Below are 113,648 nucleotides of genomic sequence, written 5' to 3'. Positions count from 1 at the left end.
GCTGCTGGAAGTGACCGATGCCTGCATCGACGTCTGGGGCGCCGATCGCGTCGGCGTGCATCTGTCCACCCGTGGCGACATGCACACCATGGGCGACAACGACCCCACCGCCACCTTTGGCCATGTCGCCCGCGAGCTGGGGCAGCGCCAGGTCGCCTTCATCTGCATCCGCGAAGCGGCCGGCAGCGACAGCCTTGGCCCGGACCTCAAGGCGGCCTTCGGTGGCGTCTACATCGCCAACGAGAAATTCGACAAGGCCAAGGCCAATGCCTGGCTGGACGAAGGCAAGGCCGATGCCGTGGCCTTTGGCGTGCCCTTCATCGCCAACCCGGACCTGCCGCAACGCCTGGAACAAGACGCCGCGCTGAACGAGCCGCACCCGGACACCTTCTACAGCAAGGGCCCGGTCGGCTACATCGACTATCCGCGGCTGTAGGTTTTTCCGTGGATAAAAAAGCCCGCCGGTTGGCGGGCTTTTTTTGTGCCGATATCGCGGCCATGGCGGTCCGCCGATGCGGCCGCTCCTACAGGTGTTCGGTGCCCCTGTAGGAGCGGTCGCTACGGCGCACCGGCATGGCCGCGATTGGATTACACCATTTGTCTCAAACGCCCCCAGGCCAGAACGCCCGGATTGCCGCCACGCCCTGGGCGCCGGCCTGCCAGGCGCTGGTGAGGTCGTCCTCGCCCAGCCCGCCCAGCAGATAGGCCGGCAGATTGCAGTCGGCCAGCAGCTGCTGGGCCTTGACCCAGCCCAGGGTCGGGGCGCCGGGGTGGCTGGCGGTGGGCATCACCGGCGACAGGGTGACGAAGTCCACGCCCATCTGCTGGGCCAGGGCCAGTTCCTCGGCGTCATGGCAGGAAGCCGCCAGCAGACGGTGCTCTGGAAAAGGCCGGCCATTGGGCGCATAGCGGCGCAACTGCTCGGCGGTCAGGTGCCAGCCAGCCGCGGGAAAATCCCCCAGCCACTCCAGCGGCCCCTTGAGCATCAACTGGGCGCGGCCGGTGCAGAGGCCCTGGACGTCGCCGGCCAGGTCGCGGTACTGGGGATCGAAGTTGTCCGGCGTGCGCAGCTGGACCAGGCGGATGCCGCTGTCCAGCGCCCGGTGCAGGCCATTGAGCAATTCCGCGGTGGTCAGCTCGCCGGGGGTGATGAGGTAGCGCTCGGGCAGCCGCGCCGCCTGGACGATGAGCCGGTTGGCCGCCGGGAAGTCGTAGTCGGCCAGTTCGCGAGGCGCGACCCAGGCCAAGGGCTGGCCTTCGGCGCCATGGGCGTCACCGGTGAAGGCGTCCACCTGCCAGACATCCAGCAGTACCGCCTGGTCGGGATAGTCGTGGCGCACCTGTAGCAGCGGCCGCGCCCTTGTGACCTGGATGCCCAGCTCCTCGGCCAGTTCGCGGGCCAGGGCCGCGGCCGGGGCCTCACCGGCCTCGACCTTGCCTCCGGGGAATTCCCAGAGACCGCCCTGGTGCTTGTGCGCCGGGCGCTGGGCGATGAGGATCCGGCCCTGGGGGTCGCGGATCACCGCGGCGACGACATGCAGACGAGTCATGCGCTCTGCTCCTCGGTTTCGGCCTCCGCCAGCCAGCGCTGGAAGGCCGGCCAGGCGTAGATGGTTTCGACATAGGCGGCCGCCTCGGCCGACAGTTCCACCCCGTAACTGCGGAAGCGACTGGCGACCGGGGCATAGAAGGCATCGGCGATGGTCGGCGTACCGAACAGATAGGGACCCTGCTGGCCGTAGCGTTCGCGGCATTCGCGCCACAGGCGCTGGATGCGCTGGATGTCTTCCACCGCCTCGGCGGTGGTCGACTTCAACCGCTGGCGGCGACGCAGATCCATGGGCAGCTCGCGGCGCAAGGCCAGGAAGCCGCTGTGCATCTCGGCGCACAGCGCCCGGGCATGGGCGCGGGCCAGCGTCTCGGCGGGCCACAGCCCGGCGTCGGGATAGGCCTCGGCGAGGTATTCGACGATGGCCAGGGAATCCCAGATGGTGCCCTCGGCCAGCTTGAGCACCGGCACCTTGCCGGTGGGCGACTGGGCCTTGAGCAAGGCGCGGCTGTTGGGCGCATAGAGCGGGATCGACACCTCTTCAAAGGCGGCGCCGCTGAGCTCCATGGCCAGCCAGGCCCGCAACGACCAGGAGGAGAAATTCTTGTTGCCGATCACGAGTTGCAGCTGGGACATGCGGGGATTCCTCGAAACGATGCGGCCCGCGAGGACCGCCGCAGGCGCCCGCCGGAGCGGACGCCAAGGCGTCGGGTAGCCGTCAGGTACGGTACTCGGCGTTGATCTTCACATAGTCGTGGGAGAGGTCGGTGGTCCAGATGGTCTCGCTGTGGCTGCCGCGACCCAGCTCGATGCGGATCTCGATCTCGGCCTGGGCCATGACCCGCGCGCCCTGCTCTTCCGTATAGGTGGCCGCGCGACCGCCCTGCTGGCAGATCTGCACGCCACCCAGGAAGACGTCGATCAGGCTGACGTCCAGCTGGGGCACGCCGGCCCGGCCGACGGCGGCGAGGATGCGCCCCCAGTTGGGATCGGAGGCGAACAGCGCGGTCTTGATCAGCGGCGAATGGGCCACGGCGTAGCCGACGTCCAGGCATTCCTGGGCATTGCCACCGCCATTGACCTGCACGGTGACGAACTTGGTGGCACCCTCGCCGTCACGCACGATGGCCTGGGCCAGTTCGGCGAATACCGCGAACACCGCCTCGTGCAGCTGCTCGAAGGCCGCGCCGTTGGGCTGGGTGATCTCCGCCATGGCCGCCTGACCGGTGGCCACCAGCATGCAGCAGTCGTTGGTGGAGGTGTCGCCGTCGATGGTGATGCGGTTGAAGGAGCGGTTGGCGGCGTCGGCCAGCAGATCCTGCAGCAGGCCCCGGGCGACCTTGGCGTCGGTGGCCACGTAGCCGAGCATGGTCGCCATGTTCGGCTTGATCATGCCGGCGCCCTTGCTGATGCCGGTCACGGTGACGGTGGTGCCGTCCACCTGGAACTGGCGGCTGGCGCCCTTGGGCAGGGTATCGGTGGTCATGATGCCCGTGGCGGCGGCGGCCCAGTTGTCCTCGGCCAGATCGGCCAGGGCGGCCGGCAGCGCGGCTTCGATCTTTTCCACCGGCAGCGGTTCGCCGATCACGCCGGTGGAGAACGGCAGTACCGCCTCCTCGCCGACGCTGGCCAGGGTCGCCAGGGTCTTGGTGGTGCGCTCGGCCGCGGCCAGGCCGGGCTGTCCGGTACCGGCGTTGGCATTGCCGGTGTTGGTCAACAGGTAACGCACGGGGCCGGCGAAGCGCTGACGGGCAATGATCACCGGGGCCGCGCAGAAGGCGTTCAGGGTAAAGACCCCGGCCACGCTGGAGCCTTCGGCACAGCGCATCACCACCACATCCTTGCGCCCGGGGCGCTTGATGCCGGCAGAGGCGATACCGAGTTCGAAACCGGGAACCGGGTGCAGCGTGGAGAGCGGACCGAGACCGACAGCCATGGGAAAACTCCAGTGAAAGAAAAGGAAACGCCGCGAGCGGAAAACCGGTCGCGGCGTGGAAAGCAGCCTTCCAGCGCTCGCCTCGCCCAGCCGGGGCAAGGGGCGCAAACAGCCTAGCGGGTGGAGTTTACAACCTGTCGGCGGCTATGCCGACAGGTTGCCGTCGCCTCGACTGCCTGGGCAGGCCCTCAATCGAGCTTGCCGTGGCACTGCTTGTACTTCTTGCCGGAACCACAGGGGCACGGCTCGTTGCGACCGATCTTCTGGTCATTGCGCTGGGGCTGCAAGGGCACCACGGTGTCTTCGCCCTGCTCGTCCTCGAGCACCTCGGGGTCGACCAGCGAAGGCGCCTCGGCATGCTGGAACTGCATGCGCTCGGCCATGGCCTCGGCCTCGCGGCGCATGCGCTCCTCTTCCTCGGCCGGATCCTCGCGACGCACCTGGACATGGGACAGGACGCGGATGGTGTCGCGCTTGATGCTGTCCAGCAGCTCCTGGAACAGGGTGAAGGACTCGCGCTTGTATTCCTGCTTGGGGTTCTTCTGGGCATAACCGCGCAGATGGATACCGTGGCGCAGGTGGTCCATGGTGGTGAGGTGGTCCTTCCAGAGGTCGTCGACCACCCGCAGCAGCATCTGCTTCTCGAAGTTGCGCAGGGCCTCGCGACCGGCGAGGTCTTCCTTTTCCATGTAGGCGGCTTCGAGCTGCTCGAGGATCTTCACCCGCAGGGTGTCCTCGTACAGCTTGTCGTCTTCGTCCAGCCACTGGCCGATGGGCAGTTGCAGGCCGAAGACGCTGTACAGCTCGGCCTCCAGGCCGGGGATGTCCCACTGCTCGGGCAGCGATTGCGGGGGGATGTGTTCGTTGATCACCTGGGTCAGGGTTTCCTCGCGGAAGCCCTTGATGGTGTCGCCGACGTCTTCGTTGGCCAGCAGGGTATCGCGCATGTGATAGATCACCTTGCGCTGCTCGTTGGCCACGTCATCGTATTCCAGCAACTGCTTGCGGATGTCGAAGTTGCGGCCTTCGACCTTGCGCTGCGCCTTTTCGATGGCGTTGGTGACCATGCGGTGCTCGATGGCCTCGCCGCCCTGCATGCCCAGGGCCTTCATGAAGTTCTTCACCCGGTCGGAGGCGAAGATGCGCATCAGGCTGTCTTCCAGCGACAGGTAGAAGCGGCTGGAACCCGGGTCGCCCTGGCGACCGGCACGGCCGCGCAGCTGGTTGTCGATCCGGCGGGATTCGTGGCGTTCGGAGGCGATCACGTGCAGGCCGCCGGCGTCGATGACCTGCTTGTGGCGCGCCTGCCAGGCGGCCTTGATCGCGGCAATCTGCTCCTCGGAAGGATTCTCCAGGGCCGCGACTTCCACTTCCCAGTTGCCGCCGAGCAGGATGTCGGTACCGCGACCGGCCATGTTGGTGGCGATGGTCACGGCGCCCGGACGCCCGGCCTGGGCGATGATCTCGGCTTCGCGTTCGTGGTACTTGGCGTTGAGCACCTTGTGCTCGATGCCGGCCTGGGTCAGCAGCTGGTCGACGTACTCGGAGCTCTCGATGGAGGCGGTACCCACCAGCACCGGGCGGCCTTCGGCCTGGCACTGCTTCACGTCCTCGATGATGGCCTGGTACTTCTCGGCCTGGGTCAGGTAGACCAGGTCGTTGAAGTCCTTACGGGCGATCTCGCGGTGGGTCGGGATGACCAGCACGTCGAGGTTGTAGATCTGGCGGAATTCGAAGGCCTCGGTGTCGGCGGTGCCGGTCATGCCACCGAGCTTGTTGTAGAGGCGGAAGTAGTTCTGGAAGGTGGTCGAGGCCAGGGTCTGGCTCTCGGGCTGGATCGGCAGTCCTTCCTTGGCCTCGATGGCCTGGTGCAGGCCTTCGGAAAGGCGGCGACCCGGCATGGTCCGGCCGGTGTGCTCGTCGATCAGCAGCACCTGGTCCTGCTGGACGATGTACTCGACGTTGCGATGGAACAGGGTGTGGGCGCGCAGACCGGCGAACACGTGGGTCAGCAGGCCCAGGTTGTGCGCCGAGTAGAGGCTCTCGCCCTCGGCCAGCAGCCCGGCCTCGGTGAGCATCTCCTCGATGTACTGGTGACCCAGCTCGGTGATCTCCACCTGGCGGGTCTTTTCATCGATGGTGTAGTGGCCGACCTGGGTCGGATTGCCTTCCTCTTCCTCGATGTGCTGCTGCAGACGCGGGATCAGCTGGTTGATCTTCTGATAGAGCTCGGAGCTGTCTTCGGCCTGACCGGAGATGATCAGCGGGGTCCGGGCTTCGTCGATGAGGATGGAGTCCACCTCGTCGACCACCGCGAAGTTCAGCTCGCGCTGGTACTTCTCGGCCATGCTGAAGGCCATGTTGTCGCGCAGGTAGTCGAAGCCGAATTCGTTGTTGGTGCCGTAGGTGATGTCCGAGGCGTAGGCGGCGCGTTTCTCTTCCGGCGGCTGGAACGGCAGGATGATGCCCACCGACAGGCCGAGGAATTCGTACAGTGGCCGCATCCAGTTGGCGTCGCGGCGGGCCAGGTAGTCGTTCACCGTGACCACGTGGACGCCCTTGCCGGACAGCGCATTGAGGTAGACCGGCAGGGTACCCACCAGGGTCTTGCCCTCACCGGTGCGCATCTCGGCGATCTTGCCTTCGTGCAGCGCCGCGCCACCGATCAGCTGGACGTCGAAGTGGCGCATGCCCATGACGCGCTTGCCGGCCTCGCGGACCACGGCGAAGGCTTCCGGCATCAGGGCATCGAGGGACTCGCCCTTGGCCACGCGCTGCTTGAATTCCTCGGTCTTGGCGCGCAGTTGCTCGTCGCTCAAGGAGGCAATCTGGGATTCCAACGCATTGGTGGCCACCACGACCTTGCCTAGGCGTTTGACATCTCGTTCGTTCTTGCTTCCAAAGAATTTCTTCAACAAAGGCGCAAACATATCGACTGGAATTCTTCCGCTGGAATGAGGGGAGCGAAACGGGCGGCAAGGCCTCTGCAGAGCCTGGCCAGACGCCTGGGCGCGGGGGTTGAGACCCGCGGTGTCCCGCGATGGTAATCGGGCATTCTACTCGGAAATGCCGATGAGGAAAGAACGACGGGCCCCCAGCCGCCAGGACGCCAGAGCGATCTGTTACCATCGGCGTCTTCTCTTCGCCCATCGCGAGTCCTGCGCATGGCCTTTCGCCCTCTCTCCGCCGTCGCTCCCGCTGCCCTGCTGCGCCAGGCCAAACCGCTCAAGTCGCTGTTTCGCGAAGCCGAGCGACTGGGGCGCCTGCAACAGTTGCTGGAAGAACAGCTGCAACCGGCTGCCCGCCCCCACTGCCGGGTGGCCAGCTGGCGCGAGGGCACCCTGCTGCTGGTAGTCAACGACGCCCACTGGGCGACGCGACTGCGTTACCAGCAGCGCCGCCTGCTCAGACTGCTGCAGCAGGCGCCGGAATTCGCCGGCCTGATGCGCCTGCAATTCAAGATGCAGCCGAGTCCCGGCGTCGCCACCCGGGTCCGGCCGGTGCGCCAGGTCAGTCAGGTGGGCGCCGACAGCCTGCGCGACGTGGCCGCCGGCATCCGCGATCCCAAGCTCAAGGCGGCTTTGGAACGCCTGGCCAGTCGCGCCGCGCCCAAGGCGCCTGCCGCGGACGGCGACGCCTAGGGCCAGCCCACCAACAGCCGCCCGGCGATGCCGGCCAGACTGCCCATGACGACCAGGGCGATGCGCCGCGCCCAGCGGCGCGCGCGCGTCTCCCGGTGCGGCAACAGGTGATCGATCAGCAAGGCGCCCAGCAGGATCAGGCCACCGGTGGCCAGGGCTTGCCATAGCAGGAGCATGCAGAGCGTCCTCGGTGAGGGATATTTCGTTCGGTGGCGCTACGCCTCGTCCGGCGTCATTGACCGGGTTGCCGCCACCCCATTGGCGCCGACACCGCGCTCAGGCATGGCCGGACGCCCGGATCGCTGAAGCCCGTATCGAAGGCGCTCTGGGATTCTGCGCCCCGCGGCGCTATCCGTCCTGATTTTGTTGCTAACGATCCAGCCCGCCTCAGGTGCGTGCCACCGCCCGCTCGAAGGCGGCGCGGATGCGCTCTTCCGGCAGGTCCATGCCGATCAGCACCACGCGGCTTTCGCGTTCCTCGTCGGCCAGCCAGTCACGCTCCCAGTCGGCGGCATAGATCTGCTGCACGCCCTGGAACAGCAGGCGGCGCTCCTCGCCGGCGATATTGAGCAGCCCCTTGTAGCGCAGCAGGTCGCAGCCAAGGGTGTCGAGCAGCATCTCCATGACCTTGCCGATCTTGTCCTGATCGTAGGGGCGCGACTCGCGGATGGCGATGGACTGGATGCGCTCGGTGAGGCTGACGGCTTCCGACACCGGGCGCAGCGGGCGAAACAGCGTGGGCGGCGCCAGGTCTTCGTCGTGCAGGTTGAAACCGCGGATGTCCAGCAATTCGGCCAGCTCGATGCGGCCATGATCGACATGGCGGATGGGCGCACGGCGATTGATGCGCTGCAGGCGATTCTCCAGCGCCTCGACGGCGGCCGGCTCGGCCAGGTCGAGCTTGGTCAGCAGCAGGCGGTCGGCGAAACCGATCTGCGCCTGCAGCAGCGGATCGCTCAGTTGCTCGCTGGCGTGGACGGCGTCCACCAGGGTCAGCACCCCATCGAGCAGATAGCGCTCGCGCAGCAGGTCGTCGGTAAAGAAGGTCTGGGCCACCGGACCGGGATCGGCGAGACCGGTGCATTCCACTACCAGGCGCTCGAAATCCAGTTCGCCGCTGTCCAGCCGCTCCAGCAGCACGGTCAGGGCATAGGCCAGGTCCTTGCTGCCGGTGCAGCAGACGCAGCCGTTGGCGACCTTCATCAGTTGTACGGCGCCAGCGTCTTCCAGCAATTCGCCGTCGACGTCGAGGGCGCTGAATTCGTTTTCGATCACGGCGATCCTGAGGCCGTGCTCGGCCTGCAGGATGTGCTTGAGCAAGGTGGTCTTGCCGGCGCCGAGAAAGCCGGTCAGGACGGTGACGGGGATGGGTTCGTGCATGGCAACTCCAGACAGAAAGAGGCCGGGCTCGAGGCCCGGCCTGGAGGAGACCCTGGGTCAGCAGCAGCGTATGGCGCCGGACTTGCCGCCACCGTAACGCGCTTCCTGGCGCTCGCGGAAGAAGGCTTCGTAGCTCATCACCGGCTGGTCCGGGTGCTTGCCGCGCATGTGCTCGACATAGGTGTCGTAGTCGGGCATGCCCACCAGCATCTTGGCGGCCTGCCCCAGGTACTTACCCATGCGACCCAGGTCATTGAACATAGGGATTCTCCTTTAAACGCCCGCGGCCGGCTGGAACGGGGTCTCGCGATCGCTGCGCTCGGGCTTGGCCAGGGCGGCGCGACCGACCTTGATGGAAAAGAACAGGATGCTCATCACCACCACCAGGAACAGCACCGAGAGGGTGGCGTTGGTGTAGGCGTTGAAGACGATGTGCTGCATCTGCTCCATGCTCTTGGCCGGGGCGATCACCTGGCCCTGGGCCATGGCGGTGCTGTACTTCTTGGCCAGGGCCAGGAAGCCGACCGCCGGATTCGAATCGAACAGCTTGATCAGGCTGGCGGTGGTGGTGCAGATCAGCAGCCACACCGCCGGCACCAGGGTCACCCAGACATAGCGCTGGCGCTTCATCTTGATCAGCACCACCGAGCCCAGCATCAGGGCGATACCGGCGAGCATCTGGTTGGAGATGCCGAACAATGGCCAGAGGGTGTTGATGCCGCCCAGCGGATCGACCACGCCCTGGTACAGCAGCCAGCCCCAGAGGGCGACGCAACCGGCGGTGCCGATGACGTTGGCAGTCCAGGAGTCGGTGCGCTTCAGCGCCGGTACGAAGCTGCCCAGCAGGTCCTGCAGCATGAAGCGTCCGGCGCGGGTGCCGGCGTCCACCGCAGTCAGGATGAACAGCGCCTCGAACAGGATGGCGAAGTGGTACCAGAAGGCCATGGTGTTCTCGCCCGGCAGCACGTTGTGCATGATCTGGGCGATGCCCACCGCCAGGGTCGGCGCACCACCGGCACGGGCCAGGATGGTGTGCTCGCCGATCTCGGTGGCGGTGGCCTGCAGCATCTCGGGCGTCACCACGAAGCCCCAGGTGCTGATCTTGGCGGCCACCGACACCACGTCGGCGCCGACCACGGCGGCCGGGCTGTTCATGGCGAAGTAGACGCCCGGCTCGATCACCGAGGCGGCGACCATGGCCATGATGGCGACAAAGGACTCCATCAGCATGGCGCCGTAGCCGATGTAGCGGGCATGGGTTTCCTTGGCGATCAGCTTGGGGGTGGTGCCCGAGCTGATCAGGGCATGGAAGCCGGACACCGCGCCGCAGGCGATGGTGATGAACAGGAAGGGGAACAGGGTGCCCTTCCACACCGGACCGGTGCCGTCGACGAACTGGGTCAGGGCCGGCATTTTCAGCATCGGCATGGTCACCAGGATGCCGATGGCCAGGGCGATGATGGTGCCGATCTTGAGGAAGGTGGACAGGTAGTCACGCGGGGCCAGCACCAGCCAGACCGGCAGCACGGCGGCAACGAAGCCGTAGCCGATCAGCATCCAGGTGATCTGCACGCCGGTGAAGGTGAAGGCCGGACCCCAGACCGGATCGGCGGCGACCAGGCCACCCACCCAGATGGAGGCCAGCAGCAGTACCACGCCGATCAGCGAGATCTCGCCGATGCGCCCGGGGCGGATGTATCTCATGTAGACGCCCATGAACATGGCGATCGGCAGGGTGGCGATCACGGTGAACATGCCCCACGGGCTCTCGGCCAGGGCCTTGACCACGATCAGCGCCAGCACCGCGAGGATGATGATCATGATCAGGAAGCAGCCGAACAGGGCGATGGTGCCGGGGATGCGCCCCATCTCCTCGCGCACCATGTCGCCCAGAGAGCGGCCGTTGCGGCGGGTGGAGAGGAACAGGATCATGAAGTCCTGCACCGCGCCGGCAAAGACCACCCCGGCGATCAGCCAGAGGGTGCCGGGCAGATAGCCCATCTGGGCGGCGAGCACCGGGCCTACCAGCGGACCAGCGCCGGCGATGGCAGCGAAGTGGTGGCCGAAGAGGATGTGCTTGTTGGTGGGGACGTAGTCCAGGCCGTCGTTGTTGAGCACGGCGGGCGTGGCTCTTTTGGCGTCCAGGCCCATCACCTTGGTGGCGATGAACAGGCTGTAGTAGCGGTAGGCAACGAGGTAGATCGCCACGGCGGCGACCACGATCCAGAGGGCGTTGATCGCTTCGCCTCGACTCAGCGCCACGGTACCCAGCGCGAAGGCGCCCAGTACGGCAACGGCGAACCAGGCAAGATGGCTGGCCATTCGGGTCATGCTTGTTCTCCTGCCGCGCACCAGTGGCCGCGGCGATACTTGTTATTGTGAGAGCCCACAGCGGAGCCATATTACTATCGGCGGCTCGACGCGACAGCGAAATTCGCAGAACTACCCAAGGCCCGCTACGTAGTTCTACGTAGCCGCCAGCCCGGACAGGTGCCGATGCAGCTCAAATACAAGATGGTCGCCCTCGGACTGCTGCCGCTGCTGCTGGCGGTGGCCGCGGTCTGCCTGGTGGTCCTGGAACAGAGCCAGCGCCTGGGCGAGCAGCAGGCACGGCTGCTCGAACACAGCATCCTCGGCAGCAAGAAGACCGAGTTGCGCAACTATGTGGAGATGGGCGTCAGTGCCATCCAGCCGCTGTACGGCAGCGGTCGCGACGACGAGGAGACCAAGGCCAGGGTACTGGCGCTGCTGGCCAGCCTGAATTTCGGCAGCGACGGCTACTTCTTCGTCTACGACCAGCATGGCCGCAATCTCATGCACCCGCGCCAGCCCGAGCTGGTCGGCCAGGATCTCTGGCAACTCACCGACGGCAACGGCCTGCTGGTGATCCAGGCGCTGCTGCGCAGTGCCAGCCAGGGCGACGGCTTCCAGCGCTATGGCTGGCAGAAGCCCTCCAGCGGCCAGATGGCGGAAAAGCTCGCCTACGTGACCCAGCTGCAGCGCTGGGGCTGGGTGCTGGGCACCGGCCTCTATCTGGACGACGTGGACGCCGCCCTCGCCCAGGTGCGCCACGACGTGGCCGCTGGCATCCGCACCACCCTGCTGGCCAGCGCCGGGGTGGCCCTGGTGGCGGTGCTGCTGGTGTTCGCCGGCGGCCTGACGCTCAACGTCAGCGAGCACCGCCTGGCCGATCGCAAGCTCAAGCAGCTGACCCAGAGACTCATCACCTCCCAGGAAGAGGAAAGATCGCGGCTGTCGCGGGAATTGCACGACGGCATCAGCCAGCTGCTGGTGTCCATCAAGTTCCAGTTCGAACTGGCCAGCCGCGAACTGGGGACCGGCAAGCCCAGCGCCGGCGAGACCCTGCGCGAAGGCACCCAGCGCCTGGCCGCCGCCATCGGCGAGATCCGCCGCATCTCCCACGACCTGCACCCTTCGCTGCTGGATACCCTCGGCCTGCCCGCGGCGCTCGGGCAGCTGGTGGAGGAATTCCGCCAGCGCAGCGGCCTGGACGTGGACTATCGGCAGACCCTGGACGACAGCACCGCCGGCGGCGACATGGACGTCGCCCTGTTCCGCATCGTCCAGGAGGCCCTGACCAACATCGAGCGCCACGCGGCGGCGCGCAAGGTCGTCATCGACCTGCAGCGCCGCGGGCGCTGGATCTGCCTGACCGTGCACGACGACGGTCGGGGCTTCGATACCGGCCAGGTGGAACATCTCAGCGGCGGCATCGGCCTGCGCAACATCCGCGAGCGGGTGGAGCTATTCGGCGGTCGCTGCGCCATCCAGTCCGGCCCCGGCGGCACGACCCTGGACGTGGTTCTGCTACGCTCGGACCTCCCGGCCGACGAGGAAAGCCCGACATGACGCCCATCCGCATCCTCCTGGTCGACGACCATGCCCTGGTCCGCGCCGGGGTGCGGGCGCTGCTGGGCACCATCGAGCGCTTCGTCGTGGTCGGCGAGGCCGGCAGTGGTGCGGAAGCCCTCGACCTGCTGGCGCGGCTCGATCCGGACATCCTGCTGGTGGACATCGGCCTCAAGGACATCAACGGCCTGGAGCTGACCGCCCTGATCGCCGAACGCGCCCCGCGCGCCCGGGTGCTGATCCTGAGCATGTACGACAATCGCGAATACGTGAGCACCTCGTTGCGGGTCGGCGCGGCCGGCTATGTGCTCAAGGATGCGCCGTCCGAGGAGATCATCGCCGCGGTGGAAGCCCTGGCGGTCGGCGGGCGCTTCTACAGCAGCGCCATCGCGGCCCGCCTGGGCGAAGGGGGCACCAGTGACGGCGACCTCACCCCGCGGGAGCGCCAGGTGCTGCTGCTCATGGCCCAGGGCCTCAACAACAAGACCATGGCCCAGCAGCTTGGGCTCAGCGTGCGCACGGTGGAAACCCACCGCCTGAGCATCCGCCGCAAGCTGGACATCCAGAAGCCGGCCGATCTGGTCCGCCATGCGCGCGAGTACGGCTGGCGCCCGGAGGGCACCTCCAACGTCTGACGAATTGGGCCGCTGCTCGCCCCCTGGCGACCAATGAGCCCTCTCGTCCTGGCCCCACCGGCCGCCGCCGGCTACCCTTCCAGGCGCAGTCGATACGGGACGGCCACGGTCGTCTACAGTGATCAGGAAACCTCAGGAAGCCCTTCCATGAACGACACCAACGAGCGTCGCCGCTTTACCCGCTTCACCTTCGATGCCCCTGCCCAGTTGCACCAGGGTGAGCGCCAGTGGGCAGCGCCCGTGGACGACATCTCGCTCAAGGGCGTGCTGCTGGCGCGGCCTGCCGACTGGTCGGCCCAGCCGAGCGCGGCCTATCAGCTGCGCATCCTGCTGAACGACGAGGCCCAGGTGAGCATGGACGTGGAGCTGGTACGGGAAACCCCGGAGCAGTTGGCCTTCGCCTGCCGCCAGATCGATCTGGATTCCATCAGCCACCTGCGCCGCCTGGTGGAGCTGAACCTGGGCGACGAAACCCTGCTGGAACGCGAACTGGCGGCGCTGGGTTCGCCCTAGGTCTTGGGGTCGACGGTACTGGCTAGCGCTCTATCGTCTGTGCCGATTGCGGCTTATCGCGGTCGCGGGGTGCTCCTACAGGTGTAGGCAGACAGCTGATCGCGATCCTGAAGCCGATGGAGATGAACACCTGCACGGATAGCCCCCTCTCCCCTCGGGAGAGGGTTGGGGTGAGGGTGTCCCTCGCCGCGAAGGCCCAGTGGAAAAGGCTGCGCCGTTTTCCACGCTACTGCTCTGCTTGATCTCTATCGCGGCCATGCCGGTGCGCCTTAGCGATCGCTCCTACAGGTACACGGAAAGCGCTGCAGGAGCGGCCCGTGGCCGCGATAGAACAGCCAGGTCACCTCTGCCTACCCCCTGAGCGAGGGCGCCTGTCCGAAGCGAAGGGCGAAGTCTTCCGTAGGACCGGGCCTAGAACTCCAGGTGCAGACCCACCACCAGGCGAGCGTCGTGGGTGTCTTCGCCCTCTTCCCGCGCCATGGCGGCGGTGTTGCCGTGGGTGGCGTTCCAGGACACCCCGACATAGGGCGCGACCTCCGGGGTCACCTGGTATCTCAGGCGCAGCCCGGCTTCGCTTTCGGCGAAACCGGCGCCCTGGCCGCGGGACTCGTCGTTGCGGCCGTAGAAATTGAGTTCGGTGTGGGGCTGGAGGATCAGCCGCTGGGTCAGGGCCCAGTCGTATTCGGCTTCCAGGCGCAGGGCGGTCTGGCTGTTTTCGCCAAAGAAGGCGGTGATCTCGATGTCGAGATCCTCGGGATCGTGTTCCTGGATGCCCAGGGCTGCCCAGGTCTGCGGCGAGCCGGGTTTGAAATCCTGGCGGATGCCGGCCACGCTGCCCCAGCCCTTGGCCAGGGCGTGACCCCAGAGCGCCTGCACCTCGGCCTGCTCGGTGTGGCCGTTGGTACGCTCGCCCTGGCTGCGAAAATCCAGGCGATTGGCGCCGCCGCCCAGGGCCCAGCCTTCCAGATCCCAGTTGAAGACGCTGCCTTCGTCGGCGTGCTGCCACTCCAGCTGATCCACCTCCAGACTGGCCGGCGCGGAGCTGCTGGGATCGGCGGCCTGGACCAGGGCACTGGTAGCGAAGCCGGCAAGGAATACGGAAAGCGGGAGCAGACGAGACATGGCGGGTATCCAGGGTCATGGAAGCGCCTGATAGACCACCCTGCCCCGCCGAGAGTTTTAAAAAATATTACAAAAGCCGCCCAGGGCTATTCGAACAGGGCATCCAGCGCCTGCTCCAGACGCGTCACCGCGACCACCTGCAAGCCGGGTGGCGGGTCCTTGGGCGCATTACCCTTGGGCACGATGGCCCGCTTGAAGCCGTGCTTGGCCGCCTCCTTGAGCCGTTCCTGGCCACTGGGCACCGGGCGGATCTCACCAGACAGGCCGATCTCGCCGAACACCAGCAGGTCGTGCGGCAGGGCGCGGTCCCTCAGGCTGGAGATCACCGCCGACATCAGCGCCAGGTCCACCGCCGTCTCCAGCACCTTGACCCCGCCGACCACGTTGATGAAGACGTCCTGATCGTAGGTGGGAATGCTGCCATGGCGGTGCAGCACCGCCAGCAGCATGGCCAGGCGATTCTGGTCCAGGCCCACGGTGACCCGCCGCGGATTGGCCAGGTGACTGGTGTCCACCAGGGCCTGCACCTCCACCAGCATCGGCCGCGAGCCCTCCCAGGTCGCCATGACCACGCTGCCGGCCACCGCCTCCTGGGCCCGGTTGAGAAAGATCGCCGAAGGGTTGGAGACCTCCTTGAGGCCCTTGTCGGTCATGCCGAACACGCCCAGTTCGTTGACCGCGCCAAAGCGGTTCTTGACCGCTCTCAGCATGCGCAGGCGGCCGTCGGATTCGCCCTCGAAATAGAGCACGGTGTCGACCATGTGCTCCAGCACCCGCGGTCCGGCCAGGGCGCCTTCCTTGGTGACGTGGCCCACCAGGAAGATGGCGGTGCCGGTCTGCTTGGCGAACCGCACCAGCAGCGCTGCGCTCTCGCGTACCTGGGCCACGCCGCCGGGCGCGGACTGCAGCTGCTCGGTGAAGATGGTCTGGATGGAGTCGATCACCATGACCCGCGGCTTTTCCTGGCGGGCGGTGGCGACGATGGACTCGATGCAAGTCTCGGTCATGACCTTGAGCTTGTCTTCCGGCAGGCCCAGGCGGCGGGCACGCATGGCCACCTGCTGCTGGGATTCCTCGCCGGTGACATAGAGCGCCGGCATGCGCGCGGCCAGGTGGCAGAGGGTCTGCAGCAGGATGGTGGACTTGCCGATGCCGGGATCGCCGCCGATCAGCACCACGGAGCCATCCACCAGGCCGCCACCCAGCACCCGGTCGAGTTCGGTGGAATCGGTGGTGAAGCGCGGGGTTTCCTCGACGCTGACCTCGGCCAGGGTCTTGATGGTCGCCTGGGCTCCGGCCCAGCCGGCGCGTCCGGAAGGGACAGCGGAGGTCTCGACGACGGTTTCCACCAGGGTGTTCCAGGCGCCGCACTCACCGCACTGGCCCGCCCACTTGGGAAAGGTGGCGCCGCATTCGGTGCAGCCGTAGAGACGCTTGGCCTTGGCCATGGCGGAATTCTCCAGTCGAGAAGGGAAGACCTCCAGCATAACACGACTGGATGCATAGACAGTAAAAAGGCGCACTCCCGCGGGGGAGCGCGCCTTTTCTCGAACGGCAGGCTTGGGCCTTAGTTGCCCTCGCCACCCGGCTGACGCAGCATGGTCAGGGCCTGGTTGGCCTGCGCGATGCACTTCTTCTCGTCACCGGCTTTCTGGGCAGCCATGGCGTTCTTGCGGAATTCGGCGATCTGCTGGGCCTGGGAACTGCCCGGGCCGATCATGTTGGTCTTCATCTTGCTGGCATCGTCCAGCTTCTGCAGCTGGACCGCGCACAGATCCTTGGCGAATACGGGGGCGGCGGCAAACATCATCAGGGCGATCAGGGCGGTACGCTTCATGGGGACATCCTCGTTGAGAGGGCCAGGTAGGCCGGATAAACCTCGCTCACCCCGCGAAAGTAGCCTGGGGTAACCCATTGACCGCCGGGCACCGCTGGTCGTTCATCGCGCTGTCATCAGGCTCTGCAGGGGGTTCGCCGATCAGCCGCTAGTGCTTGAGCGTCGACACCATTTCCGCCTCGCCACGCAACCAGACGGGCAACGCCTGTTGCCAGCGCTGCTGTTCGAGCAGTTGCAGGTCGGCCAGCAACCGGCTGTATTCGGCGAATTCGAGCTGCACGCGACGGCGCTGGGCTTCCACGGCCGCCTCGGTGATCCACAGGTGCCACTGCTGGTACATCGCCACTTCGTCGGTCATCGGCTCCTCTCCTGGGAGGCCATGATGGCAACGCCAGCGGCTCTTGCCAATCGCGCCAGGCAGGGCTCGACGCTGCCGGTCGAGCCCGGTACGGCTAGGACGGGTATTTCAGCTGCTGAGCGATCTTGTCCTTGAGCAGGACGCGCTCGCGGCGCAGGCGACCCAGTTCCTCGTCGCCACTGGATTCTTCCACTTCCTCCAGATCGAGGATCTGCTGGTCGAGCTTGGCGTAGTCTTCCAGCAGCTTGGCGAAGGCCGCATCGGTCTGCGGACGGCTGTCCAGCTGCTCGGCGTACTCGGGAAAGTCTTTGTGCAGGTCGTGTTTGGCAACCATCAGGGGCTCCTTGGGGACGAGAGGTGGAGGTCGCGAGGGTTGCTGCCCTCGGCGTACAAGGGTGGACCCGGCCCCTTCGACAAAGTGCGACAGCCGCGACCAGTTGCCGATCGCGCGGCGATTTGCCGCTTCCGGGGAACCTGGAGACCGTTAGCAGGGTTCCAAACCCGAGCGAAGCGAGCACAATCGTCTATCGTCTCTTCGAAACCATCCAAAGGAGTGCAGCATGAGCATCATTGCCGAGTTCAAGAAATTCGCCATGAGAGGCAACGTGGTCGACCTGGCGGTCGGCATCATCCTGGGCGCGGCTTTCGGCAAGATCGTGTCGTCCTTCGTGGCCGACATCATCACGCCGCCGCTGGGTCTGTTGCTGGGGGGTGTGGATTTCTCGCAACTGGCGATCACCCTGAGGGCCGCCGTGGGTGACCAGCCAGCCGTGGTCATGTCCTACGGCAAGTTCCTGCAGACCATCTTCGACTTCGTGATCATCGCCTTCGCCATCTTCATGGCGATCAAGGTTCTCAACCGCCTGCGCCTGCACCAGGATGCCGCCCCGGCCGGTCCGACCAAGGACCAGGTGCTGCTGACCGAGATCCGCGACCTGCTGAAGGAGCAGAACAGCAAGGCGACCGAGGTTCCCGTGGTGAAGCAGGAACCGCCGGTCAACCCGCTGTAAGCCTTTCAAAGGCGGCTGCGCGTCGGCCAACCTGCGTTGAAAATGGCTTCGGAATGCTCATTTACCACTTGTAAACTCCGCTTCCTCAGCCATTTTCGCCTTGTTTGACTCTAGCTCGCAGCCTTTGAACAGGCTTACAGAACGCCCGCCTCGCTAGGAGGCGGGCCGCTCCAGGCGGATCCAGCCGATCCGCCGATCCTTGACCGATTCCACGGTCAGCTGCCAGCCCTGGTATTCCAGGCGATCACCGGCCACCGGCAGGCGTCCCAGCAGGTCCACCACCAGGCCGCCGAGGGTCTGGTAGTCCTCGTTTTCGGCGATCTGGAAACCGGTGCGCTGGGCCAGGGGATGCAGGTTCAGGCCGCCGCTGGCGCGATAGCCGTTCTCCACCTTTTCCAGTTCCGGCAGGCTCTCCTCGCTGGCATCCGGCAATTCGCCGGCGATGGCCTCGAGGATGTCGGTCAGGGTCAACAGGCCTTCGAAACCACCGAATTCATTGACCACGAAGGCCACGTGGGTCGAGGCGGCGCGCAGCTGTTCCAGAGCGCCCAGTACCGTGGCCTGGGCCGGCAGGTGGATGGGGGTGCGCACCCGGGCACGCAGATCCGGCGACTGGCCTTGCAGGATGTCGGCGAACAGCTCCTTCTTGTGCACATAGCCCAGGGGTTCGTCGATGTTGCCGTTGACCACCAGCGGCAGGCGCGAGTGGGCCGAGGCCAGCAATTGCTCGCGCAGCCGTTCCGGGGCGGCGTCGGCATCGAGGATGTCGACGTCGGCGCGGGCGGTCATCACCGTGCGCACCGGGCGCTCGCCCAGTTGCAGCACGCCGCTGATCATCAGGCGCTCGCGGCGATCGAAGACCGGGCCTTCGCCCTTCTCGCCTTCCATCAGCTCGGCGATGTCCTCGTCCACCTCGTCTTCGCGCAGGCGACCGCCCAGCAGCCGCAGCACGGCCTGGGAGGTCCGCTCGCGCATGCCGAGCCGCTCGTGCAACTGGCGCTTGCGCTTCCAGCGCACCACCTGGTTGGCCAGCTCGATGAGGATCGAGAAGCCGATGGCGGCATAGAGGTAGCCCTTGGGAATGTGGAAGCCCAGGCCTTCGGCGGTCAGGCTCAGACCGATCATCATCAGGAAGCCCAGGCACAGCATGATCACCGTGGGGTGGGCGTTGACGAAGGCGGTCAACGGCTTGCTCGCCACCAGCATCAGACCGATGGAGATGATCACGGCGATCATCATCACGCTCAGGTGCTCGACCATGCCCACGGCGGTGATGACGGCGTCCAGCGAGAACACGGCGTCAAGCACCACGATCTGCGCGACCACCGGCCAGAAGGCCGCGTAGGCGCGATTGCCACCGGTCTTGTGGGTGTGGCCCTCGATGCGTTCGTGCAACTCGGTGGTGGCCTTGAACAGCAGGAAGATACCGCCGAACAGCATGATGAGGTCACGGCCGGAGAAGGCCTTGCCGAAGACCTCGAACAGCGGCTCGGTGAGGGTCACCATCCAGGAGATGCTGGCCAAGAGGCCCAGACGCATGATCAGCGCCAGCGACAGGCCGATCACCCGTGCCTTGTCACGCTGCGCGGGCGGCAGCTTGTCGGCGAGGATGGCGATGAACACCAGGTTGTCGATGCCCAGGACGATTTCCAGGACGATCAGGGTGAGGAGTCCCAACCAGGCGGTGGGATCGGCGATCCATTCCATTAGCGGGATGCCTCCGCGATAGAGGGCCGAACGGCCGCGGAGGAAGAAAGACGGTAGGGGGTGTCAGCCGCACCTGGCCTGGGGGCCGGGGGCGGCTCGGATCTGTCACTGCTCATCGGGACTCGGAAAGTAGCCTTGGAAATTCCGATCCTAGAGCAAGGTGGGGCCAAAGCTAAAGGCCCAACCTTTTCCAATTGTGAAGAAAACGTAAAGACGCCGGTGGTGGCCCCTGTTACCAGTAGTTTTCCACCGCCACCTGCCCGGGTCGGCGACTCAGGGCCAGCTGTAGATCGCGGGTCTTGAGCAGCTGGCGGGTGTCGTCGACCATCTCCGGATTGCCGCAGATGAGGATGCGCGAGTGCTCGGGCGAGAGTTCGACGCCGGCGGCGCGTTCCAGCTCGCCGTTCTCGATCAGGGTGGTGATGCGGCCACGCAGGGCGCCGGGGTGATCCTCGCGGGTAACCACGGGAACATAGACCAGGCGGTCGGTGAGACCTTCGAGGTGCTCCACCTCGCCGTAACCGCGGATGACCTCCTGATAGGCCAGATCGCGGGCTTCGCGCACGCTGTAGACCAGCACGATGCGCTCGAAGCGCTCCCAGGTATCGGGCTCCTGCAGCATCGACAGGAAGGGCGCGAGGCCCGTGCCGGTGGCCAGCAGCCAGAGATCGCGACCGCCGCCGAAGCGCTCCAGGGTGAGATAGCCATAGGGCTGCTTTTCCATCAGCAGTTCGTCGCCCTCGCGTAGGCGGCTCAGTTCGCTGGTGAAGGCGCCACCCGGCACCACGATGGAAAAGAATTCGAGGAAGTCGTCGTGGGGCGCCGAGACCATGGAGTAGGCCCGCCAGACGATGTCGCCATCGGCCTTGCGCACGCCCAGCCGGGCGAACTGGCCGGCGCGAAAGCGATAGCGCGGATCGCGGGTGGTCCTCAGGCTGAAGAGGTTGTCGCTCCAGGGCCAGACGGCGGTGATCGTCTCGCGGGTGAACTTGTCTTCGGTGGCGGTCATACTGGCCTCTTTTTCCCGATTGCTTGGCGCCATTGTCCCGCAGTGAGCCGCCGATAAACACCGACAGAAACCATGCCTTCTCTCGTCTCGCCCTTCGCCACCCTCGAACTCGACCGTCAGCCCCCGCGCCGCGACGATCCCCTGCAGGCCTTCGACGCCGCCGACGAATACCTGCTGCAGCAGGTCGCCGAGGAGGGCCTGGCCCCGTCCGCCCGGGTGCTGGTGCTCAACGACGGCTTCGGCGCCCTGGCCGCCAGTCTCGCCGCTCATGCCCAGGTGACCTCCAGTGGCGACTCGCACCTGGCGGCCCTGGCGCTGGCGGCCAACCTGGCGCGCAACGGCCTCGCCGCCGAGGCGGTAACCTTCGTCCCGGCCAGCGAGGCGATCAGCGGTCCCTTCGATCTGGTGCTGGTGCGGGTGCCCAAGACCCTGGCGTTGCTGGAAGAGCAGCTGATCCGCCTGCACGGCCAGCTGGCGCCGGGTGCCCGGGTGATCGCCGCCGGCATGCTCAAGCACCTGCCCCGCGCCGCCGGCGACCTGCTGGAGCGGCATATCGGCCCGGTGCAGGCTTCGCTGGCGGTAAAGAAGGCGCGGCTGCTCTTCGCCACCCCCGAGGCGCGACCGGCGGTGGCCTCGCCCTACCCGAGTCGCTATCGCCTGGATGCGCCGCCACTGACCCTGGTCAACCATGCCAACGTCTTCTGCCGCGAGGGCCTGGACATCGGCACCCGTGCCTTCCTGCCACACCTGCCCCAGGGCCTGGGCCAGACCCGGGTGGCCGATCTCGGTTGCGGCAACGGCGTGCTGGCGCTGGCCTGCGCCCTGGCCAATCCGGAGGCGCAATTCACCCTGGTGGACGAGTCCTACATGGCGGTGCAGTCGGCGCGAGAGAACTGGAGCGCGGCCTTCGGCGAGCGACCGGTGGCGATCCGCGCGGCCGATGGCCTGGCCGACCAGCCGCCGCGGTCGCTGGAGCTGATCCTGTGCAATCCGCCCTTTCACCAGCAGCAGGTGGTGGGCGACTTCCTCGCCTGGCGCATGTTCCAGCAGGCGCGGGCGGCGCTGACCGAGCAGGGCGAACTCTGGCTGGTGGGCAATCGCCACCTGGGTTATCACGTCAAGCTCAAGCGGCTGTTCAGGCGTGTCAAACAGATCGCGGCCACGCCGAAATTCGTGGTGCTCAGGGCGGTCCAACCCCTCTGACATCCACCCAGGAGCGAGAGCTGCCCGCGTGCCTTCCCTGCCCCTCGATCTCCACTACATCGCCCTGGTCCTCGAACTGATCGGCATCAGCGCGGCGATCCACGCCATCATCACGGTGCGTACCGCCCAGGGCGCCATGGCCTGGGCCATGGCGCTGGTGTTCATGCCCTTCCTCAGCCTGATTCCCTACCTGGTCTTTGGCCGGCGGCGCTTCGACAGCTACGTGAAGGCGCGGCGCCAGGCCGACGAGGAGATGGCGCGCCAGGCCGCCGAACTGGACTGGCGACCCTGGATCGCCGAGGCCATGGCCGCCCAGCAGTGCAGCGCGGCCAATCGCAAGCTCAAGGCCATGACCGCCCTCACCGGCACGCCCTGCGTTGCCAACAACCAGGTGCGGCTGCTGATCAACGGCGAGGAGACCTTCGCCGCCATCCTCGCGGCCATCCGCGGGGCGCAGAAGGTGGTGCTGGTGCAGTTCTTCATCATCCACGACGACGCCCTCGGCCTGGCCCTGCAGAACACCCTGCTGGACCGCGCCCGCGCCGGAGTCCAGGTCTTTCTGCTGTACGACGCCATCGGCAGCCATGCCCTGCCGCGCGCCTATGTGGAAAAGCTGCGCGAAGCCGGTTGCGAGGTGAAGGGCTTCAGCAACCGTCGCGGGCTGATCAACAGGTTCCAGGTCAACTTCCGCAACCACCGCAAGATCGTCATTGTCGATGGCGAGGTGGGCTTTACCGGCGGGCTCAACGTCGGCGACGAATACATGGGCCTCAAGCCGCCCCTGGCGCCCTGGCGCGACACCCACCTGGAATTGCGCGGTCCGGCCCTGGCCACTCTGCAGGAAACCTTTGCCCAGGACTGGTACTGGGTGACCAGAAAGCTGCCCACCCTGCTGCTGCCGGAACGCTACGAAGAGGGGGGCGTGCTCTGCCAGGTGGTGCCCAGCGGGCCGGCGGACGATCAGGAGACCTGCTCGCTGTTCTTTGTCGAGGCCATCCACTCGGCGCGCCACCGCGTCTGGATCACCACGCCCTACTTCATCCCCGACGAAGCCGTTTCGGCAGCCCTGCGCCTGGCCGCCCTGCGCGGGGTGGACGTGCGCATCCTGCTGCCCTCGCGACCGGACCACAAGGTGGTCTATGCCGCCTCCTATCTCTATGCCTTCGAAGCGGTGCACGCCGGGGTGCGGGTGTTCCGCTACGGCCCGGGCTTCTTGCACCAGAAGGTGGTGTTGATCGACGAAGACGTGGCCGCGGTGGGCAGCGCCAACCTGGACAACCGCTCCTTCCGCCTCAACTTCGAGGTCATGGTGATGGTGATGGACGTCCCCTTCGCCTGGGAGGTGCGCAAGATGCTGGAGCAGGACTTCAGTCGCTCCCGCGAACTCACCCCCGAGGACAATGCCGCCCTGCGCCGCTGGCGGCGGGTGGCCATGCGGGTGGCCCGGGTGTTTTCGCCGGTGCTCTAGGGCCTGGAACCCGCTCGGCGGCGGCCTGGTCCGATGCCCCATGGCGCCTCACCCGGAGCGCCCCGCGCATCCCGGAGTCGCCATGTCGTGCCCCTCGCCCCTGCGTTGCGCCGGTCTGCTGGCGGGCTGTCTGGCCCTGGAGGCCACCGCCGCGCCGCGTAGCGTGCCGTCCATCGAAAGCGAAGACGCCGCCCTGGGCAGCGTGGAGGTCAGCGAAAACTCCGGGCGCTTCCATCCGCAACTGGGCATGGACGTGCGCAACGGCGACTTTTCCCGCGGCAACTACGATGACGACGCGGCCAGCCTCGACCGCGTCCCCTTACACCTGCAGGCGGGCTTCTCCCTGGATCTGCACCAGGGAAGCGACGGCAATGCCGATGCCTGGCTGGTGTTCAGCAGCAGCAACGGCCTGCACAGCCCCTCCAGCGAGGAACGGGTCAGCCCGCGGCGCTGGTACGAGAGCAACAACCTGCTGGGCCTGGTGGTGTCACCGGCCGAGGGCCTGAGGGTCGGCTTCGTCTACACGGTCAAGAGCAGCCCAAACGATGTCGCCGCCACCACGCAAGAGGCCAGCCTGACCCTGGCCTACCAGGCCGAGTCGGGCCTGGGTGCCTGGCGTCCGGGACTGGCGGTGACCACCCGCACTCAGGGTGACAGCGGTCTCTACACCCAGGGCAGCCTGGAACCCGGATTGGACCTCTCGGCCAGTGGCCTGCGCCTGAGTTTCCCCAGCGCCCTGGGGGTGGGGTGGAACGGCTTCTATGGACCGGATTCCGGCGATCGCCTCTATGCCCGCACCGGGCTGGCGCTGGAGCAGCCCTTTCGCTGGGGCGAGACGCGCTGGAGCGCTCGCGCCGAAGCCCTGGCGCTCTATCGCGACGGCGCCCTGCGCGAGTTGAGCGGTCCGGAGGGCGAGACCGACGGCGTGGTGCCCCAGGTAACCCTCAGCCTGTCCATGGCCTACTAGCCGAGCGGCGCCACGCCCAGCCCTTCCACCAGGGTCTCTAGAGAACGCAGGCCGGCCACCGAGTTGCCGTAGCTGTCCAGCCGGGGCGACCAGACGCAGATGCTCATCTGTCCCGGCACGATGGCGACGATGCCGCCCCCTACCCCACTCTTGCCCGGCAGGCCGACGCGCCAGGCGAAGTCGCCGGCCGCATCGTAGAGGCCGCAGGTCAGCAGCAGCGCATTGAGCTGGCGGGTCTGCTGGGGCGTCACCACGGCCTGGCCATCCTGGGGATTGATGCCGCCGTTGGCGAGAAAGGCGAAGGCGCGAGCCACGTCGACGCAGCTCATGGCCAGGGCGCAGCCGTGGAAATAGACGTCGAGGACGTCATCGACCTCGCTGTGCAGATTGCCGTAGGCCTTCATCAGATAGGCCAGAGCGGCGTTGCGCGCCTTGTGGTCCATCTCCGAGCGGGCCACGCGGTCGTCGAAGTTGAGCGTCGGATTGCCGGCCAGACGGCGCGCCTGTTCGCGCATCATCCAGTGGATCGACATGATGCGCGACACCAGCAATTCGCAGACCTGCACGGCGCCGGCGTTGATGAAGGGATTGCGCGGCACGCCTTTCTTTTCTTCCAGCTGGGCCATGGAATTGAAGGCATGGCCGGAAGGCTCGCGGCCGACGCGGGTCCAGATATCCGCCTCGTCCAGGCGCTGCATGGCGATCACCAGGTTGAGCACCTTGGAAATGGACTGGATGGAAAAGGCGGTGTCGGCCGCCCCGGCGCGCCAGACCTGGCCCTTGACGTCGCAGACGGCGATGCCGAACTGATCCGGCGCCACCTCGGCCAAGGCCGGGATGTAGTCGGCCACCTCGCCTTCGCCGAAATGGCGCGGCGCGGCGGCGGCGATACGGTCGAGCAGGGGTTGCAGCGATTGGCGGTCGAAGGGCTCTGCCATGACGATTCCGAAACGGGCGGGGGCGCCAAGTGTAGGGGCCACGGCGGCCTCAGGCGAGCCCCAGGCGCGGCGGCAATGGCAGGCGGATCTCGAATCGAGCGCCACCCTGGGCACCGGCGCTCAGGTCCAGCCGGCCACCCTGGTTTTCCACCGCGCGCCGGCTGATGGCCAGGCCCAGGCCGAAGCCGCCGGTGGCGCGGTCACGACTGCGATCCAGGCGATAGAAGGGTTCGAAGACCCGCTCGCGCTCCGCCGCGGGAATCCCCTCGCCGTCATCCTCGACGGCGATCAGCAACGCGTCGCCGTCGTCACGGACCGCTACCCAGACCTCGCGCTGGCAATAACGCAGGGCGTTGCCGACGAGATTCTGCAGGGCGCGGGCGGTGAGGCGTGGCGCCAGTTCGGCCCGCCTGGGCGCCTGCGTCAGGTCCAGGTGCATCACGACGCCGCGGCGCTCCTGCTCTTCGGCGAAGTCGGCCAGCACGCTGTCGAGAAAGGCTTCGAGTTCCAGGCTCAGGCGTTCGGGCGGCTGCTGGCTGCTCTGCAGGCGGGCAAAGGACAGTAATTCGTCGACCAGGGCATCCAGTTCGCGGACGTGGCGCACCAGTTGTTCCAGCTGGCGGTGGGTCTCGGCGGGCAGCGGATCGGCCTGCAACAGCGCCAGGCCGAATTCCAGGCGTGACAGCGGCGTGCGCAATTCATGGGAGACGGCGTTGAGCAGGTCGCGCTGCTGGACGATCAGCGCCTCCAGTTCCTGGGCCATGTCATCGAAGGCCCGCGCCACCTCGCCGATGTCCGAGCGCGGCGAGATGGCCGTGCGCTCGCCCAGATGGCCCTTGCCCAGGCGCGCCGCGGTACGCCGCAGCCGCTCCAGGTCGCGCCAGTGCGGTCGCAGCCAGACATAGAGGCAAACCAGCAGGGCCGCGCCGATCAGGGCGTTCATGGCCCAGTAGGTCAGGGCGATGTCGGTGGGCGCCTCGGGGATGCCGACCCAGAGCACCTGATCCGTCGGCAGCGGCACCAGGGCCGCGCTGGGTTCGCCATAGTCGCCCAGGCGTACCCGCCGCTGGCCGGCGGCCAGATCGGCGCGCTCCTCCGGGGTGAGGGCTGGATCCTCAAGCGGGACCAGACGCAGGCTTATGGGCGCCAGTTCCGCGGCCAACTCCTTCTGCAGGGCTGGCCAGCGCGCCGACGGCGCCTGGTTGAAGGTGCGCTGCACCAGGCTGAGCGGGCCGTGCAGTTGTTCGAGGGTGTAGCGACTGTAGCGCTCGTAGAACACCTGCAGCAGCGCCTCGGGCACCAGGTAGCTGGCGGCGCCATAGGTCACCAGCAGGATGAGGTAGAGGCGGACGAGGATCTTGAGCATCTATTCCCACTCGGCGCGGGAAAGGAGATAGCCCTTGCCCCAGACGGTCTTGATCCGCCGGGCGTCGCCGGGGTGCTCTTCGAAGCGCCGGCGCAGCTTGGAGATGGCCACGTCCACCGAGCGATCGACGCCGTTGAATTCGATGCCGCGCAATTGCTGGATCAGCTGGTCGCGGCTGAGCACCTCGCCGGCATGGCGCATGAGGATCGCCAGCAGGTTGAATTCGGTGGAGGACAGTTCCACCAGCTGGTCGCGCCACCAGACCTGGCGTTCACCCGGCAGCAGCCGCAGCTGGCCGATAGTGAGGCGGTCATCGGCGGGTGCCTCACCCAGCTGGCAGCGGCGCAGCAGGGTGCGGATGCGTGCCAGCAGCACCCGCGGTTCGCAGGGCTTGCTGACGTAGTCGTCGGCGCCGATCTCCAGGCCCAGCACCTGGTCGTGGCTGTCGTCCAGAGCCGTGAGCATCAGGATCGGCAGGCCTGGCTGGGCGGCGCGCAGCTGACGGCAGACCTGCAGGCCGTCCAGCCCCGGCAGCATGACGTCGAGCACCACCAGGTGCGGGCGCAGGCGCTGCACCGCGGCCAGGGCTTCGTCGCCGCGACCGATCACCGTCACGGCATAGCCCTGACGGCCCAGGTAGGTGGCGATGAGCTCGGCCAGGGCGGTGTCGTCTTCGACGATGAGCAAGGGGATCACGGCAGGTCTTCGCGGTGGAAAGTGCCGAGCATAGCCGAGCCCCGGGCAGGCGGGCGCGGGGCTTAACACTCTTTCACAAGAGACCTACAGACGTTTACAGGGAGGCCCGAGCGGGACGCCTACCATGGCGCTCTCCTGGAGGAAGCCCCGATGTCCCTGCCCCGCCCTGACCTCGGCAGCCTCGCGCTGCTCTGCCTGCTGCTCGCCGCCTGCGACCGTCCGGCCCCGGAAGCCGCCACCCCGCCCGCGCCCAGGGTGCAGGTGGAGACGCTGCACCCCTCGCCCCTGGCCATCGCCAGCGAACTCAGTGGCCGCCTGGTGGCGCCGCGGACCGCCGAGGTACGGGCGCGGGTCGCCGGCATCGTGCTGCAGCGGGTGTTTCACGAGGGCAGCGAGGTCAAGGCCGGCGCGGTGCTGTTCCGTATCGATCCGGCGCCGCTGCAGGCCGAGGTGGACAGCGCCGCGGCCGCCCTGCGCAAGGCCGAGGCCAGCGCCTTCCAGGCCCGCCGCCTGGCCGAGCGCTATGCGGCACTGGTGGAGAGCGAGGCGATCAGTCGTCAGGCGCAGGACGATGCCCAGGGTGCCAGTCTGCAGGCGCAGGCCGAGGTGGCGGCCGCCCAGGCGGCGCTCAAGCGGGCGCGACTGAATCTGGGCTATGCCACGGTCACCGCGCCCATCGCCGGGCGCATCGGCAAGGCCCTGGTCAGCGAAGGCGCCCTGGTCGGCCAGGGCGATGCCACGCCGCTGGCGATCATCCAGCAGCTGGACCCCATCCATGCCGACGTCACCCAGTCGACCCGCCAGCTCAAGGCGCTGCGCGATGCCCTCAACGACGGCCGACTGCAGCAGGTGGCGCCGGACCAGGCGCGGGTCACCCTGCTGCAGGAAGACGGCAGCCCCTACCCGGAGAGCGGCCGCCTGCTATTCGCCGATCTGGCGGTGGACGCCAGCACCGGCCAGATCACCTTGCGCAGCCAGTTTCCCAATCCACGGCGCGAACTCCTGCCGGGCAGCTTCGTGCGGGTGCGCCTGGAGCAGGCACGGCTCGACCAGGGTCTGAGCGTGGCGCAACGGGCGGTGCAGCGCAGCGCCGGCGGCCAGGCCCAGGTCTGGGTGGTGGATGCCGAAGACCGGCTCGCCCTGCGCGAGGTGCGCCTGGGACCGGTGGTGGACGGTCGCTGGGTGGTGGAATCCGGCCTGGCCGCTGGTGAGCGGGTACTGCTCTCGGGCCTGCAACAGGCGCAGCCGGGCCTGGTGGTGGAACCCCAGGCCGCCCCGGCGGAGGCGCGCTGATGGCCAATTTCTTCATCGACCGCCCGGTGTTCGCCTGGGTGGTGGCGCTGTTCATCCTGCTCGCCGGCCTGCTGGCCCTGCCGCAGTTGCCGGTAGCCCAGTATCCCAACGTAGCGCCGCCGCAGATCGAGTTGACCCTGAGCTATCCGGGCGCCTCGCCGCAGACCCTGGACGAGAGCGTGGTCAGCCTGGTCGAGCAGGAACTCAATGGCGTCAATCACCTGCTCTACTTCTCGTCCAGCAGCAGCCAGGGCAGCGCCACCCTGACCGTGACCTTCCAGCCCGGCACCGATCCGGAGCTGGCCAAGGTGGACATCCAGAATCGCCTCAAGGTGGTGGAGCCGCGCCTGCCGCGGGCGGTCACCCAGCAGGGCATCCAGATCGAGGAGACTTCCGCCGGCTACCTGCTGTTCGTCACCCTCACCGCCACCGACGCGCGCCTCGACACCACCGCCCTGAGCGACTACCTGGCGCGCAACGTGGTCAACGAACTGCGCCGGCTGGACGGGGTGGGCAAGGCCCAGCTGTTTGGCGCCGAGCACGCCTTGCGCGTCTGGCTCGACCCCAGTCGCCTGGTGGCGGTCGGCCTGACCCCGGCCGACGTGACCCGCGCCATCGCCGAGCAGAACGTGCAGGTGGCGGCCGGCAGCCTCGGCGAATTGCCCGCCCCCGCGGGTCAGGAGCTGACCGCGCCGGTGCTGATCAAGGGCCAGCTCAGCGACCCGGCCGAATTCGCCGGCATCCTGCTGCGCGCCGGGGTCGATGGCTCCAGCGTGACCCTGGGCGATGTCGCCCGGGTCGAGGTGGGCAGCCAGAGCTACAACTTCGGCACCCGGCTGGACGGCAAGCCCTCGGTGGCGGTGGGGGTGCAGCTGGCGCCCACCGCCAATGCCCTGGCCACCGCCAAGGCGGTGCGCGCCAAGCTGGCCGAGTTGTCCCGGTACTTTCCGCCGGGGATGAAGTACGACATCCCCTACGACACGGCACCCTTCGTCGAGATCTCCATCACCCAGGTCATCCACACGCTGCTGGAGGCCATGGCGCTGGTGTTCGCGGTGATGTACCTGTTCCTGCAGAATCTGCGCTACACCCTGATCCCGACCCTGGTGGTGCCGGTGGCGCTGCTGGGCACCTGCGCCGTGCTCCTGGCGCTGGGCTATTCGATCAATGTGCTGACCCTGTTCGGCATGGTGCTGGCCATCGGTATCCTGGTGGACGACGCCATCGTGGTGGTGGAGAACGTCGAGCGCCTCATGGCCACGGAAGGACTCGATCCGCGCGCCGCCACGCGCAAGGCCATGGGCGAGATCTCCGGCGCCATCGTCGGCATCACCCTGGTGCTGACCGCGGTCTTCGTGCCCATGGCCTTCATGAGCGGTTCGGTGGGCGTCATCTATCGCCAGTTCTCGGCGTCCATGGCGGTGGCCATCCTCTTGTCCGCCTTTCTCGCCCTGAGCCTGACCCCGGCGCTGTGCGCCACCCTGCTCAAGCCGATTGCCCAGGGCGCCCATGCCCGCGGCGGCTTCTTCGGCGCCTTCAACCGGGGCTTCGAACGCCTGACCGGCGGTTTCGAAGGCTGGGTGGCCCGCGCCATCCGCCGACTGCTGCCCAATCTCCTGCTGTTCGCCGTCCTGCTGGCGGCCCTGGTGGCGCTCTATGGCCGCCTGCCCGGCGCCTTTCTGCCCACCGAGGATCAGGGCTATCTGATCACCGACATCCAGCTGCCGCCGGGCGCCACCCAGGAGCGCACCCTCAAGGTGCTCGAGCGCCTGGAGCGCCATTACGCCGCGGAACCCGGGGTGGCCAACGACCTCGTGCTGCTCGGCTTCAGCTTTTCCGGCAGCGGCCAGAACGCCGCCCTGGCCTTCACTACCCTCAAGGACTGGTCCGCCCGCGGCCCGGCCGACTCCGCCGCGGCCATCGCCGCGCGGGCCAATACCGCCCTGGCGGGCGAGAGCGAGGCCCAGGGCTTCGCCGTGCTGCCGCCGCCGGTGGAAGGCCTGGGCACCTCCAGCGGCTTCGAGGTGCGTCTGCAGGACAGGTCCAATCGCGGCCAGGCGGCGCTCAAGGCGGCGCGCGATGAACTGCAGGCCAGGCTGGCAGGCAATCCGATCATCGCCTACGTGCGGGAGACCGCCCTGGCCGACAGCGCCCAGGTGCAGCTGGTGGTGGATCGCCGCCAAGCCGCCGCGCTAGGAGTGAGTTTCAGCGCCCTCGGCGAGACCCTGGGCACGGCCCTGGGCTCCAGCTACGTCAACGACTTTCCCAATCGCGGTCGGATGCAGCAGGTGATCGTGCAGGCCGACCTGGGTACCCGCAGCCAGGTGGACGACCTGCTGCGCCTGGAGGTACGCAACGAGCGCGGACGCATGGTGCCGCTGTCCGCCTTCGTCAGCGCCGACTGGACCCAGGGCCCGGCGCAGCTGTCGCGCTACAACGGCTACCCCGCCATCAGCCTGGCCGGCGAACCGCTGCCCGCTCATACCACCGGCGAGGCCATGGCCGAACTGGAGCGCCTGGCCGCCGAGTTGCCGCGCGGCTTCGCCCTGGAGTGGACGGCGCTGTCGCTGCAGGAACGTCTCTCCGCCGGCCAGGCGCCCCTGCTGCTGGGCCTGTCGCTGCTGGTGGTGTTCCTCTGCCTGGCGGCGCTCTACGAGAGTTGGTCGATTCCCACCGCGGTGCTGCTGGTGGTGCCCCTGGGGGTACTCGGCGCGGTGCTGGCGGTGACCCTGAGGGGGATGCCCAACGACGTGTTCTTCAAGGTCGGCCTGATCACGGTGATCGGCCTCACGGCGAAGAACGCCATCCTGCTGATCGAATTCGCCAAGCGCCTGCACGACGAAGGCATGGACCTGCACCAGGCCACCTGCCGCGCCGCCCGCCTGCGCCTGCGACCCATCGTCATGACCTCGCTGGCCTTCATCCTCGGCGTGGTGCCCCTGGCCCTGGCCACCGGGGCCAGCTCGGCGAGCCAGCAGGCGGTGGGCACCGGGGTGATCGGCGGCATGCTCAGCGCCACCCTGGCGCTGGTCTTCGTGCCGGTGTTCTTCGTGCTGGTGCTGCGGCTGGTCCGGCGCTGGCGCGCGCCGGACCGTTAGCCTCAGGCGTTGTGGGGGCGCTTGTCGCCCAGCAGCGTGGCGTCCTCGACCGGCGCGGGCTCGGGCTTGCGGGCGCCGAGCTTGTCCGAGGTCCGCAGGCTCTGCGGCAGCGCCCAGAACATCAGGCCGGCGGCCAGCAGGCTGGTGCAGCCGATGAGATAGAGCGCCGGGGTGGTGCTGCCGGTCAGGTCCTTGATGTAGCCCACCATCACCGGACTGACGATACCGCCGACCTGCCCCAGGGTGTTGATCAGGGCGATGCCCCCCGCGGCGCCTGCGCCGGCGCCGGCCAGCAGTTTCGGCGGCAGCGACCAGAAGGTCGGGATGGCGGCGATGATGCCGGCGCCCATCAGGGCCAGGGACAGGATCAGGAAGAGGGTGTGGTCGGCGAAGAGTCCTGCGCTGAAGAACCCCAGGGCGCCGGCGATCACCAGGCCGCAGACGAACTTGCGCCGCTCGCCGCTGGCGTCCGACAGCCGTCCCACCACCACCATGGTGATGGCGCCGAAGACGTAGGGCACGGCGGTCAGCAGGCCGATGAGCGTGGGGCTCTCGGTACCGGCGCTGCGGATCAGCTGCGGCGCCCAGAAGTTGAGGCCATAGGAGGCGACCTGGATCAGGAAGTAGATCACCGCGAGCAGCAGGAAGCCCGGCAGCCGGATCGCCGCCAGCAGCGAGCCGTGGCTGTTGTTTTCATGGCGGGCGATGCGGCTGGCCAGGAAGGTCTTCTCGTCGGCGTTGAGCCAGGGCGCATCGGCGATGCGGTCATGCAGCAGGCGCAACACCAGCACGCCGAGCAGCACGCAGGGGATGCCACCGACCAGGAACAGCCAGTGCCAGCCGCGCATGCCGAGCAGGCCGTCCATCTGCCCGAGGATCACCCCCGAGACCGGGGCGCCGATCAGTCCGGCAAAGGCCGAGGCGAGAAACAGCGTCGAGGTGATGCGGCCGCGATAGCTCTGCGGAAACCACAGCGTCAGGTAGTAGAGGATGCCCGGCGCGAAGCCGGCTTCCATGGCGCCGATCAGGAAGCGCAGCACATAGAACTGCCATTCGGCGGTGACGAACATCATCAGCGCCGTGGCGATGCCCCAGGAGATCATGATGCGGGCGATCCAGCGCCGGGCGCCGACCTTGTACAGCATCATGTTGCTGGGTACCTCGAACAGCACATAGCCCACCACGAAGAGTCCCGCGCCCAGGCCATAGGCGGTGTTGCTCAGCGACAGGTCCGCCTGCAGCTGGAACTTGGCGAAGCTGATGTTGATGCGGTCGAAGAAGGCGAACAGGTAGCAGACCATGATCAGCGGCATGAGCCGCCAGGCGACCTTGCGGACGATGGCCTGTTCGGTGGCCGCCAGGGCGGAGGAGGTTGCGGATGAGGACATAGCGGTCTCCCGGGAGCGGCCAGGCTGGCGCTCCTTTGTTGTTGTAGTCAGGGCGAACGAATGAAAACGGGGGCGGCTCAGCCAGTGGCGGCGGGCGGCGGATGCAGATCGCAGTTGCGACCGGCCTTGGCCAGCTGACCGGGGGTGTCGTGGCCGAGCAGCGCCGGCAGGGTGCGCGACAGCGCGATCAGCCGCTCCAGGTCGATTCCGGTCTCCACTCCGGTTTCCACGCAGAGATTCACCAGGTCCTCGGTGCAGATGTTGCCGGACGCACCGGGCGCGAAGGGGCAGCCGCCGAGTCCGCCGAGGGCGGCGTCGAAGCGGCGCGCGCCGGCTTCATAAGCCGCCAGCACGTTGCACAGGCCGAGGCCGCGGGTGTTGTGGAAATGCAGGGTCAGGGCGGACGCCGGGATCAGTTCCAGCACCTGGCGGACGATCCGCGCGACCTGCCGCGGATTGGCCATGCCGGTGGTGTCGGCGAGGGTGATGCCGGTCATGCCCAGCGCCAGATAGCGCTGCACCAGCTCGAACACCCAGCCTTCGTCGATGCGCCCCTCGAAGGGGCAGCCGAAGGTGGTAGCCACCGTGCCGTTGAGCGAGACCGCCTGCCCCTTGGCCAGCTGCACCACCTCGGCGAAGCTGGCGAGGGACTGCTCGCAACTCATGCGCATGTTGGCGCGGTTGTGGGTCTGGCTGGCGGAGAGCACCAGGTTCAGCTCGTCGGCGCCGGCCGCCAGGGCACGCTGGGCGCCCTTGAGATTGGGCACCAGGGCGACGTAGGTCACCCCGGGCCGGCGGGCGATGCCCTGGAACACCGCCTCGCCGTCGCGCAGCATGGGTACCGCCTTGGGCGAGACGAAGGAACCGGCTTCGATCCGCGAGAAACCCAGCGCCGAAAGCTCGTCGATCAGAGCGATCTTGTCGGTGGTTTCCACCCAGCTCGGCTCGATCTGCAAGCCATCGCGGGGGGCGACTTCCTGGACGATCAGGCGTTCGGTACTCATTGCACCACCCCGCCCTGCCTGAGTCGCTGGATGTCCGCTTCGCTCAGCCCCAGTTCGGCCAGCAGGCCGTCGGTGTGCTGACCGAGGGTCGGACCCTGCCAGTTGACCTGGCCCGGAGTGGCCGACAGCTTGGGCACGATGCCCGGCATCTTCAGGGTCGCGCCGTCGGGCAGCGTGGTGTCCAGCAGCATCTCCCGCGCCTGGTAATGGGGATCGGCGACGATGTCGGCGGCCGAATAGATGCGGCCGGCCGGGACCTCGGCGCCTTCGAGGATCTCCAGCACCTCGTCGATGCCGCGACTGCCGGTCCAGGCGGCGATGGCCTCGTCGATCAGCTCGCAGTGGCGGGCACGCCCATCGTTCTGCGCAAGGTCCGGGCGCTCGGCCAGATCGGGACGGCCGATGGCCTGCATCAGCCGGACATAGATGGGATCGCTGTTGCCGGCGATCACCACGAAACCGCCATCGCCGGTGGGATAGGTGTTGGACGGCGCGATACCCGGCAATGCCCCGCCGGTGCGCTCGCGCACATGGCCGAGCATGGAGTATTCGGGCACCAGGCTTTCCATGACGTTGAACACGCTCTCGACCAGGGAGACATCGACCACCTGGCCGTCGCCCTGGCCGGTCTTGACCCGCAGCACCGACATCAGGGCGCCGATCACCGCGTGCATGGAGGCCAGGGAATCGCCGAGGCTGACCCCGACCCGCGCCGGCGGCACGCCCGGGGTACCGGTGGTGTAGCGGATGCCGCCCATGGCCTCGCCGATGGCACCGAAGCCGGGTCTATCACGATAGGGGCCGGTCTGGCCGTAGCCGGAGATGCGCACCAGGGTGAGCTTGGGATTGAGGGCGTGCAGGACGTCCCAGCCGAGGCCGAGCTTTTCCAGGGCGCCCGGGCGCAGGTTCTCGATGAGCACGTCGGCGCCCTCGACCAGCTGCTTGACCAGGGCCACGCCTTCGGCGGAACGCAGATTCAGGGCGAGGGACTTCTTGTTGCGCGACTGCAGGTACCACCACAGCGAGGTGCCCTCGTGCAGCTTGCGCCACTTGCGCAGGGGATCGCCCTTGTCCAGGGCTTCGATCTTGATCACCTCGGCGCCGAATTCGGCCATCAGCCGAGCGGCGAAGGGGGCGGCAATGAGCGTGCCGATCTCGATGACACGGAGTCCGGTGAGAGCCGTCATGGCGGGCTAGCCTCTCTTTGTTATTGGAATGAGGCCGATGCTAGGACAATAGTGCAGTCGGTGGTTAACGTCTTTCGGCAAGGGGTCTTCGCAGATCGCGAAGACCCGATTCACACGTCCAGCAGGTGGTCGTAGAGCAGCCGGCTGACCGGCGACAGCGACTCGACGTCGCGCACCACCAGCGCCAGGCTGCGCTGGGACCAGTCGTCATCCAGCGCCGCCGCGATCAGTCCGAGCGGTCGCCCGATGAGCTCGAAGGCCTGCAGCGGCAGCACGCCCAGGCCGAAGCCCGCCTGCACCATGCGGCACACGGCATCGAAGCCGGGCACATGGATGCGCAGGCGCAGGGCCTTGCCGTGACTGCGTGCGGCCGCCTTGGTGCGCAGGTTGATGAAGCTGTCGGCGTGCAGGCCGACGTGGTCGTCGTCCAGGGTCTCGGCGAAGGCCAGCCGCGGGCGTGCGGCCAGGCGATGATCCGGACGCATCACCACCACTAGGGTGTCCTGCCGGTAGGGCACGGCCAGCAGGCCGCGGGTGTCGGTGTCCGAGGAACAGATGCCCAGGTCGGCGGCGCCTTCCAGCACCCCCTTCACCACCCCGGCGCTGGGTCGTTCGTCCAGGCTGACCTTGACCTGGGGATGGCCGACGGTGAAGGCCTGCAGGTCCTCGGGGAGGAATTCGATGATGGCGGAGATGTTGGCCATCATTCGCACGTAGCCGCGCACGCCCTGCAGGTGTTCGCCGACATCGATGCTGATGCGCTCGACGTCGGCGAGGATGCGCTTGGCGTAATGCAGCAGCGTCTCGCCGACCGGGGTGAGGGTGGTGCCCTTGGCGTTGCGCTCGAAGAGTTCGATGTCGAGCGAGCGCTCCAGGTCGTGCAGTCGCTTGCTGGCGGCGGACAGGGCGATCATCTCGCGCTCGGCGGCGCGGGTCAGGGTGCCCTCCTCGTGCACCGCCAGCAGCAGCTGCAGCGAGACCAGGTCGAGGCGGCGGAGCAGGTTGCGGTAGTGCATCGTCTTGGGGTCCAGGCGGCCAGAGGTCCTTGTACAGGACCCGGCGCGCCCGGGGTAGCCACCTGCCTCAGGTTAGAGACCCAGGTCGCTCAGGCCGGGATGGTCATCCGGACGCCGCCCCTGGGGCCAATGAAACAGCCGCTCGGCTTCGGTGATCGGCAGGTCGTTGATGCTGGCGTGGCGCTCGGCCATCAGGCCCTGGTCGTCGAAGTGCCAGTTCTCGTTGCCGTAGGCGCGGTACCACTGGCCGTCTTCGTCCCGCCATTCGTAGGCGAAGCGCACGGCGATACGCGCGCCGTCATGGGCCCAGAGTTCCTTGATCAGCCGGTACTCGTGCTCGCGCTGCCACTTGCGGGTGAGAAAGGCCTCGATGGCGGCGCGACCCTGGAGAAAATCGCTGCGATTGCGCCAGCGGCTGTCGGCGGTATAGGCCAGGGCCACCTTGGCCGGATCGCGGCTGTTCCAGCCGTCTTCGGCGGCGCGGACCTTTTGCCGGGCGGATTCGAGGGTGAAGGGCGGGACGGGAGGACGGGCGGCGCTCATGGGACACTCCTAGGCAGATGAGGCCCCAGTGTCGGGCCGCAGCGCGGGTGTCACAAGGTCGATCACCCCACGGATCCGGCCAAGTCGCTCAGACCTCGACCAGGCGATAGTGCAAGCCCCGCACCACCGCCTCGACCCGGTTGCGCGCGCCCAGTTTGCGGGCGGCGGAGTTGAGGTGCAGGTTGACCGTGGCGGTGGAGCGGTTGAGGGTCGCGGCGATGCGCTTGGCGGTCAGGCCCTTGGCCGAGTACTGCAGGCATTCGCGCTCGCGTGGCGTCAGGCGGACCTGGCCGCAGCGGCGTTCGGCCGGCGCGAGCAGTTCGTCGGCCCGGGCCTGGAAGGCATGGGCCAGCACCAGGAAGGCGCCCAGGCAGGCTTCGCCGGCGGCCTCGGCGTCCCGCGCATCGGCATCGAGGATGCCGGTCAGGGTGGCGAAGGCACCGCCCGGCAGGTGCAGCGGCACCGTCACCCCGGTGGCCAGGCCGCTGTCACGCACATAGCAGGTGACCGGCCGATGACTGTCACCCAGGTACTCGCGCAGGGCGCTGCGGGTTTCGCTGCGAAACGACCAGACGAAGGGCGCCGCGCGCCGACTGGCGCACTGCTGCACCGGGTCGATCTGGTAGTAGCCGCGCTCGCACCAGAAGGCCTGCATGTCCGCCGGGGAGTTGCGCACCTTGGATACCGAGGGGGTGATGAGCACGCCCTCGTGACTGAGGGGCACCGGGGCATAGTCGTAGATCAGCGCCTTGCACCCCAGGTGGTCGGCACTGGCCTGGACGGCATCCAGACAGGCGTCGAGCGTGGGCAGTCCGGCGAGGCGGCTGCTGACGGTGAGCAGATCGGCATGCATCTTGGAGCTCCTCCCCTGGGTCGCGATGGGGAACGCGAAGCAAAGGTTCTGCCAGTCGCGACAGCACTGCTGCAAACCTAGCACTTTTGTGGATGGGGCCAGGGCCCACCCTGGCCTAGAGTCGAGCCTACCCCGCCCCTTCGAGGAAGCCCCCATGACTCAGCACGCTCCGTCCGGCGACGCCGCCGACCTCGCCCGCTTCGGCTACACCCAGGAACTCAGGCGCCAGCTCGGGTTGAAGGACCTGCTGATCTACGGCCTGGTGTTCATGGTGCCCATCGCGCCCTTTTCCATCTTTGGCGGGGTGTTCGATGCCAGCCATGGCATGGTGCCCCTCACCTACCTGATCGGCTTCGTCGCCATGCTGTTCACCGCGGTCAGCTACCAGCAGATGTCGCGCGCCTTCCCGGTGGCCGGTTCGGTCTATGCCTATGTCGGCCGCGGCCTGCACCCGGCCCTGGGCTTTCTCGCCGGCTGGGCCATCCTGCTCGACTACCTGCTGGTGCCCACCCTGCTCTATGTGATCGGCGCCAACGCCATGGCCAACGTCATCCCGGCGCTTCCCCAGCCGCTGTGGATCCTCTTCTTCGTCGGCCTCAACACCCTGGTCAACCTGCGCGGCATCGAGACCACCGCCCGCGCCAACCGGCTGTTCCTCTACGGTCAGCTGGCGGTGCTGCTGGTGTTCGTGGTGCTGGCGTCGCTGGCCATCAGCCGCGGCGTGAACGGCGCCGAGTGGAGCCTGAAGCCGCTGTACAACCCTCAGGAATTCTCCCTGCCGCTGATCTTCAGCGCCCTGTCGGTGGCGGTGCTGTCCTTTCTCGGCTTCGACGCCATCTCCACCCTTTCCGAGGAAACCCGCGGCGGCAGCCGCGTGGTGGGTCGCGCCACCCTGCTGGCCCTGACCCTGGTGGCGGCGCTGTTCATGGTGCAGACCTGGCTGGCCGCCCTGCTGCAACCCAATCTGATCCAGTACCCTGACGCCGACGCCTCCAACAACGCCTTCTACGAGATCGGTCGGCTGATTGCCGGTCCCTGGCTGCAGGTGGTGATCGCCTTGGCGGTGGCCATCGGCGCCGCCATCGCCAACGCCCTGGTGGCCCAGGCTGCCACCTCGCGCCTGCTGTTCGCCATGGCCCGGGATCGCCAGCTGCCGCAGTTCCTGCGCCAGATCCATCCGGTCACGCGCGTGCCCCAACGCGCCATCCTGCTGGTGGCGGCCCTGAGCCTGGTACTGGGGCTGTTCTTTGTCGGCCAGATCAATCTGCTCGCCTCCATGTGCAACTTCGGTGCGCTGACCGCCTTCCTGCTCCTGCATGTGGCAGTGGCCTGGCACCACCGCGGCGCCGGTCGCCCGCTGCTCCATGCGCTGGTCCCGCTGATCGGCTTCATCATCCTCGCCTATGTACTGTTCAACGCCGACGTCTACGCCAAGGTCGGTGGCAGCTGCTGGATGGTGCTGGGCCTGGCCGTGCTGGCCTTCCTCAGGCTCAGCGGCCGGACCACGGAATTCAAGGCCAACGACGCCGTCCATTAGGCACAGACCCGCCGCGGAGGCTTCAGATGATCAAGACCCTGCACAGCCAGCACTGCCATTGCGGCTGGGACCACAGCCTCCCCCCGGCGCTGGAGGTCGCGCCGGGCGAAACGGTCAGCTTTGCCTGCCGCGACGCGGCAGACGGCCACTTCCACGGCCACTCCAGCGCCGCCGACATCGCCACCCTGCCCTTCGAGCGGGTCAATCCGGTCTGCGGTCCGCTGTGGATCGAGGGTGCCGAGCCGGGCGACGTGCTCAAGGTGACGCTGGACAGTTTCACCCCCAGCGGCTTTGGCTGGACCGCTAACATCCCCGGCTTCGGCCTGCTCGCCGACCAGTTTCCGGACCCGGTGCTGCAACTCTGGCAGTACGACCGCAGCGGTCAGACGCCGGCCGCCTTCGGCGAGCTGGCGCGGGTCCCGCTCAAGCCCTTCGCCGGCACCCTGGGGGTGGCGCCCGCGGCGCCGGGTCTGCACTCGGTGGTGCCACCGCGACGGGTGGGCGGCAATCTGGATATCCGCGACCTGGCAGCCGGCACCAGCCTCTACCTGCCGGTGGAGGTCGCCGGGGCGCTGTTTTCCATTGGCGACACCCATGCCGCCCAGGGCGATGGCGAGGTCTGCGGCACCGCCATCGAGACCGCCATGGCGGTCACCGCCACCTTCGAGCTGATCAAGGGGCAACCCCTGGCCATGCCGCGCTTCAGCACCCCGGGGCCGGTCACCCGCCACCTGGACGGCGCCGGCTACGAGGTCTTCATCGGCGTCGGACCGGACCTGCTGGCCGCGGCGCGCATGGCTGTCAGCGGCGCCATCGACTGGCTCGGGCAGACCCGCAACCTGCGGGCGGAACAGGCCTATCTGCTCTGCTCGGTGTGTGGCGACCTGCGCATCAGCGAGATCGTCGACGTACCCAACTGGGTAGTCAGCTTCTACTTCCCGCGGATCGTGTTCGAATAGCTGGTTCCGAATAGTCCGGCGCCCGCCGCGGCAAGGTCCCCCACAGCGAGGCGACGACGATCAGCAGGCCGCCCAGCCAGCCCCAGAGGCCCAGGCGCTCGTCCAGCCAGACGCTGGCGAACAGTGCGCCGAACAGCGGCTCGGCGCCCATCAGCAGGGCGACGCGGGTGGCGCTAGTGCGGCCCAGCGCAAAGTTCTGGGCGAGAAAGGCGCCCAGGGTGCAGAACAGCACCAGGTAGCCGGTGGCCAGCCAGAAGCCTGGCTGTACGGGCAGCGGCGCCAGGCCCGGGCCGAGGGCGAACAGCAGCAGGCAGGCCAGGCCGACCACTCCGGTCTGCACCGCGGTCAGCGCCAGGGCCGGCACCGGGGCACTGGCCCGCTGCAGACGCCGGCGCACGACGCAGACATTGACCGCGCGCAACAGCGCCGCCAGCAGGATCAGGCCATCACCCAGGTTGAAGCTCAGGGTCACCCCACGGGTCAGCAACCCGGCGCCCGCCACCGCCAGGGCCGCGGCGCCCAGGGCACGGGCCTCGGGGCGCTGACCGAGCAGCCACCATTCGGCGAAGGGCGTCAGGGCCACGCACAGGCTGATGAGAAAGGCGGCGTTGCTGGCGCTGGTCAGGGCCACGCCATAGGTCTCGGCGAGAAAGATCGCCAATAGCAGCAGACCGGTCGGCACCCCGGGTCGCCAGGCCCGCCGGCCCTCGCCCCTCAGGGTGGGTAGCAGCAGCGCTGCGGTGAGACAGAAGCGCAGCGCCAGATAGCCGAGCACCGGATAGAGCACCACGGCGTCCTTGACCACGGCGTAGCTGGTTCCCCAGACCAGGGCGGTGGCGAGCAACAGGCCTTCGGCGAGGCCGAAGGTGGGGCGTGGCGACATGACGGCTTCTCCCTGGATCAGGCCGCCAGTGTGCCCGTCCCGCGGTACGCGCGATAAGCCTGTTCGCGTGCACAGCTCTTGTTCCGCCAGGGAAGCAATGCCAATCTTTTCGACCTCATTGCTTCCCACGGACTTGGCATGGATCTCGTGCGCGCCCTCCCCCTGCTGCCCTGCCTGGTCGCCTTCGCCAAGGTGGTGGAGACCGGCAGCTTCACCGCCGCCGCCCGGCTGCTGGACGCCACCCCCTCGGCGATCAGCCGCCAGGTCGCCCGCCTGGAACGGGAGCTGGGCGTACGCCTGCTGCAACGCACCACCCGTCAGCTGCGCCTGAGCGAGGCCGGCCGCGAGGTGCTCGGCCACTGCCGCCAGCTGCTGACCGCCGCCGGCGCGGCGCTGGACAGCGGTCTGCAGCATCGCGAGGAGCCCCGCGGCCAGGTGCGCCTTGCCGTTCCCAAGGCGGTCGGCTACCGGCTGATATCTCCGCTGTTGCCGGACTTCTTCCAGCGCTATCCCGAGGTGGATCTGCAACTGCGCCTGGACGATCGTCCGCTGGACCCCATCGCCGACGATCAGGATCTGCTGGTGCGCATCACCGAGCAGCCACCCGCCGGCTTCGTCGCCCGGCCATTGCGCGAGATGGACTTCGTGCTCTGCGCCAGCCCGGCCTATCTCGGGCGCCGCGGCACGCCGCAGCAGCCCCAGGCGCTGGCCGAGCACGATTGTCTCTACCTGGGCGAAACCCCGGGCGACCAGCGCTGGCAACTGCGCCGCGGCGACCGGGTGGAAAGCGTGACGGTGCGGGGCCGCCTGGCCTGCAACCACAGCGGCGTGCGCCTGGAAGCCACCCTCGCCGACCTGGGCATCGCCTGCCTGCCGGCCTTCGCCGCCGAAGCCGGTCTGGCCGACGGCCGCCTGCGGCGGGTGCTATCCGACTGGCAATACCTCGGCCCCTACCAGGGCACCGCCTGGCTGCTCTATCCGCCGGATCGCCAGTTGCCGGCGGCGGTCAGGGCGCTGGTGGACTTTCTGCTGGAGCGGCTCGGGCCAACCCCAGGTTCAGGCTAGCACCGCCACCGACTTGAGCTGCGCCCACACTCGACTCCCCGGCTGCAACGCCAGCCGCTCCAGCGAATAGCGGGTGATCCGCGCCAGCAGCGCCGTGCCGCCCAGGTCCAGGCGCAAGAGCACCTGGGCCGGCGAACGGGTCGGGGCGATCTCGGCGACGGTGGCCGGCAGCACATTGAGGATGCTGCTGTGCTGGCGTTCCAGGCTGAGGCTGACATCCCGCGCCAGCACCTTGATGCGCAGCGCCTGCCCGGGCGGCAGCGGGGCATGGGCCAGCAGCACGCGCTGCTCGCCCGACAGGCCCAGGCTGAGCAGCCCGTAGTCCGGGTCATGGCCGAGCACCCGCCCTTCCAGCACCACCCCGGCGTCGTCGGCCAGGGCGATGGGCAGGTCGAGGCGCGCCAGTACCTCGGTGGTCGGCCCACTGGCCAGCACCCGCCCCCGCTCCAGCAGCACCAGGTGATCGGCCAGCCGCGCCACCTCATCGGGGGCATGGCTGACATAGAGGATCGGCAGCGCCAGCTCCCGGGTCAGGCGTTCCAGGTAGGGCAGGATCTCGGCCTTGCGCTCGGCGTCCAGCGCCGCCAGGGGTTCGTCCATCAGCAGCAGCCGCGGACTGGTCAGCAGCGCTCGGGCGATGCCGACCCGCTGGCGTTCGCCGCCGGACAGGCGCGCCGGCATCCGCGCGAGCAGTCCTTCGATGCCCAGCAACTCGACGACCTGCTCCAGTTCCAGCCGGCGCGCGGCGGGCGCCACCCGCCTCCAGCCGAACAGCAGGTTGCGGCGCACGTCCAGGTGCTCGAACAGATTGGCGTCCTGGAAGACGTAGCCCAGGGCGCGTCGGTGCGGCGGCAGGAACAGGCCGCGGTCGCTGTCCTGCCAGGTCTCTTCCGCCACCACCAGGCGGCCACGGGCGGCGGGCTCGAGTCCGGCCACGCACCTCAGGCAACTGGTCTTGCCCGAACCCGAGGGACCGAACAGCGCGGTGACGCCCCTGCCGGGCAGGGCGAGGTCCACGTCCAGCACGAAGTCGGCATGCCGCAATTCGAAGCGCGCAGCGAGACTCATGTCCAGGCCGACCGCCCACGGCGCCCATAGAGCAGCAGCAGGATCACGAAGGAGAAGGCCAGCATGCCCCCGGCCAGCAGGTGCGCCTGGGGATACTCCATGGCTTCCACATGATTGAAGATCTGGGTGGAGACCACCTGGGTGCGCCCGGGAATGTTGCCGCCGATCATCAGTACCACGCCGAATTCGCCCACGGTATGGGCAAAGCCGAGGATGGCGGCGGTGACGAAGCCCGGCCGCGCCAGCGGCAGCACCACGTGGAAGAAGGTATCCAGGGGACCGGCTCTGAGGGTCGCCGCCGCTTCCAGCGGGCGCGGACCGATGGCCTCGAAGGCGTTCTGCAGCGGCTGCACCACGAAGGGCAGCGAATAGCACAGCGAACCCACCACCAGCCCGGCGAAGGTGAAGGGCAACCGCCCCAGCCCCAGCGCCTCGGTCAATTGCCCTACCCAGCCCTCCGGCCCCATGGCCAGCAGCAGGTAGAAGCCGATCACCGTGGGCGGCAGCACCAGCGGCAGGGCCACCAGGGCGCCGACCGGTCCCTTGAGCCGGGAGCGGGTGCGCGCCAGCCACCAGGCGAGGGGCGTACCCAGCACCAGGAGCAGCAGGGTGGTCACGCTGGCCAGTTCCAGGGTCAGGCGGATCGCCGCCCAGTCCGCCGCGCTCAGGCTCATGGGGTCACTGCCGGTAGCCGTAGGCCTTGAGCACCGCGGCCGCCTGGGGGCCCTTGAGATAGGCCAGCAGCGCCTTGGCCGCCGGCTGGTCCTGGCCCTTGTCCAGCAATACGGCGTCCTGGCGGATCGGCTCATAGAGCTCGGCCGGCACGATCCAGGCCGAGCCTTCCTTGATCTTGCCGTCCCCGTAGATCTGCGACAGGGCGACGAAGCCCAGCTCGGCATTGCCGGTGGCGACGAACTGGTAGGTCTGGGTAATGTTCTGGCCTTCGACCCGCTTGGCCGCGACCGCCTCGGTCAGGCCCAGTTTGGCCAACACCTGGCTGGCGGCCAGGCCATAGGGCGCGGTCTTGGGATTGGCCACGGCCAGGTGGCTGAAGGCGTTCTGCTTGAGCACCGCGCCGTCGCCGTCCACATAGCCGGGCTTGGGCGACCAGAGCGCCAGGGTGCCGATGGCATAGGTGAAGCGCGAGCCCTTGACCGCCGCGCCCTCGCTTTCCAGCTTGGCCGGGGTGCTGTCGTCAGCGGAGAGAAAGACCGCGAAGGGCGCGCCATTCCTGATCTGGCCATAGAGCTGGCCGGTGGCGCCGCTGGAAATCACCAGCTGATGGCCGGTGTCCTGGGCGAAGCGCTCGCCGATGGCCTTGAGCGGCGCGCTGAAATTGGCGGCCACGGCGACCTGGACCTCATCGGCCAGGGCCGGGGTGGCCAGGGCCGCGGTGAGCAGGGAAAGCAACAGGCGGGAACGGCTGGATGGCATCGGGCTTTCTTCCTCGGGGCTGGCAATCCCTCCGCAGCCGCAGGACGCTGGCGGCTGCAGAGGGCACAAAAGAAAACGCCGGCAGGTAGCCCCGCCGGCGTTGGTTCTGGCGCTTAGGCCAGCTTCTTGTACTTCACCCGCTTGGGCTGGGCCGCGGCCTCGCCCAGGCGCTTCTTGCGATCGGCTTCGTACTCGGTGTAGTTGCCTTCGAAGAACACCACGTTGGAGTCATCCTCGTAGGAGAGGATGTGGGTGGCGATGCGGTCGAGGAACCAGCGATCGTGGGAGATCACGATGGCCGCGCCGGGGAAGTCCAGCAGCGCGTCTTCCAGGGCGCGCAGGGTTTCCACGTCCAGGTCGTTGGAGGGTTCGTCCAGCAGCAGCACGTTGCCGCCCTGCTTGAGGGTCAGCGCCAGGTGCAGACGACCGCGCTCACCGCCGGAGAGATCCTTGACGAACTTCTGCTGGTCGGCGCCCTTGAAGTTGAAGCGACCCACATAGCTGCGCGAGGGCACCTCGTAGTTGCCGATCTTGATCACGTCGGAGCCATCGGAGACCTGCTCCCAGACGGTCTTGGTGTCGGACAGGTTCTCGCGGCTCTGGTCGACGCTGGCCAGTTGCACGGTGTCGCCGATCTCGATGCTGCCCGAATCCGGCTGCTCCTTGCCCATGATCATGCGGAACAGGGTCGACTTGCCCGCGCCGTTGCCGCCGATGACACCGACGATGGCGCCCTTGGGCACCACGAAGCTCAGGTCGTCGATCAGCAGGCGATCGCCGTAGCCCTTGCTGACGTTCTTGAACTCGATGACCTTGTCGCCCAGGCGCTGGCCGGCGGGGATGTAGATCTCGTTGGTCTCGCTGCGCTTCTGGAATTCCTGGGACTGCATTTCCTCGAAGCGCTGCAGGCGGGCCTTGGACTTGGACTGGCGGGCCTTGGCACCGGAGCGCACCCATTCCAGTTCGGCCTTCATGGCCTTGGCATGGGCGGCTTCCTGCTTGGCTTCCTGGGTCAGGCGCGCGGCCTTGGATTCCAGCCAGCCGGAGTAGTTGCCCTCGAAGGGGATGCCCTGGCCACGGTCCAGTTCCAGGATCCAGCCGGCGACGTTGTCGAGGAAGTAGCGGTCGTGGGTGATGGCCACCACGGTACCGGGGAAGTCGTGGAGGAAGTGCTCCAGCCAGGCCACCGAGTCGGCGTCCAAGTGGTTGGTGGGTTCGTCCAGCAGCAGCATGTCGGGGGCCGACAGCAGCAGGCGGCACAGGGCCACGCGGCGCTTCTCGCCACCGGAAAGCACCCCGACCTTGGCGTCCCAGGCCGGCAGGCGCAGGGCGTCGGCGGCGACTTCCAGCTGGCGGTCCAGGTTGTGACCGTCGGCGGCCTGGAGGATGGCTTCCAGCTTGGCCTGCTCGGCGGCCAGGGCGTCGAAGTCGGCATCCGGCTCGGCGTAGGCGGCATAGACCTCATCCAGGCGGGCCTGGGCCTGCTTGATCTGACCGACCGCTTCCTCGACCACCTCACGAACCGTCTGCTCGGGATCAAGTTTCGGTTCCTGCGGCAGATAACCCACATTGATACCGGGCATCGGACGCGCTTCACCTTCGATCTCGGTATCGACGCCGGCCATGATGCGCAGCAGCGTCGATTTACCCGCACCGTTCAGACCGAGCACGCCGATCTTGGCGCCGGGAAAGAACGACAGGGAGATGTTCTTGAGGATTTCACGCTTGGGCGGCACGACCTTGCCGACCCGATGCATGGTGTAGACGTATTGAGCCATGGTGGGACCTTGGGACCGGAATGAAAAACAGGGGACACAGTATGGCGTCAGCAGCGAACGCTGTCGAAACCCCGCGCGACGAAAGCGCCGGCGCTGATCACGCGGAAAAAACCGGCGGAGACACCGTCCGGTCCCTTATCATAGGCCATCCCTGCCCCGCGGAATCGGGCGCAGCCGAACGGCCATCGCCTCTGCAGGAACGCAGTCCGTCGTGAACAGCCCGCCCTCCTCGCTGCCGGAAGCGCCGCTCGCCCCCGCCTCGCGACGCCTCACCCGCGGCCTGCTCGTCCTTTCGCTGGTGGCCATGCTGGCCCTGATGTTCTGGCAGGCCTTCGCCAGCGTGGCCGAGCGCGAGGCCCTGCGGCGCGAACAGCTGGACAGCCTGACCCAGCAACTGGCCAACACCGTCGAATTCGGCCTGGCGCTCAAGGCCCAGGCGGTGCGTAGCACCCTGCGCTGGTCGCTGGACCCTACCCTGCCGCTGGCTCCCAACCTGCTGCTCGGCCTCCAGGACTTCTTTCCCGGGCTGCAACAGGTGCGCTGGCTGCCGGCCAACGCCACTCTGCGCGCCGCCCGCCTGGGCGATACGCCGGACGCCGCCTTCATCCAGCAACTGATCGCGCGCGCCGGCCAGGCCGACTTCCGCTACGGCTACAATGCCGAGGCCGCGGCGGCGCCCCTCTATGTGCTGCTGGCCGGCGACCGCGAGGAGCAGCGGGGCTGGTGGGTGCTGACCAGCGCCCCCCTGCTCGAACCCCTGTGGCGGCCGACCCGGGTCCCGTCCGGCCTCGACTGGCGCCTGGAAGATCGCGCCCAGGGCACCCTGCTGTTCCGCGGCGGGGCGACCCCGGCGGCGGACAGCCGCGATGAAGTACGCCAGGAGCTGGCCTACAGCAACTGGCAGGTGGTGGGCAGCCATCCCGCCGAAGACATGGGCACCACCCTGCTAGGGGCCTCCTTCGGCCGCCTGGCGCTGTTCGGCCTGTCCGGCCTGGTGGCGGTCATCCTGCTCTACCTGCTGCTGCGCGAAGAACGTGGCCTGCGCGCCCTGACCCTCGCCTCGCGACGCGGCCTGCGCCTGGCCGGCATCGCCCTCAACGGCATCGAGGAAGCCGTCTGCATGACCCAGGCCGACGGTCGCCTGGTCCATGTCAACGCCACCGCCGCCCGCCTGCTGGGCATCGCCGCCGATGACGCCCAGCAGTTCTTCCTCGCCAGTCTGTTGCCCGAGGTGGTGGCCCTGACGCCCGCCGAACGTGACGGCGGTGCCCTGGTCACCCTGGTGGTGGAAGGCCAGCCGCGGCGCTTCGCGGTCAGCTGCCATGCCCTGGCGGCCAGCCAGCCCAGCGCCCGCGTCTTGCGCGATCGCACCCAGACCCAGGACGGCTTCGTCTGGGTACTGCGCGACGTCACCGAGCAGCAGCGCAACCTGGAGACCATCCAGACCACCCGGCAGCGCTACGAAAGCATCTTCAACGGGGTGCACACCGGCATCTGCGTGGTCGATCTGAGCGCCGTTCATCCCCACATGCACGCCCTGGGCCTGGAACGTCCCGAGCAACTGGCGGAGCTGTTCGCCCGCCAGCCCGAGGCCCTGGATGCCCTGGGCCGTCAGGTGCGCATCACCGAGATCAACCAGCGCGCCCTGGAAATGCTCGGCATCGGCCACCTGGACCAGGCCTGGGCGCGGCTGGTGGGTGACTCCCGCGTGCAGCTCGGCGGCAAGCGCTACCGCCTGCTGGCCGGTCTGCTCTCCGGCCAGCAGGTGCTGGAACTCGAGACCTGCATCGACACCGCCGAGGGCGAGCGCCATCTCTGGCTGACCATGCACCTGCCGGCCGATCCCCAACACCTCGATGCCACCCTGCTCAGCCTCACCGACATCACCCAGCGCAAGCTCGGCGAATTGCGCCTGCTCGAGCGCGACAGCTTCTGGTCGAATCTGATCAGCGCCATCCCCGACACCCTCTACACCTACGACGTGGCCAGTGGCGAGCTGACCTACGAGAGTCATTCGCTGGCGCTCAAGCTCGGCTATCCGCCGGAGGCCTTCGCCAGCCTGGGTCGCGCGCGCCTGCACCCGGACGACGTCGAGCTGCACGAGCGGGTGGTCAGCATGCGGCCGACGCTGTCCGACCAGCCCAGCAGCAGCCTCCTGCGCTGGCAGCACCGCAACGGCGGCTGGCGCTGGTTCGACGTGCGCGAGCAACGCCTCGCCAGTGCGGCGGACGGCAGCGCGGCGAGCGTGGTGGGGCTGGCCCTGGACGTCACCGACATGGTGCGCGCCAGCGAGCGCCTGCGCGAGAGCGAGAATCGCTACCGGCAGCTGGCGGAAAGCATCAGCGACGTCATCTTCACCACCGACGCCCAGCTGGTGCTCAACTACCTCAGCCCCTCGGTCGAGGAATTGCTCGGCTATCCCGTCGCCGAGCTGCAACAGCGCACCCTGGCCGAGCTGGTGGTGCATTCGCGCCAGCTGCAGGAATTCCGCCGCACCCTGCAGCGGCTGTTGCGCAGCCTCGACGATCCGCGCGCCCTGGCCGAGCTGCGCCGGGAACACTTCGCGCCCCTGCTGCTGGATTGCCTGCACGCCCAGGGTCACACCCTGCAGATCGAGCTGCGGCTCAAACCGCTGTGGGACGACCACGAGCGCTTCGCCGGCCTGCTCGGCATCTGCCGCGACATCTCCGCCCAGCGCCGCACGGAAAAGGACATGCGCATGGCGGCCACGGTCTTCGACCACTCCGCCGGCGCCATCCTGGTCACCGACCCGGCCGGCTACATCGTGCGGGTCAACCGCACCTTCACCCGCATCACCGGCTTCAGCCCCGAAGAGGTGTTCGACCAGCAGCCGATGATGCTCTGCGCGGACAAGCAGGAAGCCAACCAGCTGCAGCACGTGATGCAGCAGCTGCGCACCCAGGAGAGCTGGGAAGGCGAACTCTGGCAGCGACGCCAGGACAACGAGCCCTACCCCTCCTGGGTCGGCATCACCGCCATCCGCGACGACGACGGCGACCTGATGAGCTATGTCTGCTTCTTCGTCGACATCAGCGAGCGCAAGGCCAGCGAAAGACGCATCCATCGCCTCGCCTACTACGACGCCCTGACCCTGCTGCCCAACCGCACCCTGTTCCAGGACCGCCTGCACAACGCCCTGCAGCAGAGTCGCCACAACGGCAGCTGGGTGGTGCTGATGTTCCTCGACCTCGACCGCTTCAAGCCGATCAACGACAGCCTCGGCCACGCCGCCGGTGACCGCCTGCTCAAGGAGGTGGCCATGCGCCTGACCGCCTGCGTGGGCACCGAGGACAGCGTGGCGCGCATGGGCGGCGACGAATTCACCCTGCTGCTGTCGGGCCTGGAAACCCGCGAGGTGGCCCTGGCCCAGGCGATCCGCGTCGGCGAGCAGATCCTCACCCAGCTGTCCGAGGCCTTCGTGCTCGAAGGCCGCGAATTCTTCGTCTCCGCCAGCATCGGCATCGCCCTCTCGCCGCAGGACGGCCATGAGCTCAGCCAGCTGATGAAGAACGCCGACACCGCCATGTACCACGCCAAGGAGATGGGCAAGAACAACTTCCAGTTCTACCAGGCCGAGATGAACGCCCGCGCCCTGGAACGCCTGGAACTGGAAGCCGATCTGCGGCACGCCCTGCTGCAGGGTGAATTCCGCCTGCACTACCAGCCGCAGTACCGCTGCGACAACCGGCGCCTGACCGGGGTCGAGGCCCTGCTGCGCTGGGAGCATCCGGTGCGCGGCCACGTCTCGCCGGCGGAATTCATCCCGGTGCTCGAAGAGATCGGCCTGGTGGTCCAGGTCGGGGACTGGGTGATTCGCGAGGCCTGCCGGCAGATGCGCGAGTGGCACGCGGCCAGGGTGCGCATTCCCAAGGTCTCGGTGAATCTCTCCGCGCGGCAATTCAGCGACGGCCAGCTCGGCCAGCGCATCGCCGCGATCCTTGCCGAGACCGGCCTGGCGCCGGCCTGCCTGGAGCTGGAACTGACCGAGAGCATCCTGATGCGCGACGTCGGCGAGGCCCTGCAACTGCTCGGCGAACTCAAGAGCCTGGGCCTGTGCATCGCGGTGGACGACTTCGGCACCGGCTATTCCTCGCTCAACTACCTCAAGCAGTTCCCCATCGACATCCTCAAGATCGACCGCAGCTTCGTCGACGGCCTGCCCCACGGCGAGCAGGATGCGCAGATCGCCCGGGCCATCATCGCCATGGCCCACAGCCTCAATCTCTCGGTGATCGCCGAGGGCGTCGAGGAACCGGCGCAACTGGAATTCCTGCGCCTGCATGGCTGCGACGAGGTGCAGGGCTTCCTCTTCGACCGTCCGCTGCCGCCGGATCTGCTGCGCGAACGGCTGGAGCACCAGGGGCTGTTTCCGGTCCTGACATGAGACCGATGGCGCCACCGCATGACCGGCGCTCATACCTCAGAGTTCCCGCGATGGGGTAGAATACTGCCCCTCACGAGCCCGATCGGGCTCGCTCTTCGCCATGCCTCAGGGGACCCTGCCGCCATGTTCAGCCGTGAAACCACCCTCGCCCGCTTCGACGCCGACCTGTATGCCGCCATGCAGCAGGAAGCCCAGCGTCAGGAAGATCACATCGAGCTGATCGCTTCGGAAAACTACACCAGCCCGGCGGTCATGGAAGCCCAGGGCAGCGTGCTGACCAACAAGTACGCCGAAGGCTATCCCCACAAGCGCTACTATGGCGGCTGCGAATACGTCGACGTGGTCGAGCAACTGGCCATCGACCGCGCCAAGCAGCTGTTCGGCGCCGACTACGCCAACGTCCAGCCGCACTCCGGCTCCCAGGCCAACTCGGCCGTCTACCTCGCGCTGATCGAAGCCGGTGACACCATCCTCGGCATGAGCCTGGCTCACGGCGGTCACCTGACCCACGGCGCCACCGTGTCCTCTTCCGGCAAGCTGTACAACGCCGTGCAGTACGGCATCGACGAGCAGGGCCTGATCGACTACGCCGAGGTCGAGCGCCTGGCCCAGGAACACAAGCCCAAGGTCATCGTCGCCGGCTACTCCGCCTACTCCCAGGTGCTGGACTTCGCCCGCTTCCGTGCCATCGCCGATGCCGTGGGTGCCTACCTGTTCGTCGACATGGCCCACTTCGCCGGGCTGGTCGCCGCCGGCGTCTACCCCAACCCGGTCCCCTTCGCCGACGTGGTCACCAGCACCACCCACAAGACCCTGCGCGGCCCGCGTGGCGGCCTGATCCTGGCCAAGGCCAACGAAGCCATCGAGAAGAAGCTCAACTCGGCGGTCTTCCCCGGTGCCCAGGGCGGTCCGCTGATGCACGTCATCGCCGGCAAGGCGGTGTGCTTCAAGGAAGCCCTGCAGCCCGAGTTCAAGACCTACCAGCAGCAGGTGATCAAGAACGCCCAGGCCATGGCCGGCGTGTTCATCGAGCGTGGCTTCGACGTCGTCTCCGGCGGCACCGACAACCACCTGTTCCTGCTCAGCCTGATCAAGCAGGAAATCACCGGCAAGGACGCGGACGCCGCCCTGGGTCGCGCCTTCATCACCGTGAACAAGAACTCGGTGCCGAACGATCCGCGCTCGCCCTTCGTCACCTCCGGTCTGCGCATCGGCACCCCGGCCGTCACCACCCGTGGCTTCCAGGAAGCCGAGTGCCGCGAACTGGCCGGCTGGATCTGCGACATCCTTGGCAACATGGGCGACGAATCGGTGATCGACGCCGTCCGTGAAAAGGTCAAGGCCGTCTGCGCTCGCCTGCCAGTCTACGGCAAGTAAGAGGCACGCCTTCCCCCTCTCCCCCTGGGAGAGGGCCGGGGTGAGGGAACCCCCAAAACAAAGAGCCCCGACAAATGGCCGGGGCTCTTTGCATTTTGAGAGGGGTCGTCAAGGCAGCCAGGCCAGACCTTGCCGCCTGCCGGAAGACCCCGGAAACGAAAAACCCCGGCCAGTGCCGGGGTTTTTCTTTGTCAGGCGTCGATCAGGCCTTAGAGGACCTGGAGATCGCCCAACCCATCCAGGTAGCGCTCGGCGTCCAGCGCCGCCATGCAGCCGGCACCGGCCGAGGTGATGGCCTGGCGGTAGGTGTGGTCGGCCACGTCGCCGGCGGCGAACACGCCCGGCACGTTGGTGGCGGTGGCATTGGCCTCGCGGCCGCCCTTCACCACCAGATAGCCGTCGTGGGTCTCCAGCTGGCCTTCGAACAACCCGGTGTTGGGGGTATGGCCGATGGCGACGAACAGACCGGCCACCTGCAGCTCTTCGCTGCTGCCATCGTTGTTCTTGATGCGCACGCCGGTGACGCCCATGTTGTCACCCAGCACCTCGTCGACGCTGGCGTTGAGCTTGAGCGCCATCTTGCCTTCGGCGACCCGGGCACGCAGCTTGTCCTGCAGGATCTTCTCGGCGCGGAAGGTCTCGCGGCGGTGGATCAGGGTCACCTTGCTGGCGATGTTGGCCAGGTACAGGGCTTCCTCGACCGCGGTGTTGCCGCCGCCGACCACCGCCACCTCGCGGTTGCGATAGAAGAAGCCGTCGCAGGTGGCGCAGGCGGACACGCCCTTGCCCATGAAGGCCTCCTCGCTGGCCAGGCCCAGGTAGCGGGCGCTGGCACCAGTGGCGATGATCAGGGCGTCGCAGGTGTAGGTGGCGCTGTCACCCTTGAGGGTGTAGGGCTTGCCGCCAAAGTCCACGGCGTTGATGTGATCGAAGACGATCTCGGTCTCGAAGCGCTCGGCGTGCTCGCGCATCCGCTCCATCAGCGCCGGACCGGTCAGGTCGTGGGGGTCACCCGGCCAGTTGTCGACCTCGGTGGTGGTGGTCAGCTGGCCGCCCATCTGCATGCCGGTGATCAAGAGCGGCTTGAGGTTGGCACGGGCGGCATAGACCGCGGCCGTGTAACCGGCCGGACCGGAACCGAGGATGATGAGACGCGAATGGCGCGAGTTGCTGACTTCAGACATGACATTCTCCCTGCCGGGGTCTCCGGCAGACCTAAGAGTAGAGTGGCCAGCGCGCCCTGGGGGCATGCCGGCCGGTGTGCGTGCGGAGCCGTTCCGCAAGCGCCGGTCGCTCCTGGCGACGGCGCGACCGGCGCCAAAAGGCGGACACCGGGTCCAGGGATGGGGCTCAGCCTAACGGGTGCCGCCCCTCCACAGAAGCGACCATTCTAAATCCAGACCATAGGGCGCGCCTATGTCGACCGCTTCGGCCAGGGAGCCCTGAGGTAAGCTGTGCCTCCCGCCACCTGTCAGGAATCTTCATGGCTGTCGCTCCGCTGTCCGGCTCCGCCTACTTCGCCGAAGGGCTGCGCCTGGTGACCCGCCCCGGCATGCGCCGCTTCGTGGTCATCCCGCTGACCATCAACCTGCTGCTCTACGCCGCCATCCTCACCTTTGCCGTGCGCGGCTTCGAGGGCTGGCTGGAGCAGCTGATGCCGAGCCTGCCGGCCTGGGCGAGCTTCGTCGAATGGCTGCTCTGGCCGCTGTTCGTGCTCCTGCTGCTGGCGATCATCTTCTTTACCTTCACGATGCTGGCCAACCTGGTGGCGGCGCCCTTCAACGGCTTTCTGGCGGAAAAGGTCGAGGTCATGGTGCGCGGCCAGGACGACTTCCCGCCGTTCAACCTCACCGAACTGGTCACCATGGTGCCGCGCACCCTGCAGCGCGAACTGCGCAAGCTGGGCTACTACCTGCCGCGCGCCCTGGGCCTGCTGGTGCTGACCTTCATCCCCGGCCTCAACCTGATCGCCGCGCCGCTGTGGATCCTGTTCGGCGTCTGGATGATGGCGGTGCAGTACATCGACTTTCCCGCCGACAACCACAAGCTGGATTTCCGCGCCATGCTCGCCTGGCTGCGCACCCGCCGCCTGCGCTGCCTGGGCTTTGGCGGGGTGACCTACCTGGCGCTGCTGGTACCCGGCCTGAACGCCCTGTTCATGCCCGCCGCCGTGGCCGGGGCGACGCTGTTCTGGGTACGTGAAGGGGGCGACAAGGCCCTGATGGTGCGTCCCCAAGGCAGCCTGGCCCGGTAGGGTGGAAAACCGCGCAGCGTTTTCCACGCGGCCATCGTGCCTCCGTGGATGAGGCTGCGCCGTCATCTACCCTAGGCCACATCATCCAACCAGCCCCTCTCCCCCTGGGAGAGGGTTGGGGTGAGGGCCACGCCGCACGGACGCCACAAACGACAACGCCCGCGCCGGCAGAGCCGGACACGGGCGTCGCGGGAGCCTGAGGCCAGGCTTAGTGCTGGTGACCACCCTCGCCATGGATGTGGCCGTGGGCGATTTCTTCGTCGCTGGCCGCACGCACGTTGACCACCTTGACGTCGAAATTCAGACGCTGGCCGGCCAGGGGGTGGTTGCCGTCGACGGTGACCTGGTCGCCGTCGATGTCACGCACGGTGACGATCTGCATGGCGCCGTCCGGGCCGGAGGCGTGGAACTGCATGCCCACTTCCAGCTCGTCCACGCCTTCGAACATTTCCTTGCCCAGGGTGGCAACCAGTTCGGGGGTGTATTCGCCGTAGGCGTCTTCCGGCTCGATGGCCACCTTCAGCTCGTCGCCGGCCTGCTTGCCGGACAGGGCGCGCTCGAGGCCGGGAATGATGTTGCCCGCGCCTTGCAGGTACACCAGCGGAGCACCACCAGCGGAGCTGTCGATGACTTCGCCGGCGTCGTTGGTCAGGGTGTAGTCGATGGATACTGCCGTGTTCGCCGCGATCTGCATGGCCAGAACCTTCATGCTGGGAAAAAATAGGATTGACGCATCAGTCTACGCGTCCAACCTAGCAATTGCGAATGCGTTCGGTCAGTCCCCTGGCGCCCGCAGGCATCTGGAGGGCGCCCCTGCAAAGGTGCCCGACCGCTCGTCACGAGATCGCCACGGCCGCTTCACGGGGCTGTCATCCCGGCTACCTAGGGTTTGCTGCATACCCACTGCCGGAGCCCTGCCATGCCGATTCCAGTGTCCGCACCGCCCGCGCTGCGCGCCGAACGCCTGTCGACCGCCGCGGATATCCGCGCTGCCCAGCGCCTGCGGGCCGCGGTCTTCGGCAGCACCTACGGCGTGCATTTCGCCGACAACCTCGACCAGGACGCCTACGACGTCCACTGCCTGCACCTGGGGGTGCGCGACCTGCGCAGCGGCGAGCTGATCGCCACCACGCGACTGCTCGACGGACGCCGCCGCGAGCGCCTGGGCAGTCTCTACAGCGAAAGCGAATTCCAGCTGGAAGGCCTGGACGGCCTGCAGGGTCCGCTGCTGGAAATCGGCCGCACCTGCGTGGCGCCCGGGCATCGCACCGGCGCGGCCATCGCCCTGCTGTGGGCGGAACTGGCCGAGATCATGGCCTGCGGCGACTACCGCTACCTCATGGGCTGCGCCAGCGTGCCCATGGCCGATGGCGGTCTGCAGGCCGCCGCCCTGCTGCGCCAAGCCGCGCGGGACGAACGCATCCCGGCGATCCGCGCCACGCCGCGGCGCCCGCTGCCCTTCGTCGCCGTGCCCGACAATCTGGTGGTGCAGCTGCCGCCCCTGCTCAAGGCCTACCTGCGCCTGGGCGCCCAGGTCTGCGGCGCGCCCTGCTGGGATCCGGAATTCGGCGTGGCCGACGTCTTCATCCTGCTCAAGCGCGAAGACCTCTGCCCACGCTATGCCCGCCACTTCAAGGCCGCGGTATGAGGCGACTGCGCCTCGCCCTGCGGCTGTTGCCGGTGCTGGCCACGCTGCTGCTCGGGGCGCTGTTCGCCCTGACGGTGGCGCTGGCGGTAAGGCTCGGTCGGCGGCCCTGCCTGGGGCTGCGGCAACGGCTGACACGGCGCTTCTTCCAGCTGCTGGTCCGGGCGCTGCGCCTGCGCCTGGAGGTCCGGGGCGAGGTGCCGCACGGCACCCATCTGTGGCTGGCCAATCATGTGTCCTGGCTGGACATCGTCGCCCTCGGCAGCCTGCGGCCGCTGGGCTTCTTGTCCAAGGCGGAGGTGGCGGACTGGCCCTTCGCCGGCTGGCTGACGCGCCAGGCCGGCACCCTGTTCATCCGCCGCGGTGCCGAACGCGGCGACGCCCTGGGCGAGGCCTTGACCACGCGCCTGACCCAGGGCCTGTCACTGGCGCTCTTTCCCGAGGGCACCACCACCGACGGCAGCGTGCTGCGGACCTTTCATGGCCGGCTGCTGAGTCCGGCCATCGCCACCGGCACCCCGCTGCAACCCGTGGCCCTGAGCTACTGGCGCCACGGCGAGCCGGATCGGGACGCGGCCTTCATCGGCGACGACGACCTGGTGAGTCATCTGCTGCGGCTGCTGGACAACGGCGGGACCACCCTGAGGATCGAGTTGCTGCCCGCGGTGCTGCCTCAGGGCCAGGCGCGCCAGGTACTGGCGGGTCGCTGCCAGGCGGCCATCGCCGGCCGCCTCGGGATTCAGCTGGAATCCCGCGCCGCCCGCTGGGCGGCGGCAAAGGCCTGCAACTGCGGATAGAAGTCGCGAAAGTCTGCCAGCAGGCCGTCGTAGGCGGCGTCCAGTTCGGCGAAGGCCCCGGCCAGCAGCTCCGGGCGTGACAGCCGCCGCGCCATGCCCTCCACCACCCGCTCCAGCACGGCGAAGTCCCGGTAGCTGCCCAGCCAATCCTGGCGCGCCATCAGGGGCGCGATGCGGGCCAGCCGTGGCGGCAGCTCCGGCTCCTCCAGCAGGGTCTGATAGCAGTCCGCGACGAAATCCGGCAGCGGCTGCTCGGCATAGTCGTGCCAGAGGCGCGCCAGGCAGTGATCGAAGAAGACATCCACCAGCAGTCCGGCCACCCGCCGCCGCGCCGCGGGCAACCGGGTCTTGGCCCGGATCACCAGGGGATGGTCGTCGGTATAGACGTCGATGCGCCGGTGCAGCCGGATGCCGGCGGCAATCCCGGCCGGCCAGAGGTCCGCCGAGCCCTTGACGAAATCGCCGTAGAGACTGCCGAGGCGATCTTCGCGGCCGGGGCCGCCCAGGTGCAGGTGCGCGAGATAATTCATCCCCTCAGCATACTCCAGCCGCGCCCGGGCGGTTTTCCTGGACGACCCGCGGCTGCTAGGCTCGGACCTCCCTTCCCTGTCCGCTGGAGTCGTCATGCCCGTTCGCGCCGTGTTCCTCGACTATGCCTCTCTCGACCTGGGCGATCTGGACCCGGCGCCCTTGCGCGCGGTGTTCGACGAACTGGAACTCCATCCGGCGAGCGCCCCGGAGGAGGTCGCGGCGCGCCTGGCCGGCGCCCAGGTCGCCCTCGTCAACAAGGTGGTGCTGGACGCCGCCATCCTGGCCGCCTGCCCCGAGTTGAAGCTGATCCTGGTCAGCGCCACCGGCACCAACAACATCGACCTGGAGGCCGCGCGCGCCCAGGGCGTGCGCGTCTGCAACTGCCAGGGCTACGGCACCGCCTCGGTCGCCCAGCACACCCTGGCGCTGCTGCTGGCCCTGGCCACCCGGTTGCCGGACTACCAGGCGGACATCCGCGCCGGGCGCTGGCAGAGCGCCAGCCAGTTCTGCCTGCTCGATCACCCCATCGTCGAGCTGGAGGGCAAGACCCTGGGCCTGCTCGGCCTCGGCGAACTGGGCAGCGCGGTCAAGCGGCTGGCCGAAGCCTTCGGCATGCAGACCCTGGTGGGCCAGTTGCCCGGTCGGCCCGCCCGCCCGGGCAGCCTGCCGCTGGCCGAGCTGCTGCCCCAGGTGGATGCCCTGACGATGCACTGCCCGCTGACCGAGCAGACCCGCGGCCTGATCGGTACGGCGGAACTGGCGGCGATGAAACCCACGGCCTTCCTGGTCAACACCGCCCGCGGCGGCATCGTCGACGAACAGGCCCTGGCCGACTGCCTGAGACGCGGCCACCTGGCCGGCGCCGCCACCGACGTGCTCAGCGTCGAGCCGCCGCGCGACGGCAATCCGCTGCTGGCCGGCGACATTCCACGACTGATCGTCACCCCGCACAACGCCTGGGGCAGTCGCGAGGCGCGCCAGCGGATCATTGGCCAGCTCGCCGCCAATGCCGAGGGTCATTTCGCCGGCACGCCGCAGCGGGTGGTCTGCTAAAGTTCGCGCTTTTTTCGCCAGGTAGCCCCATGGATCCGCGCAGCGAAGTCCTCCTCCGTCACCCCGAGCGCTTTGGCGGCGCCTTGCTGCTGGCCGGCTTGCCGGCCGATGAGCTGCTGGGCGCCCTGCCCGCGGCCAGCGGCTGGAGTTGGCATGCGGGCGAGGCCGAACAACTGATGCGGCGCTATCCGGGTCGCGTCAGCCTGGGGATCGAGCCCCCGGCGGGCGACTTCACCGCTGCCGTGCTGTTCCTGCCCAAGTCCCGCGAGGCCACCGACTTCCTGCTCACCGCCCTGAGCCAGCGCCTGCCGGCCGCGGGTAGTCTGTTTCTGGTCGGGGAAAAGAAGGCCGGGATCGAACGCGCGGCGCGCCAGCTGGGCGTCCTGGGCCAGGCCAGCAAGCTCGACAGCGCCCGCCATTGCCAACTGTGGGTGGTGCAGGACCCTAGCACCTCGGCCGATCCGCAGCCGGACGCCTGGCTGCAACGCCATCGGCTGGAGCGGGCGGGGATGAGTCTGGAGATTCTCAGCCTGCCGGGTGTGTTCAGCCATGGCCGGCTGGACGTGGGCACGGCGCTGCTGCTGGAACACCTCGACGGCCTGCCCGAGGGGGCGGTACTGGACTTCGGTTGTGGCGCCGGCGTGGTCGGCGCCGCCCTGGCCCGCCGCTATCCCGCCAGCACCCTGCACCTGCTCGACGTGGACGCCTTCGCCGTGGCCAGCAGTCGCCAGACCCTGGCGGCCAATGGCCTGGCCGGAACCGTGATCGCCGGTGACGGCATCGCCGCGGCGCCCAGCGGTCTTGCCGCCATCGTCAGCAATCCGCCCTTCCACAGCGGCGTGAAGACCGACTACCGCACCACCGAGACCCTGCTGGCCGAGGCGGTGCGCCATCTGCGCCCCGGCGGCGAATTGCGCCTGGTGGCCAACAGCTTCCTGCGCTATCCGCCGCTGATCGAGGCCGCCTTCGGCAATTGCCGCACCCTGGCCGAGCGCGAAGGCTTCAAGGTCTACAGCGCCCGGCGGCGGTAGCGACGCTGAGCCCTGCCGGGCTTCGCTGCACTCAACCCAGCCTACGGCGCCTACCCGCCCCCTCTCCCCCTGGGAGAGGGCTGGGGTGAGGGAAACCCTCTCACCCAACCCAAACCCTCAACCCTTCTTCGCCGCCTCGTACAGCGGCATCACCTTGGGAATCGCCGCCTGCAGCGCCTTGGTGCGGTTGGCGTCGGAGGGGTGGGTGCTGAGGAATTCCGCCGGCTGCTTGCCCTGGCTGGCCTGGGCCATCTTCTGCCAGAGGGTGATGGCGGCATTGGGGTTGTAGCCGGCGCGCGCCGAGAGCTCCAGGCCGATCAGGTCGGCTTCGTTCTCGTTGCCGCGGCTGAATGGCAGGGTCAGGGCCACCTGGGACACCTGGTCGGCCAGCTGCATGCCGCCCTGGCCGACGCCCAGCAGGGCGCCGCCGAGGTTCTCGCCCATCTGGATGGCATAGGCCCGCGACATCTGCTCGCGGCTGTGCTCGCGCAGGGCGTGGGCGATCTCGTGGCCCATCACCGCCGCCAGTTCGTCGTCGGTCAGCTTGAGCTGATCGATGAGGCCGCTGTAGACGAAGATCTTGCCGCCCGGGCCGCAGTTGGCGTTGAGTTCGTCGCTCTGCACCAAGTTGACCTGCCAATCCCAGTTCACCGCGTCCGGACGGAAGGCCGCGGTCTGCGGGATCAGCCGCTTGGCGATGGCGGCCACGCGCTTGCCGTCGGCCGTGTCGTTGGCCAGCTTGCCGGCGGACTTGGCCTCGCTGACCGTCTTGGCATAGGACTGGGCGTACATCTGGTTGACCTGCTGCTCGGACAGCATGCTGAACATGTACTGCTTGCGCTGCACCCCGACCGCACCACCGGAGGTGGTATTGACGGTCTGGCAGGCGACCAGCAGCAGGCTCAGGGACAGGCCTGCGAGGGGAAGGATACGGCGCATGGGAATCTCCAGGTATCGAGGCGGATACAGTCTAGAGAGGGGCGTCAGACCCGGCAACGTCCGGTAATGCCCGGCAACGCTCTCCTGCCAGGCGACCGGAGGCCTCAATGGACAGACATCTGCGCCGATAGCTCCCGGTATCGAACGCCCCGGAGTCCCCCATGAATTCCCGCTCCATCCGCACCTCCATCACCCTGCTGGCCGGCGCCTGCATCCTGGCGGTGGTCGCTGCCCTGATCGCCTACACCCTGTTCGCCGGTCAGCGCACCCGCGCCCTGGTCGACAGCCATACCGAGGCCCTGGCCGCCACGGCCGCCGAAGCCCGGCTCACGGCCGAGGCCGAGGCCGTGGGCAACCAGCTGCAACGCCAGCTGGACGTCCCCCTGCAACTGGCCAGTCAGCTGGCGCAACTCAACGTGGCCATGGCCAGTCCGGGCGACCAGCAGGTCGAGCTGGATCGCCAGAGTCTGGTCCGCCTGCTGGGCCGGAGTCTGCAGCGCCAGTCCGGCCTGCTCAGTCTCTATACCGTCTGGGAACCCAATGCCATCGACGGCCAGGACGACCGCCATCGCGGTGATGCCGCGGCCGGCTACGACGAGCATGGGCGCTTCACCCCCTGGTGGCACAAGACCCTCGACGGCGATGTGACGGTGGAACCGATCGGCCCGACCGTGGAAAGCCAGACCCAGCTGCCCTCGGGCGTGCGCGAAGGCGAGTACTACCTCTGCCCGCGGGAAAATCGCACCACCTGCGTGCTCGACCCCATGCCCGACACGGTCAACGAGCAGCAGGTGCTGATCGCCTCCTTCAACGTGCCGATCCTAGTCGGCGACGCCTTCAAGGGCGTGGTCGGTGCCGACGTGCCGCTGGACTTCATCCAGCGCCAGCTGGTCAAGGCCAATGGCCGCCTCTATGGCGGCGTGGGCCGCATGGCCCTGGTGGCCGGGCGCGGCACCCTGGTCGCCTACACCGCCGATGCCAGCCAGCTGGGCAAACCGGCCGAACCGGTGCTGGGCGCGACCCTGACCGGCCTCAAGGACCTCGGCGAAGGCGTCACCCGTCGCTTCGACGCCAAAACCGAGCGCTACCAGGTCTATCTGCCGCTGCGCTTCGCCGGCGACAACCACCAGGTCTGGACGCTGATCATCGAACTCCCCCGCGAAGCCGTGCTGGCCGACCTCTACAGCCTCAAGGACACCCTTGGCAGCCAGCGCCACCAGGACGTGGTCGGCATGCTGCTGGTGGGCCTGGCGGTCGCCGGCGCCGGTCTGCTGGTACTCTGGCTGATCAGCCTGCGCATCGCCCGGCCACTGCGGCAGATGGTGACCATGCTCGACGCCATCGGCCAGGGCGACGGTGACCTCACCCAGCGCCTCGCCACCGAGCGCCGCGACGAGGTCGGCGCCATGGCCGGCGGCTTCAATCGCTTCCTGGCCTCGCTGCAGGGCCTCATCGGCCAGCTGATCCGCTCGGTGGGCGAGGTGGCCTCGGCCGCCGAGCACACCTCCCATATCGCCCAGCGCACCCGCGACGGCGTGCAGCGCCAGTTGCAGGAGATCGACCAGTTGGCCACCGCCATGCAGGAGATGACCGCCACCGCCCAGGACGTGGCCGGCAATGCCGGTCGCGCGGCGCGGGCCGCCACCGAGGCGGACGGCGCGGTCAACGAAGGCCAGCGGCTGGTACAGCAGAACGTCGCCAGCAGCGCCGCCCTCGCCCGGGAGATCGAGCGCGCGGTGGAGCAGGTCCGCCGGGTCGCCGAGGACAGCGAGAACATCGGCTCCATCCTCACCACCATCAACGGCATCGCCGAGCAGACCAATCTGCTGGCGCTCAACGCCGCCATCGAGGCGGCGCGGGCCGGCGAGCAGGGCCGCGGCTTCGCCGTGGTGGCCGACGAGGTGCGCAACCTGGCGCAAAAGACCCAGGTCGCCACCGGCGAGATCCAGGAGATGATCCAGCGCCTGCAGCAGGGCACCCGCGAGGCGGTGACGGTGATGCAGGCCAGCGGCGCCCAGACCAGCACCCAGGTCGCCCAGACCGAGGCCACCCGCCAGGCCCTGGACACCATCCTGGCGGCGGTGGGCGAGATCACCAGCATGAATCTGCAGATCGCCAGCGCCGCGGAAGAACAGAGCGCGGTGGCCGAGGACATCAATCGCAACGTGGTCAATATCGGCCAGAGCGCCCAGGCGGTCCACGGCGAAGCCGACAGCGCCTCCCGCGCCGGCCAGCAACTGCGCGAACTGGCCGAACAGCAACGCCAGCTGGCGGGACGGTTCCGGGTCTAGCCCCCTCCCCTCAAGTGCCAAGCCACCCCCTCTCCCTCCTGGGAGAGGCAGGGGTGAGGGCCGCGTCTACAGCGGGGTCAGACACTCCGGCCCGTCCACCTCGGGTCGGTTGACGATATCGGCCAGCACCCGCTCGCGCAGCGGCATGCCGCCCGTGGCCAACAGCGCCTGCAGGGCTTCAGGCGGGCTGTCCGGATCCTGCCAGAGGGCACGCCCCGCTTCATCCAGCAGGATCGGCCGCCGCAGCGGGCCGGCGGCCTGGGTGACCATGGCCACCGACAGCCAGAGCTGGTCCCCGGCCGGATAGGCCTCCCAGAGCGCGGCGAACCAGGCCAGGGGTTCGCCATTGAGCATCCAGTAGGGCCGCTTGCGATGATTGCCGCGCCATTCGTAGAAGCCGTTGGCGGGCAGCAGGCAACGCCGCAGGCGAAAGGGCTCGCGAAACATCGGCTGGGTGGCCAGGCTTTCGGCGCGGGCGTGGGTGGGGGTGCGGGAAAGATCGGTGAGCCAGGGCGGAGTCAGTCCCCAGCGACCGCTGTCGACCCGCTCGCCCTCAGCGGTCCGCCGCTGCAGCAGCACCTGCTGATGGGGGGAGATGTTCCAGCGCGGCGCATGCTTTTCGGGGAATCCCGCCAGGGCGGCGAATTCGGCGGGCCAGCGGAACAGGGCGTAGCGTCCGGACATGAAAACCTTTTTAGGTTCTTTACGAAAAGTCGCCGAGCGAAGGTCAGGCGAGGCGAAAAATGCTGAGGAAGCGGAGTTTACAAGTGGTAAATGAGCATTCCGAAGCGTTTTTCAACGAAGCATCACCGATGCGTAGGCACTTTTCGTCTAGAACCTAGCAGACGAGGATGCCCTGCTCGGGGGAAGGATCCTCTCCCGGCAGGGGCGTGGCGGCATTGTACGCGGCGATCAGCGCCTGCGCGCGGAGGGCCTCCTCATCCTCGACCAGCAGGCCGAGCAGCCCTGCCGCCGGCAGGTCGCCGATGCCCCCGAGCAGATGGCGCCCGGCGAGAAAGCCGCTGATGCCCTCGCTGGCCAGCACCGCCAGGAGCAATTCACCCTCGTGCAGCGAACCCGGCTCGTAGATGCGACGCATCAGTCGTCCTCCCGACGAACCTCGAGATTCCAGTCCTCGCCATCGGTGTGCAGGCCGAAGCGGATCGGCCGGCAGCAGACTTCGCAGTCTTCGTAGTAGTCCTGATCACCGCCGCTGAGGTCGAGCACCACCTCGCCCGGTTCGCCGCAATAAGGGCAATCGTATTCCTGGCTTTCCAGCATCTGCCTGCACTCCTTGACCGCCAACCTGCCGCCCATCCGGCCCCTGGCGCTTGCATCTGGCGCCACGCCCACTACTATGGCCGCCGGAATTTCTACAAGAGAACACCATGGGCGAGTTCGAAGCCATTCGACCCTATAACGACGCGGAAGTCCCCGGGGTTCTGGCCCGCCTGATCGACGACGACCACTTCATCGCCATCCTCGCCGGCTACCGTTTCCCGCGCCTGTCCAAGGGCCTCGGCTGGGTGGTGCGGCCCCTGTTGCGCACCCGCCTGCGCCAGGAACTGGGCGGCATCCAGAGCGTCGCCGCGCTGCAGGACAAGCTCGAACCCTATGTGGATCGCGCCATCGAAAAGGCCTCGGACGGCGTCACCTACTCCGGTATCGACCAGCTGCGCAGCGGCCGGGCCTATCTGTTCCTGGCCAACCACCGCGACATCGTGATGGACCCGGCCTTCGTCAACTATGCCGTCTACCACGCCGGCCTGCCAACGCCGCGCATCGCCATCGGCGACAACCTCCTGCAGAAGCCCTTCGTCAGCGACCTGATGCGGCTGAACAAGAGCTTCATCGTGCACCGCTCCATCAGCGGTCGGCGCGAGAAGCTGGCGGCGTACCAGAATCTGTCCGCCTACATCAATCACTCGATCCGCCAGGACGGCCAGTCCATCTGGATCGCCCAGGCCGAGGGCCGGGCCAAGGATGGCGACGACCGTACCGATTCGGCCATCCTCAAGATGTTCCACATGAGCTGCAAGGACGCCCCCTTCGCCGAGCTGGTCAAGGCGCTGAACATCGTGCCGGTATCCATCAGCTACGAATTCGATCCCTGCGACCAGGCCAAGGCCCGCGAACTGCACATCCGCGCCACCACCGGCGGCTATACCAAGGCACCGGGCGAGGACGACGTCAGCATCGCCCTGGGCATCACCGGCTACAAGGGCCGGGTGCACGTGGCCTTTGGCGAGCCGGTCACGGGTGAGTTCGAGGATGCCAAGGCGCTGGCCCAGGAAATGGACCGGCAGATCCTCGGCAACTACCGGCTGTTCCCGGCCAGCTACCTGGCCTATGCCGCCTGGGAGGGTCGCGATCCGGAGCTGGCCGTGCCCGCGGTGGACGCCCTGTTTCCCGCCGAGGAGATCGCGGTCGCCCGCGGCGAGTGGGAAAAGCGCCTGGCCGAGTGCCCGGCGGAATACCGGGCGCAGCTGGTGCGCCAGTACGCCCAGCCGGTGCTCAACAAGTACCGCGTGCTGGCCGGCCTGGAATAGCGGTCGGCGACCCATGAAAAAGCCCGGCACTGGCCGGGCTTTTTCGTGGGCGTCGGGTTTTCAGCGACCGCTGAGCACCTGGACCACGGTCGGATCCTTGAATACCCGGGTCAGGGCATCGCTCAGCACATCGCTGACCAGCTTGGTGTTGGCCTCGGCGTTGGGCGCCATGCCGAAACGCTGGTTGAGGCTGGCGCCGTAGCGGCCGCGGTAGCCGCGCTGGCTGTTGCGCACGTCGACCTGGAAGGCCGCGGCGACGTCGGAGGCGGTGACGTACAGTTCCTTGGGCGACTGGTAGTTCAGCTCGGCCAGGGTCAGGGTCAGCTGGGGCGCGCCGGGGCCGGCATTGGGCGACGGGGTGAAGCCCATCTGGCGGACCGCCTTCTCGGCTTCGGCCTGCAGCTTGGGAATCACGTCCTGGGTCTGCACCACCACCACGCTGGTGTCGGGATAGAGACCGCCACGGGTGCCGAGGGTAAAGGAGGAGCGACCGTCGACCACCCGGACCGAGACCGGCTGGCCCTGGCCGACCGGGGCGATGGGCGCGGTGATCTGGGGTTGTGGACTCAATTGCTGGGGGCTGCTGGCGCAGCCGGCCAGGGTCAGACCAGTGGCGGCGAGCAGGCCGAGCAACAGGCGATAGCGCATGCAGAGACTCCAGAGAAAGGGACAGGGGGCAGTATACCCAGCCCCCCAGCGGCGTCGATAGACGGGCACCCCGGACAGAAGAACGCCGGCACGAGGCCGGCGTCTTGCTGGAGCAGGATCAGGGCTTGGCCGCCAGCGGCGGTCGCGTCTGGCTACGCTCCAGCCAGCCACCGCCGAGGGCCTTGTACAGGGTGACCTCGCTGTTGAGCTGGTTGAGTCGATCGGTGATCAGCTGCTGCTGGGCGCTATACAGCGAGCGCTGGGCGTCGAGCACCGTGAGGTAGTTGTCGATGCCCTGGCGATAGCGCAGGTTGGCCAGGTCGTAGTACTCCTGGCTGGCCTGCACCAGGTCCTGCTGGGCCTGCAACTGGTCGTCGTAGGTGCCCTTCGCCGCGAGGGCATCGGCCACTTCGCGGAAGGCGGTCTGGATCGACTTCTCGTAGGTGGCGACGTTGATGTCCTTCTGGATCCTGGCCGCATCCAGGCTGGCCTTGAGGCTGCCGGCCGTGAAGATCGGGATGTTGATGCTCGGCGAGAAGGTCCAGTAGCCGGAGCCGGCGTCGAACAGGCCATTCAGATCGCGACTGGCCGTGCCACCCTGGGCGGTCAGGCTGATGCGCGGGAAGAAGGCCGCCCGCGCCGCGCCGATGTTGGCGTTGGCGGCGCGCAGCTGCAGCTCGGACTGGAGGATGTCCGGGCGCTTCTGCAGGAGATCCGACGGCAGGTTGGCCGGCAGGTCGGCGAGCAGGTCCTTGCCGTCCAGGCCCTTGCCCTGCGGCAGGTCGGCCGGGATCGAGGTGCCCAGCAGCAAGGCCAGGGCGTTGCGATCCTGGGCCACCTGGCGGGTGTATTGCGCCAGATTCGCCCGCGCCCCTTCCAGGGCGGTGCGCGACTGGCGCAGGTCCAGGCCGCTGGCCACGCCGTTCTCCACGGTCTGACGGGTCAGGTCGTAGGAGCGCTGATAGGCGTCCAGGGTCTCGCGGGTCAGTTGCAGCATGCGCTGGTCGGTGAGCCAGGCGTAGTAGGCGTTGGCCACTTCCGAGACCAGCGAGATCTGGGTGCTGCGACGTCCTTCGCTGGTGGCGAAGTAGTTGAGCAGCGCCTGCTCGCTGAGGCTGCGCAGGCGACCGAAGAGGTCCAGCTCATAGGAGGTGAAGCCCAGGGTCACGCTGTACTGGCTGCTGATGCTGCCGCCGCCACCGCCACCCGCGCCGTTGGCGCTGTTGCCGGCGAGCAGTTCGCGGATGGCGGAGACCTGGCTCAGGTCTTCCGGCTGGCGGGTACGGGTCCCGGTGCCGCTGACACTGATGTCGGGAAACAGCTCGGCGCGCTGCACGCGGTACTGCGCCTGGTAGAGGCGCACGTTCAGCGCGGCCTGGCGCAGGTCGCGGTTGTTGTCCAGTGACAGCTGGATCAGTTGCTGCAGGGCCGGATCGCGATAGAAATCGCGCCAGCCGATGTCGGCCGCCTGCTGGTCGCGGTTGACCGTCAGCGCATCGTAGGCCTGGCCATGGGGCCAGGCATTCTCCACCGGCGCGTTGGGTCGCTGGTAGTCGGGGATCAGGCTGCAGCCGGAGACGGCCAGCATGCCCACGACCACCGCCAAGACAGACTTCTTCATATCAGTGTCCTTCCTTGCCATGGGCTTCCTGGTCCTTGGTGGCCTTGTCCTTGAACAGGCTGCTGACCACCACGTAGAACATGGGAATCCAGAAGATCGCCAGTATCGTGGCGGTGAGCATGCCGCCGATCACGCCGGTACCCACGGCGTGCTGACTGCCGGAGCTCGCGCCCGAGGAGATCGCCAGGGGCACCACGCCCAGGATGAAGGCCATGGAGGTCATGATGATGGGCCGCAGACGCATGCGCGAGGCTTCCACCGCCGCATCGACGATGTTCTTGCCGCCCTCGTGCAGCTCCTTGGCGAATTCCACGATCAGGATGGCGTTCTTCGCTGCCAGACCGATGGTCGTCAACAGACCGACCTGGAAGAAGACGTCGTTGGCCAGGCCACGGAAGTAGGTGGCCAGCAAGGCCCCCACCACCCCCAGCGGCACCACCAGGATGACCGCGATCGGGATCGACCAGCTCTCGTACAGCGCCGCGAGGCAGAGGAACACCACCAGCAGCGACAGGGCGTAGAGCGCCGGCGCCTGGGAGCCCGACAGGCGCTCCTCGTAGGACAGACCGGTCCAGGCGATACCCACGCCCTGCGGCAGGTCCTTGGCCATGCGCTCGATCTCGGCCATGGCGTCACCGGTGCTGTAGCCGGGCGCCGCGGAACCGAGGATCTCCAGCGAGGAGATGCCGTTGTAGCGCTCCAGCTTGGGCGAGCCGTAGATCCACTCGCCGCGGGCGAAGGCCGACACCGGCACCATCTCGCCCGCGCTGTTGCGCACGTACCACTTGTTGAAGTCCTCGGGATTCATCCGCGCGCTGGCTTCGCCCTGCAGATACACCTTCTTCACCCGACCGCGGTCGATGAAGTCGTTGACGTAGCTGGACGCCCAGCCGATGGACAGCGTCTGGTTGACGTCGCTCTGCGACAGCCCCAGGGCGCGCACCTTCTCGTCGTCGACGATGAGCTTGAATTGCGGCTCGTCGTTGAGGCCGTTGGGACGGGTCTGCATCAGCTTTGGATTCTGCGCGGCCATGCCGAGCAGTTGGTTGCGCGCGGCCATGAGCGCCTCGTGGCCGATGCCGCCCTGGTCCTGCAGATAGAAGTCGAAGCCGGTGGCGTTACCCAGCTCCAGCACCGCCGGCGGCACGATGGCGTAGACGATGGCGTCCTTGATGCCCGACAGGTAGCCCATGGCGCGACCGGCCACGGCACTGGCCCCGTCCTTGGCGTCCGGGCGCTCTTCCCAGGGCTTGAGCTGGATGAACGCCAGACCCGAACTCTGGCCGCGACCGGCGAAGTTGAAGCCGTTGACGGTGAACATCGAGCTGACCGCGCTCGAGTCGTTCTTCATCATCATCTCGCGCATGGTGTCGAGCACCTTCTGCGTCCGCTCGGCACTGGAGCCCGGCGGCGTGGTGACCTGGGCGAAGATCACGCCCTGGTCCTCTTCCGGCAGGAAGGACGATTGGATGCGGGTGAACAGGAACACCATGACGCCGACGATCAGCAGGTACAGCAGCAGGAAGGGCACCTTGTGGCGGATCACCGCGGCCACGCTGCGCTCGTAGCGGTGCTGACCGCTCTCGAACTTGCGGTTGAACCAGCCGAAGAAACCGCGCTTCTCGTGGTGCCCCTGCTTGACCGGCTTGAGCAGGGTGGCGCACAGCGCCGGGGTCAGGATCAGGGCCACCAGCACCGAGAGCACCATCGAGGAAACGATGGTGATGGAGAACTGGCGATAGATCACCCCGGTGGAGCCGCCAAAGAAGGCCATGGGCACGAACACCGCCGACAGCACCATGGCGATACCGACCAGGGCGCCCTGGATCTGGCCCATGGACTTGCGCGTCGCCTCCTTGGGCGAGAGCCCCTCCTCGGCCATCACCCGCTCGACGTTTTCCACCACCACGATGGCATCGTCCACCAGCAGGCCGATGGCGAGTACCATGCCGAACATGGTCAGGATGTTGATGGTGAAACCGGCGGCCAGCAGCACCGCGAAGGTGCCCAGCAGAACCACGGGTACGGCGATGGTGGGGATCAGGGTGGCCCGGAAGTTCTGCAGGAACAGGAACATCACCAGGAACACCAGCAGGATCGCCTCGCCCAGGGTCTTGACCACCTCGTGGATGGAGGCGGTCACCACCGGGGTGGTGTCATAGGGATAGACCACTTCCATGCCCGGCGGCATGAACGGCTTGAGCCGCTCGATGGTGGCGCGGACCGCCTTGGCGGTGTCCAGGGCGTTGGCCCCGGTGGCCAGACGCAGGGCCATGCCGGAGGCCGGCTTGCCGTCGAACTGAGCGTCGATGGAATAGTTCTCGCCCCCCAGCTCCACCCGTGCCACGTCGCGCAGGCGCACCTGGGCGCCGCTCTGATCGACCTTGAGGAAGATCTTGCCGAATTCCTCGACGCTGGTCAGGCGGGTCTTGCCGATGATGGTGGCGTTGAGCTGTTGCCCCGGCACCGCCGGCAGGCCGCCGAGCTGACCGGAGGCGATCTGCACGTTCTGGCTTTGGATGGCGCTGCTGACGTCGACCGGCGTCAGCTGGTACTTCACCAGCTTCTGCGGATCGAGCCAGATGCGCATGGCGTACTGGGCACCGAACACCTGGAAGTCACCCACACCGCTGGTCCGCGCGATGGGATCGCGCATGTTGGAAACGATGTAGTTGGACAGGTCTTCCTTGGTCAGGGAGCCGTCCATGGAGACCAGGCCCACCACCATCATGAAGTTGCGCTGGTACTTGGCCACGCGCATGCCCTGCTGCTGCACTTCCTGCGGCAGCAGCGGCGTCGCCAGCTGCAGCTTGTTCTGCACCTGGACCTGGGCGATGTCGGAGTTGGTGCCCTGGTTGAAGGTCACGATGATGGTCATGCTGCCATCGGAGTTGGACTCCGAGGAGATGTACCTGAGGTTGTCGATCCCGTTCATCTGCTGCTCGATGACCTGGACCACGGTGTCCTGCACCGTCTGCGCCGAGGCGCCCGGGTAGCTCACCTGGATCGAGACCGCCGGGGCGGCGATGTTCGGGTACTGGTTGATCGGCAGATTGAGGATCGACAGGATACCGGCGAGCATGATCACCAGGGCGATCACCCAGGCGAAGATGGGCCGGTCGATGAAGAACTTGGACATCGGGCGCTCCCCTTACTGAGCCTGACCCGCCGGCTTCTGCTCGGCGGAGGCGATGTTGCTCGCCGGCTTGGTGGTGACGGTGGCGCCCGGCTTGATCTTCTGCAGGCCCTCGGTGATGACCTTGTCACCCGCCTTCAGGCCGTCGGTGACCAGCCAGTCGGAGCCCACGGTACGCTCGGTCTTGAGGATTCGCTGCTCGACCTTGCCTTCGCCGTTGACCACCATGGCGGTGGGCTGGCCCTTGATGTCGCGGGTCACGCCCTGTTGCGGCACCAGCAGGGCATTCTGGCGAACGCCGGACTGCAGCTGGGCACGCACGAACATGCCGGGCAGCAGCAGCTTGTCGGGGTTGGGGAATTCGGCACGGATGGTCACCGAGCCGGTGCCCTGATCCACCGAGACCTCGGCGAACTTGAGCTTGCCGGGACGGCTGTAGGCGCTGCCGTCTTCCAGCATCAGCTTGACCTCGGCGGCGTTCTCGCCCTGCACGCGCTGCAGCTGACCGCTGTCCAGTTCACGGCGCAGGCGCAGCAGGTCGGTGGCGGACTGGGTCACGTCGACATAGATGGGATCGAGCTGGGTGATGCTAGTCAGGGCGGTGGTCTGGTCGGCGGTGACCAGGGCGCCTTCGGTCATCATCGAGCGACCGATGCGGCCGGAAATCGGCGCGGCGACCTTGGTGTAGGCCAGGTTGATCTCGGCGTTGCGCAGGGCGGCTCTCGCCGATTCCACCTGGGCTTCGTTCTGCCGCTGCATGGACAGGGCGTCGTCGGCTTCCTGCTTGCTGATCGCCTGCTCCTTGACCAGGGCGCCATAGCGCTGGGCCTTGAGCCGGTTGGAGGCCAGGGTCGCCTGGGCCTGGGCCAGCGAGGCCTTGGCCGAGTTGACGTTGGCTTCGTAGGTGCGCGGATCGATCTGATAGAGCTGGGTGCCGGCCTTCACGTCGGCGCCCTCGGTGAAGTAGCGCTTGAGCAGGATGCCGCTGACCTGGGGACGGACCTCGGCGATGCGGAAGGCCGAGGTGCGCCCAGGCAGTTCGTCGGTGAGGGTCACGGTGCGGGGTTGCATCGTCACCACCCCGACCTCCGCGGGCTTCTGCTGCTGTTGCTGCTGCTGGTCCTTGTTGTCCTGCTTGCCGCAGGCGCCTAGGGCCAGGGCCACGGCCAGCAGGGCGGGGGCGAAAAAGGCATGCGCCGGCTTGATCTGCATATCAAAAGTCCTTGAAAGCGGGGAAATGAGCATGCGCAGCGCGCCTTGTGGATCCGCACCGGCTCGAGCATAGGAATTATTATCAGACAAATATACTTACGTTCACGACTGTTTGTAAATAACCCAAGCGCCATGCTCGGGTATCTCGCCGGCGGCTCCGGCGCCTCGTGAAAACGGTTATTCCTACGACATCAGGCCCAGACGACCGACCTCGGTAGCAGACCATCAGGCTGAAGGCGAGTTCTGCCGGGGGATTCCTCTGGCGCCCGCCTCGTCGCCAAAAACGACCAGGCATAAAAATGCCGGACGAATCCGGCATCTTTGGTTACAACCTGAGGGCGTCCCGTTACTGGCGCACGCCTTCGAAGGACAGCATGAATTCCACTTCCTGGGACTTCGGACCGAGGTCCTTCTGGATGTTGAAATCCTTGAGTTTGAGGGTGGTGGTGCCCTCGAAGCCGGCGCGGTAGCCGCCCCACGGATCCTTGCCCTCGCCCATGAAGTGGGCCTTGATGGTGACCGGCTTGGTCACGCCGTTCAGGGTCAGGTTGCCGGTGACGTCGGCGGTGCCGTCGCCGGTGGGGGTGACCTTGGTGGATTCGAAGCTGGCTTGGGGATGGGCGGCGACGTTGAGGAAGTCGGCACTGCGCAGGTGCTTGTCACGCTCGGCGTGGTTGGTGTCGACGCTGTCGGTGTTGATGGTCACCTTGATCTTGTCGGCGGACGGATCCTTGGCATCGAAGCTGAAGTTGCCGTCGAAGTCCTTGAAGGTGCCGTACAGCCAGCTGTAGCCCAGGTGCTGGATGCGGAACTGGATGAAGGCGTGCTGGCCCTGCTTGTCGATCTTGTAATCGGCGGCCATGGCCTGGCCGGCGCCCAGCAGAGCGGTACCCAGGGCCAGGGCGGCAACGGTTTTCTTCAGCATTGGATGGAGCTCCATGTGGTGGTGGGAAGCGAACATCAGGAAGGGGTATGGACCCGGCCGAGCATGCGCACCAGGGTGCCGTCGCGGTCGACGAAATGGTGCTTGAGCGCGGCCAGCACATGCAGGCCGGCCAGGACGATCAGCGTCCAGGCGAACCAGAGGTGGATCTTGCCAGCGGTATCGGCCTGGTCCGGCAGGCCGCTCAGGGTCGCCGGCACCTTGAACCAGCCGAAGACATCGATGGCCACACCATCGGCGGTGGAGATCAGATAGCCGGCCACCATGACGCTGAGCATCAAGGCATAGAGCAGGAAGTGCCCGGCCCCGGCGGCGCGGCGCACCAGGGGGCTGCCCTCCACCGGCGGCGGCGGACTGACCAGGCGCCAGAGCAGGCGCAGCACCAGGGCGATCAGCAGGAGGATGCCGGCGCTCTTATGCAGTTCGGGGGCGGTGTGGTACCAGGTGTCGTAGTAGTCCAGGGTGCGCATCCACAGGCCGGAGGCGAACATGGCGACGATCGCCAGGGCCATGACCCAATGCAGAACCAGACTTACCAGACCGTAGCGAAGGCCATCGTTGCGCCAGTGCATCGCTTTTCTCTCCTGAAAAAGCTTTGCCTAAGCCTAGCCGCAAACGTATCGATGGAAAGCGGAAAAAGTGTCGAATCAATATCGAAGGAATCGATGGATCGGACGGCGCATGGAGGCCCCGTCCGCTGCGGCCGGGAGGCTGCGCAGGGGCAGCCTCCGGGCGCGGGTCGGGATCAGAACGACCAGTGGAACAGCTTCCAGAAGAAGCCGTGCTCGCCACTGTCCTTGGCCGGCGCGGCGTCGGCGGGCTTGGGCGCGGCAGCCGGCTGAGCCTGGGCCTTGGCGCTGGCGACGACCGGCACCACGGCCTTGCCGGCCTTGAGGTCGCGGACCTGGCCGGCGGCGCGCTGACCGCTGGCCAGGGCCCCTTCCAGGGTGCCCGGATGCAGCGGATCGGTGTGCTCGCCGGCAAAGATCACCCGGCCGGTGGGCTTTTCCCACAGCCGCCAGTAACGGGTGATCTGGCCCGGACCATAGGCCAGATAGGCACCGCCCACGCCCGGATCGCGGCTGTAGCGACGGACTTCGTAGCCGGAGAAGGCACCGCGCGCCTTGGGATAGAGGGCGTGGAAGCGGATCAGCACCTGATCGACCATCTGCTTGTCGCCGAAGGCCTGCACCAGGCGCGCGCTGTCGCCGGCCAGGTTGACCAGCACATTGGCGCCGCCCTTGACGTCCGGTTCCACCCACAGCATGCCCAGCCCCTGGTCGCTGTAGATCTCGCCGCTCATGCGCGACTTGCTGTCCCATACCGGGGTCTTGAACTTGAGCAGGATCTGGTCGCGCCAGCCGTAGGTGGTGCCCTTGATGGCGGCCTGCTGGGTGGCGTCCAGCGCCGGGGTCATCTGCACCTGGCCGAGGGCGCGCAGCGGCACCGCCATCACCACGTAGTCGGCCTTGTAGCCATTGGCGCCGGCCTTGACCGTCACGCCGCTCGGATCCTGGACGATGCTCGACACCTTGCTGTCGGTCTTGATCGTCTTGATCTGCTTGACGAAGGCCTGGGCCAGGACGTCGCTGCCGCCGGGCAGGCGCGAGGCGCGCAGGTCCTTGTCCTCGACGCCGCGATAGACGCGGGTCTGCTGGGCCAGATAGAGCAGCGACAGCCGCGAGGGCTCGTCATAGCGCACGCGGATGCGCTGGTTGATCAGTTGGCGGGCCACCGGCGGCAGATTCTGCTTGTCCAGCCAGGTGGCGGCGTTGATCTGGTCGAGGGCGTGCAGGGTCGGGGTGGCGGTCGGCTGCAGCGGATCGCTGATGGCGGCGGCCAGGTCGTCCAGGGACTTGTCGACGCGCTTCAGGGCATCGGCCACGGCCGGCATCTTCTGCACCAGGTCGTCCTGGGAATAGTACTGGCCGTCGATCAGATAGCCCGGGGTGCGCACGAAGGACGGCGCGTCCACGGTCTTGAGCTTGAAGGTGTCCAGGTAGTGGTTGAGCACCGGCTGGGCCTTGGTGTCGCCGATCCATTCGCTGGAGGCGAGACCGGAGCGACCGCCGACGCGCGCGCCGGCTTCCAGCAGGGTCACGTTCCAGCCGGCCTGCTGCAGTTCATAGGCCGAGGCCAGACCGGCCATGCCGGCACCGACCACGATCACCGAGGGACCACTGGGCGCGACGGGCGCCGCGGCAGCCTTTTCCGGCGCCTTGTGCGACTCTTTATGGGCCTTCTCGGCAGCGCCTGCGCTCAGGCTGGTAGCGAATACGCCGGCTGCCAAGCAGACGGTAAAACCTGTCCAACGCGACGACATCTTTTCTAGACTCCTGGGACCGGGAAACGGCGGTGGCGCAGCATACGCCAGCGGCCCCGGGGCAACCAGACGGCGCCACGACCGGCAATCGGCCCGCGCCTTGCTCCCGTCGCGCGCCCTGGCTTAGGCTTGCGCCCCCTTTTTATCGCCGGGCCCGTCGCCAGGAGACCGCCAATGACCAATCACGACTGGATGCGCCGTGACCTGGAGGTGCTCTGGCACCCCTGCACCCAGATGAAGGATCACGAGCAGCTGCCGGTGATCCCGATCCGCCGCGGCGAGGGCGTCTGGCTGGAAGACTTCGACGGCAAGCGCTACCTAGACGCCGTCAGTTCCTGGTGGGTCAATGTCTTCGGCCACGCCAATCCGCGCATCAACGACCGCATCAAGGCCCAGGTCGACCAGCTGGAGCACGTCATCCTCGCCGGCTTCAGTCACCAGCCGGTGATCGAGCTGTCCGAGCGCCTGGTCGCCCTGACCCCGGCCGGTCTCGACCGGGTGTTCTATGCCGACAACGGCTCCTCGTGCATCGAGGTGGCCTTGAAGATGAGCTACCACTACTGGCGCAACGTGGGCCAGCCGGACAAGCGCCGCTTCGTCACCCTGACCAACAGCTACCACGGCGAGACGGTGGCGGCCATGTCGGTGGGCGACGTGGCGCTGTTCACCGAGACCTACCAGGGGCTCTTGCTGGACACCCTCAAGGTGCCCAGCCCCGATTGCTACCTGCGCCCCGAAGGCATGGACTGGGAAGAGCATTCGCGGCAGATGTTCGTGCACATGGAGCGCACCTTGGCCGAGCACCACGCCAGCGTCGCCGCGGTCATCGTCGAGCCGCTGATCCAGGGCGCCACCGGCATGCGCATGTACCACCCGGTCTATCTGCGCCTCCTGCGCGAGGCCTGCGATCGTTATGGCGTGCACCTGATCCACGACGAGATCGCCGTGGGCTTCGGTCGCACCGGGACGATGTTCGCCTGCGAACAGGCCGGTATCCGTCCGGATTTCCTCTGCCTGTCCAAGGCCCTGACCGGCGGCTACCTGCCGCTGGCCGCCTGCCTGACCACCGATGCGGTCTACCAGGCCTTCTACGACGACTACCACACCCTGCGCGCCTTCCTGCATTCCCACAGCTACACCGGCAATCCGCTGGCCTGCGCCGCCGCCCTGGCGACCCTGGACATCTTCGCCCAGGACGACGTCATCGAAGCCAACAAGCCCCTGGCCCGGCGCATGGCCGAGGCCACCGCGCACCTGGCCGAGCATCCCCAGGTCGGCGAGGTGCGCCAGACCGGCATGGCCCTGGCCATCGAGATGACCGCCGACAAGGCCCGCCGCACGCCCTACCCCTGGCAGGAGCGCCGCGGCCTGGCCGTCTACCAGCACGCCCTCTCCCGCGGTGCCCTGTTGCGGCCGCTGGGCAACGTGGTCTACTTCCTGCCGCCCTATGTGATCACCCCCGAGCAGATCGACTTCCTCGCCGAGGTGGCGAGCGAAGGCATCGACCTCGCCACCCGCACCTCGGTCAGCGTCGCCCTGAGCGACCTGCACCCCAACCACCGCGATCCCGGCTGATCTGGAGTCCGCCATGCGTCTCACCCGCTGCCACCTCGACCTGCCCCTGGCCCTCGGCCGTCTCGACCTGCCCGAGGCCCAGGCCCACTACCTGGGCCGCGTGCTGCGCCTGGCGCCGGGGGATGCCGTGCAACTGTTCGACGGCAGCGGCCGCGAATACCTCGGCCAGGTCGCCGAGGTGGGCAAGAAGACTCTCAGCGTCGAGCTCACCGAGGAACTGCCCGGCCAACCCGATTCGCCATTGCGGATCCACCTCGGCCAGGGCCTGTCCCGCGGCGAGCGCATGGACTGGGCGATCCAGAAGGCCACCGAGCTGGGGGTGGCCGAGATCACCCCACTGGTCAGCGAACGCTGTGAGGTGCGCCTCAAGGACGAACGCGCCGACAAGCGCCTGCAGCACTGGCGCCAGGTCGCCATCAGCGCCTGCGAACAGTGCGGTCGCTCCACGGTGCCGCTGATCCATCCACCGCAGTTGCTGGCCGACTGGCAGGCCGGGCTGGACGCCGATCTCAAGCTGGTCCTGCACCCGGTGGCCGAGCCCCTGGAAAGCCATGCCCGCCCCACTCGCCTGGCCCTGCTGATCGGGCCGGAAGGCGGCCTGAGCGAGACCGAAGTCACGGCCGCCCGCGCCGCCGGCTTCCAGCCGGCCCGCCTGGGGCCGCGGGTGCTGCGCACCGAGACCGCGCCGGTGGTGGCCCTGAGCGTGGCCCAGCAACTCTGGGGTGATTTCCAGACCCCCTGACCTGCCCCCGGACCGCTGCCCCGCGGCGGTCCGTCCCTTTCCCCACGGATAGTTTTGGAGCCCCGGATGACCCTGCCCTCTCGCCCCTACGCCGCCTTCCTGTTCGACATGGACGGCACCCTGCTCACCAGCGTGGCCTCCGCCGAACGCGCCTGGAGCACCTGGGCCCTCGGCCATGGCCTCGATCCGGCGGACGTCCTCGCCGTGATGCACGGGGTGCGGGCGGTGGAGACGGTCAAGCGCTTCGCCCCGGCGGGCGCGGACATCGACGCCGAGACCCGCGCCATCACCGAACTGGAGATCGCCGACGTCGCCGATATCCAGGAAATCCCCGGCGCCGCGGCCTTTCTCGCCAGCCTGCCGGCCGGCAGCTGGGCGCTGGTCACCTCGGCTTCGCGCCGGCTGGCCGAAGTGCGGCTCGCCGCGGCCGGCATGGCCCTGCCGCCGGTGATGATCTGCGCCGAAGACGTCACCCAGGGCAAGCCCGCGCCGGACTGCTTCCTGGCGGGTGCGCGCAAGCTGGGGGTGGCGATCGGCGACTGCCTGGTGTTCGAGGATGCCCACGCCGGCTTTGCCGCGGCCAAGGCCGCCGGCGCCGATGCGGTGGCCATCACCGCGACCCATCGCCAGCCGCTGGACCTGGGGCTGCCGACCCTGGCCGACTACCGCGGCGTCGGCATCAGCCGTGATGAAGACGGCGCCCTGCGCCTGACCCGGAAGGACTAGAAGACGCCGGCGGCGGCGAGGCGCTCTTCCACCCCGATCAGATCGGGAATGCGCGCCGTGCCGCCTTCGTAGGCCACGGCGCCCAGTTCCAGGGCGGCCAGGGGCACCTCGGCGGCGACCAGCTCGGGGGTGATGCGCAACGAGCGCGGAATGCTGCGGATCAGCAGGGCCAGGAAGCGCACCCGCTCACGCCCGCCCAGGGCGTTGAGGATGGCCACCCGCGCATGGCGGTCGCCATCGAATTGCGCGGCGCTGCCGCTGGACAGCGCCTCGAAACTGATCAGCGGCAGACGCAGGTCGCGCCAGGCCACCTGGCCCAGGCACCAGTCGGGTTGCACCGGCAGTGGCCGGATCTCGCGACAGGGCACCAGCTCGGCCACCGCCGCGTTGGGCAGCAGCAGGGTGCGATCGGCCAGGGTCAGCAGCAGACCGGTCAGGTGTTCGGCGGGCGCGGCGGTCGACATGGGAGATTCCTTCAGCTTTGCTGCTCGGCCAGGCGCGCCACCAGGGCTTCGGCCAGGCCGCGGGGATCGGCGGTAAGGGTCGCGAGACCCGATTCGCGCAGGCTTTCCGGCATGCTCGGGGCGATGCAGGTGCTCGCCGACTGGGTCCAGAGCGTGCCACCGCGCCGCCGCACATAGGGCGCCGAGGCGGTGCCGTCGTTGCCCATGCCGCTGAACACGATGACCCCGCAGCGGGCGCCGAAGTGCTGCGCCAGGTTGAGCATCATCTGGCTGATCGACGGCGTATGGGGCTCGGGCCAGGCGCGCTCGACGATGTCCAGGGCGCCGTTGGCCCGGAAGGTGAGCTCCTGCTGGGTAGGCACCACCACCACCTCGCCACAGCGCACCGGCTCACCCGGGCGCACGCCCTGGATGTGCCACTGACTGTGCCGGCCGACCGCGCGCAGCAGGTTGGCGGCAAAGCCGTCACCGATGTGCTGCGCATAGAGGAAACCGACCGGCAGACCGCCCGGCAAGGCGTCGAGAAAGGCCTTCACCGCCGCCGGACCGCCCAGGGAGGCCGCCAGCAACCAGACCTCGGGAGCCGGATCGCCGGCGGGCAGCGGCAGGTTGGCCAGGGGTTCCGGCAGGGTCAGGCGCGGCGGTCGCGGCTGGTCTTGCAGCAAGGTCTCCAGGGCCGGACCGACCGCCGCCACCGGATCGCCGATCAGCCGCTTGAGCTTGCCGATCAGGCGCTTCTCCCACTGGGTGAAGGGGTCGGTGAAGCGCTCCGGCGCCTGGCCTTCGCCGAACAGGATGGGCACCTCGGCCCCCTCCAGCAGCGCGTCCACCAGCGGTGATTCCTCGGTCTGGCTCAGGTCGATCAGCCACAGGTCGGTCGCGACCGAGGGCCAGGCCGCTTCGTCGAAGCGCTCCGGATCACTGTTGAGGACGACGTGATAGCCATTGTCGGCCAGCACCTGCTGCAGTACGTGACGCTGCAGCGGACTGTCGGCCAGGATGGCGACGCGGGCGGTGTGCATCTCAGTCATGTTCCCTGACCAACCGATGGATGTGGGCCAGGAGTTCGCTCTCCTGGTAGGGCTTGCCCAGGTATTCGTTCACGCCCAGGCTCAGCGCCCGCTCGCGGTGTTTTTCCCCGGTACGGGAGGTGATCATCACGATCGGCAGGTCCTTGAGGCGCGCATCGTGGCGGACCAGGGTCGCCACCTCGAAGCCGTCCATGCGCGGCATCTCGATGTCCAGCAGCAGGATGTCCGGCTGCCGCTCCTGCAACTGGGCGATGGCGTCCACCCCGTCCTTGGCGGTGAAGACCTCCATGCCGTGGCGTTCCAGCAGGCGGCTGGTGACCTTGCGCACGGTGACCGAATCGTCGACCACCATGACCAGCGCCGGTCGGGTGACCTCGGCCACGGTGGCCGGACCCTGCGCCAGCCGCGCCAGCTCTTCGCCACTGGCGCGCTGACTGCGGATCATCGCCAGCAGGTCGAGAATCACCACCACGCGCCCGTCCCCCAGCAGGGTGGCACCAGACAGACCCGGCACCCCGGCGAATTGCGGACCCAGGCTCTTCACCACGATCTCCCGCGAACCGGCCACCGCATCCACCTGTACCGCCACCGCGTATTCGGCGGCGCGCACCAGCACCACCGGCAGCGGCAGACTCTGGCCGCTCAGCTTGGGCTGCTGGCCGTTGCCAAGCAGGTGCCCCAAATAGCGCAGGTCATAGTGCTGGCCGCCGTATTCGAAGGTGCCCGCTCCCGGACGGTAATAGCGTTCGAGATCGGCCGCGGTCACCCGCACGATGCCTTCGATGGTGTTGAGCGGCACGGCATAGAGGTCGTCGCCGGCATGCACCATGAGCGCGCGGTTCACCGACACGGTGAACGGCAGGCGGATGGTGAAGCGCGTCCCCTCGCCCGCCACGCTGTGGATGTCCATGTTGCCGCCGAGCTGCTTCACCTCCTGATGCACCACGTCCATGCCCACCCCCCGCCCGGAGATCTGGGTGACGGTCGGCGCGGTGGAGAAGCCCGATTCGAGGATGAATTGCAGCAGCTCCTCATCGGCGAGCTGCGCGTCTTCCGCCATCAGGCCGCGCTCGATGGCCTTGCGGCGCACCGCGGCCAGGTCGATGCCACGGCCGTCGTCGGCCAGGGTCAGGATGATGTCGCCACCTTCGCGGCGCAGATCCAGGCTGATCACGCCTTCGGCCGGCTTGCCGGCGCGCTGGCGTCCGGCGGCGTCCTCGACGCCATGGTCGATGGCGTTGCGCAGCATGTGCTCCAGCGGCGGAATGATCCGCTCGAGCACCGTGCGGTCCAGCTCGCCTTCGGCGTTGCCGACCCTGAGCTCGATCGGCTTGTCCAGTTCGGCGCTGACCTGGCGTACCACCCGGTGCAGGCGCGGCACCATGCGCTCGAAAGGCACCATGCGCGTCTGCATGAGGCTTTCCTGCAGCTCGGTGTTGACCCGCGCCTGTTGCAGCAGCAGGGTCTCGGCATCGCGATTGCGCTGGCCCAGGGTGTTCTTCAGATCCAGGAGGTCGGACGCCGATTCGAACAGGGCGCGGGACAGCTGCTGCAGCTGGGAATAGCGATCCAGCTCCAGGGGGTCGAAATCCTCGTAGCCGGCGCGATCCACGTCTTCGTGGTGACGACTGATGATCTGCGCCTGGGTCTCGGTATCCAGCCGGCGCAGCTGATCGCGCACCCGCTCGATGGTGGCTTCCATCTCGCCTAGGGTGGTGCCGATGTCGCTGACCTGCTGTTCGACGCGACCGCGGAAGATCGAGGTCTCGCCGGCCAAGTTGACCAGCTGCTCCAGCAGCGCGGCCGGTACCCGCACCAGCTCCTGGGACGAACGCCGCTGCGCCGCCTGCTGGCGGACCTGCTGCAGGCGTTGCACGAAGGGCAGTGGCGCCACTGGGGCCGCGGGTGTCTCGGCCGCGACCATGACGGGGGCCGCCGCGCTGTCTTGCTCAGGCAGGGCAACAGGCAGGCCCTCGACGGCGGGCTCGACGTCAGGGTCGGCAGGCGCTTCCTCCTCGGCGACGTCCGCGACCGGTGGCTGCTCAGCCTCGCGCACGACGTCCGGTTCGGCCTCGGCCGTCTCGACCGGCTCGGCCGCCGCATTCGCCTGGGCGGCGGCCGGCAGCGACAGCTGGGCGACCGCCAGTTGCAGCCCGTCGACGCCCTGGGTCGCCAGGGCGCGTACCCGTTCACGGTCGCCCTCGCTCAGCCCCACGGCGAGCGAGCGCAATTCCGCCAGTTGCTGTTCCAGTTCATGGGCCTGCTCGCCCAGGCCGTGCAGACCGGCCAGGCGCGCGCCACCCTTGAGGGTATGCAGGCAGCGCAGCAATTCGTCCACCGCCACATCTGGCGCGGCCGACCAGTCCGCCAGGGCCTCGTCCATGCTGACCAGCAGGTCCTGGGCTTCCTCGATGAAGATCTCGAGGATTTCCGCATCGGTGTCGGCATCGAAGACCGGTGCCGCCACCACGGCCGCGGCGGTCACGCCGGTCGCCAGTGGCTCGCCGCGGTAGTCGCGCAAGGCCGCGATGAGATCGGCGGCCGGGACCGGGGTCTCGCCCCGGGCCAGGGCTTCGAGTTGCTCGTGCAGGCGGTCATGGCAGCGCTGCAGCAGGTCGCCCAGGTCCGCGCCGGGCTTGATCCGTCCGCGCGCCAGTCCTTCGTAGAAGGCCTCCAGGGCATGGGCGAGATCGCCGATGGCATCCACCTCGGCCAGCCGCGCACCGCCCTTGAGGGTGTGCAGGTCGCGCAGCAGGGATTCCAGTTCGAGACTGTTGTGCGGCTCGGCTTCCCAGGCGCGCAGCGAGGTCGCCATGCTGTCGAGCAGGTCGCGACTCTCTTCGATGTAGATGGCCAGCAACTCGGCGTCGGGACCTTCCGCCGCCGCCGGCGCGGCCGCCATGGGCACCGGCTCCAGGAGCGCGGACTCGGCGTCCGCCGGGTGGTCCGCGAGCGATTCGCCGAGCGCGGGCTCGCCCGGGGCCGATCCGCTGTCGTCCAGCGCCGGCAGGTCATCGAGATGACCGCTACGAATCCGCTGCAGGCGCTCGACCTGGTCGGCATGCTCGCTGACCGGCTCCCCCGCCGCCAGCTCTTCGAGTTGCGCCGCCAGGCAGCCATGGGCATCGCGCAGGGGCTGGGCCAGTTCGGCACCGCCGGCGAGACGGCCGTCGAGCAGGCCTTCGTAGATGGCGTCCAGCTCCGTGGCCAGGTGCGCGACCGGCGCCACCCCGGCGAGGTGGGCGCCGCCCTTGAGGGTATGCAGATCGCGCTGCAGGGTGCCGAGGTGGAAGCGCTGCTGCGGCTCCACCAGCCAGCGTTTCAGCGCCCGGTCGGCGCTGTCCAGCAGATCCTGGGCCTCTTCAAGGAAGATCAGCTGCATTTCCGGATCGACGGGCTCGGCAGCCTCGGGCTCGACCGCCACCGGCTCGCTGTCCGCTACCAGCGGCTGCGGCTCTTGCGGCTCTTCCGGCAGCTCGAGGTCAGGCTCGGCTTCGGCTTCGGCTTCGGCTTCGGCTTCGGCTTCGGCTTCGGCTTCGGCTTCGGCTTCGGCTTCGGCTTCGGCTTCGGCTTCGGCTGGCAGTTCGACGTCCAGCGCCAGCTCAGGTGCCACCGGCGTGGCCGTTGCCGGATCGAAGAGCTCTTCGGGTTCGGGCTCGGCCAGCAGGCTGGTGTCCGCCATGGGCAACCCGGCGAGAATGCCGGCCAGCAGGCCGCGCAGGCCCTGGATGCGTTCCTCGCTGGGCGTCGCCCGCATGCCACCGGCCAGCTGATTGAGCATGCTGATTAGGGCTTCCTGGGCCTCTTCCGCCTCGCGGAAGAAGGCCGCATCGGCGGGCAGCGAACCGCTCGCCGCGGCGGCATAGACCACCTGCAGGGCTTCGGCCAGTTGCTCGACATCGGCCAACCCGACCCGGGCGGCCCCGTCGGCAAAGGTGTTCAGGCGTTCGGCCAGCAGATCCGGGCAGGCAGCCAGATCACCGTCGGTGCGCCAGGCATGCAGGCGCTCGTCGGCTTCCAGCAGCAGATCCATGGCCGGCATCAGGAAATCGGTCAGGCGCAGGACGTCACGCTGCTCTGGCAGCGGCGCCGCGGGGATCGGCAGCTGGGGATTCAGCTCCTCCAGCAGCCCTTCGCAGCGCGCGATAACTTCCGCCGCACCCGCCAGCGGGGTCGCCAGCGACCCTTCGTCGAGTTCGGCCAGTCGCTGCTCCAGCAACTCGGCGCCCTGGGCGAGCAAGCCGCACTCGGGTTCGGCGAAGGCGACATGGGCGAGCTTGTATTCCTTGGCCAGCCGCTCCAGCGCCGACGCCAGTTCGGCCATCGGCGAACTGCCCGCCATATGGGCACTGCCCTTGAGGGTGTGCAGGGCGCGCAGGAGATTGTCGGAGACCGGCTGGGCACTGCCGGCGTCGGCCGACTCGAGGAAACGGCGCACGGTTTCCAAGTGCGCCTGGGCTTCGGTGCGGAAGATATCCAGCAGCTGGGTATCGGCCTCGGCGGCGGCAGGTGCAGGAATCGCGGATTCGACGAGTTCTGCCACGGGCAACGCAGCTGCCGCGGACGGGGCCGCGCTACCGGCCGGCGCTCGCTCGGGCAGGGCTTCGTTGCGGGCCAGCGCGTGGGCCGCGTGGGCCAGCCAGTCGACGTCGTCACGTTGCCGTTGACGATCCTCGGCGTATTCCGCGACCAGCTCCGGCAGCAGCGCGCAGGTCTGCTCGACCACCGTCTGCACGGCAGCGCTGTGCGCGACGCTGTGATCCAGCCGGCGATTGAACAGATTCTCCAGCGCCCAGGCCAGTTCGCCGATGACCAGCGCCTGGACCATGCGGCCACTGCCCTTGAGGGTGTGGAAGTTGCGCCGCAATTCACTCAGCGCGGTGCGCTGCTCGGGCTCGGCCTGCCAGGTCGGCAGCCAGCGCTCCAGTTCGGCCTGGACCTCGCCGGCCTCTTCGATAAAGACCTCGCGCAGCTCCTCCTCGACCGGCTCGGCATCGGCCGCGGGCGGCAGCAGCGCCTGCGGCACCTGCGCCGCCGGAGGATTGATGGGGTTGACCGGCGTCGCCAGCACCTCGGCGATCGCCTCGGCATCGGGGGTCGGCGGCGGCAGGCTGTCCAGCTCGATGCCGGCCAGCAACTCCTCGGGCTCTGCACCCTCCGGCTCGGCCTCGGCCTGCGGCGCTTCATCGCTCACCGCGGCCGCGTCCTGCTCGTCGGCCTGGGTCGCGGAGGTTGGAGGCTCCTGCGCTGCGGCAGGCTCGAATTCGATCAGGAATTCTTCGTCGGCGTCCGCAGGCTCCTCGACCGGCAGGGCGGTAGGTTCCAGCGCCTCTTCGGCCACCGGCTCCGCCGGCGATGGCAATTCTTCGGGCAGCTCCTGAGCCGGCGGCTCGACCTCGCCGGAGGCCAGGGGCGCGGCCGCCGCCTCGCCTTCGCCGGCCGCCCTGGGCGGATAGCCGAGAGCGATGAGGCTTTCGTCGGCGATGTCGAGAATCATGTCGTGGGGCGTGGACGGGTCTTCCGCCAGGCGCTCCAGGTAGTACTCGACGCTGGTGATGGCGTCGGCCAGGGTGTCCAGACTCTGCCAGTCGGGCACGGCCTGCTTGCCCAACAGCTGCTGGCAGATGTAGTCGTTGGCCGCCTGGACCTGGGCCGCGGCCCGTTCCAGGGGAATCATCGCCAGGCCGCCACGGACCTGGGTCAGCAGCAGGGGCACCGACTCCAGGTGGACATGATTCCACTGGGAGGCGATGAACTCGATGATTGCGTCCTTGGATTGCTCCAGACCGTTGCGCGCCTCGCGCACCACCACCCGATGCAGCTGATCGATGTCGGTGGTGGGCAGCCGGCTCTCCTCGGCATCGCTGACCTCGTTGCCACTGACCATGCCGGCCAGGGTGGCTTCGACATAGAGCAGTGCCCCGGCGATATCCATCAGGGCGGCGTCGCTGGCCTCGTGCACGCCCTCGGCCAGTTCGGCCACGGCTTCGTGCTGCTCCAGCACCACCTTGCGCGGCTGCCCGAAGCCCAGCACCGCCAGGGTATCGGCGATCTGCTTGAGCGGCGCCAGGAGGCCGCGCAGGCTGGCAGGCTGCTGGCGATCGCTGCGTACGAACAGGTCCAGGCTGTCCTTGATCTGTACCAGCTCTTCGCACAGTGCGGTCACCACCGAGCGCATGGCTTCGCGATCCGGGCCGACGATGCGCGAACGCTCGAAGCCCACCAGCTCGGCATCCGGCAGGGCCTCGTCGAGACGATAGTGCGCCTTGAGCGCGGCGATGCGCGGACTCTGCACCGGCGCCTTGGCCAGGTAGAACAGCAGATTCTTCAGCAGATCGGCCGGCGCCGGCTGGTTGAGGGTGGTCACCCCATCGCTGATGAGGCGCTTGAGTTCACGATCCAGTTGCCGGAGCAGACCGCGGATCGAGCTGCTGTTGTCCAGCTCGCCGGCCTGCAACAGCTCGGTCAGACCCGCCGCCACCGGCCAGAGGGCGCCAAAGGGCGAGCCGGCGCAGAGCTGATCCAGCCGCTCGAAGACCCGCAGCAGATAATCCAGGTGCAACTGGACGTCGCGGTCGCGGAACAGTCCGACCTGGGCGCCCTGCAGCGCCTGGCGCAGCTTGCGCAGGCGTGGCAGCCAGTCCGGCGCCGCGCGGTCTGCCAGTTCGGCATCGCTCAGCGACAGCGGCGTGGCGGACAGATCCGGCGAGAACAGGCTGGTTTCCGAGAGCAGCTTTTCCCCGCGCGCCGAGCGCAGGTCGTTGAGCAGCGGCAGGATGGCCAGTGGCAGATCGCGGCGGGCCTCGAGAACCCGGTCCAGATAGGGCGGCACCTGCAGGATGGCCTGCATCAGGACTTCCAGCGCCTCGTCCGAGCTGTTCACCCGCTCTTCGTGAAGGGCCTGCAGCAGCAGCTCCATCTCTTCGGCGAGCAGCGCGGCGCCATAGAACTCCACCATCTGCAGGGTGCCGTAGACCTGGTGCACATAGGTCCGGCAGAAACCCAGGCGGCTACGGTCGTGCGGGTTGTCGACGAACGCCTCGAGCGCCTTGCGGGCCTGCTGCAAGGTTTCGGCGATCTCTCCCTTGACCCACTCGAGGGCTACGTAGTCGTGTCGATCGATCATCTCGGCTCCTGTCATGCCGGGGGGCTTACCTGGCGGGTGAACGCCAGGACTTCGGGATGATCGACGGGTACCAGTTGCGGGTGGCTCCAATTGCTCACCTCACCGACACCCAGGACCAAGAGCCCACCCGGTGCAAGCCGCTGGACCAGCTGGTTGAGCAGGTCTCGACGCAGCCAGCGGCGGAAATAAATCAGCAAGTTCTGACAAAAAATGACATTGAGCCCCTGCAAGGGGGCCTGCCCCAGTTCCAGCACATTGAGCCGGGCGAAGCACAGTCGCTCCGCCAGGCCCGCGGTGATCTCGAAACTGCCGTCCGCATGGGTGCGGAAATAGCGCTCGCGCAGGCTGGCCGGCACCCCAGCCAGCCGCTGCAGGCTGTAGGTCCCCTGCCGCGCCTGGCGCAGGGCTTCGCTGCTGATGTCGGTACCGGTCAGGGCGAACGTCAGGGGGCGTGGCTGCCGGGCCAGAGCTTCGGCGGTACTGATGGCCATCGAAAACGCTTCCTCTCCACTGGCGCACCCCAGACTCCACAGGGTCAGACCGTTGCCCTCGGTGGTCCGGGCGAATTCACTCACATAGGCTTCCAGCAGCGCGAAGGACGGTGGATGGCGGAAGAAACGGGTGGCCTGGATGGTCAGCCGATCGAGCAGCCGGACCCATTCGATGCGCCCGCCGATGCCCGCGCAGACGACCTGGTAGTAGCTGTCGTAATCCGCGATCTCCAGTTCGCGCATGCGCGCGGCCAGCTGGATCTGCAGAAAGCTGCGCTGGCGATCGTCCAGTACCATGCCGGCGCGCATCTCGAGCAGCTGTCGCCAACGCTCGAAGTCCGCATCCGGCAGCTCGGGAGCACGGCGCAACGCCCAACTCGACTCCCTCACCCCATCTCCCCCTCGCCACACCGCGATGCGGCCGCTGCGGTCAGCCCAGCGGCTGCTCGTTCGGCAGATTGAAGCCCGAGACCGAACGCCGCATCTCGCTGGCCAGCTTGGCCAGCTCGCCGATGCTGCGCGCGGTGGCGGTGGTGCCGGCCGAGGTCTGCGAGGTGATCTCCTGAATCACGTTCATGGTGCTGGAGATGTGGCTGGCGGACGAAGACTGCTGGCGCGCGGCATTGGAGATGTTCTGGATCAGCCCGGCGAGGCTCTGGGATACCTTCTCGATCTCTTCCAGGGCCACACCGGCGTCCTGGGCCAGGGCGGCCCCGCGCACCACTTCCGAGGTGGTCTGCTCCATGGAGATGACCGCTTCGTTGGTGTCGGTCTGGATCGCCTTGACCAGGGCCTCGATCTGCTTGGTGGCGCCGGAGGAACGTTCGGCGAGGCGCTGGACCTCGTCGGCGACCACGGCGAAGCCGCGGCCGGCGTCACCGGCCATGGAGGCCTGGATGGCGGCGTTCAGGGCCAGGATGTTGGTCTGGTCGGCGATGTCGTTGATCAGGCCGACGATGTCGCCGATCTCCTGGGACGATTCGCCCAGGCGCTTGATCCGCTTGGCGGTGTCCTGGATCTGCTCGCGAATGCTGTCCATGCCGATGATGGTGTTGTGCACCACCTGGTTGCCCTTGTTGGCGATGGCTACGGAGCGCTCCGCCACCGCGGTGGATTCGGAGGCGTTGGTGGATACCTGGTCGATGGACACGGCCATCTCGTTGATCGCCGCGGAGGCACCGGCGATTTCCTGGGCCTGGTGTTCCGAGGCCTCGGCCAGCACGGTGGCGGTGTCCTGGGATTCCTGGGCGGCGGCGGCCACCTGGACGGCGGTCTGGTTGATGGTTTCCACCAGTTCGCGCAGCTGGTCGATGGAGTAGTTGATGGAGTCGGCGATGGCGCCGGTGAAGTCTTCGGTCACCGTGGCCTGCACGGTCAGGTCACCGTCGGCGAGGTCGGCGATCTCGTCCAGCAGACGCAGAATGGCGGTCTGGTTGCGCTGGTTCTTCTCGTCGGTCTCGGCCAGGCGGCGGCGGGTGTCGCGCACCAGGATGTAGCCGATGCAGAGGATGGCGCCGAGGGCGATGAACACCAGCAGGTAGCTGCCCACGGTGTTGATCTTGCGGCTCTGGGCCAGCGACGCGTAGCCGGCGCTCAGGTCCGAGGCGGAACCGAGCAGCGCCTGGGAACCGCGGTAGATCAGACCCACGGCGGACCGGATCTGCAGCAGTTCGGGCGAGGTCGCGAGGATCTCGTCGACGTTGCCGGAGACGAATTCGAACAGCTTGTTGGCTTCGTTGAGGCGGCCGACCGCCTCGGGATCGGTGATCTTGGCGATGCCCATGGAGGCATTGCCTTCGCGCATGGCCTTGAGCACCCGGCCGAACAGGCTGGCGTCGCGACCAAAACTGTCGGCCGCCTGCACGGCGGCTTCGTCGCCGGTGAGGATCTTGTTGATGGCGCCGAGGATCCGCTCGGCGAGCAGCGCCTGCCGCTGGGCCACCACCACCTGACTGGCGGGCGCGCCGCGCTCGATCAGGATGTCGACGATCTCTTCGTTCTCGACCTGCAGCTGGGGGATGGTGTCGGCCAGGGCGCCGGACAGCTGGTGCAGGGACAGTACGGTCTGCTCGCTGCCGAGCATGGTGTCGACCTGCTTGCGCTGGGCCTCCCACTGGGACTCCAGGGTGTCCAGACGCGGGCGGAGGATCGCCGGCGACGCCGGCAGGCCGGTCTGCGGATCGCCGCTGCGCAGGATGTTCAGGCGGCGCTCGAATTCGGCACGGGCCTGGCGCAGGTCCTTGAAGGCGTCGGCCTTGCCGGTCGCGGCCTCACTGGCACTCTTGGCCAGCTGCTGCGAGAGGATGCGCAGCTCGGTGGCCTGGCCCTGATACTGGTTATCGTAGTTGGTCTGGGTGCCCAGGTACGCGAAGTTGGCGAACAGCAGCACGATCGCGACGATCAGCACCACGAACATGCCCGCGACCCACGCGTTGAGTTTCCCGGTATTGAGTTTGTTCATCAGCGGCCCCCGCCTGGACCTTGGTTCCTTTAGTTCTATCCTTGTCGGACGCCGGACCGGTTTGCTTGAAGCCGGTGCTCGTCGCCCTACCCCCACCCGTCGGCGACGGCTCCTGCCATCCCGACCCCGATCCGCCTTGCAGCGTCCGGACCTCCGACCCGCTAGGCCGCGACGTCCATGAACTCGGGATGCTCGACCAAGGCGCGCGGGCTGCAGACCAGCCAGGGCACGTCGCGTTGGAAGACACCTTCCAGAAAGAAGTGCAGGCCCGCCGGCACGCTGTCGGCGTGCTCGCGATAGGCCTCAATGTCGAAATGCTGCATCCCCAGGACTTCGTCAACCGCCAACCCGACGAAGAGGTCGCCATGGTCGACGATCAGGATGCGCCGCTGTTTGCGCAGGGCCTGGATCTTCACGCCGAGGAATTGCCCCAGGTCGGCGATCGGCAGCAGGCGACCACGCACGTTGGCCACGCCCTTGAGCCACGGCTTGACGCCGGGCAGCGCGGTGAAGCGCGGCTCCGGCAGGATCTCGCTGACCTCGCCCATGGGAATCACGAAGCGCAATTCACCGAGGCGAAAGCCGATACCGCTCCAGCTGCGCTGGTTTTCCTGCTGCGCCGGCAGGCCGGCCGCCCGCTCGCGGCAGCGCAGATCGATCAGGCGCAAGAGTTCGTAGGGCGTGGTGGCGTCGCTCATAGGATTCCCTGCCCAGTGGGGCGCTGCCGCGAGAAACGGACGAAAGACCTCAGCCTTGCAGGACACCCGCCAGGGTGCGCAGCAGGGTGTCTTCGTCAATGGGCTTGGTGAGGTAGTCCTTGGCGCCCTGGCGCTTGCCCCAGACCTTGTCGGTTTCCTGGTCCTTGGTGGTGACGATGACCACCGGGATGTGGCTGGTCTCGGCATCCTTGGTCAGCTGCCGGGTGGCCTGGAAGCCATTGAGGCCGGGCATGACGATATCCATCAGCACCGCATCCGGCTTCTCCTGGCGGGCCAGGGCGACGCCGTCGGCACCGTTCTCGGCCTTGAGCACCTGATGCCCATGCTTTTCCAGCATGGCTGTGAGCTTGTACATCTCGGTGGGAGAGTCGTCGACGATCAGAATTCGAGCCATGAAAATTTCCTACTAGATTGAATCGCCCGCCTCAGGACACTCAGGACGCTTGTTCGAGCGGAGTGAAACTGGGGACGTGGGTCTTGATCGCACCGATCAGCTCTTCTTTGCTGAAGGGTTTGGTGAGGTACTGGTCAGAGCCGACGATGCGGCCCTTGGCCTTGTCGAAGAGCCCGTCACGGGAGGACAGCATGATGACGGGCGTCGCGCGGAAGGCGCTGTTGTTCTTGATCAGCGCGCAGGTCTGATAGCCATCCAGTCGCGGCATCATGATGTCCACGAAGATGATGTGGGGGTGACTATCGGCGATCTTGGCGAGCGCATCGAATCCATCGATGGCGGTGATGACCTCGCAGCCAACTTTCTTGAGCAGGGTCTCGGCGGTCCGACGAATCGTCTTCGAGTCGTCGATCACCATGACCTTCAGCCCTTCCGAATACTGTTCCATGTTCAAGCTACCAGCTCATCGTCGATGAAACGTGAATGATGTCGATCCGGGCACTTTGGCGGCGCCTCTTTGTAGCACACAATACCGTGACGTACCACGCAGATCCCCTGGTGGCGGACCACCGGCCCGCCCGCCACGACGATCGCGCAAGCATTGGCACTGGAGGGGATCGAAGGGCTATTCTGACGCCTTGCCCACGTACAACCGAGGTCTAGCGTCAATGAGTATCCGCCTGGGGATCGTCATGGATCCCATCGAACGCATCTCCTATAAGAAGGATAGCTCCATGGCCATGCTGTGGGCGGCCAAGGCGCGCGGCTGGACCCTGCACTATTTCGAGATGCAGGACCTGTACCAGGTCGATGGCGAAGCCCGCGGTCGCGGCCGACAGCTGGACGTGTTCCAGGATCCGGAGCGCTGGTTCGCCTTTGGCGAGGACGTCGACCTGCCCCTGCGCGAGCTGGACGTGATCCTGATGCGCAAGGATCCGCCCTTCGACAACGAATTCGTCTATGCCACCTACCTGCTGGAGCAGGCCGAGCGTGGCGGCACCCTGGTGGTGAATCGCCCGGCCAGCCTGCGCGACTGCAACGAGAAGTTCTTTGCCACCCTGTTTCCCGAGCTGGCGCCGCCGACCCTGGTCAGCCGCCGCGCCGACATCATCCGCGAATTCGCCCGCACCCATGGCGACGTCATCCTCAAGCCGCTGGACGGCATGGGCGGCAGCTCGGTGTTCCGCCACCGCGAAGGCGATCCCAACCTCTCGGTGATCCTCGAGACCCTGACCGCCCACGGCACCCAGCAGATCATCGCCCAGCGCTACCTGCCAGGCATCAAGGACGGTGACAAGCGCATCCTGATGATCGACGGTCAACCCGTGGACTATTGCCTGGCGCGCATTCCGGCCCAGGGCGAGACCCGCGGCAACCTGGCCGCCGGTGGCCGGGGCGTCGCCCAGCCGCTGTCGGCGCGGGATCGCGAAATCGCCGCCACGGTGGGCCCGGAACTGCGCAAGCGCGGCCTGCTCTTTGTCGGCCTGGACGTGATCGGCGAGCACCTCACCGAGATCAACGTCACCAGTCCGACCTGCATCCGCGAGATCGATGCGGCCTATGACACCCGCATCGCCGAGCGCCTCATGGAGGTGATCGCGCAGCAACGCGCGGGCTGAGGCGAGGGTCCGTGCCGCCGGTGGCGGCATGGACAACCGCGGACACAATCCGCAGACTGGCGCCAGCCCTGCCGCGCGTCCTCTGCCCTTGCCGACCCAGTCAATGCCCAGCACCGCCTCCTCCCCCGCCAGCCAGGTTCGTCCCGCCGACCGCCTGGGCTTCACGCTGCTCATCGCGACCCTGCTGCACGTCGTGCTGATTCTCGGCGTCGGCTTTTCGCTGCCCGAGCCCACCCAGATCAGCCGCACCCTGGAGGTGACGCTGGCCAGCTTCAAGAGTGACGAGGCGCCCAAGCAGGCCGACTTCCTCGCCCAGGAGAACCAGCAGGGCAGCGGCACCCTGGACAAGGCGGCGGCCCCGAGCACCCCGGTGCAGGCGCCCTTCCACGACAGCGAGATCCGCCAGGCCGCGCACCCAGCCCGCCCGCCCGCAGCGGATCGCGCCCAGGCACCCAAGGCGGCGGTGACCACCCGCGCCGCGCGGCCGACCAAGGCCGAACCCAGTCGCGAGACGCCCGAACGGGAGCAGCGCGATGCGCCGAGTCCCGAGTCCGACAGCCAGGCCGCCGAACTCGCCAGTCTGGAGGCCCAGCTCGCCGAAGAGCGCCAGCAATACGCCAAGCGGCCGAAGATCTGGCGGATCAACGCCGCCTCGACGCAAAAGGACAAGGGCGCCCGCTACAAGGAAGAATGGCGGCGCAAGATCGAGCGCATCGGCAATCTCAACTACCCCGAACAGGCCAAGCGCGACCGCCTCTACGGCAGCCTGCGCCTGCTGGTGTCCATCAACAAGGACGGCTCGCTCTACGAGGTCCAGGTGCTGGAGTCCTCGGGGCGCCAGGTACTCGATCAGGCGGCGCTGCGCATCGTCCGGCTGGCGGCGCCCTTCGCCCCCTTCAGCGGCGACCTGGCCGACATCGACCGCCTGGAGATCATCCGCACCTGGCGCTTCGAGCGTGGCGACCGCCTGTCCAGTCAATAGCCCGGGACGCCGTTGGACTTGAAGCCGGACCGCGCAACCGGGAAACTTGCCGGTCATGAAGCCGACCTCCAGCACCACCCTACAGCACCAGCTCCTGATCGCCATGCCGCAGATGGACGATCCCAATTTCGCCGAGACGGTGATCTACCTCGTCGACCATGGCCCGGACGGCGCCATGGGCCTGGTGATCAACCGGCCCAATGGCCTGCACCTGGACGACCTGCTCGAACAGCTGCGTCCGGACATACCGGCCACCCCGGAAGACACCCGAGTGGCGCTCTATGCCGGCGGTCCGGTGCAGACCGATCGCGGCTTCGTCCTGCATGACGCCGGCCCGGTGTTCCAGAACACCCTGGAACTCGAAGAACTGAGCCTGACCACCTCGCCGGACGTGCTCTTCGCCCTCTCCGACGGCACCGGTCCGAGCCGCCACCTGATCACCCTGGGCTACAGCGGCTGGGGGCCCGGCCAACTGGAAGAAGAACTCGCCGCCAATCTCTGGCTCACCACCCCGGCCACCAGCGCCCTGCTGTTCGAGACGCCGAGCGAGCAGCGCCTCGGCGCGGCCGCCGCCCTGCTGGGGGTCGACCTGCGCCTGCTCTCGCGCCAGGCGGGCCACGCATGAGCGCGCCCAGCGGGCTCTACCTGGGCTTCGACTACGGCACCCGGCAGATCGGCGTCGCCGTCGGCCAGGCCGTGACCGGTCAGGCCCGCGAACTGCTCACCCTCAAGGCGCAGAACGGCGTACCCGACTGGCAGCAGATCCAGCGGCTGCTGGACGAGTGGCGGCCCACCGCCCTGGTGGTCGGCCTGCCGCTGAACATGGACGGCACCTCCAGCGAGATGAGCGAGCGCGCCGAACGCTTCGCACGCCGCCTGCACGGCCGCTACGGCTTGCCCGTGCATACCCATGACGAGCGCCTCACCACCTATGCCGCCAAGGGCGAGCGCCTGCAGGGCGGTCAGCGCGACGGCTATCGCGAGCGCCCGGTGGATGCCCTTGCCGCCGCCCTTCTCCTGGAAGGCTGGCTGACCCAACAACTGGAACGGGCCGCGCGCCCGCAATCGGAGTAGCCATGCATCTGCCCTCTCCCGCCGAGCTCCTGCCGCGGCTGGCCGCCGACCTGCGCCTGTCGCTGAATCGTCGTGGCATCACCGACCCCGGCTTCGTCGGCATCCATACCGGCGGCCTCTGGGTCGCCGAGGCCCTGCTGGCCGAACTCGGCCTGGACACCCCGCTGGGCAGCCTGGACGTCTCCTTCTACCGCGACGACTTCACTCAGAAGGGCCTGCACCCCCAGGTGCGCCCCTCGGCCCTACCGTTCGAGATCGACGGGCGCCACCTGGTGCTGGTGGACGACGTGCTGATGAGTGGCCGCACCGTGCGTGCGGCGCTCAACGAACTCTTCGACTATGGCCGTCCCGCCAGTGTGACCCTGGTCTGCCTGCTGGACGTCAATGCCCGCGAATTGCCGATCCAGCCTGACGTGGTGGGCGCCACCCTGACCCTGGCCCCCACCCAGCGCGTCAAGCTGACCGGCCCCTCGCCGCTCGCCCTCGAATACCGCGACGTCCCCGCCGCCTGACCTGGATCTGCCGCCATGACCGACGCTACGCGTTCGCTGCAACTCAACGCCCAGGGCCAATTGCGCCACTTCCTGTCACTCGACGACCTGCCCGCCGAACTCCTCACCGAATTGCTCGACACCGCCGACTCCTTTCTCGAGGTCGGTGCCCGGGCGGTGAAAAAGGTGCCGTTGCTGCGCGGCAAGACCGTGTGCAACGTCTTCTTCGAAAATTCGACCCGCACCCGCACCACCTTCGAACTGGCGGCCAAGCGGCTGTCGGCGGACGTCATCACCCTCAACGTCTCCACCTCCTCCACCAGCAAGGGCGAGACGCTGTTCGACACCCTGCGCAATCTGGAAGCCATGGCTGCCGACATGTTCGTGGTGCGCCACGCCGACTCCGGCGCCGCCCACTTCATCGCCGAACACGTCTGTCCCGATGTGGCCATCATCAACGGCGGCGACGGCCGCCATGCGCACCCCACCCAGGGCATGCTCGACATGCTGACCATTCGCCGCCACAAGGGCGATTTCGCCAACCTGTCGGTGGCCATAGTCGGCGACATCCTGCATTCGCGGGTCGCCCGCTCCGACATGCTGGCGCTGCGCACCCTGGGTTGCCGCGACATCCGCGTGATCGCCCCGCGCACCCTGCTGCCGGTCGGCCTCGAAGAACTCTATGGCGTACGCACCTTCACCGACCTGGCCGAGGGCCTGGACGGCGTGGACGTGGTGATCATGCTGCGCCTGCAACGCGAGCGCATGCAGGGCGGCCTCTTGCCCAGCGAAGGCGAGTACTACCGGCTGTTCGGCCTGACCCGCCAGCGCCTGGCGCGCGCCAAGCCCGATGCCATCGTCATGCACCCCGGGCCGATCAACCGGGGCGTCGAAATCGAATCCGCGGTCGCCGATGGCGAGCAGTCGGTCATCCTCAACCAGGTCACCTACGGCATCGCGGTCCGCATGGCGGTTTTGTCGATGACCATGAGCGGGCAGACGGCCCAGCGTCAGCTACAGGAGAATGCGCAGTGAGCCTGAGCATCCGCAATGCCCGGGTGATCGACCCGGCCACCGGTCTCGACCAGATCGGCGACGTCCATGTCGACCAGGGTCGCATCCTCGCCCTCGGCGAGGCGCCTCAGGGCTTCCAGGCCGACGAGCAGCTGGACGCCAGCGGCCTGATCCTGGCGCCCGGCCTGGTCGATCTGGATGTCGCCCTGTGCGAACCGGGCCTGACCCGCAAGGGCAACGTCGACAGCGAGACCCGCGCCGCCGCGGCCGGTGGCGTCACCAGCCTCTGCTGCCCGCCCACCACCCGTCCGGTGCTGGACACCACGGCGGTGGCCGAACTCATCCTCGACCGGGCGCGCACCGCCGATCACGCCCGCGTCCATCCCATCGGCGCCCTGACCAAGGGCCTGGGCGGAGAACAGCTGGCCGAACTGATGGCCCTGCGCGATGCCGGTTGCGTGGCCTTCACCAATGGCCTGCAGCCCTTCGAGAATCTGCGGGTGCAGCGGCGGGCGCTGGAATACGCCGCCACCTTCGACCTCACCGTGGTCTTTACCGCCCTGGACGCCGATCTGGCCCACGGCGGCCTGGCCCACGAAGGGCCCACCGCCAGCTTCCTGGGTCTCACCGGCATCCCGGAGACCGCGGAGACCATCGCCCTGTCCCGCGACCTGCTGCTGGTGGAACAGAGTGGCGTGCGCGCCCACTTCGGGCAGCTGACCAGTGCCCGCGCGGTGGAGATGATCGCCGCCGCCCAGGCGCGCGGCCTGCCGGTGACCGCCGATGTGGCGCTCTACCAGTTGCTGCTCACCGACGAGGCCCTGCAGGGCTTTTCCAGTCTCTATCACGTCAAGCCGCCGCTGCGCACCGCGCGCGATCGCGACGCCCTGCGCGCCGGGGTACGGGACGGGGTGATCGGCGCCATCTCCAGCCATCACCAGCCCCACGAGGCGGACGCCAAGCTGGCGCCCTTCGCCGCCACCGAGCCGGGCATCAGCAGCGTCGAATTGCTGCTGCCCCTGGCCCTGACCCTGGTGGACGATGGCCTGCTGGATCTGCCGACCCTGCTGGCCCGCCTCACCAGCGGCCCGGCCCAGGCCCTGCGCCTGGCGGCGGGCCGCCTGGCCAAGGGCCTGCCGGCGGACCTGGTGCTGTTCGCCCAGCAGCCGACCGCCCAGGCCGCCACGCCCTGGCTGTCCCGTGGGCGCAACTGCCCCTTCCAGGGCCTCACCCTGGGGGGACGCATCGAACGCACCCTGGTGGGTGGCCGCACCACCTACCGCCGTGACGCCTGAATAGAAGAAGGGGCTCCATGGAGCCCCTTCTTCTTGCCATCCAGCCGACGCTAGCGTACCAGCCGCCGGCGATTCTCTTCGGAGATCTGCGAATTGAGCGTCCAGAAGTCGTAGAGCACGCCCAGTAGGAAGAAACCCGCCGTAAAGAAATAGAGGATGGCGGTGATCCACTTGCCCAGGTAGAGGCGGTGCACGCCGAAGATGCCGAGAAAGGTCAGCAGGATCCAGCCCAGGCTGTAGTTGAGCGAACCGGACTGGAAGCGCAGGTCCGCCTCGCGATCCATGGCCGGGATCAGGAAGAGGTCGATCAGCCAGCCGATGCCCAGCAGGCCCAGGGTGCAGAACCAGATCGTGCCGGTGACCGGCTTGCCATAGTAGAAGCGGTGGGCGCCGAGAAAGCCGAAGATCCACAGCAGATAGCCCATGACCTTGCTGTGGGTGTCCTGATACCGCATGCCTACTACCTCGCGACTGAAGGAAAAGACCCGCCTTACCTACACCCTTACCTTCACCGTGACTTTATGTCGAAAACTGGATGAATGCCCAGGGAGTCTCACTGGCTGGCGCTCAAGGGACCTCACTTTCCGCTAAAAATTACATAATTTCTTGATGAGAGGTGCACAAAATATCCACAGGGTTGGTATAGAATCCCTCGCTTCGATCTTCAGACACCCCTACGACAATGCGTCTATTTCTTCTGACATGGCTCTCCGCCTGTCTTGTACTGCCCGCGGCAGTGCAAGCGAAAGAGAACTCTGCAGCGCGCACTGCCGCTCCGGTCCACAAGGTCGCAGCCCGGCATGTCACCGCCGCCTCAGCTCCCAAGACCGCCCGGCACGCCGCCGCTGCTCCCGCGCCCAAGGCCGCCGCTCGCCACGTCGCCAGCGTCGACCGTGCCCAGGCAGCCTCCGCGGCCCGCGCCAAGCGCGCCGCCCGTGCGACCAGCGCCCTGCACCGCAAACAGGCCACCGCCCAGGCCGCCACCCGCAACGTCGGCGCTCAGGTGGCGACCCGCGCCATGGACCTGGTCGGCACGCCCTATCGCTTCGGCGGTACCAATCCGCAGAACGGTCTGGATTGCAGCGGCCTGGTCAACTACGTCTATCGCGACGTGCACAACGTCAAGCTGCCGCGTACTTCCCGGGAGCTGGCCCAGCTCAAGGGACCCAAGGTCGCCCGTGGCGATCTCAAGGCCGGCGACCTGGTGTTCTTCAAGACCGGTCAGCGCAGCGGTATCGATCACGTCGCCATCTACCTAGGCAACGATAGATTCGTCCATGCCCCGCGCAGTGGCGAGAGCGTGCGCGTCGATCACCTGAGCAAGCCCTACTGGACCAAGCGCTTCGCCTCGGCCAAGCGCGTGCTGCAGCAGCCCACCACTCTGGCGGCGGAAGCCGATCCCGTCGCGGACAAGCCGCGTACCAAGCGTACCCGCAAGTCCTGATCCCTCCCCCTCGCTCCGCCGGGCACTACCGCCCGGCGGAGTGTCGCTCCACTCGGCGCCGCCCGGCGCAAAGCCATTGAACGACGCTCCGCTTCCTGGATACTGTATGCAATCACAGTCCAGGAGATCTCGATGGAGCTCGCCGACAAGCTGATCATTCTCGCCGATGCCGCCAAGTACGACGTGTCCTGCGCCAGCAGCGGCGCGCCCAAACGCAGCTCGAAGGGCAAGGACGGCCTGGGCTCGACCGATGGCATGGGCATCTGCCACAGCTTCACCCCGGATGGGCGTTGCGTGGCGTTGCTCAAGGTGCTGCTGACCAACTTCTGCCAGTACGACTGCCAGTACTGCGTCAATCGCCGCAGCAGCAACGTGCCGCGGGCGCGCTTCACGCCCGAGGAAGTGGTGCAGCTGACCCTCGACTTCTATCGGCGCAATGTCATCAGCGGGCTGTTCCTCAGCTCCGGCATCATCCGCTCCTCCAACTACACCATGGAGCAGATGACCCGGGTCGCCCAGCTGTTGCGCGAACAGCACCAGTTCCGCGGCTACATCCACCTCAAGACCATTCCCGACGCCGATCCCGAGATCATCGCCCAGGCGGGTCTCTATGCCGACCGCCTGTCGGTCAACATCGAGCTGCCCACCGAGAGCAGCCTGATCAAGCTGGCGCCGGAAAAGAACGGCAGCAGCATCCGCAAGACCATGGGCAACATCCGCCTGGGCCTGGAAGAAGCCGAGGCCGAAGCCAAGGCGCCGCGCTTCGCGCCAGCGGGCCAGAGCACCCAGATGATCGTGGGCGCCGATGCCACCGACGACCGCACCATTCTCGACACCGCCCAGACGCTGTACGGCGCCTATCGCCTCAAGCGGGTCTACTATTCGGCCTTCAGCCCCATCCCGGAAAGCCCGGGCACGGTGCCGCTGCAACCGCCGCCGCTGCTGCGCGAGCATCGCCTGTACCAGGCCGACTTCCTCATGCGTGGCTATGGCTTCCAAGCGGATGAGTTGCCCACCGAAGACGGCCAGCTGCCGCTGGACGTGGATCCCAAGCTGGCCTGGGCGCTGCACAATCGCGCCATCTTCCCGCTGGATCTCAATCGCGCCGACCAGGCGCTGATCGCCCGAGTACCCGGCATCGGCGTGCTCTCGGCCAAGCGGCTGGTGGAGCTCAGACGCGAGCGGCGCATCCGCTACGCCGACCTGATCCGCCTGAAATGCAGCGTGGAAAAGGCGCGCCCCTTCATCGTCACCCAGGACTATCGCCCGCAACCGCGCCTGGCCGAGTCCCTGGACCTGCGCCGGCAGCTCGCCGAACCGCCCGCTCAGCTCGCCCTGCTCTAGATGCAGAGAGTCGATTTCGACGGTACCTTCGCCGGCTGGCGCAAGGAGGCGCGGCGGCTGTTGCAGGCTGGTATCCCGCCGGCCCAGGTGAGCTGGCAGGAGAGTCGCGGCCTGGGCGATCTGTTCGACGAACCGGCCGAAGTCGTGGCGCCCCCGCCCAGCGGCGCCATACGCATCCCGCCGCAACTGGCCGAAGCCCTGACCTACGCCGCCTGCTTTCGCAGCGACGATCGCTGGGCGCTGCTCTACCAGGTGCTCTGGCGCGTCGCCCGCGGCGAACGGGCAGCCATGCTGGCCGGTGACGAAGACGGCAGCGAATTGCAGCGCCGGGTCAAGGCGATCCGCCGCGAGATCCACCATGTGCATGCCTTCCTGCGCTTTCGGCCGCGCGCGTCAAGCGCAGGTCCGCCGGCCTGGGTGGCCTGGCACCAGCCGGCCCACGACGTCCTGGCCCTGGCGGCGCCGCACTTCTGCGACCGCATGGGCAACAGCAGCTGGCTGATCGCGACCCCCGAAGCCGCCGCGCTCTGGGACGGTCAGGCGCTGCAACTGGTGGAGCCCTGCCCCGCCGAGCTGCAACGCCTGGCCCGACAGACGCCGGAAGACGACGACCGCAACGCTGGTGACGAACTCTGGCGCGCCTACTACCGCAGCACCTTCAATCCGGCGCGGGCCAATCCGCGCACCCTGAGGGGCAACATGCCGGCGCGTTTCTGGAAGGATCTGCCGGAAGGGCCGCTGATCCCGGCGCTGCTCAGCGAGGCGCGGGCCGGCGCCCAGCGCCTGGCCCAGGCCGAGGCCGTAGGTCGCCAGAGCGGTCGCGAGGTGCTGATCGCGGCCGAGCGTGCCCAGCCCGAACGCCCGCTGCCCACCACCCTCGACGAGTGCCGTCGCTGCGAACTCTGGGAAAAGGCCACCCAGCCGGTGGCCGGCGAAGGCCCGCGCACCGCGCGCATCCTGCTGTTGGGCGAACAGCCCGGCGATCAGGAGGACCTGGCGGGCCGGCCCTTCGTCGGCCCGGCCGGGCAGGTGCTGATGGCGGCGCTGGCCGAAGCCGGCCTCGAGCGCAGCGAGGTGTTCCTCACCAATGCGGTCAAGCACTTCAAGTGGATTCCCCAGGGCAGAAGACGCAAGCACGTCACCCCGGGACCGGAGATTGCCCCCTGCCGCTACTGGCTGGAGCAGGAATTGCGCGACATCCAGCCGACAGTCGTGGTGGTCCTGGGCTCGACCGCCCTGGAAGCCCTGCTCAAGCGCAAGCCGAGGGGTCTGGCGCAATTCATGGGACGGCCCCTGCGACTGGACGAGCGCTGGATCATCGCCACCTATCACCCCTCCTACATCCTGCGCACCCCGGATGCCGAGCAGCAGGACCAGGCGCGCCAGGCCCTGGTCGCCGCCCTGCGCGAGGCCAGGGCCCTGGCGGCCGGCAGCACAGCCGAAGGCTAGCGGAAGCGCTTGGGCGGCTCGTCGCCCATGTCCACCGAGAGGTTGCGGGTGATCTGATTGAGGTGATCGGCATCCGTTTCCGAACCCAGCTTGATCATCAGGCGCAGGTCGTTGGCGGAGTCGGCGTGGGCCAGGGCGGCCTCGTAGGTGATCTCGCCATCACGATAGAGCCCGTAGAGCGACTGGTCGAAGGTCTGCATGCCCAGCTCGCCGGACTTCTTCATCAGCGCCTTGAGCTCGTGCACCTCGCCCTTGCGGATCAGGTCGGCGACCAGCGGGGTGTTGAGCAGCACCTCGATCACCGCACGGCGGCCCTGGCCATCAATGGTGGGCACCAGTTGCTGGGCGACGATGCCCTTGAGATTGAGCGAGAGGTCCATCCAGGTCTGGCTGTGCCGATCGGCCGGGAAGAAGTGGATGATGCGGTCCAGCGCCTGGTTGGCGTTGTTGGCGTGCAGGGTGGCCAGGCACAGGTGGCCGGTCTCGGCGAAGGCCAGGGCGTGCTCCATGGTGTCCCGGCTGCGGATCTCGCCGATCATGATGACGTCCGGCGCCTGACGCAGGGTGTTCTTCAGCGCCACCTCGAAGGACTCGGTGTCGATGCCCACCTCGCGCTGGGTAACGATGCAGCCCTGGTGCTGGTGGATGTACTCGATGGGGTCCTCGATGGAGATGATGTGCCCCGCCGAGTTCTTGTTGCGGTGGCCGATCATGGCCGCCAGCGAGGTGGACTTGCCGGTGCCGGTGGCGCCGACGAAGATCACCAGGCCGCGCTTGGTCATGGCCAGCTTCTTGATGATCTCCGGCAGGCGCAGCTGCTCGACGGTGGGGATATTGACCTCGATGCGGCGCAGCACCATGCCCACCAGGTTGCGCTGGTAGAAGGCGCTGACCCGGAAGCGGCCGATGCCGCGGGCGCTGATGGCGAAGTTGCACTCGCGCTTCTGCTGGAATTCCTGCCGCTGCTCGTCGTTCATCACCCCCAGCACCAGGGCCCGGCACTGCTCGGGCGTGAGCGAGTCCTTGGTGACCGGCGTCATGCGCCCGTTGATCTTCATCGAAGGGGGCACGCCGGTGGTGATGAAGAGGTCGGACGCCCCCTTGTCCACCATCAGTTGCAGGAACCTGTCGAAATCCATCAGAAGTTCTCCGGCGTCTTGGCCTTCTCGCGGGCCGCGTCGCGGCTGATCAGGCCCTTGGCCAGGAGCGCCTTGAGGCACATGTCCAGGGTCTGCATGCCCAGGCCGCCACCGGTCTGGATCGAGGAATACATCTGCGCCACCTTGTCCTCGCGGATCAGGTTACGGATGGCCGGCGTGCCGATCATGATCTCGTGGGCCGCTACCCGGCCGCCGCCGACCTTCTTGAGCAGGGTCTGGGAAACCACCGCCTGCAGGGATTCGGACAACATGGAACGCACCATCGACTTCTCTTCCGCCGGAAAGACGTCCACCACCCGATCGATGGTCTTGGCCGCCGAGGTGGTGTGCAGGGTGCCGAACACCAGGTGCCCGGTCTCGGCCGCGGTCAGCGCCAGGCGGATGGTCTCCAGGTCGCGCAGCTCGCCCACCAGGATGATGTCCGGGTCTTCGCGCAGGGCCGAGCGCAGGGCCTCGGAGAAGCCCAGGGTGTCGCGGTGCACCTCGCGCTGGTTGACCAGGCACTTCTTGGATTCGTGGACGAATTCGATGGGATCCTCGATGGTGAGGATGTGGTGGTACTTGGTGTTGTTGAGGTAGTCGAGCATGGCCGCCAGGGTGGTGGACTTGCCCGAGCCGGTCGGCCCGGTCACCAGTACCAGGCCGCGCGGGACGTCGGTGATCTTCTTGAACACCTCGCCCATGCCGAGCTCTTCCATGCTCAGCACCTTGGATGGAATGGTCCGGAACACCGCGCCGGCACCGCGATTCTGGTTGAAGGCGTTGACCCGGAAGCGCGCCACACCCGGCACCTCGAAGGAGAAGTCGGTCTCCAGGAATTCCTCGAAGTCCTTGCGCTGCTTGTCGTTCATGATGTCGTAGATCAGCGCGTGCACCTGCTTGTGCTCGAAGGCCGGCAGGTTGATGCGGCGCACGTCGCCGTCGACGCGGATCATCGGCGGCAGGCCGGCGGACAGGTGCAGGTCGGAGGCGCCTTGCCGCGCGGAAAAGGCCAGCAATTCGGTGATATCCATGGGACTCCCAGATGTCGAGCAAGCAGGTAGAATGCCGCGCAGCACTGGCGGTCTGACCTGGTCACCGCCACTCACTCATCCGGTACGCCGAGGCCTGCCGGATGCGCCGACGCAAGCAGGGGCTGAATGTCCACGATAGCCGAGAATAGCGCAACCGTACTCGAACGCATCGCCGCCGCCAGCCGGACGGCAGGCCGCGATCCCGCGACTGTCGGCCTCCTGGCGGTGAGCAAGACCAAGCCCGCCGCCGCCTTGCGCGAGGCCGCCGTTGCCGGTCTGCGCGACTTTGGCGAGAACTATCTGCAGGAGGCGCTGGACAAGCAGCCGGCGCTGGCCGACCTGCCCCTGGTGTGGCATTTCATCGGCCCTATCCAGTCCAACAAGACCCGCGCCATCGCCAGCCATTTCGACTGGGTGCATTCGGTGGATCGCCTGAAGATCGCCCAGCGCCTGGCCGAGCAGCGCCCGCCCGAGCGCGGTCCGCTGAACATCTGCCTGCAGGTCAACGTCAGCGGCGAAGCCAGCAAGTCCGGCTGCCACCCCGACGAGCTGCCGGCCCTGGCCGCCGCGGTCAGCCGGTTGCCCAACCTGCGCCTGCGTGGCCTGATGGCCATCCCCGAACCCACCGACGACCCGGCCAGCCAGCGCGCCGCCTTCGCCCGGCTGCGCACCCTGAGCGAAGCCCTGAACCTGGGCCTGGACACCCTGTCCATGGGCATGAGCCAGGATCTGGAAGCCGCCATCGCCGAGGGCGCCACCTGGGTCCGCGTCGGTACCGCCCTCTTTGGCGCCCGCGACTACGGCGCCGCCTCTTCAACCTAGGAAGTCTCGATGAACGACACCCGCATCGCCTTCATCGGCGCCGGCAACATGGCCGGCGCCATCATCGGCGGCCTGCTCGCCCAGGGCGTGCCGGCCCGGCAGCTGAGCGCCAGCAATCGCAATCCGGCCAAGCGCGAAGCCCTGGCCCGGGAGCACGGCATCCGCGTCGAGGCCAGCAACAGCGCCGTGCTCGCCGACGCCGACGTGGTGGTGCTGGGGGTGAAGCCCCAGGTCATGGGCGAGGTCTGCCAGGAACTGGCCCCCCATCTGCGTCCGGACCAGCTGATCGTCTCGGTCGCCGCCGGCATCACCTGCGCCAGCCTGACCCGCTGGCTGGGCCCGCGCGCGCTGGTGCGCTGCATGCCGAACGTGCCCTCGCAGCTGCGCCTGGGCGCCAGCGGCCTGTTCGCCAATGACCAGGTCAGCGCCGAGCAGCGCGCCCGTGCCCAGGAGATCCTCGCCGCGGTCGGCCTGGCCCTGTGGGTCGAGGAAGAACAGCAGCTGGACGCGGTCACCGCCGTCTCCGGCAGCGGCCCGGCCTATTTCTTCCTGCTGATGGAAGCCATGACCCAGGCCGGCACCAAGCTCGGCCTGCCGGCCGAGGTCGCCCAGCAACTGACCCTGCACACCGCCCGCGGCGCCGCCGCCATGGCCTGCCAGGGTGACCGCAGCCCCGAACAATTGCGTCGTTCGGTGATGTCCCCCAAGGGCACCACCGAGCGCGCCATCGAAACCTTCCAAGCCGGGGCCTTCGAGGACCTGGTGGAAGAAGCCCTCACCGCCGCGGCCGACCGGGCTGCGGAACTGGCCCAGTTGCCGGATCGATAAGGAGTATCCATGTCCGCTCTCGCGCAAGCTCTCGTCTATGTCATCCAGACCCTCGGCAGTCTCTATCTGCTGATCATCCTGCTGCGCTTCATCCTGCAGCTGGTCCGGGCCGACTTCTACAATCCGCTGTCGCAATTCACCGTGCGCGCCACCCAGCCGCTGCTCAAGCCGGTGCGACGCATCATTCCCGGCTTCGGCGGCGTCGACCTGGCGGCCCTGGTGCTGGCCGTGCTGGTCCAGCTGGCGCTGATGATGGTCGTGGTGGTGCTGCTCGGCGCCAGCATCGGCGGCCTGTTCCCCGCCCTGCTGATCTGGGCCCTGCTCGGCGTGGCCTCGCTGTTCCTCAAGGTGTTCTTCTTTGCCCTGATCGTCAGCGTCATCCTCTCCTGGGTCGCGCCCCAGACACACAATCCGGCCGCCGAACTGGTCAACCAGATCTGCGAGCCGCTGCTGGCACCCTTCCGCCGCATCCTGCCGAGCCTGGGTGGGCTGGATCTGTCGCCGATCTTCGCCTTCATCGTGATCAACCTGCTGGACCGCTTCGTCATCGGCCAGCTGGCCGCGGCCACCGGCATGCCGCAGATTCTCGCGCCCTTCCTCTGACGCACCACTCGCGCACCCGCCACGACCGCCCGCCGCGTCGTGGCGGAGGCGCCATTGACGTCCTCTGGACGCTGGGGCACCGTCCAGCCTTTGCTGTTCAGGTCAAGGAAGTCCCCTATGGAACGCCTGTTCCGCCACGTCGATGCCTATGCCGCGTGGAAAGCCGAACTCGACACCCAATTGGGCCGCTACCGCGACTGGTTGCAGCGTAATCGTCTGGCCTCCCCGGCCCTGGACGCCGCCCTGGCGACCTGCCAGAGCGAATTGCAGGCCGACGGCATCACCCTGGCCTTCGCCGGCGAGTTCTCCCGCGGCAAGACCGAACTGATCAACGCCCTCTTCTTCGCCGACTACGGCCAGCGCATGCTGCCGTCCCAGGCCGGGCGCACCACCATGTGCCCCACCGAGATCTTCTTCGACGCCGGGGCCGACGGTCCCTATCTGCAGCTGCTGCCCATCGACAGCCGCCTGGACGAACGCAGCCTGACCGCCTGGCGCAAGGCGCCCGAAGCCTGGCAGCGCTTCGCCCTGGACGACCGCCACGCGGACGCCATGGCCGCCCTGCTGGCCAAGGTCACCGAGACCCGCGAGGTGGAAACCGCCGTCGCCGTGCAACTGGGCTTCGATCCCGAGCAACTGGAACAACTCGACAGCGACGGCCTGGTCAGCATCCCGGCCTGGCGCCATGCGCTGATCAGCATCGATCATCCGCTGCTGCGCCAGGGCCTGCGCATCCTCGACACCCCCGGCCTCAACGCCCTGGGCGCCGAACCCGAGCTGACCCTGTCGCTGCTGCCCCACGCCCAGGCCGTGCTCTTTCTCATCGGTGCCGACACCGGCGTAACCGCCTCGGACCTCGCGCTCTGGGAGCAGTGCGTCAAGCCGTCCCTGGGCGATGCCCCGGAGCGACTGTTCGCGGTGATGAACAAGATCGACAGCCTCTGGGACGACCTCGGCGGCGTCGCCCATGTCGCCCAGTCGCTGGAAAACGTCCGCCAGGCCAGCGCCCGGCAACTGGCGCTACCGGCCGAGCACATCCTGCCGCTGTCGGCCAAGCAGGCCTTGCTGGGCAAGGTCCGCGGCGATCTGGAACTGCTCGCGCGCAGCCAGCTGGACAGCCTCGAACAGTTGCTCGCCGAACGCATCGTCGGCGCCCGCGAGCGCCTGCTGCAGCAGCGCATCGTGCAGCAGGCCAGTGGTCTGCTGGGTGCCAGCCGGACCCTGATCGAGCAGCGCCTGGAAGCCATTCGCGCCCAGTACGCGCAACTGGCCGACGAGGAATTGCCCGGTGCCGGCCTGGAATTGCAGACCGCGCGCACCCGCCAGGAATACGACCTCTATCACCGCCGCCTGCTGGATCTGCGCACCACCCAGAACATGCTGGCCGGGCAGCGCAAGCTGCTGACCGACCTGGTCGCGCCGGAACGCCTGGACGCCCATCTGGACACCGCGCGCCGGGAATTCCGCACCAGCCTGACCACCGTCGGCATCAACCAGTCCATCGCCCGCTTCTTCCGTGTGGTCGAGCATGACCTGCTGGCCCTGGACAACGAGGCGGACCGGGCCAACAAGGTGCTCGGCGCGGTCTACCAGCGGCACAATGTGGAGAATCCTCTACACCCCCTGGAAGCGCCGCGGCTACGCATCCGCCCCTATGTCCGCGAGCTGCGCCAGCTGCAACTCAAGACCGAGGAGGTCCAGCGCCAGGTCAAGACCCTGCTCACCGAGCAGAGCGCCCTGGCCCGCCGCTTCTTCGCCACCGTGGCCCAGGAGGTCCAGGCCCTGCAGGAAGGCGCCCATGCCCAGGTGCTGCGCTGGAACGACGGCGCCCTGACCCCGCTGGTGCAGCACACCCGCGAGCAGAAGCAGCTGCTGGAAACCAGCATGCTGGCGCTCAAGCAGCTCACCCAGCAGAACCTCAACAGCCAGGAGCAGGTGCGGCGCCTGCAGGTGCACGAGGACGTCCTGCACCGGCAGCTCAGCGAGGTCAGCGACATGCTCAAGCAGATCAGCCGGCCGGCCCCTTCCCAGCGCCACGACAACGTGGTCACCCTGCCGCTGGCGCGGGTCGGCTAGCCCCATCCGCCACCCGAGGCGCGGCCCCTGACCGCCGCGCCACGGCTGCCCTTGCCGCTCCTGGCGACGCTCTTTAGACTGGCGAGCCCCGCCCCGGACGAGCCGTCAATGCCCAGCGTCATTCCCGAAGATTCCGTCGGCCTGGTCACCCCCGAGCTGCTGCACTTCAACGAGCCCCTGGCCCTGGCCTGTGGCCGCACCCTGCCGGCCTACGACCTGATGGTCGAGACCTATGGCGAACTCAACGCCAGCCGCAGCAACGCCGTGCTGATCTGCCACGCGCTCTCCGGCCATCACCACGCGGCCGGCTATCACAGCCTCGACGACCGCAAGCCGGGCTGGTGGGACAGCTGCATCGGTCCGGGCAAGCCCATCGACACCCGCAAGTTCTTTGTCGTCGCCCTCAACAACCTCGGTGGCTGCAACGGCTCCACCGGTCCCAGCAGTCCCAATCCCGACACCGGCCGCGCCTATGGCGCGGACTTCCCGGTGCTGACCGTGGAAGACTGGGTCAACAGCCAGGCGCGGCTGGCCGATCGCCTGGGCATCGCGCAGTGGGCGGCGGTGATCGGCGGCAGCCTGGGTGGCATGCAGGCGCTGCAGTGGACCATCAGCTATCCCGAGCGCATCCGCCACTGCCTGGCCATCGCCTCGGCACCCAAGCTGTCGGCGGAAAACATCGCCTTCAACGAGGTGGCGCGCCAGGCCATCCTCTCGGACCCGGACTTCCATGCCGGGCACTTCCAGGAAAAGGGCGTGATCCCCAAGCGCGGCCTGATGCTGGCGCGCATGGTCGGCCACATCACCTACCTGTCCGACGAGGCCATGGGCGAGAAATTCGGTCGCGAACTCAAGACCGATCAGCTCAACTACGACTTCCACAGCGTCGAATTCCAGGTGGAGAGCTACCTGCGCTACCAGGGCGAGGAATTCTCCGGCCGCTTCGACGCCAACACCTACCTGCTGATGACCAAGGCGCTGGACTACTTCGATCCGGCCCACGCCCATGGCGGCGACCTGGCCAAGACCCTGGCCGGGGTGCAGGCACGCTTCCTGATCGTCTCCTTCACCACCGACTGGCGCTTCTCGCCGGCGCGCTCCAAGGAGATCGTCAACGCCCTGATGGCCGCGCGCAAGGACGTCAGCTACCTGGAGGTCGACGCCCCCCAGGGTCACGACGCCTTCCTCATCCCCATCCCGCGCTATCTGCAGGCCTTCTCCCACTACATGACCCGCATCGAGGTATAGCTGCCGTGCGCGCCGATCTGGACATCATTCAGGAATGGATCCCCGCCGGCAGCCGGGTCCTCGACCTCGGTTGCGGCACCGGCGAGTTGCTCGCCTGGCTGCGCGATCACAAGCAGGTCACCGGCTACGGCCTGGAGATCGACCCGGACAAGATCGCCGAATGCCTGCTCAAGGACGTCAACGTCATCGAGCAGGATCTCGACGGCGGCCTGGCCAACTTCGCCAGCGACAGCTTCGACGTGGTGGTCATGACCCAGTCGCTGCAGGCCATGCAGTACCCCGATCGCATCCTCCAGGAGATGCTCAGGGTCGGTCGCCAGTGCATCATCACCTTTCCCAACTTCGGTCACTGGCGCTGCCGGCTGTACCTGGGCGGCCGGGGGCGGATGCCGGTCTCCGACTTCCTGCCCTACACCTGGTACAACACGCCGAACATCCACTTCTGCACCTTCGAGGACTTCGAGCGCCTCTGCCGCGAACAGCGCGCCCAGGTGCTGGATCGCCTCGCCGTGGACCGCCTGCATCGTCATGGTTGGGCCAGCAAGCTGTGGCCCAACCTGCTCGGCGAGATCGGCATCTACCGGGTCAGCGCGCCGCGCCTGCAGGAGCATCGCGTCGCGATATGACGTAAGGCACGGGGGGCGCATCCAGCCCGGGCACGGCTTCGCGTACAATACGCCGCCCTTCTCAACGCGACGCGGAGTCTCCCATGTCCGACCTTACCGAACTGGTGCTCGCCAGCCACAACGCCGGCAAGCTCAAGGAACTCCAGGCCATGCTCGGCGACCGGGTGCGGGTGCGCTCGGTGGGTGAATTCAGCCAGGTGGAGCCCGAGGAAACCGGGCTGTCCTTTGTCGAGAACGCCATCCTCAAGGCACGCAACGCGGCGCGGCTGTCCGGTCTGCCGGCCCTGGCCGACGATTCGGGCCTGGCGGTAGACGCCCTCGGCGGCGCCCCCGGCATCTATTCCGCGCGCTACGCCGACGGCCAGGGCGATGCGGCCAACAACGCCAAGCTGCTCGAGGCCTTGAAAGAGGTGCCCGACGCCGAGCGCACCGGCCAATTCGTCTGCGTGCTGGCGCTGGTGCGTCACGCCGACGATCCGCTACCGGTCCTCTGCGAAGGCCTCTGGCCCGGGCGCATCCTGCATGCCGCCCAGGGCGAGCATGGCTTCGGCTACGATCCGCTGTTCCAGCCCGATGGCGAAGCGGTCTCCGCAGCCGAACTGGCGCCGGCGGAAAAGAACCAGCGCAGCCATCGCGCCCGCGCCATGGCCCAGCTCAAGCAACGGCTCGGCCTGTGACCCAGGTGTTCGCCCTGCCGCCACTGGCGCTCTACATCCACATCCCCTGGTGCGTGCGCAAGTGCCCCTATTGCGACTTCAACTCGCATGCGGCCGGTCCGACCCTGCCGGAAGTGGAGTACGTCGACGCCTTGCTGGCGGATCTGGACAGGGACCTGGTGCACGTCCATGGCCGCCCGCTGACCTCGATCTTCTTTGGCGGCGGCACGCCCAGTCTGTTTTCCGCCGAGGCCCTGGGGCGTCTGCTGGACGGCGTGGCCCGGCGCCTGAGCTTCGCGCCGGACATCGAGATCACCCTGGAAGCCAACCCCGGCACCTTCGAGCAGGCCAAGTTCGTCGCCTATCGCGGCCTGGGCATCAATCGGCTGTCGATCGGCATCCAGAGTTTCCAGGACGCCAAGCTCAAGGCCCTGGGGCGTATCCACGGGCGCGAGGAAGCCATCCGCGCCGCCGACCGGGCGCGCACCGCCGGTTTCGACAACTTCAACCTGGACCTCATGCACGGCCTGCCCGAGCAGAGCGTGGCCGATGCCCTCGGTGACCTGGAGCAGGCCATCGCCCTGGCGCCCACGCACCTGTCCTGGTACCAGCTGACCATGGAGCCCAACACGGTGTTCTGGAGCCAGCCGCCGGAGCTGCCCGAAGACGACACCCTCTGGGACATCCAGGAAGCCGGCCAGGCGCGGCTGACGGCCGCCGGCTACGGGCAATACGAGACCTCCGCCTATGCCCAGCCCGGGCGCCAGGCGCGGCACAATCTCAACTACTGGGGCTTCGGCGACTTCCTCGGCATCGGTGCCGGCGCCCACGCCAAGCTCAGCGCCCCGGACGGTACCCTGCTGCGCACCTGGAAGACCCGTCTGCCCAAGGACTACCTGGATCCGGCCAAGGCCTTCCAGGCCGGCGCGAAAGCTCTGGAGCCGGCCGATCTGCCCTTCGATTTCATGATGAACGCCCTGCGCCTGGTCGACGGGGTGCCCGCCGCCTGGTATCCCCAGCGGACCGGTCAGTCGCTGGACAGCCTGGCGCCGGCGCTGGCCGCGGCGCGCCGCGCCGGCCTGCTGGCCGAGGACGAGGAGCGCCTGCGCCCCACCGCCCGCGGCCAGCTGTTCCTGAACGACCTCTTGCAATCCTTTCTGCCTGACTGACGAGGAGCTCTGCCTTGGACTTCGTACTCGACCATATCGCCGACCTCTCCCGCTGGAGTCGCAGCCACCTGGACGAGGTGGCCCTGGCGGTCACCGCCACCCTGCTGGTGCTGTTCGGCAGCCAGGTCAACGCCTTCATCCAGGCGCGCCTGGGCAGCCTGCCGACCGCCGTCCGGGTCCCGGCCTTCGCCCTGGCCTGCCTGGCAATCTATGGCGCCGCCATGACCTTCCTGACCCCCTGGGTGGTCAAGGGCCTGGCGCAGTTCAACAACTACGCCCTGGCCCCGGTGCTGCTGATCGGCGTCTGCCTGCTGGGCGTGCTGGCCGAGCGGCGCGGCTAGCGGTCGGCGGCGCGGATAGCGTCCAGCAGGCACTCCAGGGATTGCGGGCGCCCCAGCAGGAAGCCCTGGAAGGTGTCCACGCCCAGGTCCTTGAGCAATTCGAACTGGGTCTGGGTTTCCACCCCTTCGGCGACGATCTGCATGTCCAGTGCGCGGCACAGGCTGACGATGCCGGCCAGCAGCTGCCGGGATCTGTCGTCGGCGTCCACCGCCAGCAGAAAGCTGCGGTCGATCTTGATGGTGTCGAAGGGCAAGCGGTGCAGATAGCCCAGCGACGAATAGCCGGTGCCGAAGTCATCCATCGCCACCCGAAAGCCCTGCTCACGCAACAGGGCCAGGCGCCGCTCCGGGGTGCCCTTCTGCAGGAACACCGACTCGGTCACCTCCAGCTCCAGGGCCCCGGGCGCGATAGCGAATTCGGTGCAGGCCGCCGCCAGGACTTCGACCAGTTCATCATCGGCCACCTGCAGCGGCGAGATGTTGACCGCCACCGGGATCTGCAGGCCGGCGTCCTGCAGGGCCCGGGCGCAACCGGCCGCGCGGCGGATGGCCAGGCGCCCGAGGGCCGAGGCCATGCCGTTCTGCTCGGCCAGGGCGACGAAGACATTGGGCGGCACGGCGCCGACGCCCGGACAATTCCAGCGCGCCAGCAACTCGGCGCTGATCATGCGCTGACGGGCATCGAACTTGGGCTGCAGCACGAAGGTGATCAGCTCGGCCTCGATGGCGCCATGCAGATGGGCCAGCAGGGTCACCTTGCTGCGCGCCTCGCTGGTCAGCTGCGGATCGTAGCAGCGCACCCGGCTCTTGCCGGCCGCCTTGGCCGCGTACATGGCGGCATCGGCGTTGCGCAGCAGGGTCTCCACATCCAGCCCCTCTTCGGGCGCCAGACTCAGGCCGATGCTGGCCGATACGCGGATATCGTGGCCGGCGATGCATTGCTGGCGACCCACCGCCTGCACCAGCTGCTCGGCCACCTGGCGGGCCTGGTCACGATCGCTCACGTCCAGCAGGGCAACGAATTCATCGCCACCCCAGCGCGCCAGCACCTCGCCGGCGCCCAGCACCTGGCGCAACTCCCGCACCAGGGCGCAGAGCAACTCGTCACCGGCCGCATGGCCCAGGGAGTCGTTGACCTCCTTGAAGCCATCGACATCGATGAACAGCACCGCCAGGTTGCCGGTCTCCTCCAGCTTCTGCAGGCGCGTCTCGAAATTCTGGTAGAAGGAGGTCCGGTTGGGCAGCTGGGTCAGGGCATCGCTCAGGGCCATGCGTTCCAGGGCCTGCTCGGCGCGCTTGCGCTCGGTGATGTCCCTCAGGCTGGCGACCACATAGCCTTCGCGATCCGCCTCGCCGGCAAAGCGGCTCAGGCTGATCTCCACCGGCGTGACGCGCTTGGCGGAGACGTGGAACTGGGCTTCGCACAGGGCATAGCCGTCGCGCTCGAAGGTGCGGATGGCCGCCTCGGGCAACTTGATGTAGTGCGACAGGTACTGGCCGCTGACACTGCGCTCCGCGCTGAGCATCAGGGCGCGCAGGGCGTCATTGGCTTCGATGATCTGACCGCTTTCGGTCAGCACGGCCATGGCGTCGCGGCAG

General features: G+C 67.8%; 100 protein-coding genes (2 of these 100 running past the window's edge). 45 read left to right on the top strand and 55 right to left on the bottom strand.

The annotated features are described in order from the left end of the window. Positions 1–436 carry the end of an alkene reductase gene (locus tag POR01S_RS15045; protein WP_042136764.1) on the top strand. Its footprint begins 614 nt before the window's first position, so the window shows 436 of its 1,050 coding nt (coding positions 615–1,050); its start codon lies beyond the left edge, outside the window; the stop codon is at positions 434–436. Positions 437–602: 166 nt separating this feature from the next. Here POR01S_RS15045 and POR01S_RS15040 read toward each other — a convergent pair whose 3' ends face one another. The 4 genes from POR01S_RS15040 to secA all read right to left on the bottom strand — a co-directional run bounded on the left by POR01S_RS15040 (position 603) and on the right by secA (position 6,415). Beyond that, positions 603–1,550 (bottom strand): Nudix family hydrolase, encoded by a 948-nt coding sequence (locus tag POR01S_RS15040; RefSeq protein WP_042136763.1) that lies wholly within the window; start codon positions 1,548–1,550, stop codon positions 603–605. Continuing rightward, positions 1,547–2,185, bottom strand: a complete 639-nt coding sequence (locus tag POR01S_RS15035) for a glutathione S-transferase family protein (RefSeq protein WP_027598473.1) — start codon at positions 2,183–2,185, stop codon at positions 1,547–1,549. Before POR01S_RS15035 ends, POR01S_RS15040 begins: the two co-directional genes overlap by 4 nt. 82 nt (positions 2,186–2,267) lie before the next feature. Further along, positions 2,268–3,485 carry a bifunctional glutamate N-acetyltransferase/amino-acid acetyltransferase ArgJ gene (argJ, locus tag POR01S_RS15030; RefSeq protein WP_042136760.1) on the bottom strand — a complete coding sequence of 406 codons (1,218 nt, stop codon included), beginning with the start codon at positions 3,483–3,485 and terminating at the stop codon, positions 2,268–2,270. Between the two features lie 188 nt (positions 3,486–3,673). Continuing rightward, entirely contained in the window at positions 3,674–6,415 is a 2,742-nt protein-coding gene (secA, locus tag POR01S_RS15025) for a preprotein translocase subunit SecA (RefSeq protein ID WP_027598471.1), read from the bottom strand. Between the two features lie 234 nt (positions 6,416–6,649). Here secA and POR01S_RS15020 point away from each other — a divergent pair, with 234 nt between their 5' ends. Next, positions 6,650–7,126: a DciA family protein gene (locus POR01S_RS15020; protein ID WP_027602978.1), complete on the top strand. Its 477-nt coding sequence runs from the start codon at positions 6,650–6,652 to the stop codon at positions 7,124–7,126. Here the strand turns inward: POR01S_RS15020 and POR01S_RS15015 are convergent. The 4 genes from POR01S_RS15015 to POR01S_RS15000 all read right to left on the bottom strand — a co-directional run bounded on the left by POR01S_RS15015 (position 7,123) and on the right by POR01S_RS15000 (position 10,837). Continuing rightward, positions 7,123–7,302, bottom strand: coding sequence for a hypothetical protein (locus POR01S_RS15015; protein ID WP_042136758.1), 180 nt, complete (start codon positions 7,300–7,302; stop codon positions 7,123–7,125). The genes POR01S_RS15020 and POR01S_RS15015 overlap by 4 nt on opposite strands. 211 nt (positions 7,303–7,513) lie before the next feature. After that, on the bottom strand, positions 7,514–8,506 hold the full coding sequence (yjiA, locus tag POR01S_RS15010) for a GTPase (RefSeq protein WP_027602976.1): 993 nt from the start codon (positions 8,504–8,506) through the stop codon (positions 7,514–7,516). 57 nt (positions 8,507–8,563) lie between these two features. Further along, positions 8,564–8,767 carry a YbdD/YjiX family protein gene (locus POR01S_RS15005; protein WP_007162682.1) on the bottom strand — a complete coding sequence of 68 codons (204 nt, stop codon included), beginning with the start codon at positions 8,765–8,767 and terminating at the stop codon, positions 8,564–8,566. A 12-nt stretch (positions 8,768–8,779) separates the two neighbouring features. Then, a complete protein-coding gene (locus tag POR01S_RS15000) occupies positions 8,780–10,837 on the bottom strand; it encodes a carbon starvation CstA family protein (protein WP_042136756.1) in 2,058 nt (685 codons plus the stop codon). A 165-nt stretch (positions 10,838–11,002) separates the two neighbouring features. Between POR01S_RS15000 and POR01S_RS14995 the strand changes: the two genes are divergently transcribed. The 3 genes from POR01S_RS14995 (at position 11,003) to POR01S_RS14985 (ending at position 13,524) form a co-directional block, all read left to right on the top strand. Beyond that, positions 11,003–12,376, top strand: a complete 1,374-nt coding sequence (locus POR01S_RS14995) for a cache domain-containing protein (protein ID WP_042136754.1) — start codon at positions 11,003–11,005, stop codon at positions 12,374–12,376. Beyond that, positions 12,373–13,011, top strand: coding sequence for a response regulator (locus POR01S_RS14990; protein WP_027602973.1), 639 nt, complete (start codon positions 12,373–12,375; stop codon positions 13,009–13,011). The genes POR01S_RS14995 and POR01S_RS14990 overlap by 4 nt, the downstream gene beginning before the upstream one ends. Positions 13,012–13,158: 147 nt before the next feature. Next, positions 13,159–13,524 (top strand): PilZ domain-containing protein, encoded by a 366-nt coding sequence (locus POR01S_RS14985; RefSeq protein WP_042136752.1) that lies wholly within the window; start codon positions 13,159–13,161, stop codon positions 13,522–13,524. A 411-nt stretch (positions 13,525–13,935) separates the two neighbouring features. On the opposite strand, the gene POR01S_RS14980 is transcribed toward POR01S_RS14985, so the two are convergent. The 5 genes from POR01S_RS14980 to POR01S_RS14960 all read right to left on the bottom strand — a co-directional run bounded on the left by POR01S_RS14980 (position 13,936) and on the right by POR01S_RS14960 (position 17,175). Beyond that, complete coding sequence (locus tag POR01S_RS14980; RefSeq protein WP_042136750.1) at positions 13,936–14,646, bottom strand: copper resistance protein B; 711 nt, start codon at positions 14,644–14,646, stop codon at positions 13,936–13,938. A gap of 86 nt (positions 14,647–14,732) precedes the next feature. Next, the gene (gene radA / locus POR01S_RS14975) at positions 14,733–16,094 is read right to left on the bottom strand and encodes a DNA repair protein RadA (RefSeq protein ID WP_027598463.1); all 1,362 of its coding nucleotides are present in this window, start codon (positions 16,092–16,094) and stop codon (positions 14,733–14,735) included. Positions 16,095–16,213: 119 nt separating this feature from the next. Continuing rightward, positions 16,214–16,483: a PA2433 domain-containing protein gene (locus POR01S_RS14970; protein ID WP_007162689.1), complete on the bottom strand. Its 270-nt coding sequence runs from the start codon at positions 16,481–16,483 to the stop codon at positions 16,214–16,216. Between the two features lie 148 nt (positions 16,484–16,631). Next, positions 16,632–16,841, bottom strand: coding sequence for a hypothetical protein (locus POR01S_RS14965; RefSeq protein WP_007162690.1), 210 nt, complete (start codon positions 16,839–16,841; stop codon positions 16,632–16,634). 94 nt (positions 16,842–16,935) lie between these two features. Then, complete coding sequence (locus POR01S_RS14960; RefSeq protein WP_007162691.1) at positions 16,936–17,175, bottom strand: HP1242/YdcH family protein; 240 nt, start codon at positions 17,173–17,175, stop codon at positions 16,936–16,938. 226 nt (positions 17,176–17,401) lie between these two features. Between POR01S_RS14960 and mscL the strand changes: the two genes are divergently transcribed. Further along, positions 17,402–17,851, top strand: coding sequence for a large-conductance mechanosensitive channel protein MscL (mscL, locus tag POR01S_RS14955; RefSeq protein WP_042136748.1), 450 nt, complete (start codon positions 17,402–17,404; stop codon positions 17,849–17,851). 153 nt (positions 17,852–18,004) lie between these two features. Here the strand turns inward: mscL and POR01S_RS14950 are convergent, their stop codons facing one another. Together POR01S_RS14950 and POR01S_RS14945 are read right to left on the bottom strand one after the other, a co-directional pair. After that, complete coding sequence (locus POR01S_RS14950; RefSeq protein ID WP_027598462.1) at positions 18,005–19,558, bottom strand: TerC family protein; 1,554 nt, start codon at positions 19,556–19,558, stop codon at positions 18,005–18,007. Between the two features lie 232 nt (positions 19,559–19,790). Then, positions 19,791–20,567, bottom strand: coding sequence for a ferredoxin--NADP reductase (locus tag POR01S_RS14945; RefSeq protein ID WP_042136747.1), 777 nt, complete (start codon positions 20,565–20,567; stop codon positions 19,791–19,793). A 72-nt stretch (positions 20,568–20,639) separates the two neighbouring features. Here POR01S_RS14945 and POR01S_RS14940 point away from each other — a divergent pair, with 72 nt between their 5' ends. The 3 genes from POR01S_RS14940 to POR01S_RS14930 all read left to right on the top strand — a co-directional run bounded on the left by POR01S_RS14940 (position 20,640) and on the right by POR01S_RS14930 (position 24,205). Further along, positions 20,640–21,770, top strand: a complete 1,131-nt coding sequence (locus POR01S_RS14940; protein ID WP_042136745.1) for a methyltransferase — start codon at positions 20,640–20,642, stop codon at positions 21,768–21,770. Positions 21,771–21,798: 28 nt separating this feature from the next. Further along, a complete protein-coding gene (gene cls, locus POR01S_RS14935; protein WP_007162696.1) occupies positions 21,799–23,238 on the top strand; it encodes a cardiolipin synthase in 1,440 nt (479 codons plus the stop codon). 82 nt (positions 23,239–23,320) lie between these two features. Then, positions 23,321–24,205: a hypothetical protein gene (locus POR01S_RS14930; RefSeq protein ID WP_042136743.1), complete on the top strand. Its 885-nt coding sequence runs from the start codon at positions 23,321–23,323 to the stop codon at positions 24,203–24,205. Here the strand turns inward: POR01S_RS14930 and glsB are convergent. The 3 genes from glsB to POR01S_RS14915 form a co-directional block, all read right to left on the bottom strand. After that, the gene (gene glsB / locus POR01S_RS14925) at positions 24,202–25,116 is read right to left on the bottom strand and encodes a glutaminase B (protein ID WP_042136917.1); all 915 of its coding nucleotides are present in this window, start codon (positions 25,114–25,116) and stop codon (positions 24,202–24,204) included. The two genes, POR01S_RS14930 and glsB, sit on opposite strands and share 4 nt — an antisense overlap. Before the next feature lie 76 nt (positions 25,117–25,192). Next, positions 25,193–26,509 (bottom strand): ATP-binding protein, encoded by a 1,317-nt coding sequence (locus POR01S_RS14920; RefSeq protein WP_042136740.1) that lies wholly within the window; start codon positions 26,507–26,509, stop codon positions 25,193–25,195. After that, entirely contained in the window at positions 26,510–27,205 is a 696-nt protein-coding gene (locus POR01S_RS14915) for a response regulator (protein WP_007162700.1), read from the bottom strand. Between the two features lie 150 nt (positions 27,206–27,355). Between POR01S_RS14915 and POR01S_RS14910 the strand changes: the two genes are divergently transcribed. Both POR01S_RS14910 and POR01S_RS14905 read left to right on the top strand, forming a co-directional pair. After that, positions 27,356–28,498, top strand: a complete 1,143-nt coding sequence (locus POR01S_RS14910; protein ID WP_042136738.1) for an efflux RND transporter periplasmic adaptor subunit — start codon at positions 27,356–27,358, stop codon at positions 28,496–28,498. Then, positions 28,498–31,596, top strand: coding sequence for a multidrug efflux RND transporter permease subunit (locus POR01S_RS14905; RefSeq protein WP_042136736.1), 3,099 nt, complete (start codon positions 28,498–28,500; stop codon positions 31,594–31,596). Before POR01S_RS14910 ends, POR01S_RS14905 begins: the two co-directional genes overlap by 1 nt. A 2-nt stretch (positions 31,597–31,598) precedes the next feature. Here POR01S_RS14905 and POR01S_RS14900 read toward each other — a convergent pair whose 3' ends face one another. The 6 genes from POR01S_RS14900 to POR01S_RS14875 form a co-directional block, all read right to left on the bottom strand. Then, positions 31,599–32,984 carry an MFS transporter gene (locus POR01S_RS14900; RefSeq protein WP_042136734.1) on the bottom strand — a complete coding sequence of 462 codons (1,386 nt, stop codon included), beginning with the start codon at positions 32,982–32,984 and terminating at the stop codon, positions 31,599–31,601. Positions 32,985–33,061: 77 nt separating this feature from the next. Further along, positions 33,062–33,988 (bottom strand): hydroxymethylglutaryl-CoA lyase, encoded by a 927-nt coding sequence (locus POR01S_RS14895; RefSeq protein WP_027598452.1) that lies wholly within the window; start codon positions 33,986–33,988, stop codon positions 33,062–33,064. Beyond that, the gene (locus POR01S_RS14890) at positions 33,985–35,175 is read right to left on the bottom strand and encodes a CaiB/BaiF CoA transferase family protein (protein ID WP_027598451.1); all 1,191 of its coding nucleotides are present in this window, start codon (positions 35,173–35,175) and stop codon (positions 33,985–33,987) included. The genes POR01S_RS14895 and POR01S_RS14890 overlap by 4 nt, the downstream gene beginning before the upstream one ends. 110 nt (positions 35,176–35,285) lie before the next feature. Next, complete coding sequence (locus tag POR01S_RS14885; RefSeq protein WP_027602961.1) at positions 35,286–36,191, bottom strand: LysR family transcriptional regulator; 906 nt, start codon at positions 36,189–36,191, stop codon at positions 35,286–35,288. Between the two features lie 72 nt (positions 36,192–36,263). Next, on the bottom strand, positions 36,264–36,734 hold the full coding sequence (locus tag POR01S_RS14880) for a nuclear transport factor 2 family protein (protein WP_027598449.1): 471 nt from the start codon (positions 36,732–36,734) through the stop codon (positions 36,264–36,266). An 88-nt stretch (positions 36,735–36,822) separates the two neighbouring features. Then, positions 36,823–37,587 (bottom strand): LuxR family transcriptional regulator, encoded by a 765-nt coding sequence (locus tag POR01S_RS14875; protein WP_042136732.1) that lies wholly within the window; start codon positions 37,585–37,587, stop codon positions 36,823–36,825. A 154-nt stretch (positions 37,588–37,741) separates the two neighbouring features. Here POR01S_RS14875 and POR01S_RS14870 point away from each other — a divergent pair, with 154 nt between their 5' ends. Both POR01S_RS14870 and POR01S_RS14865 read left to right on the top strand, forming a co-directional pair. Further along, complete coding sequence (locus POR01S_RS14870) at positions 37,742–39,124, top strand: APC family permease (RefSeq protein ID WP_042136730.1); 1,383 nt, start codon at positions 37,742–37,744, stop codon at positions 39,122–39,124. A gap of 26 nt (positions 39,125–39,150) precedes the next feature. Then, on the top strand, positions 39,151–40,083 hold the full coding sequence (locus tag POR01S_RS14865) for an acetamidase/formamidase family protein (protein ID WP_042136728.1): 933 nt from the start codon (positions 39,151–39,153) through the stop codon (positions 40,081–40,083). Here POR01S_RS14865 and POR01S_RS14860 read toward each other — a convergent pair. Beyond that, positions 40,049–40,966 carry a DMT family transporter gene (locus POR01S_RS14860; protein ID WP_042136725.1) on the bottom strand — a complete coding sequence of 306 codons (918 nt, stop codon included), beginning with the start codon at positions 40,964–40,966 and terminating at the stop codon, positions 40,049–40,051. The two genes, POR01S_RS14865 and POR01S_RS14860, sit on opposite strands and share 35 nt — an antisense overlap. A gap of 138 nt (positions 40,967–41,104) precedes the next feature. On the opposite strand from POR01S_RS14860, the gene POR01S_RS14855 reads away from it, so the two are divergent. Beyond that, on the top strand, positions 41,105–42,031 hold the full coding sequence (locus tag POR01S_RS14855) for a LysR family transcriptional regulator (RefSeq protein ID WP_042136723.1): 927 nt from the start codon (positions 41,105–41,107) through the stop codon (positions 42,029–42,031). Here POR01S_RS14855 and modC read toward each other — a convergent pair. The 4 genes from modC to ettA all read right to left on the bottom strand — a co-directional run bounded on the left by modC (position 42,023) and on the right by ettA (position 46,311). Continuing rightward, the gene (gene modC, locus POR01S_RS14850) at positions 42,023–43,099 is read right to left on the bottom strand and encodes a molybdenum ABC transporter ATP-binding protein (protein WP_042136722.1); all 1,077 of its coding nucleotides are present in this window, start codon (positions 43,097–43,099) and stop codon (positions 42,023–42,025) included. The genes POR01S_RS14855 and modC overlap by 9 nt on opposite strands. Then, positions 43,096–43,773 carry a molybdate ABC transporter permease subunit gene (modB, locus tag POR01S_RS14845; protein WP_042136720.1) on the bottom strand — a complete coding sequence of 226 codons (678 nt, stop codon included), beginning with the start codon at positions 43,771–43,773 and terminating at the stop codon, positions 43,096–43,098. Before modB ends, modC begins: the two co-directional genes overlap by 4 nt. 4 nt (positions 43,774–43,777) lie before the next feature. Next, the gene (gene modA, locus POR01S_RS14840) at positions 43,778–44,533 is read right to left on the bottom strand and encodes a molybdate ABC transporter substrate-binding protein (RefSeq protein WP_042136718.1); all 756 of its coding nucleotides are present in this window, start codon (positions 44,531–44,533) and stop codon (positions 43,778–43,780) included. 113 nt (positions 44,534–44,646) lie between these two features. Further along, positions 44,647–46,311, bottom strand: a complete 1,665-nt coding sequence (gene ettA / locus POR01S_RS14835; RefSeq protein WP_007162716.1) for an energy-dependent translational throttle protein EttA — start codon at positions 46,309–46,311, stop codon at positions 44,647–44,649. Between the two features lie 211 nt (positions 46,312–46,522). On the opposite strand from ettA, the gene POR01S_RS14830 reads away from it, so the two are divergent. Together POR01S_RS14830 and glyA are read left to right on the top strand one after the other, a co-directional pair. Continuing rightward, the gene (locus tag POR01S_RS14830) at positions 46,523–50,716 is read left to right on the top strand and encodes an EAL domain-containing protein (protein WP_042136715.1); all 4,194 of its coding nucleotides are present in this window, start codon (positions 46,523–46,525) and stop codon (positions 50,714–50,716) included. Between the two features lie 123 nt (positions 50,717–50,839). After that, the gene (glyA, locus tag POR01S_RS14825; protein ID WP_027602952.1) at positions 50,840–52,093 is read left to right on the top strand and encodes a serine hydroxymethyltransferase; all 1,254 of its coding nucleotides are present in this window, start codon (positions 50,840–50,842) and stop codon (positions 52,091–52,093) included. Between the two features lie 209 nt (positions 52,094–52,302). Here the strand turns inward: glyA and trxB are convergent, their stop codons facing one another. Further along, positions 52,303–53,277 (bottom strand): thioredoxin-disulfide reductase, encoded by a 975-nt coding sequence (trxB, locus tag POR01S_RS14820; protein ID WP_027598439.1) that lies wholly within the window; start codon positions 53,275–53,277, stop codon positions 52,303–52,305. A 299-nt stretch (positions 53,278–53,576) separates the two neighbouring features. On the opposite strand from trxB, the gene cysZ reads away from it, so the two are divergent. Continuing rightward, complete coding sequence (cysZ, locus tag POR01S_RS14815) at positions 53,577–54,347, top strand: sulfate transporter CysZ (protein ID WP_042136713.1); 771 nt, start codon at positions 53,577–53,579, stop codon at positions 54,345–54,347. 208 nt (positions 54,348–54,555) lie between these two features. Here the strand turns inward: cysZ and POR01S_RS14810 are convergent, their stop codons facing one another. Next, positions 54,556–55,041: an FKBP-type peptidyl-prolyl cis-trans isomerase gene (locus tag POR01S_RS14810; protein ID WP_017639847.1), complete on the bottom strand. Its 486-nt coding sequence runs from the start codon at positions 55,039–55,041 to the stop codon at positions 54,556–54,558. A 225-nt stretch (positions 55,042–55,266) separates the two neighbouring features. Between POR01S_RS14810 and POR01S_RS14805 the strand changes: the two genes are divergently transcribed. After that, positions 55,267–55,995, top strand: a complete 729-nt coding sequence (locus tag POR01S_RS14805) for a GNAT family N-acetyltransferase (RefSeq protein WP_042136711.1) — start codon at positions 55,267–55,269, stop codon at positions 55,993–55,995. Next, positions 55,992–56,789, top strand: coding sequence for a lysophospholipid acyltransferase family protein (locus POR01S_RS14800; protein WP_042136709.1), 798 nt, complete (start codon positions 55,992–55,994; stop codon positions 56,787–56,789). Before POR01S_RS14805 ends, POR01S_RS14800 begins: the two co-directional genes overlap by 4 nt. Here the strand turns inward: POR01S_RS14800 and POR01S_RS14795 are convergent. Beyond that, a complete protein-coding gene (locus POR01S_RS14795; RefSeq protein WP_042136708.1) occupies positions 56,732–57,319 on the bottom strand; it encodes an acyl carrier protein phosphodiesterase in 588 nt (195 codons plus the stop codon). The two genes, POR01S_RS14800 and POR01S_RS14795, sit on opposite strands and share 58 nt — an antisense overlap. A 94-nt stretch (positions 57,320–57,413) precedes the next feature. Here POR01S_RS14795 and POR01S_RS14790 point away from each other — a divergent pair, with 94 nt between their 5' ends. Together POR01S_RS14790 and POR01S_RS14785 are read left to right on the top strand one after the other, a co-directional pair. Then, a complete protein-coding gene (locus POR01S_RS14790) occupies positions 57,414–58,373 on the top strand; it encodes a 2-hydroxyacid dehydrogenase (protein ID WP_042136706.1) in 960 nt (319 codons plus the stop codon). Positions 58,374–58,402: 29 nt separating this feature from the next. Next, a complete protein-coding gene (locus POR01S_RS14785; protein ID WP_042136704.1) occupies positions 58,403–59,404 on the top strand; it encodes a methyltransferase in 1,002 nt (333 codons plus the stop codon). Positions 59,405–59,521: 117 nt separating this feature from the next. Here the strand turns inward: POR01S_RS14785 and POR01S_RS14780 are convergent, their stop codons facing one another. Beyond that, complete coding sequence (locus POR01S_RS14780; protein ID WP_007162727.1) at positions 59,522–60,343, bottom strand: M48 family metallopeptidase; 822 nt, start codon at positions 60,341–60,343, stop codon at positions 59,522–59,524. A 161-nt stretch (positions 60,344–60,504) separates the two neighbouring features. Here POR01S_RS14780 and POR01S_RS14775 point away from each other — a divergent pair, with 161 nt between their 5' ends. Next, the gene (locus POR01S_RS14775) at positions 60,505–62,634 is read left to right on the top strand and encodes a methyl-accepting chemotaxis protein (protein ID WP_042136701.1); all 2,130 of its coding nucleotides are present in this window, start codon (positions 60,505–60,507) and stop codon (positions 62,632–62,634) included. Between the two features lie 66 nt (positions 62,635–62,700). Here the strand turns inward: POR01S_RS14775 and POR01S_RS14770 are convergent, their stop codons facing one another. From POR01S_RS14770 to POR01S_RS14760, 3 genes are all read right to left on the bottom strand, one after another. After that, entirely contained in the window at positions 62,701–63,318 is a 618-nt protein-coding gene (locus POR01S_RS14770) for an SOS response-associated peptidase (protein ID WP_042136699.1), read from the bottom strand. 154 nt (positions 63,319–63,472) lie between these two features. Next, positions 63,473–63,733 carry a putative signal transducing protein gene (locus tag POR01S_RS14765; protein WP_007162730.1) on the bottom strand — a complete coding sequence of 87 codons (261 nt, stop codon included), beginning with the start codon at positions 63,731–63,733 and terminating at the stop codon, positions 63,473–63,475. Beyond that, entirely contained in the window at positions 63,733–63,915 is a 183-nt protein-coding gene (locus POR01S_RS14760) for a CPXCG motif-containing cysteine-rich protein (protein WP_017639858.1), read from the bottom strand. Before POR01S_RS14760 ends, POR01S_RS14765 begins: the two co-directional genes overlap by 1 nt. Positions 63,916–64,022: 107 nt before the next feature. Between POR01S_RS14760 and POR01S_RS14755 the strand changes: the two genes are divergently transcribed. Next, complete coding sequence (locus tag POR01S_RS14755) at positions 64,023–65,183, top strand: 1-acyl-sn-glycerol-3-phosphate acyltransferase (RefSeq protein WP_027598431.1); 1,161 nt, start codon at positions 64,023–64,025, stop codon at positions 65,181–65,183. Positions 65,184–65,243: 60 nt separating this feature from the next. On the opposite strand, the gene POR01S_RS14750 is transcribed toward POR01S_RS14755, so the two are convergent. The 7 genes from POR01S_RS14750 to POR01S_RS14720 all read right to left on the bottom strand — a co-directional run bounded on the left by POR01S_RS14750 (position 65,244) and on the right by POR01S_RS14720 (position 75,066). Next, positions 65,244–65,831, bottom strand: coding sequence for a YajG family lipoprotein (locus tag POR01S_RS14750; protein ID WP_007161696.1), 588 nt, complete (start codon positions 65,829–65,831; stop codon positions 65,244–65,246). A 118-nt stretch (positions 65,832–65,949) separates the two neighbouring features. Further along, entirely contained in the window at positions 65,950–67,452 is a 1,503-nt protein-coding gene (locus POR01S_RS14745) for an efflux transporter outer membrane subunit (RefSeq protein ID WP_042136696.1), read from the bottom strand. Position 67,453: 1 nt separating this feature from the next. Beyond that, the gene (locus tag POR01S_RS14740) at positions 67,454–70,591 is read right to left on the bottom strand and encodes an efflux RND transporter permease subunit (protein ID WP_027598429.1); all 3,138 of its coding nucleotides are present in this window, start codon (positions 70,589–70,591) and stop codon (positions 67,454–67,456) included. A gap of 12 nt (positions 70,592–70,603) precedes the next feature. Beyond that, complete coding sequence (locus POR01S_RS14735) at positions 70,604–71,800, bottom strand: efflux RND transporter periplasmic adaptor subunit (protein ID WP_027598428.1); 1,197 nt, start codon at positions 71,798–71,800, stop codon at positions 70,604–70,606. 346 nt (positions 71,801–72,146) lie between these two features. After that, the gene (locus POR01S_RS14730) at positions 72,147–72,725 is read right to left on the bottom strand and encodes a YceI family protein (protein WP_007161692.1); all 579 of its coding nucleotides are present in this window, start codon (positions 72,723–72,725) and stop codon (positions 72,147–72,149) included. 35 nt (positions 72,726–72,760) lie between these two features. Continuing rightward, entirely contained in the window at positions 72,761–73,315 is a 555-nt protein-coding gene (locus tag POR01S_RS14725) for a cytochrome b (protein ID WP_027598427.1), read from the bottom strand. Between the two features lie 173 nt (positions 73,316–73,488). After that, positions 73,489–75,066, bottom strand: a complete 1,578-nt coding sequence (locus tag POR01S_RS14720; protein ID WP_042136693.1) for a flavin monoamine oxidase family protein — start codon at positions 75,064–75,066, stop codon at positions 73,489–73,491. Between the two features lie 174 nt (positions 75,067–75,240). Here POR01S_RS14720 and POR01S_RS14715 point away from each other — a divergent pair, with 174 nt between their 5' ends. The 3 genes from POR01S_RS14715 (at position 75,241) to POR01S_RS14705 (ending at position 78,109) form a co-directional block, all read left to right on the top strand. Further along, positions 75,241–76,641, top strand: coding sequence for an adenosylmethionine--8-amino-7-oxononanoate transaminase (locus POR01S_RS14715; protein WP_042136691.1), 1,401 nt, complete (start codon positions 75,241–75,243; stop codon positions 76,639–76,641). 13 nt (positions 76,642–76,654) lie between these two features. Then, a complete protein-coding gene (locus POR01S_RS14710) occupies positions 76,655–77,383 on the top strand; it encodes a 16S rRNA (uracil(1498)-N(3))-methyltransferase (RefSeq protein ID WP_027602940.1) in 729 nt (242 codons plus the stop codon). A 66-nt stretch (positions 77,384–77,449) separates the two neighbouring features. Continuing rightward, a complete protein-coding gene (locus tag POR01S_RS14705; protein WP_042136689.1) occupies positions 77,450–78,109 on the top strand; it encodes an HAD-IA family hydrolase in 660 nt (219 codons plus the stop codon). Here POR01S_RS14705 and POR01S_RS14700 read toward each other — a convergent pair. From POR01S_RS14700 to pilG, 8 genes are all read right to left on the bottom strand, one after another. After that, a complete protein-coding gene (locus POR01S_RS14700; protein ID WP_007161686.1) occupies positions 78,106–78,573 on the bottom strand; it encodes a chemotaxis protein CheW in 468 nt (155 codons plus the stop codon). The two genes, POR01S_RS14705 and POR01S_RS14700, sit on opposite strands and share 4 nt — an antisense overlap. Before the next feature lie 11 nt (positions 78,574–78,584). Continuing rightward, positions 78,585–79,604, bottom strand: coding sequence for a chemotaxis protein CheB (locus tag POR01S_RS14695; RefSeq protein WP_027598423.1), 1,020 nt, complete (start codon positions 79,602–79,604; stop codon positions 78,585–78,587). Further along, positions 79,597–86,730 (bottom strand): hybrid sensor histidine kinase/response regulator, encoded by a 7,134-nt coding sequence (locus POR01S_RS14690; protein WP_042136686.1) that lies wholly within the window; start codon positions 86,728–86,730, stop codon positions 79,597–79,599. Before POR01S_RS14690 ends, POR01S_RS14695 begins: the two co-directional genes overlap by 8 nt. Positions 86,731–86,741: 11 nt before the next feature. Continuing rightward, complete coding sequence (locus POR01S_RS14685; protein WP_081875222.1) at positions 86,742–87,590, bottom strand: CheR family methyltransferase; 849 nt, start codon at positions 87,588–87,590, stop codon at positions 86,742–86,744. A 61-nt stretch (positions 87,591–87,651) separates the two neighbouring features. After that, complete coding sequence (locus tag POR01S_RS14680; RefSeq protein WP_027598875.1) at positions 87,652–89,682, bottom strand: methyl-accepting chemotaxis protein; 2,031 nt, start codon at positions 89,680–89,682, stop codon at positions 87,652–87,654. 161 nt (positions 89,683–89,843) lie between these two features. Then, positions 89,844–90,380 carry a chemotaxis protein CheW gene (locus POR01S_RS14675; protein ID WP_007161681.1) on the bottom strand — a complete coding sequence of 179 codons (537 nt, stop codon included), beginning with the start codon at positions 90,378–90,380 and terminating at the stop codon, positions 89,844–89,846. Between the two features lie 49 nt (positions 90,381–90,429). Beyond that, a complete protein-coding gene (gene pilH, locus POR01S_RS14670; RefSeq protein WP_007161680.1) occupies positions 90,430–90,795 on the bottom strand; it encodes a twitching motility response regulator PilH in 366 nt (121 codons plus the stop codon). 40 nt (positions 90,796–90,835) lie between these two features. After that, positions 90,836–91,243 carry a twitching motility response regulator PilG gene (gene pilG / locus POR01S_RS14665; protein ID WP_007161679.1) on the bottom strand — a complete coding sequence of 136 codons (408 nt, stop codon included), beginning with the start codon at positions 91,241–91,243 and terminating at the stop codon, positions 90,836–90,838. Between the two features lie 220 nt (positions 91,244–91,463). Here pilG and gshB point away from each other — a divergent pair, with 220 nt between their 5' ends. From gshB to POR01S_RS14630, 7 genes are all read left to right on the top strand, one after another. Then, positions 91,464–92,414, top strand: coding sequence for a glutathione synthase (gshB, locus tag POR01S_RS14660; RefSeq protein ID WP_027598876.1), 951 nt, complete (start codon positions 91,464–91,466; stop codon positions 92,412–92,414). Positions 92,415–92,517: 103 nt separating this feature from the next. Then, positions 92,518–93,396, top strand: a complete 879-nt coding sequence (locus tag POR01S_RS14655) for an energy transducer TonB (RefSeq protein ID WP_042136680.1) — start codon at positions 92,518–92,520, stop codon at positions 93,394–93,396. A gap of 55 nt (positions 93,397–93,451) precedes the next feature. Then, on the top strand, positions 93,452–94,021 hold the full coding sequence (locus POR01S_RS14650; protein WP_027598878.1) for a YqgE/AlgH family protein: 570 nt from the start codon (positions 93,452–93,454) through the stop codon (positions 94,019–94,021). Then, positions 94,018–94,470 carry a Holliday junction resolvase RuvX gene (gene ruvX / locus POR01S_RS14645; protein WP_042136678.1) on the top strand — a complete coding sequence of 151 codons (453 nt, stop codon included), beginning with the start codon at positions 94,018–94,020 and terminating at the stop codon, positions 94,468–94,470. Before POR01S_RS14650 ends, ruvX begins: the two co-directional genes overlap by 4 nt. A gap of 2 nt (positions 94,471–94,472) precedes the next feature. After that, positions 94,473–94,982 carry a bifunctional pyr operon transcriptional regulator/uracil phosphoribosyltransferase PyrR gene (pyrR, locus tag POR01S_RS14640; protein ID WP_042136676.1) on the top strand — a complete coding sequence of 170 codons (510 nt, stop codon included), beginning with the start codon at positions 94,473–94,475 and terminating at the stop codon, positions 94,980–94,982. 15 nt (positions 94,983–94,997) lie between these two features. Next, positions 94,998–95,996 carry an aspartate carbamoyltransferase catalytic subunit gene (locus POR01S_RS14635; protein ID WP_007161673.1) on the top strand — a complete coding sequence of 333 codons (999 nt, stop codon included), beginning with the start codon at positions 94,998–95,000 and terminating at the stop codon, positions 95,994–95,996. After that, the gene (locus POR01S_RS14630) at positions 95,993–97,270 is read left to right on the top strand and encodes a dihydroorotase (RefSeq protein ID WP_042136674.1); all 1,278 of its coding nucleotides are present in this window, start codon (positions 95,993–95,995) and stop codon (positions 97,268–97,270) included. Before POR01S_RS14635 ends, POR01S_RS14630 begins: the two co-directional genes overlap by 4 nt. Before the next feature lie 50 nt (positions 97,271–97,320). Here the strand turns inward: POR01S_RS14630 and POR01S_RS14625 are convergent, their stop codons facing one another. Then, a complete protein-coding gene (locus POR01S_RS14625) occupies positions 97,321–97,725 on the bottom strand; it encodes an NINE protein (RefSeq protein ID WP_007161671.1) in 405 nt (134 codons plus the stop codon). Between the two features lie 281 nt (positions 97,726–98,006). Between POR01S_RS14625 and POR01S_RS14620 the strand changes: the two genes are divergently transcribed. From POR01S_RS14620 to POR01S_RS14610, 3 genes are all read left to right on the top strand, one after another. Further along, complete coding sequence (locus tag POR01S_RS14620; protein WP_027602932.1) at positions 98,007–98,714, top strand: C40 family peptidase; 708 nt, start codon at positions 98,007–98,009, stop codon at positions 98,712–98,714. A gap of 132 nt (positions 98,715–98,846) precedes the next feature. After that, positions 98,847–100,058: a putative DNA modification/repair radical SAM protein gene (locus tag POR01S_RS14615; RefSeq protein ID WP_027602931.1), complete on the top strand. Its 1,212-nt coding sequence runs from the start codon at positions 98,847–98,849 to the stop codon at positions 100,056–100,058. Then, the gene (locus tag POR01S_RS14610; protein ID WP_042136670.1) at positions 100,059–101,507 is read left to right on the top strand and encodes a UdgX family uracil-DNA binding protein; all 1,449 of its coding nucleotides are present in this window, start codon (positions 100,059–100,061) and stop codon (positions 101,505–101,507) included. It begins immediately after the preceding gene. Here POR01S_RS14610 and POR01S_RS14605 read toward each other — a convergent pair. Together POR01S_RS14605 and pilT are read right to left on the bottom strand one after the other, a co-directional pair. Next, positions 101,504–102,646: a PilT/PilU family type 4a pilus ATPase gene (locus tag POR01S_RS14605; RefSeq protein ID WP_007161667.1), complete on the bottom strand. Its 1,143-nt coding sequence runs from the start codon at positions 102,644–102,646 to the stop codon at positions 101,504–101,506. The two genes, POR01S_RS14610 and POR01S_RS14605, sit on opposite strands and share 4 nt — an antisense overlap. After that, positions 102,646–103,680: a type IV pilus twitching motility protein PilT gene (pilT, locus tag POR01S_RS14600; RefSeq protein WP_007161666.1), complete on the bottom strand. Its 1,035-nt coding sequence runs from the start codon at positions 103,678–103,680 to the stop codon at positions 102,646–102,648. Before pilT ends, POR01S_RS14605 begins: the two co-directional genes overlap by 1 nt. A 126-nt stretch (positions 103,681–103,806) precedes the next feature. Here pilT and POR01S_RS14595 point away from each other — a divergent pair, with 126 nt between their 5' ends. The 9 genes from POR01S_RS14595 to POR01S_RS14555 all read left to right on the top strand — a co-directional run bounded on the left by POR01S_RS14595 (position 103,807) and on the right by POR01S_RS14555 (position 112,049). Further along, entirely contained in the window at positions 103,807–104,502 is a 696-nt protein-coding gene (locus POR01S_RS14595) for a YggS family pyridoxal phosphate-dependent enzyme (protein WP_027598884.1), read from the top strand. A gap of 9 nt (positions 104,503–104,511) precedes the next feature. Continuing rightward, a complete protein-coding gene (gene proC / locus POR01S_RS14590; RefSeq protein ID WP_027602928.1) occupies positions 104,512–105,330 on the top strand; it encodes a pyrroline-5-carboxylate reductase in 819 nt (272 codons plus the stop codon). A 9-nt stretch (positions 105,331–105,339) separates the two neighbouring features. Then, positions 105,340–105,933, top strand: coding sequence for a YggT family protein (locus tag POR01S_RS14585; protein WP_007161663.1), 594 nt, complete (start codon positions 105,340–105,342; stop codon positions 105,931–105,933). Positions 105,934–106,050: 117 nt separating this feature from the next. After that, a complete protein-coding gene (locus tag POR01S_RS14580) occupies positions 106,051–108,009 on the top strand; it encodes a dynamin family protein (protein WP_027598886.1) in 1,959 nt (652 codons plus the stop codon). Positions 108,010–108,117: 108 nt separating this feature from the next. Then, a complete protein-coding gene (gene metX, locus POR01S_RS14575; protein ID WP_007161661.1) occupies positions 108,118–109,257 on the top strand; it encodes a homoserine O-succinyltransferase MetX in 1,140 nt (379 codons plus the stop codon). A gap of 5 nt (positions 109,258–109,262) precedes the next feature. Further along, entirely contained in the window at positions 109,263–109,883 is a 621-nt protein-coding gene (gene metW / locus POR01S_RS14570) for a methionine biosynthesis protein MetW (protein WP_007161660.1), read from the top strand. A gap of 83 nt (positions 109,884–109,966) precedes the next feature. Further along, positions 109,967–110,560, top strand: coding sequence for an RdgB/HAM1 family non-canonical purine NTP pyrophosphatase (gene rdgB / locus POR01S_RS14565; protein ID WP_042136668.1), 594 nt, complete (start codon positions 109,967–109,969; stop codon positions 110,558–110,560). Continuing rightward, on the top strand, positions 110,557–111,708 hold the full coding sequence (gene hemW / locus POR01S_RS14560; protein WP_042136666.1) for a radical SAM family heme chaperone HemW: 1,152 nt from the start codon (positions 110,557–110,559) through the stop codon (positions 111,706–111,708). The genes rdgB and hemW overlap by 4 nt, the downstream gene beginning before the upstream one ends. A gap of 14 nt (positions 111,709–111,722) precedes the next feature. After that, the gene (locus POR01S_RS14555; protein WP_007161657.1) at positions 111,723–112,049 is read left to right on the top strand and encodes a DUF3392 family protein; all 327 of its coding nucleotides are present in this window, start codon (positions 111,723–111,725) and stop codon (positions 112,047–112,049) included. Here the strand turns inward: POR01S_RS14555 and POR01S_RS14550 are convergent. Then, positions 112,046–113,648: the 3' portion of a putative bifunctional diguanylate cyclase/phosphodiesterase gene (locus tag POR01S_RS14550; protein WP_042136665.1), read on the bottom strand. It continues 131 nt past the right edge of the window; 1,603 of the gene's 1,734 nt are visible here — the last part of the coding sequence; its start codon lies beyond the right edge, outside the window; it ends in the stop codon at positions 112,046–112,048. The genes POR01S_RS14555 and POR01S_RS14550 overlap by 4 nt on opposite strands.

This window comes from Pseudomonas oryzihabitans NBRC 102199, from assembly GCF_000730625.1.
In the GTDB taxonomy this organism is placed as follows: Bacteria; Pseudomonadota; Gammaproteobacteria; order Pseudomonadales; family Pseudomonadaceae; genus Chryseomonas; species Chryseomonas oryzihabitans.
The sequence above is the reverse complement of the archived record's forward strand: the minus strand, read 5'-3'. Positions and strand labels throughout refer to the sequence as shown.

Coding starts and splice junctions, on each gene's coding strand:
- POR01S_RS15020 (WP_027602978.1), top strand. CDS start 6,650: ATGGCCTTTCGCCCTCTCTCCGCCGTCGCTCCCGCTGCCCTGCTGCGC.
- POR01S_RS14965 (WP_007162690.1), bottom strand. CDS start 16,841: ATGACCGACGAAGTGGCGATGTACCAGCAGTGGCACCTGTGGATCACC.
- POR01S_RS14860 (WP_042136725.1), bottom strand. CDS start 40,966: ATGTCGCCACGCCCCACCTTCGGCCTCGCCGAAGGCCTGTTGCTCGCC.
- POR01S_RS15040 (WP_042136763.1), bottom strand. CDS start 1,550: ATGACTCGTCTGCATGTCGTCGCCGCGGTGATCCGCGACCCCCAGGGC.
- POR01S_RS14765 (WP_007162730.1), bottom strand. CDS start 63,733: ATGCGTCGCATCTACGAGCCGGGTTCGCTGCACGAGGGTGAATTGCTC.
- POR01S_RS14930 (WP_042136743.1), top strand. CDS start 23,321: ATGTCGTGCCCCTCGCCCCTGCGTTGCGCCGGTCTGCTGGCGGGCTGT.
- POR01S_RS14635 (WP_007161673.1), top strand. CDS start 94,998: ATGACCGACGCTACGCGTTCGCTGCAACTCAACGCCCAGGGCCAATTG.
- POR01S_RS14740 (WP_027598429.1), bottom strand. CDS start 70,591: ATGTCCAAGTTCTTCATCGACCGGCCCATCTTCGCCTGGGTGATCGCC.
- POR01S_RS14605 (WP_007161667.1), bottom strand. CDS start 102,646: ATGGATTTCGACAGGTTCCTGCAACTGATGGTGGACAAGGGGGCGTCC.
- POR01S_RS14855 (WP_042136723.1), top strand. CDS start 41,105: ATGGATCTCGTGCGCGCCCTCCCCCTGCTGCCCTGCCTGGTCGCCTTC.
- POR01S_RS14595 (WP_027598884.1), top strand. CDS start 103,807: ATGTCCACGATAGCCGAGAATAGCGCAACCGTACTCGAACGCATCGCC.
- POR01S_RS14710 (WP_027602940.1), top strand. CDS start 76,655: ATGCGTCTCACCCGCTGCCACCTCGACCTGCCCCTGGCCCTCGGCCGT.
- POR01S_RS14655 (WP_042136680.1), top strand. CDS start 92,518: ATGCCCAGCACCGCCTCCTCCCCCGCCAGCCAGGTTCGTCCCGCCGAC.
- POR01S_RS14990 (WP_027602973.1), top strand. CDS start 12,373: ATGACGCCCATCCGCATCCTCCTGGTCGACGACCATGCCCTGGTCCGC.
- POR01S_RS14900 (WP_042136734.1), bottom strand. CDS start 32,984: ATGTCCTCATCCGCAACCTCCTCCGCCCTGGCGGCCACCGAACAGGCC.
- glyA (WP_027602952.1), top strand. CDS start 50,840: ATGTTCAGCCGTGAAACCACCCTCGCCCGCTTCGACGCCGACCTGTAT.
- POR01S_RS14705 (WP_042136689.1), top strand. CDS start 77,450: ATGACCCTGCCCTCTCGCCCCTACGCCGCCTTCCTGTTCGACATGGAC.
- POR01S_RS14950 (WP_027598462.1), bottom strand. CDS start 19,558: ATGGAATGGATCGCCGATCCCACCGCCTGGTTGGGACTCCTCACCCTG.
- POR01S_RS14810 (WP_017639847.1), bottom strand. CDS start 55,041: ATGCAGATCGCGGCGAACACGGCAGTATCCATCGACTACACCCTGACC.
- POR01S_RS14725 (WP_027598427.1), bottom strand. CDS start 73,315: ATGCACTGGCGCAACGATGGCCTTCGCTACGGTCTGGTAAGTCTGGTT.
- modB (WP_042136720.1), bottom strand. CDS start 43,773: ATGAGCCTGAGCGCGGCGGACTGGGCGGCGATCCGCCTGACCCTGGAA.
- cysZ (WP_042136713.1), top strand. CDS start 53,577: ATGGCTGTCGCTCCGCTGTCCGGCTCCGCCTACTTCGCCGAAGGGCTG.
- POR01S_RS14910 (WP_042136738.1), top strand. CDS start 27,356: ATGTCCCTGCCCCGCCCTGACCTCGGCAGCCTCGCGCTGCTCTGCCTG.
- POR01S_RS14905 (WP_042136736.1), top strand. CDS start 28,498: ATGGCCAATTTCTTCATCGACCGCCCGGTGTTCGCCTGGGTGGTGGCG.
- argJ (WP_042136760.1), bottom strand. CDS start 3,485: ATGGCTGTCGGTCTCGGTCCGCTCTCCACGCTGCACCCGGTTCCCGGT.
- pilH (WP_007161680.1), bottom strand. CDS start 90,795: ATGGCTCGAATTCTGATCGTCGACGACTCTCCCACCGAGATGTACAAG.
- POR01S_RS14695 (WP_027598423.1), bottom strand. CDS start 79,604: ATGACTGAGATGCACACCGCCCGCGTCGCCATCCTGGCCGACAGTCCG.
- POR01S_RS14895 (WP_027598452.1), bottom strand. CDS start 33,988: ATGAGTACCGAACGCCTGATCGTCCAGGAAGTCGCCCCCCGCGATGGC.
- POR01S_RS14885 (WP_027602961.1), bottom strand. CDS start 36,191: ATGCACTACCGCAACCTGCTCCGCCGCCTCGACCTGGTCTCGCTGCAG.
- POR01S_RS14730 (WP_007161692.1), bottom strand. CDS start 72,725: ATGCTGAAGAAAACCGTTGCCGCCCTGGCCCTGGGTACCGCTCTGCTG.
- POR01S_RS14870 (WP_042136730.1), top strand. CDS start 37,742: ATGACTCAGCACGCTCCGTCCGGCGACGCCGCCGACCTCGCCCGCTTC.
- POR01S_RS15015 (WP_042136758.1), bottom strand. CDS start 7,302: ATGCTCCTGCTATGGCAAGCCCTGGCCACCGGTGGCCTGATCCTGCTG.
- POR01S_RS15035 (WP_027598473.1), bottom strand. CDS start 2,185: ATGTCCCAGCTGCAACTCGTGATCGGCAACAAGAATTTCTCCTCCTGG.
- POR01S_RS14760 (WP_017639858.1), bottom strand. CDS start 63,915: ATGCTGGAAAGCCAGGAATACGATTGCCCTTATTGCGGCGAACCGGGC.
- POR01S_RS14785 (WP_042136704.1), top strand. CDS start 58,403: ATGGATCCGCGCAGCGAAGTCCTCCTCCGTCACCCCGAGCGCTTTGGC.
- POR01S_RS14690 (WP_042136686.1), bottom strand. CDS start 86,730: ATGATCGATCGACACGACTACGTAGCCCTCGAGTGGGTCAAGGGAGAG.
- POR01S_RS14745 (WP_042136696.1), bottom strand. CDS start 67,452: ATGAAGAAGTCTGTCTTGGCGGTGGTCGTGGGCATGCTGGCCGTCTCC.
- POR01S_RS14780 (WP_007162727.1), bottom strand. CDS start 60,343: ATGCGCCGTATCCTTCCCCTCGCAGGCCTGTCCCTGAGCCTGCTGCTG.
- POR01S_RS14940 (WP_042136745.1), top strand. CDS start 20,640: ATGCCTTCTCTCGTCTCGCCCTTCGCCACCCTCGAACTCGACCGTCAG.
- POR01S_RS14985 (WP_042136752.1), top strand. CDS start 13,159: ATGAACGACACCAACGAGCGTCGCCGCTTTACCCGCTTCACCTTCGAT.
- POR01S_RS14715 (WP_042136691.1), top strand. CDS start 75,241: ATGACCAATCACGACTGGATGCGCCGTGACCTGGAGGTGCTCTGGCAC.
- POR01S_RS14790 (WP_042136706.1), top strand. CDS start 57,414: ATGCCCGTTCGCGCCGTGTTCCTCGACTATGCCTCTCTCGACCTGGGC.
- modA (WP_042136718.1), bottom strand. CDS start 44,533: ATGCCATCCAGCCGTTCCCGCCTGTTGCTTTCCCTGCTCACCGCGGCC.
- POR01S_RS14585 (WP_007161663.1), top strand. CDS start 105,340: ATGTCCGCTCTCGCGCAAGCTCTCGTCTATGTCATCCAGACCCTCGGC.
- mscL (WP_042136748.1), top strand. CDS start 17,402: ATGAGCATCATTGCCGAGTTCAAGAAATTCGCCATGAGAGGCAACGTG.
- POR01S_RS14970 (WP_007162689.1), bottom strand. CDS start 16,483: ATGAAGCGTACCGCCCTGATCGCCCTGATGATGTTTGCCGCCGCCCCC.
- POR01S_RS14615 (WP_027602931.1), top strand. CDS start 98,847: ATGGAGCTCGCCGACAAGCTGATCATTCTCGCCGATGCCGCCAAGTAC.
- POR01S_RS14700 (WP_007161686.1), bottom strand. CDS start 78,573: ATGTCGACCGCCGCGCCCGCCGAACACCTGACCGGTCTGCTGCTGACC.
- POR01S_RS14680 (WP_027598875.1), bottom strand. CDS start 89,682: ATGAACAAACTCAATACCGGGAAACTCAACGCGTGGGTCGCGGGCATG.
- POR01S_RS14880 (WP_027598449.1), bottom strand. CDS start 36,734: ATGAGCGCCGCCCGTCCTCCCGTCCCGCCCTTCACCCTCGAATCCGCC.
- POR01S_RS14625 (WP_007161671.1), bottom strand. CDS start 97,725: ATGCGGTATCAGGACACCCACAGCAAGGTCATGGGCTATCTGCTGTGG.
- POR01S_RS14920 (WP_042136740.1), bottom strand. CDS start 26,509: ATGCTCAAGATCCTCGTCCGCCTCTACCTCATCCTGCTGGTGACCTAT.
- POR01S_RS14890 (WP_027598451.1), bottom strand. CDS start 35,175: ATGACGGCTCTCACCGGACTCCGTGTCATCGAGATCGGCACGCTCATT.
- ettA (WP_007162716.1), bottom strand. CDS start 46,311: ATGGCTCAATACGTCTACACCATGCATCGGGTCGGCAAGGTCGTGCCG.
- POR01S_RS14995 (WP_042136754.1), top strand. CDS start 11,003: ATGCAGCTCAAATACAAGATGGTCGCCCTCGGACTGCTGCCGCTGCTG.
- POR01S_RS14650 (WP_027598878.1), top strand. CDS start 93,452: ATGAAGCCGACCTCCAGCACCACCCTACAGCACCAGCTCCTGATCGCC.
- proC (WP_027602928.1), top strand. CDS start 104,512: ATGAACGACACCCGCATCGCCTTCATCGGCGCCGGCAACATGGCCGGC.
- pyrR (WP_042136676.1), top strand. CDS start 94,473: ATGCATCTGCCCTCTCCCGCCGAGCTCCTGCCGCGGCTGGCCGCCGAC.
- POR01S_RS14675 (WP_007161681.1), bottom strand. CDS start 90,380: ATGAGCGACGCCACCACGCCCTACGAACTCTTGCGCCTGATCGATCTG.
- POR01S_RS15000 (WP_042136756.1), bottom strand. CDS start 10,837: ATGACCCGAATGGCCAGCCATCTTGCCTGGTTCGCCGTTGCCGTACTG.
- POR01S_RS14945 (WP_042136747.1), bottom strand. CDS start 20,567: ATGACCGCCACCGAAGACAAGTTCACCCGCGAGACGATCACCGCCGTC.
- ruvX (WP_042136678.1), top strand. CDS start 94,018: ATGAGCGCGCCCAGCGGGCTCTACCTGGGCTTCGACTACGGCACCCGG.
- POR01S_RS14805 (WP_042136711.1), top strand. CDS start 55,267: ATGCCGATTCCAGTGTCCGCACCGCCCGCGCTGCGCGCCGAACGCCTG.
- POR01S_RS14980 (WP_042136750.1), bottom strand. CDS start 14,646: ATGTCTCGTCTGCTCCCGCTTTCCGTATTCCTTGCCGGCTTCGCTACC.
- secA (WP_027598471.1), bottom strand. CDS start 6,415: ATGTTTGCGCCTTTGTTGAAGAAATTCTTTGGAAGCAAGAACGAACGA.
- trxB (WP_027598439.1), bottom strand. CDS start 53,277: ATGTCTGAAGTCAGCAACTCGCGCCATTCGCGTCTCATCATCCTCGGT.
- POR01S_RS14960 (WP_007162691.1), bottom strand. CDS start 17,175: ATGGTTGCCAAACACGACCTGCACAAAGACTTTCCCGAGTACGCCGAG.
- POR01S_RS14875 (WP_042136732.1), bottom strand. CDS start 37,587: ATGCATGCCGATCTGCTCACCGTCAGCAGCCGCCTCGCCGGACTGCCC.
- gshB (WP_027598876.1), top strand. CDS start 91,464: ATGAGTATCCGCCTGGGGATCGTCATGGATCCCATCGAACGCATCTCC.
- POR01S_RS14750 (WP_007161696.1), bottom strand. CDS start 65,831: ATGCGCTATCGCCTGTTGCTCGGCCTGCTCGCCGCCACTGGTCTGACC.
- POR01S_RS14775 (WP_042136701.1), top strand. CDS start 60,505: ATGAATTCCCGCTCCATCCGCACCTCCATCACCCTGCTGGCCGGCGCC.
- POR01S_RS14720 (WP_042136693.1), bottom strand. CDS start 75,066: ATGTCGTCGCGTTGGACAGGTTTTACCGTCTGCTTGGCAGCCGGCGTA.
- pilG (WP_007161679.1), bottom strand. CDS start 91,243: ATGGAACAGTATTCGGAAGGGCTGAAGGTCATGGTGATCGACGACTCG.
- modC (WP_042136722.1), bottom strand. CDS start 43,099: ATGAGTCTCGCTGCGCGCTTCGAATTGCGGCATGCCGACTTCGTGCTG.
- metX (WP_007161661.1), top strand. CDS start 108,118: ATGCCCAGCGTCATTCCCGAAGATTCCGTCGGCCTGGTCACCCCCGAG.
- POR01S_RS14580 (WP_027598886.1), top strand. CDS start 106,051: ATGGAACGCCTGTTCCGCCACGTCGATGCCTATGCCGCGTGGAAAGCC.
- POR01S_RS14610 (WP_042136670.1), top strand. CDS start 100,059: ATGCAGAGAGTCGATTTCGACGGTACCTTCGCCGGCTGGCGCAAGGAG.
- yjiA (WP_027602976.1), bottom strand. CDS start 8,506: ATGCACGAACCCATCCCCGTCACCGTCCTGACCGGCTTTCTCGGCGCC.
- POR01S_RS14865 (WP_042136728.1), top strand. CDS start 39,151: ATGATCAAGACCCTGCACAGCCAGCACTGCCATTGCGGCTGGGACCAC.
- POR01S_RS14770 (WP_042136699.1), bottom strand. CDS start 63,318: ATGTCCGGACGCTACGCCCTGTTCCGCTGGCCCGCCGAATTCGCCGCC.
- POR01S_RS14800 (WP_042136709.1), top strand. CDS start 55,992: ATGAGGCGACTGCGCCTCGCCCTGCGGCTGTTGCCGGTGCTGGCCACG.
- POR01S_RS14795 (WP_042136708.1), bottom strand. CDS start 57,319: ATGAATTATCTCGCGCACCTGCACCTGGGCGGCCCCGGCCGCGAAGAT.
- rdgB (WP_042136668.1), top strand. CDS start 109,967: ATGTCCGACCTTACCGAACTGGTGCTCGCCAGCCACAACGCCGGCAAG.
- POR01S_RS14755 (WP_027598431.1), top strand. CDS start 64,023: ATGGGCGAGTTCGAAGCCATTCGACCCTATAACGACGCGGAAGTCCCC.
- POR01S_RS14735 (WP_027598428.1), bottom strand. CDS start 71,800: ATGCAGATCAAGCCGGCGCATGCCTTTTTCGCCCCCGCCCTGCTGGCC.
- radA (WP_027598463.1), bottom strand. CDS start 16,094: ATGGCCAAGGCCAAGCGTCTCTACGGCTGCACCGAATGCGGCGCCACC.
- pilT (WP_007161666.1), bottom strand. CDS start 103,680: ATGGATATCACCGAATTGCTGGCCTTTTCCGCGCGGCAAGGCGCCTCC.
- POR01S_RS15005 (WP_007162682.1), bottom strand. CDS start 8,767: ATGTTCAATGACCTGGGTCGCATGGGTAAGTACCTGGGGCAGGCCGCC.